This window comes from Streptococcus sp. FDAARGOS_520, assembly GCF_003812685.1.
In the GTDB taxonomy this organism is placed as follows: Bacteria; Bacillota; Bacilli; order Lactobacillales; family Streptococcaceae; genus Streptococcus; species Streptococcus agalactiae.
Genome location: NZ_CP033810.1, coordinates 1,240,001 through 1,355,343, shown reverse-complemented (window position 1 = coordinate 1,355,343; position 115,343 = coordinate 1,240,001). Strand labels below are relative to the sequence as shown.

The 115,343-nt window shown below is 36.0% G+C and carries 111 protein-coding genes, 2 tRNA genes, 3 rRNA genes and 1 other RNA gene (2 of these 117 running past the window's edge); 21 read left to right on the top strand and 96 right to left on the bottom strand.

The window, feature by feature from the left end; translation table 11 throughout:
• From EGX96_RS07250 to EGX96_RS07225, 5 genes are all read left to right on the top strand, one after another.
• On the top strand, nucleotides 1-29 hold the 3' portion of the coding sequence (locus EGX96_RS07250; protein ID WP_000162326.1) for a Cof-type HAD-IIB family hydrolase. 784 nt of this gene lie to the left of the window's left edge; the window shows 29 of its 813 coding nt (coding positions 785-813); its start codon lies off the left edge, out of view; its stop codon occupies nucleotides 27-29.
• A 303-nt stretch (nucleotides 30-332) separates the two neighbouring features.
• On the top strand, nucleotides 333-1,343 hold the full coding sequence (locus tag EGX96_RS07240) for a PTS sugar transporter subunit IIB (protein ID WP_000511101.1): 1,011 nt from the start codon (nucleotides 333-335) through the stop codon (nucleotides 1,341-1,343).
• A gap of 32 nt (nucleotides 1,344-1,375) precedes the next feature.
• Nucleotides 1,376-2,188 (top strand): PTS mannose/fructose/sorbose transporter subunit IIC, encoded by an 813-nt coding sequence (locus tag EGX96_RS07235; RefSeq protein ID WP_000763690.1) that lies wholly within the window; start codon nucleotides 1,376-1,378, stop codon nucleotides 2,186-2,188.
• Nucleotides 2,189-2,202: 14 nt separating this feature from the next.
• Complete coding sequence (locus EGX96_RS07230; RefSeq protein WP_000139227.1) at nucleotides 2,203-3,114, top strand: PTS system mannose/fructose/sorbose family transporter subunit IID; 912 nt, start codon at nucleotides 2,203-2,205, stop codon at nucleotides 3,112-3,114.
• Nucleotides 3,115-3,232: 118 nt separating this feature from the next.
• On the top strand, nucleotides 3,233-3,595 hold the full coding sequence (locus EGX96_RS07225; RefSeq protein WP_000079341.1) for a DUF956 family protein: 363 nt from the start codon (nucleotides 3,233-3,235) through the stop codon (nucleotides 3,593-3,595).
• A 37-nt stretch (nucleotides 3,596-3,632) separates the two neighbouring features.
• Here EGX96_RS07225 and EGX96_RS07220 read toward each other — a convergent pair whose 3' ends face one another.
• Nucleotides 3,633-4,625 (bottom strand): acyltransferase family protein, encoded by a 993-nt coding sequence (locus tag EGX96_RS07220; RefSeq protein WP_000480862.1) that lies wholly within the window; start codon nucleotides 4,623-4,625, stop codon nucleotides 3,633-3,635.
• 365 nt (nucleotides 4,626-4,990) lie between these two features.
• Between EGX96_RS07220 and serS the strand changes: the two genes are divergently transcribed.
• Nucleotides 4,991-6,268, top strand: coding sequence for a serine--tRNA ligase (gene serS / locus EGX96_RS07215; protein WP_000886193.1), 1,278 nt, complete (start codon nucleotides 4,991-4,993; stop codon nucleotides 6,266-6,268).
• Between the two features lie 45 nt (nucleotides 6,269-6,313).
• Here the strand turns inward: serS and EGX96_RS07210 are convergent, their stop codons facing one another.
• From EGX96_RS07210 to EGX96_RS07135, 15 genes are all read right to left on the bottom strand, one after another.
• Nucleotides 6,314-6,946: an HI_0552 family protein gene (locus tag EGX96_RS07210; RefSeq protein WP_000284171.1), complete on the bottom strand. Its 633-nt coding sequence runs from the start codon at nucleotides 6,944-6,946 to the stop codon at nucleotides 6,314-6,316.
• A gap of 469 nt (nucleotides 6,947-7,415) precedes the next feature.
• Nucleotides 7,416-8,189, bottom strand: coding sequence for an acetyl-CoA carboxylase carboxyl transferase subunit alpha (locus EGX96_RS07205; protein WP_001058274.1), 774 nt, complete (start codon nucleotides 8,187-8,189; stop codon nucleotides 7,416-7,418).
• A complete protein-coding gene (gene accD / locus EGX96_RS07200; RefSeq protein WP_001173385.1) occupies nucleotides 8,182-9,057 on the bottom strand; it encodes an acetyl-CoA carboxylase, carboxyltransferase subunit beta in 876 nt (291 codons plus the stop codon). Before accD ends, EGX96_RS07205 begins: the two co-directional genes overlap by 8 nt.
• An 8-nt stretch (nucleotides 9,058-9,065) precedes the next feature.
• Entirely contained in the window at nucleotides 9,066-10,436 is a 1,371-nt protein-coding gene (accC, locus tag EGX96_RS07195) for an acetyl-CoA carboxylase biotin carboxylase subunit (RefSeq protein ID WP_000473511.1), read from the bottom strand.
• A 37-nt stretch (nucleotides 10,437-10,473) separates the two neighbouring features.
• A complete protein-coding gene (gene fabZ, locus EGX96_RS07190) occupies nucleotides 10,474-10,896 on the bottom strand; it encodes a 3-hydroxyacyl-ACP dehydratase FabZ (protein ID WP_000565430.1) in 423 nt (140 codons plus the stop codon).
• The gene (gene accB, locus EGX96_RS07185; RefSeq protein ID WP_000354298.1) at nucleotides 10,893-11,393 is read right to left on the bottom strand and encodes an acetyl-CoA carboxylase biotin carboxyl carrier protein; all 501 of its coding nucleotides are present in this window, start codon (nucleotides 11,391-11,393) and stop codon (nucleotides 10,893-10,895) included. Before accB ends, fabZ begins: the two co-directional genes overlap by 4 nt.
• 1 nt (nucleotide 11,394) lies before the next feature.
• Nucleotides 11,395-12,627, bottom strand: coding sequence for a beta-ketoacyl-ACP synthase II (gene fabF, locus EGX96_RS07180; RefSeq protein WP_000175070.1), 1,233 nt, complete (start codon nucleotides 12,625-12,627; stop codon nucleotides 11,395-11,397).
• A 15-nt stretch (nucleotides 12,628-12,642) separates the two neighbouring features.
• The gene (fabG, locus tag EGX96_RS07175; protein ID WP_001176108.1) at nucleotides 12,643-13,377 is read right to left on the bottom strand and encodes a 3-oxoacyl-[acyl-carrier-protein] reductase; all 735 of its coding nucleotides are present in this window, start codon (nucleotides 13,375-13,377) and stop codon (nucleotides 12,643-12,645) included.
• 8 nt (nucleotides 13,378-13,385) lie between these two features.
• A complete protein-coding gene (fabD, locus tag EGX96_RS07170) occupies nucleotides 13,386-14,312 on the bottom strand; it encodes an ACP S-malonyltransferase (protein ID WP_001045399.1) in 927 nt (308 codons plus the stop codon).
• 19 nt (nucleotides 14,313-14,331) lie between these two features.
• On the bottom strand, nucleotides 14,332-15,291 hold the full coding sequence (gene fabK / locus EGX96_RS07165; protein ID WP_000857467.1) for an enoyl-[acyl-carrier-protein] reductase FabK: 960 nt from the start codon (nucleotides 15,289-15,291) through the stop codon (nucleotides 14,332-14,334).
• A gap of 154 nt (nucleotides 15,292-15,445) precedes the next feature.
• Entirely contained in the window at nucleotides 15,446-15,670 is a 225-nt protein-coding gene (locus EGX96_RS07160) for an acyl carrier protein (protein WP_000257836.1), read from the bottom strand.
• 57 nt (nucleotides 15,671-15,727) lie between these two features.
• A complete protein-coding gene (locus tag EGX96_RS07155) occupies nucleotides 15,728-16,699 on the bottom strand; it encodes a beta-ketoacyl-ACP synthase III (RefSeq protein ID WP_000230695.1) in 972 nt (323 codons plus the stop codon).
• Nucleotides 16,699-17,133 (bottom strand): fatty acid biosynthesis transcriptional regulator FabT, encoded by a 435-nt coding sequence (gene fabT / locus EGX96_RS07150; protein WP_000455488.1) that lies wholly within the window; start codon nucleotides 17,131-17,133, stop codon nucleotides 16,699-16,701. The genes EGX96_RS07155 and fabT overlap by 1 nt, the downstream gene beginning before the upstream one ends.
• Nucleotides 17,134-17,228: 95 nt before the next feature.
• Nucleotides 17,229-18,020, bottom strand: coding sequence for an enoyl-CoA hydratase (locus EGX96_RS07145; RefSeq protein WP_000667365.1), 792 nt, complete (start codon nucleotides 18,018-18,020; stop codon nucleotides 17,229-17,231).
• Nucleotides 18,021-18,156: 136 nt separating this feature from the next.
• On the bottom strand, nucleotides 18,157-18,807 hold the full coding sequence (locus EGX96_RS07135) for an HAD family hydrolase (RefSeq protein ID WP_000335411.1): 651 nt from the start codon (nucleotides 18,805-18,807) through the stop codon (nucleotides 18,157-18,159).
• Between the two features lie 93 nt (nucleotides 18,808-18,900).
• On the opposite strand from EGX96_RS07135, the gene EGX96_RS07130 reads away from it, so the two are divergent.
• A complete protein-coding gene (locus EGX96_RS07130) occupies nucleotides 18,901-20,253 on the top strand; it encodes an aspartate kinase (RefSeq protein WP_000869695.1) in 1,353 nt (450 codons plus the stop codon).
• Between the two features lie 215 nt (nucleotides 20,254-20,468).
• On the opposite strand, the gene EGX96_RS07125 is transcribed toward EGX96_RS07130, so the two are convergent.
• The 8 genes from EGX96_RS07125 to EGX96_RS07090 form a co-directional block, all read right to left on the bottom strand.
• A tRNA-Asn gene (locus EGX96_RS07125) sits at nucleotides 20,469-20,542 on the bottom strand.
• A gap of 5 nt (nucleotides 20,543-20,547) precedes the next feature.
• Nucleotides 20,548-20,663, bottom strand: a 5S ribosomal RNA gene (gene rrf / locus EGX96_RS07120).
• Between the two features lie 74 nt (nucleotides 20,664-20,737).
• Nucleotides 20,738-23,639 (bottom strand): 23S ribosomal RNA (locus tag EGX96_RS07115).
• 153 nt (nucleotides 23,640-23,792) lie between these two features.
• Nucleotides 23,793-23,865, bottom strand: a tRNA-Ala gene (locus EGX96_RS07110).
• A 53-nt stretch (nucleotides 23,866-23,918) separates the two neighbouring features.
• Nucleotides 23,919-25,466, bottom strand: a 16S ribosomal RNA gene (locus EGX96_RS07105).
• Together the 16S, 23S and 5S rRNA genes with 2 tRNA genes alongside form the textbook arrangement of a ribosomal RNA operon.
• A 323-nt stretch (nucleotides 25,467-25,789) precedes the next feature.
• Nucleotides 25,790-26,344, bottom strand: a complete 555-nt coding sequence (hpf, locus tag EGX96_RS07100) for a ribosome hibernation-promoting factor, HPF/YfiA family (RefSeq protein WP_000599094.1) — start codon at nucleotides 26,342-26,344, stop codon at nucleotides 25,790-25,792.
• A 76-nt stretch (nucleotides 26,345-26,420) separates the two neighbouring features.
• The gene (locus EGX96_RS07095; protein ID WP_000128297.1) at nucleotides 26,421-27,086 is read right to left on the bottom strand and encodes a ComF family protein; all 666 of its coding nucleotides are present in this window, start codon (nucleotides 27,084-27,086) and stop codon (nucleotides 26,421-26,423) included.
• The gene (locus EGX96_RS07090; RefSeq protein WP_000432961.1) at nucleotides 27,086-28,375 is read right to left on the bottom strand and encodes a DEAD/DEAH box helicase; all 1,290 of its coding nucleotides are present in this window, start codon (nucleotides 28,373-28,375) and stop codon (nucleotides 27,086-27,088) included. Before EGX96_RS07090 ends, EGX96_RS07095 begins: the two co-directional genes overlap by 1 nt.
• A 55-nt stretch (nucleotides 28,376-28,430) precedes the next feature.
• Here EGX96_RS07090 and EGX96_RS07085 point away from each other — a divergent pair, with 55 nt between their 5' ends.
• Complete coding sequence (locus EGX96_RS07085; protein WP_001108147.1) at nucleotides 28,431-29,075, top strand: YigZ family protein; 645 nt, start codon at nucleotides 28,431-28,433, stop codon at nucleotides 29,073-29,075.
• Between the two features lie 90 nt (nucleotides 29,076-29,165).
• Nucleotides 29,166-30,092, top strand: a complete 927-nt coding sequence (cysK, locus tag EGX96_RS07080) for a cysteine synthase A (protein WP_000036948.1) — start codon at nucleotides 29,166-29,168, stop codon at nucleotides 30,090-30,092.
• A 151-nt stretch (nucleotides 30,093-30,243) separates the two neighbouring features.
• Here cysK and EGX96_RS07075 read toward each other — a convergent pair whose 3' ends face one another.
• The 8 genes from EGX96_RS07075 to EGX96_RS07040 form a co-directional block, all read right to left on the bottom strand.
• Nucleotides 30,244-31,332 carry a glycerol dehydrogenase gene (locus EGX96_RS07075; protein WP_000862118.1) on the bottom strand — a complete coding sequence of 363 codons (1,089 nt, stop codon included), beginning with the start codon at nucleotides 31,330-31,332 and terminating at the stop codon, nucleotides 30,244-30,246.
• Between the two features lie 67 nt (nucleotides 31,333-31,399).
• A complete protein-coding gene (locus tag EGX96_RS07070) occupies nucleotides 31,400-32,068 on the bottom strand; it encodes a fructose-6-phosphate aldolase (protein ID WP_000394891.1) in 669 nt (222 codons plus the stop codon).
• Between the two features lie 9 nt (nucleotides 32,069-32,077).
• A complete protein-coding gene (locus EGX96_RS07065; protein WP_000166134.1) occupies nucleotides 32,078-34,534 on the bottom strand; it encodes a glycyl radical protein in 2,457 nt (818 codons plus the stop codon).
• A 180-nt stretch (nucleotides 34,535-34,714) separates the two neighbouring features.
• A complete protein-coding gene (locus EGX96_RS07060) occupies nucleotides 34,715-36,019 on the bottom strand; it encodes a PTS sugar transporter subunit IIC (protein ID WP_123957830.1) in 1,305 nt (434 codons plus the stop codon).
• 1 nt (nucleotide 36,020) lies between these two features.
• Nucleotides 36,021-36,341 (bottom strand): PTS sugar transporter subunit IIB, encoded by a 321-nt coding sequence (locus tag EGX96_RS07055; protein ID WP_000590363.1) that lies wholly within the window; start codon nucleotides 36,339-36,341, stop codon nucleotides 36,021-36,023.
• 16 nt (nucleotides 36,342-36,357) lie between these two features.
• Nucleotides 36,358-36,681: a PTS lactose/cellobiose transporter subunit IIA gene (locus tag EGX96_RS07050; RefSeq protein ID WP_000402898.1), complete on the bottom strand. Its 324-nt coding sequence runs from the start codon at nucleotides 36,679-36,681 to the stop codon at nucleotides 36,358-36,360.
• 203 nt (nucleotides 36,682-36,884) lie between these two features.
• Nucleotides 36,885-37,868 (bottom strand): sugar-binding transcriptional regulator, encoded by a 984-nt coding sequence (locus tag EGX96_RS07045; protein ID WP_000764455.1) that lies wholly within the window; start codon nucleotides 37,866-37,868, stop codon nucleotides 36,885-36,887.
• Nucleotides 37,869-37,986: 118 nt separating this feature from the next.
• On the bottom strand, nucleotides 37,987-38,742 hold the full coding sequence (locus EGX96_RS07040; RefSeq protein ID WP_001080746.1) for a DeoR/GlpR family DNA-binding transcription regulator: 756 nt from the start codon (nucleotides 38,740-38,742) through the stop codon (nucleotides 37,987-37,989).
• A 120-nt stretch (nucleotides 38,743-38,862) separates the two neighbouring features.
• Here EGX96_RS07040 and EGX96_RS07035 point away from each other — a divergent pair, with 120 nt between their 5' ends.
• Entirely contained in the window at nucleotides 38,863-39,639 is a 777-nt protein-coding gene (locus tag EGX96_RS07035) for a glycyl-radical enzyme activating protein (protein ID WP_000180537.1), read from the top strand.
• 46 nt (nucleotides 39,640-39,685) lie between these two features.
• Here the strand turns inward: EGX96_RS07035 and EGX96_RS07030 are convergent, their stop codons facing one another.
• From EGX96_RS07030 to EGX96_RS06940, 18 genes are all read right to left on the bottom strand, one after another.
• A complete protein-coding gene (locus tag EGX96_RS07030) occupies nucleotides 39,686-40,042 on the bottom strand; it encodes a S1 RNA-binding domain-containing protein (RefSeq protein WP_000689608.1) in 357 nt (118 codons plus the stop codon).
• A 1-nt stretch (nucleotide 40,043) separates the two neighbouring features.
• On the bottom strand, nucleotides 40,044-41,444 hold the full coding sequence (locus tag EGX96_RS07025) for a bifunctional Cof-type HAD-IIB family hydrolase/peptidylprolyl isomerase (RefSeq protein WP_000339133.1): 1,401 nt from the start codon (nucleotides 41,442-41,444) through the stop codon (nucleotides 40,044-40,046).
• Between the two features lie 41 nt (nucleotides 41,445-41,485).
• On the bottom strand, nucleotides 41,486-42,127 hold the full coding sequence (locus EGX96_RS07020; protein ID WP_000357892.1) for a response regulator transcription factor: 642 nt from the start codon (nucleotides 42,125-42,127) through the stop codon (nucleotides 41,486-41,488).
• A complete protein-coding gene (locus EGX96_RS07015; protein WP_000716170.1) occupies nucleotides 42,120-43,139 on the bottom strand; it encodes a sensor histidine kinase in 1,020 nt (339 codons plus the stop codon). Before EGX96_RS07015 ends, EGX96_RS07020 begins: the two co-directional genes overlap by 8 nt.
• A complete protein-coding gene (gene liaF / locus EGX96_RS07010) occupies nucleotides 43,136-43,831 on the bottom strand; it encodes a cell wall-active antibiotics response protein LiaF (protein ID WP_000714456.1) in 696 nt (231 codons plus the stop codon). Before liaF ends, EGX96_RS07015 begins: the two co-directional genes overlap by 4 nt.
• A 160-nt stretch (nucleotides 43,832-43,991) precedes the next feature.
• The gene (gene pknB, locus EGX96_RS07005) at nucleotides 43,992-45,947 is read right to left on the bottom strand and encodes a Stk1 family PASTA domain-containing Ser/Thr kinase (RefSeq protein ID WP_000614568.1); all 1,956 of its coding nucleotides are present in this window, start codon (nucleotides 45,945-45,947) and stop codon (nucleotides 43,992-43,994) included.
• The gene (locus EGX96_RS07000; protein ID WP_000406233.1) at nucleotides 45,947-46,684 is read right to left on the bottom strand and encodes a Stp1/IreP family PP2C-type Ser/Thr phosphatase; all 738 of its coding nucleotides are present in this window, start codon (nucleotides 46,682-46,684) and stop codon (nucleotides 45,947-45,949) included. The genes pknB and EGX96_RS07000 overlap by 1 nt, the downstream gene beginning before the upstream one ends.
• A gap of 37 nt (nucleotides 46,685-46,721) precedes the next feature.
• Complete coding sequence (gene rsmB, locus EGX96_RS06995) at nucleotides 46,722-48,044, bottom strand: 16S rRNA (cytosine(967)-C(5))-methyltransferase RsmB (RefSeq protein WP_001262599.1); 1,323 nt, start codon at nucleotides 48,042-48,044, stop codon at nucleotides 46,722-46,724.
• Nucleotides 48,034-48,969, bottom strand: coding sequence for a methionyl-tRNA formyltransferase (gene fmt, locus EGX96_RS06990; RefSeq protein ID WP_000163893.1), 936 nt, complete (start codon nucleotides 48,967-48,969; stop codon nucleotides 48,034-48,036). The genes rsmB and fmt overlap by 11 nt, the downstream gene beginning before the upstream one ends.
• Nucleotides 48,970-49,015: 46 nt before the next feature.
• The gene (locus EGX96_RS06985; RefSeq protein WP_000101528.1) at nucleotides 49,016-51,406 is read right to left on the bottom strand and encodes a primosomal protein N'; all 2,391 of its coding nucleotides are present in this window, start codon (nucleotides 51,404-51,406) and stop codon (nucleotides 49,016-49,018) included.
• Nucleotides 51,407-51,479: 73 nt separating this feature from the next.
• Nucleotides 51,480-51,794: a DNA-directed RNA polymerase subunit omega gene (gene rpoZ, locus EGX96_RS06980; protein ID WP_000979239.1), complete on the bottom strand. Its 315-nt coding sequence runs from the start codon at nucleotides 51,792-51,794 to the stop codon at nucleotides 51,480-51,482.
• Between the two features lie 22 nt (nucleotides 51,795-51,816).
• On the bottom strand, nucleotides 51,817-52,446 hold the full coding sequence (gene gmk, locus EGX96_RS06975; RefSeq protein WP_000003861.1) for a guanylate kinase: 630 nt from the start codon (nucleotides 52,444-52,446) through the stop codon (nucleotides 51,817-51,819).
• 166 nt (nucleotides 52,447-52,612) lie between these two features.
• Entirely contained in the window at nucleotides 52,613-53,317 is a 705-nt protein-coding gene (locus tag EGX96_RS06970) for a TMEM175 family protein (protein WP_001168922.1), read from the bottom strand.
• Between the two features lie 49 nt (nucleotides 53,318-53,366).
• A complete protein-coding gene (locus tag EGX96_RS06965; protein ID WP_000772052.1) occupies nucleotides 53,367-53,957 on the bottom strand; it encodes a response regulator transcription factor in 591 nt (196 codons plus the stop codon).
• 1 nt (nucleotide 53,958) lies between these two features.
• Nucleotides 53,959-55,044 carry a sensor histidine kinase gene (locus tag EGX96_RS06960; RefSeq protein WP_000791349.1) on the bottom strand — a complete coding sequence of 362 codons (1,086 nt, stop codon included), beginning with the start codon at nucleotides 55,042-55,044 and terminating at the stop codon, nucleotides 53,959-53,961.
• Nucleotides 55,041-55,781, bottom strand: coding sequence for an ABC transporter permease (locus EGX96_RS06955; protein ID WP_001217938.1), 741 nt, complete (start codon nucleotides 55,779-55,781; stop codon nucleotides 55,041-55,043). The genes EGX96_RS06960 and EGX96_RS06955 overlap by 4 nt, the downstream gene beginning before the upstream one ends.
• A complete protein-coding gene (locus EGX96_RS06950; RefSeq protein ID WP_001029973.1) occupies nucleotides 55,768-56,664 on the bottom strand; it encodes an ABC transporter ATP-binding protein in 897 nt (298 codons plus the stop codon). Before EGX96_RS06950 ends, EGX96_RS06955 begins: the two co-directional genes overlap by 14 nt.
• Before the next feature lie 128 nt (nucleotides 56,665-56,792).
• Nucleotides 56,793-58,400 (bottom strand): ribonuclease Y, encoded by a 1,608-nt coding sequence (locus tag EGX96_RS06940; RefSeq protein ID WP_000481839.1) that lies wholly within the window; start codon nucleotides 58,398-58,400, stop codon nucleotides 56,793-56,795.
• Between the two features lie 188 nt (nucleotides 58,401-58,588).
• On the opposite strand from EGX96_RS06940, the gene EGX96_RS06935 reads away from it, so the two are divergent.
• Nucleotides 58,589-59,071 carry an S-ribosylhomocysteine lyase gene (locus EGX96_RS06935; RefSeq protein WP_000159885.1) on the top strand — a complete coding sequence of 161 codons (483 nt, stop codon included), beginning with the start codon at nucleotides 58,589-58,591 and terminating at the stop codon, nucleotides 59,069-59,071.
• A gap of 224 nt (nucleotides 59,072-59,295) precedes the next feature.
• Here EGX96_RS06935 and EGX96_RS06930 read toward each other — a convergent pair whose 3' ends face one another.
• The 5 genes from EGX96_RS06930 to EGX96_RS06905 all read right to left on the bottom strand — a co-directional run bounded on the left by EGX96_RS06930 (nucleotide 59,296) and on the right by EGX96_RS06905 (nucleotide 63,367).
• Nucleotides 59,296-60,759 (bottom strand): cell division site-positioning protein MapZ family protein, encoded by a 1,464-nt coding sequence (locus tag EGX96_RS06930; RefSeq protein ID WP_001287870.1) that lies wholly within the window; start codon nucleotides 60,757-60,759, stop codon nucleotides 59,296-59,298.
• Between the two features lie 12 nt (nucleotides 60,760-60,771).
• On the bottom strand, nucleotides 60,772-61,926 hold the full coding sequence (locus EGX96_RS06925) for a THUMP domain-containing class I SAM-dependent RNA methyltransferase (RefSeq protein ID WP_000664849.1): 1,155 nt from the start codon (nucleotides 61,924-61,926) through the stop codon (nucleotides 60,772-60,774).
• 82 nt (nucleotides 61,927-62,008) lie between these two features.
• Nucleotides 62,009-62,377: RNase P RNA component class B (gene rnpB, locus EGX96_RS06920), an RNA gene on the bottom strand.
• Nucleotides 62,378-62,395: 18 nt separating this feature from the next.
• Entirely contained in the window at nucleotides 62,396-62,728 is a 333-nt protein-coding gene (gpsB, locus tag EGX96_RS06915) for a cell division regulator GpsB (protein WP_000146544.1), read from the bottom strand.
• Nucleotides 62,729-62,848: 120 nt separating this feature from the next.
• The gene (locus EGX96_RS06905) at nucleotides 62,849-63,367 is read right to left on the bottom strand and encodes a DUF1273 domain-containing protein (RefSeq protein ID WP_000843096.1); all 519 of its coding nucleotides are present in this window, start codon (nucleotides 63,365-63,367) and stop codon (nucleotides 62,849-62,851) included.
• A gap of 74 nt (nucleotides 63,368-63,441) precedes the next feature.
• On the opposite strand from EGX96_RS06905, the gene recU reads away from it, so the two are divergent.
• Together recU and pbp1a are read left to right on the top strand one after the other, a co-directional pair.
• Nucleotides 63,442-64,041, top strand: coding sequence for a Holliday junction resolvase RecU (gene recU / locus EGX96_RS06900; RefSeq protein ID WP_000248792.1), 600 nt, complete (start codon nucleotides 63,442-63,444; stop codon nucleotides 64,039-64,041).
• Nucleotides 64,028-66,274, top strand: coding sequence for a penicillin-binding protein PBP1A (gene pbp1a / locus EGX96_RS06895; protein WP_000628369.1), 2,247 nt, complete (start codon nucleotides 64,028-64,030; stop codon nucleotides 66,272-66,274). The genes recU and pbp1a overlap by 14 nt, the downstream gene beginning before the upstream one ends.
• Nucleotides 66,275-66,319: 45 nt before the next feature.
• Here the strand turns inward: pbp1a and pepC are convergent, their stop codons facing one another.
• From pepC to proB, 15 genes are all read right to left on the bottom strand, one after another.
• Nucleotides 66,320-67,654: an aminopeptidase C gene (gene pepC, locus EGX96_RS06890; RefSeq protein ID WP_000041114.1), complete on the bottom strand. Its 1,335-nt coding sequence runs from the start codon at nucleotides 67,652-67,654 to the stop codon at nucleotides 66,320-66,322.
• Nucleotides 67,655-67,766: 112 nt separating this feature from the next.
• Complete coding sequence (gene nadE / locus EGX96_RS06885) at nucleotides 67,767-68,588, bottom strand: ammonia-dependent NAD(+) synthetase (RefSeq protein WP_000174854.1); 822 nt, start codon at nucleotides 68,586-68,588, stop codon at nucleotides 67,767-67,769.
• Nucleotides 68,585-70,045, bottom strand: coding sequence for a nicotinate phosphoribosyltransferase (locus EGX96_RS06880; protein WP_000276177.1), 1,461 nt, complete (start codon nucleotides 70,043-70,045; stop codon nucleotides 68,585-68,587). The genes nadE and EGX96_RS06880 overlap by 4 nt, the downstream gene beginning before the upstream one ends.
• 157 nt (nucleotides 70,046-70,202) lie before the next feature.
• The gene (gene trxB, locus EGX96_RS06875) at nucleotides 70,203-71,117 is read right to left on the bottom strand and encodes a thioredoxin-disulfide reductase (RefSeq protein ID WP_000272353.1); all 915 of its coding nucleotides are present in this window, start codon (nucleotides 71,115-71,117) and stop codon (nucleotides 70,203-70,205) included.
• A 68-nt stretch (nucleotides 71,118-71,185) separates the two neighbouring features.
• Nucleotides 71,186-71,410: a DUF4059 family protein gene (locus EGX96_RS06870; protein WP_000478229.1), complete on the bottom strand. Its 225-nt coding sequence runs from the start codon at nucleotides 71,408-71,410 to the stop codon at nucleotides 71,186-71,188.
• A 121-nt stretch (nucleotides 71,411-71,531) separates the two neighbouring features.
• Nucleotides 71,532-72,275, bottom strand: coding sequence for an amino acid ABC transporter ATP-binding protein (locus tag EGX96_RS06865; protein ID WP_000593862.1), 744 nt, complete (start codon nucleotides 72,273-72,275; stop codon nucleotides 71,532-71,534).
• On the bottom strand, nucleotides 72,275-73,078 hold the full coding sequence (locus EGX96_RS06860) for an amino acid ABC transporter permease (protein ID WP_001071299.1): 804 nt from the start codon (nucleotides 73,076-73,078) through the stop codon (nucleotides 72,275-72,277). The genes EGX96_RS06865 and EGX96_RS06860 overlap by 1 nt, the downstream gene beginning before the upstream one ends.
• A 94-nt stretch (nucleotides 73,079-73,172) precedes the next feature.
• Nucleotides 73,173-73,985: an amino acid ABC transporter substrate-binding protein gene (locus EGX96_RS06855; RefSeq protein WP_000473468.1), complete on the bottom strand. Its 813-nt coding sequence runs from the start codon at nucleotides 73,983-73,985 to the stop codon at nucleotides 73,173-73,175.
• Between the two features lie 137 nt (nucleotides 73,986-74,122).
• Nucleotides 74,123-75,466, bottom strand: a complete 1,344-nt coding sequence (locus EGX96_RS06850; RefSeq protein WP_123957829.1) for a DEAD/DEAH box helicase — start codon at nucleotides 75,464-75,466, stop codon at nucleotides 74,123-74,125.
• 97 nt (nucleotides 75,467-75,563) lie between these two features.
• Entirely contained in the window at nucleotides 75,564-76,574 is a 1,011-nt protein-coding gene (gene mraY, locus EGX96_RS06845; protein WP_000480020.1) for a phospho-N-acetylmuramoyl-pentapeptide-transferase, read from the bottom strand.
• Nucleotide 76,575: 1 nt separating this feature from the next.
• Nucleotides 76,576-78,834, bottom strand: coding sequence for a penicillin-binding protein PBP2X (gene pbp2x, locus EGX96_RS06840; protein WP_000142542.1), 2,259 nt, complete (start codon nucleotides 78,832-78,834; stop codon nucleotides 76,576-76,578).
• Nucleotides 78,835-78,837: 3 nt separating this feature from the next.
• On the bottom strand, nucleotides 78,838-79,164 hold the full coding sequence (gene ftsL, locus EGX96_RS06835) for a cell division protein FtsL (RefSeq protein WP_000180568.1): 327 nt from the start codon (nucleotides 79,162-79,164) through the stop codon (nucleotides 78,838-78,840).
• A gap of 14 nt (nucleotides 79,165-79,178) precedes the next feature.
• A complete protein-coding gene (gene rsmH, locus EGX96_RS06830; protein ID WP_000180266.1) occupies nucleotides 79,179-80,126 on the bottom strand; it encodes a 16S rRNA (cytosine(1402)-N(4))-methyltransferase RsmH in 948 nt (315 codons plus the stop codon).
• Between the two features lie 82 nt (nucleotides 80,127-80,208).
• A complete protein-coding gene (locus EGX96_RS06825; RefSeq protein WP_000221014.1) occupies nucleotides 80,209-81,462 on the bottom strand; it encodes a glutamate-5-semialdehyde dehydrogenase in 1,254 nt (417 codons plus the stop codon).
• Nucleotides 81,463-81,471: 9 nt separating this feature from the next.
• A complete protein-coding gene (gene proB / locus EGX96_RS06820) occupies nucleotides 81,472-82,275 on the bottom strand; it encodes a glutamate 5-kinase (RefSeq protein WP_000820352.1) in 804 nt (267 codons plus the stop codon).
• Between the two features lie 140 nt (nucleotides 82,276-82,415).
• Here proB and EGX96_RS06815 point away from each other — a divergent pair, with 140 nt between their 5' ends.
• Nucleotides 82,416-83,801 carry a PTS transporter subunit EIIC gene (locus EGX96_RS06815; RefSeq protein ID WP_001865878.1) on the top strand — a complete coding sequence of 462 codons (1,386 nt, stop codon included), beginning with the start codon at nucleotides 82,416-82,418 and terminating at the stop codon, nucleotides 83,799-83,801.
• A 207-nt stretch (nucleotides 83,802-84,008) separates the two neighbouring features.
• Here the strand turns inward: EGX96_RS06815 and EGX96_RS06810 are convergent, their stop codons facing one another.
• The 17 genes from EGX96_RS06810 to EGX96_RS06730 form a co-directional block, all read right to left on the bottom strand.
• Nucleotides 84,009-85,613 carry an ABC transporter permease gene (locus EGX96_RS06810; protein ID WP_001104587.1) on the bottom strand — a complete coding sequence of 535 codons (1,605 nt, stop codon included), beginning with the start codon at nucleotides 85,611-85,613 and terminating at the stop codon, nucleotides 84,009-84,011.
• 3 nt (nucleotides 85,614-85,616) lie between these two features.
• Entirely contained in the window at nucleotides 85,617-86,351 is a 735-nt protein-coding gene (locus tag EGX96_RS06805) for an ABC transporter ATP-binding protein (RefSeq protein WP_000589162.1), read from the bottom strand.
• Nucleotides 86,352-86,370: 19 nt separating this feature from the next.
• Nucleotides 86,371-86,676: a bacteriocin immunity protein gene (locus EGX96_RS06800; RefSeq protein ID WP_000711207.1), complete on the bottom strand. Its 306-nt coding sequence runs from the start codon at nucleotides 86,674-86,676 to the stop codon at nucleotides 86,371-86,373.
• Nucleotides 86,677-86,888: 212 nt separating this feature from the next.
• Nucleotides 86,889-88,874, bottom strand: a complete 1,986-nt coding sequence (gene tkt, locus EGX96_RS06795; RefSeq protein ID WP_000141866.1) for a transketolase — start codon at nucleotides 88,872-88,874, stop codon at nucleotides 86,889-86,891.
• A gap of 124 nt (nucleotides 88,875-88,998) precedes the next feature.
• Complete coding sequence (locus EGX96_RS06790) at nucleotides 88,999-90,429, bottom strand: helix-turn-helix domain-containing protein (protein ID WP_001217276.1); 1,431 nt, start codon at nucleotides 90,427-90,429, stop codon at nucleotides 88,999-89,001.
• Nucleotides 90,420-91,757 carry an NAD(P)/FAD-dependent oxidoreductase gene (locus EGX96_RS06785; RefSeq protein ID WP_000137253.1) on the bottom strand — a complete coding sequence of 446 codons (1,338 nt, stop codon included), beginning with the start codon at nucleotides 91,755-91,757 and terminating at the stop codon, nucleotides 90,420-90,422. Before EGX96_RS06785 ends, EGX96_RS06790 begins: the two co-directional genes overlap by 10 nt.
• Nucleotides 91,758-91,844: 87 nt before the next feature.
• The gene (locus tag EGX96_RS06780; RefSeq protein WP_000350763.1) at nucleotides 91,845-92,543 is read right to left on the bottom strand and encodes an MIP/aquaporin family protein; all 699 of its coding nucleotides are present in this window, start codon (nucleotides 92,541-92,543) and stop codon (nucleotides 91,845-91,847) included.
• A gap of 11 nt (nucleotides 92,544-92,554) precedes the next feature.
• On the bottom strand, nucleotides 92,555-94,384 hold the full coding sequence (gene glpO, locus EGX96_RS06775) for a type 1 glycerol-3-phosphate oxidase (protein ID WP_000396084.1): 1,830 nt from the start codon (nucleotides 94,382-94,384) through the stop codon (nucleotides 92,555-92,557).
• A 12-nt stretch (nucleotides 94,385-94,396) separates the two neighbouring features.
• A complete protein-coding gene (glpK, locus tag EGX96_RS06770; RefSeq protein WP_000093523.1) occupies nucleotides 94,397-95,905 on the bottom strand; it encodes a glycerol kinase GlpK in 1,509 nt (502 codons plus the stop codon).
• A 114-nt stretch (nucleotides 95,906-96,019) separates the two neighbouring features.
• Nucleotides 96,020-96,283, bottom strand: a complete 264-nt coding sequence (locus EGX96_RS06765) for a DUF1294 domain-containing protein (RefSeq protein ID WP_000571501.1) — start codon at nucleotides 96,281-96,283, stop codon at nucleotides 96,020-96,022.
• 88 nt (nucleotides 96,284-96,371) lie between these two features.
• Nucleotides 96,372-96,629, bottom strand: coding sequence for a DUF896 family protein (locus EGX96_RS06760; RefSeq protein WP_123957828.1), 258 nt, complete (start codon nucleotides 96,627-96,629; stop codon nucleotides 96,372-96,374).
• Between the two features lie 11 nt (nucleotides 96,630-96,640).
• A complete protein-coding gene (gene glyS, locus EGX96_RS06755) occupies nucleotides 96,641-98,680 on the bottom strand; it encodes a glycine--tRNA ligase subunit beta (RefSeq protein WP_000159082.1) in 2,040 nt (679 codons plus the stop codon).
• A gap of 3 nt (nucleotides 98,681-98,683) precedes the next feature.
• A complete protein-coding gene (locus tag EGX96_RS06750; protein ID WP_001094117.1) occupies nucleotides 98,684-99,325 on the bottom strand; it encodes an FMN-dependent NADH-azoreductase in 642 nt (213 codons plus the stop codon).
• Nucleotides 99,325-100,239 carry a glycine--tRNA ligase subunit alpha gene (glyQ, locus tag EGX96_RS06745; protein WP_000038755.1) on the bottom strand — a complete coding sequence of 305 codons (915 nt, stop codon included), beginning with the start codon at nucleotides 100,237-100,239 and terminating at the stop codon, nucleotides 99,325-99,327. Before glyQ ends, EGX96_RS06750 begins: the two co-directional genes overlap by 1 nt.
• A gap of 312 nt (nucleotides 100,240-100,551) precedes the next feature.
• The gene (locus EGX96_RS06740; RefSeq protein ID WP_000022339.1) at nucleotides 100,552-101,094 is read right to left on the bottom strand and encodes an isoprenylcysteine carboxyl methyltransferase family protein; all 543 of its coding nucleotides are present in this window, start codon (nucleotides 101,092-101,094) and stop codon (nucleotides 100,552-100,554) included.
• A gap of 118 nt (nucleotides 101,095-101,212) precedes the next feature.
• The gene (gene nagA / locus EGX96_RS06735) at nucleotides 101,213-102,361 is read right to left on the bottom strand and encodes an N-acetylglucosamine-6-phosphate deacetylase (RefSeq protein ID WP_000170470.1); all 1,149 of its coding nucleotides are present in this window, start codon (nucleotides 102,359-102,361) and stop codon (nucleotides 101,213-101,215) included.
• A 277-nt stretch (nucleotides 102,362-102,638) separates the two neighbouring features.
• Nucleotides 102,639-103,346 carry a hypothetical protein gene (locus EGX96_RS06730; RefSeq protein WP_000687001.1) on the bottom strand — a complete coding sequence of 236 codons (708 nt, stop codon included), beginning with the start codon at nucleotides 103,344-103,346 and terminating at the stop codon, nucleotides 102,639-102,641.
• A gap of 191 nt (nucleotides 103,347-103,537) precedes the next feature.
• On the opposite strand from EGX96_RS06730, the gene EGX96_RS06725 reads away from it, so the two are divergent.
• From EGX96_RS06725 to EGX96_RS06705, 5 genes are all read left to right on the top strand, one after another.
• Complete coding sequence (locus EGX96_RS06725; RefSeq protein ID WP_000613124.1) at nucleotides 103,538-103,849, top strand: PadR family transcriptional regulator; 312 nt, start codon at nucleotides 103,538-103,540, stop codon at nucleotides 103,847-103,849.
• Nucleotides 103,850-103,869: 20 nt separating this feature from the next.
• Nucleotides 103,870-104,553, top strand: a complete 684-nt coding sequence (locus EGX96_RS06720) for a hypothetical protein (RefSeq protein WP_000359380.1) — start codon at nucleotides 103,870-103,872, stop codon at nucleotides 104,551-104,553.
• A gap of 263 nt (nucleotides 104,554-104,816) precedes the next feature.
• On the top strand, nucleotides 104,817-105,533 hold the full coding sequence (locus EGX96_RS06715) for an ABC transporter ATP-binding protein (RefSeq protein ID WP_000755578.1): 717 nt from the start codon (nucleotides 104,817-104,819) through the stop codon (nucleotides 105,531-105,533).
• Nucleotides 105,534-105,535: 2 nt separating this feature from the next.
• A complete protein-coding gene (locus EGX96_RS06710) occupies nucleotides 105,536-106,633 on the top strand; it encodes an ABC transporter permease (protein WP_001219926.1) in 1,098 nt (365 codons plus the stop codon).
• A gap of 23 nt (nucleotides 106,634-106,656) precedes the next feature.
• Nucleotides 106,657-107,265, top strand: coding sequence for a TetR/AcrR family transcriptional regulator (locus EGX96_RS06705; RefSeq protein WP_000794361.1), 609 nt, complete (start codon nucleotides 106,657-106,659; stop codon nucleotides 107,263-107,265).
• Between the two features lie 134 nt (nucleotides 107,266-107,399).
• On the opposite strand, the gene EGX96_RS06700 is transcribed toward EGX96_RS06705, so the two are convergent.
• On the bottom strand, nucleotides 107,400-107,561 hold the full coding sequence (locus EGX96_RS06700; protein ID WP_001872907.1) for a lipoprotein: 162 nt from the start codon (nucleotides 107,559-107,561) through the stop codon (nucleotides 107,400-107,402).
• 283 nt (nucleotides 107,562-107,844) lie between these two features.
• Between EGX96_RS06700 and EGX96_RS06695 the strand changes: the two genes are divergently transcribed.
• Entirely contained in the window at nucleotides 107,845-108,336 is a 492-nt protein-coding gene (locus EGX96_RS06695; protein ID WP_000025251.1) for an RNA polymerase sigma factor, read from the top strand.
• A complete protein-coding gene (locus tag EGX96_RS06690) occupies nucleotides 108,333-109,280 on the top strand; it encodes a sigma factor regulator N-terminal domain-containing protein (RefSeq protein WP_000598067.1) in 948 nt (315 codons plus the stop codon). Before EGX96_RS06695 ends, EGX96_RS06690 begins: the two co-directional genes overlap by 4 nt.
• 259 nt (nucleotides 109,281-109,539) lie before the next feature.
• On the opposite strand, the gene EGX96_RS06685 is transcribed toward EGX96_RS06690, so the two are convergent.
• The 8 genes from EGX96_RS06685 to EGX96_RS06640 all read right to left on the bottom strand — a co-directional run.
• Nucleotides 109,540-110,220 (bottom strand): GNAT family N-acetyltransferase, encoded by a 681-nt coding sequence (locus EGX96_RS06685; RefSeq protein ID WP_000503137.1) that lies wholly within the window; start codon nucleotides 110,218-110,220, stop codon nucleotides 109,540-109,542.
• A gap of 42 nt (nucleotides 110,221-110,262) precedes the next feature.
• Nucleotides 110,263-110,841, bottom strand: coding sequence for a GNAT family N-acetyltransferase (locus EGX96_RS06680; protein ID WP_001061004.1), 579 nt, complete (start codon nucleotides 110,839-110,841; stop codon nucleotides 110,263-110,265).
• A 99-nt stretch (nucleotides 110,842-110,940) separates the two neighbouring features.
• The gene (locus EGX96_RS06675; RefSeq protein WP_001031781.1) at nucleotides 110,941-111,501 is read right to left on the bottom strand and encodes a GNAT family N-acetyltransferase; all 561 of its coding nucleotides are present in this window, start codon (nucleotides 111,499-111,501) and stop codon (nucleotides 110,941-110,943) included.
• 572 nt (nucleotides 111,502-112,073) lie between these two features.
• A complete protein-coding gene (locus EGX96_RS06665) occupies nucleotides 112,074-112,292 on the bottom strand; it encodes a helix-turn-helix transcriptional regulator (protein WP_000514223.1) in 219 nt (72 codons plus the stop codon).
• A gap of 2 nt (nucleotides 112,293-112,294) precedes the next feature.
• A complete protein-coding gene (locus EGX96_RS06660) occupies nucleotides 112,295-112,876 on the bottom strand; it encodes a DUF3796 domain-containing protein (protein WP_001060648.1) in 582 nt (193 codons plus the stop codon).
• 860 nt (nucleotides 112,877-113,736) lie between these two features.
• Nucleotides 113,737-114,087, bottom strand: coding sequence for a hypothetical protein (locus tag EGX96_RS06650; RefSeq protein WP_000567431.1), 351 nt, complete (start codon nucleotides 114,085-114,087; stop codon nucleotides 113,737-113,739).
• Nucleotides 114,088-114,096: 9 nt separating this feature from the next.
• Nucleotides 114,097-114,369 (bottom strand): hypothetical protein, encoded by a 273-nt coding sequence (locus EGX96_RS06645; protein WP_000032101.1) that lies wholly within the window; start codon nucleotides 114,367-114,369, stop codon nucleotides 114,097-114,099.
• An 18-nt stretch (nucleotides 114,370-114,387) separates the two neighbouring features.
• Nucleotides 114,388-115,343, bottom strand: partial view of a lipase family protein gene (locus EGX96_RS06640; protein WP_000073526.1) — the 3' portion only. Its footprint extends 679 nt past the window's final position; 956 of the gene's 1,635 nt are visible here — the last part of the coding sequence; its start codon lies off the right edge, out of view — the gene reads right to left on this strand; it ends in the stop codon at nucleotides 114,388-114,390.

Here is a 115,343-nt window from a genome sequence, read left to right as displayed (position 1 = left end):
CTAAAACTCTAGAAAAATTATTATTGTAGTATTTTCAAAAATGATCTCTATTGAAACAGAATTCTAATAGAAATCGTTTTTTAGGTTTTCTACTATATTATTAACAAAAAAAGTTACCACTCTCTTCCCCTATTATAAAAGGTATTTGTGAAAAAAATATCTTTTTTTTTTAATTTTTATTAGAAATAGTATTGATTTTTTTCTGAAAACGTTTTAAAATATATCTGTTCTATAATTTCGTTGAAATGAAAAAGAATGGCCAATTTTACGATTGGAAGGAGATTATTCTTCTTTATGTCAACGAAAAAATTTTTTAAGGAGGAAGAACAAGAATGGGTATCGGTATTATTATTGCCAGCCATGGTAAATTTGCTGAAGGTATTCATCAATCAGGTTCAATGATCTTTGGTGAACAAGAAAAAGTTCAAGTTGTAACTTTCATGCCAAATGAAGGACCAGATGATTTGTATGGACACTTCAACAATGCTATCGCACAATTTGATGCTGATGATGAGGTGCTTGTGTTAGCTGACCTTTGGAGTGGGTCACCATTTAACCAAGCAAGCCGTGTTATGGGAGAAAATCCTGAACGTAAAATGGCTATCATCACTGGTCTCAATTTGCCAATGCTTATCCAAGCCTATACTGAGCGTATGATGGACGCTAATGCAGGTGTTGAACAAGTTGCCGCAAATATTATTAAAGAGTCTAAGGAAGGTATCAAAGCCCTTCCAGAAGAACTTAATCCTGTTGTAGAAGCTACTCCTGTAGCAGGTGTTCCTGCAGATGTTCCTGCGGAAGTTAAACAAAGTGGATCTATCCCTGAAGGAACTGTTATTGGAGATGGCAAGCTTAAAATTAATCTTGCTCGTATTGACACACGTCTTTTACATGGTCAAGTTGCAACTGCATGGACTCCAGCATCAAAAGCAAACCGTATTATCGTTGCTTCTGATGAAGTTTCTAAAGATGAACTTCGTAAACAATTGATTAAGCAAGCTGCTCCTGGAGGAGTCAAAGCAAACGTTGTCCCAATTAGTAAATTAATTGAAGTAGCTAAAGACCCACGTTTCGGAAACACACGTGCCTTGATCTTATTTGAAACTGTACAAGATGCACTCCGTGCAATTGAAGGTGGTGTGGAAATCCCTGAATTGAACGTTGGTTCAATGGCTCACTCAACTGGTAAAACAATGGTAAACAACGTTCTTTCAATGGATAAAGACGATGTTGCTGCCTTTGAAAAATTACGTGACTTAGGTGTATCATTTGATGTACGTAAAGTACCAAATGACGCTAAAAAGAATTTGTTTGATTTAATCAACAAAGCAAACGTAAAATAACTTATTATCTCTGAAAACGAAAGGATATCAAAATGGCGGATATTTCAATTATCTCAATGATTTTGGTCGTTATCGTTGCCTTCTTTGCTGGTCTTGAAGGTATCCTCGACCAATTCCAAATCCATCAACCTCTTGTTGCTTGTACTTTAATCGGTCTTGTAACTGGTCACCTCGAAGCGGGTATTATTCTTGGTGGTAGTCTCCAAATGATTGCTCTTGCTTGGGCAAATATCGGAGCTGCCGTAGCACCAGACGCTGCACTTGCCTCTGTTGCTGCTGCTATTATTTTGGTTAAAAGTGGTGACTTCACTCAAAAAGGTATCAACTTTGCCTTCTCTACTGCTGTACCTCTAGCTATTGCTGGACTTTTCCTTACAATGATTGTTCGTACAATCTCAACTGCACTTGTTCACGCTGGTGACAAAGCTGCTTCTGAAGGAAACTTCGCAGCAATTGAACGTTTTCACTTTATCGCCCTCCTTCTCCAAGGATTACGTATTGCATTCCCAGCTGCGCTTCTTTTAGCTATTCCATCTTCTTCAGTACAAAGTATTCTTGAAGCAATGCCTGATTGGTTAAATGGTGGTATGCAAGTTGGTGGTGCCATGGTTGTTGCCGTTGGTTACGCTATGGTTATCAATATGATGGCTACTCGCGAAGTTTGGCCTTTCTTTGCTCTTGGATTTGCTCTAGCAGCTTTGAACCAGTTAACTCTTATTGCAATGGGTACTATTGGTGTTGCTATCGCCCTCATCTACATCAGTTTATCAAAAATGGGTGGAAGCAAAGGTACTTCTAACGCAGGTTCTAACGATCCTATCGGCGATATCTTAGAGGACTACTAGAAAGGAGCTAAACAATGACTGAACAAATTAAATTATCAAAATCAGATCGTCAAAAAGTTTGGTGGCGTTCACAATTCCTTCAAGGTTCTTGGAACTATGAGCGTATGCAAAATATGGGGTGGGCCTATGCTCTTATCCCAGCATTGAAAAAACTTTACACTACTAAAGAAGATCGTGCTGCTGCGCTTGAGCGCCATATGGAATTCTTTAACACACATCCATACGTTGCTGCTCCAATTATCGGTGTAACCCTTGCTCTTGAGGAAGAAAAAGCAAGCGGTACACCTGTCGAAGACAAAGCAATTCAAGGGGTTAAAATCGGTATGATGGGACCTCTTGCTGGTATTGGTGATCCAGTATTCTGGTTTACTGTACGTCCTATCTTAGGTGCTCTTGGTGCTTCACTTGCCTCTGCTGGTAATATCCTCGGACCAATCATCTTCTTTGTTGGTTGGAACCTCATTCGTATGTCATTCTTATGGTACACACAAGAGTTAGGTTACAAATCAGGTAAAGAAATTACTAAAGATATGTCTGGTGGTATCCTCCAAGATATTACTAAAGGTGCTTCAATCCTTGGTATGTTCATCCTTGCTGTCCTTGTTAAGCGTTGGGTAGCAATTAACTTTACTGTAGACCTTCCTAAAAAGACATTGTCAGAAGGGGCATACATCAATTTCCCTAAAGACCATGTTAGTGGACAACAATTGCATGATATCCTAGGACAAGTTCAGAGTGGCTTAAGCCTTGATAAAATGCAACCACAAACACTTCAAGGACAACTTGACTCACTTATTCCTGGTTTAGCTGGATTACTTCTTACATTCTTCTGTATGTGGTTACTTAAGAAGAAAGTATCACCAATTACAATTATCATCGGTTTGTTTATCGTTGGTATTCTAGCTCGCCTTGCAGGTGTGATGTAATAAAACTAAGAGATGGTTACAATAGTATTCCATCTCTTATATTTTATTACATAAAATCCACTTAGAGTCCCACTATTATGATATAATCAAACTACTATAAATTAAAAAGGGATTAGTCATGGCACAATCATTAAACAAAACTGTTGAATTTCAAACAACAGGAGTTTCGTATTTAGGTATGGGGAATAAAGTTGGAAAATTTTTAGTTGGTGACCAGGCATTAGAATTCTATAACGATAAAAATGTCAACGACTATATTCAAATTCCATGGACATCAATCAATCAAATTGGAGCTAATGTTAGTCGAAAAAAAATTAGTCGTCACTTTGAGGTCTTTACAGACCAAGGAAAATTTTTATTCGCCTCTAAAGACTCTGGAACGATATTAAAGCATGCGAGACGACATATTGGAGACGATAAAGTTGTTAAGCTTCCTACCCTCATCCAGACCATTTTAAAAATATTCAAGTTTAAAAAATAAGATAGACTATAGTCTATCTTATTTTTTAACTCTAATATTAATATGGGAACTTGTCATCAAACCATCTCAAAAAGTTAGAAAAATGGATTGCTTTAAATATTCGTAATCTAATACGTTCTACAATAAAAGCCAACAAATAAATTAAAATCCCTGCTCCTAAAATTAAAAATGGGTAAAGATAAATGGACTCATAAACAAACGTCTCTGCAAAATCTCTTACAAAATATTTTACTATTAGTGGGTGGAGATGACAGAGATAAACTCCCAAGGTTGAAGGGGCTAATACAACAATTATTTTCTTTAAGAATCCCGAGGGCTTAATGCTTGCTCTAGCAAATAATATAAACAAACTTACCGCCCCTAAAGTTAAAGTAGGCGAAACATACCAATACCAAATATCACCAACGCTAAACTTCATGGCATAAGTAGCAACCAATGATAATAGATAAATTATAAGTAAATATGACGTTTTAAATATATTTAAATCAATACGTTTCAAATAGGCACCAATAATATATAAAATCAGTAGCCAAGTCATTTCAAAACCCTTGCTCAATGAAAATTCTGGAACACGATTATTTAAAACAGCTGGTAAAATTGAAAAAATAATAAACATTAACAAAACCAATTGTTTTAATTGTTTATCAGTCAAGGCATTTAATCCATTATTAATAACAGGCATAAAAACCAATAGACCAAAGTAAGCAGTAATGTACCAATACTGCCCACTGACAATAGGGAAAAAAGCATCTCTCCAATTAAGCAAGGTCACTTCATGACCTGTGATTGCAAAAAGTGCTGTTATTGTAAAGGTGTAGAAAAAAACCTGTGCCCAGATAGACAGTAATTTTGAGTAACGATAACGCGAATTAATTCCCACATAACCACTTATTAGTGCGTAACAGTTAACGGCCCCATAAACTAAGACTTGGATAATCCACGTTACTATAAAATAGGAGTCTGCGTGTCCCTCAACCGAAGATCTCAGACCACCTTTTCCAAGAACATGCGTAATAACAATCATGAACATGGAAATAATCCTTAAAAGGTCTAAGCCGTAATGACGACCTGATTGTTTAATACTTGTATACTTTTCCATAATCATATTTTAGCATAGCTATTTCACTAAAACAAAGAGCAGGCTTATAAAGTTAAGGTTTACATTTTACTTATTTTTGGATATAATAACCTTAACGGATAAGTAGTATAATAGTTCTTTTCAGAGAGTCTGCGGTCGTTGCGAGCAGATAAGATTGTTTTATGAAATTCTACCGTGTTCCATTTATGGGAAATAATTTAATCAATCAATCAAGTGCACTTCTGTGAAGCTGGATGGAACCGCGCCTTTGCGCTCCAGCATGACAGGGTGTTTTTTAGTATAAAGGAGATTCCTATATGTTAGACTTAAAACGTATTCGTACAGATTTTGATGTTGTCGCTAAAAAATTGGCCACGCGTGGTGTTGACCAAGAAACATTAACAACCCTTAAAGAACTTGATATAAAACGCCGTGAACTACTTATCAAAGCTGAAGAGGCGAAAGCGCAACGTAATGTTGCTTCTGCTGCCATTGCTCAAGCAAAACGAAATAAAGAGAATGCAGACGAGCAAATCGCAGCTATGCAAACACTTTCCGCTGATATCAAAGCAATTGATGCGGAATTGGCAGATGTGGATGCTAATTTACAATCAATGGTGACCGTACTTCCTAATACACCAGCTGATGATGTGCCGCTTGGAGCAGACGAGGATGAAAATGTTGAAGTTCGTCGCTGGGGAACTCCTCGTGAATTTGATTTTGAGACCAAAGCTCACTGGGATTTAGGTGAAAGCCTTGGAATTCTCGATTGGGAACGTGGTGCAAAAGTTACTGGCTCTCGCTTCCTCTTCTACAAAGGTCTAGGTGCTCGTTTAGAGCGTGCTATCTACAGCTTCATGCTGGATGAACACGCTAAGGAGGGGTACACTGAAGTGATCCCTCCTTATATGGTTAACCACGATTCAATGTTCGGTACGGGACAATATCCAAAGTTCAAGGAAGATACTTTCGAATTAGCAGATAGCCCATTCGTACTTATCCCAACAGCTGAAGTTCCTTTAACAAACTATTATCGTGATGAAATTATCGATGGGAAAGAATTACCTATATACTTTACTGCCATGAGTCCATCATTCCGTTCAGAAGCAGGCTCTGCAGGACGTGACACACGTGGATTAATTCGCCTTCATCAATTCCATAAAGTAGAAATGGTGAAATTTGCCAAGCCTGAGGAATCATACCAAGAATTAGAAAAAATGACAGCAAATGCTGAAAATATTCTTCAAAAACTTAATCTCCCATACCGTGTCATTACCTTGTGTACAGGAGATATGGGATTCTCAGCAGCTAAAACGTATGACTTAGAGGTATGGATTCCCGCTCAAAATACTTATCGAGAAATTTCTTCATGTTCTAATACTGAAGATTTCCAAGCACGTCGTGCTCAAATTCGTTACCGTGACGAAGTTGATGGCAAAGTTAGGTTGCTTCATACTTTAAATGGTTCAGGACTTGCAGTTGGACGTACTGTAGCAGCAATCCTCGAAAATTATCAAAATGAAGATGGTTCTGTGACTATCCCAGAAGTTCTTCGTCCATATATGGGTAATATCGATATTATTAAACCAAATTAGGCACTCTAAAATGAGTTGGTATACCAACTCATTTTTTCTATGAACTTAGCTAATAGTTTGACAAACTTGATAGTAAGGTAACACTTTCTCAAAGCCTTCTAACAATCGTTGCAGAATATTTTCTAAGCTCTGGTTTTCAGTCAAAAGAACGTCATATTTTACCAATACTTTCCTTACCTTCCCTGACTTAATTTCTTGCATTAAACGTTGACGATTTTCCTCATTGCCTTCTTCTCGATGAGTTTCACCTTGCCTTTGGACCATAAAATACAATGGAGAGGCAATCGGAATCGATAACACTCTAGCCTGCTTCTCGAGTGTCTTATCAGATTTTTGCCTCTCTACAAAGCTTACCTCAAGGCTAACCCCAAAACTATCTTTTACACCATAAACCCTTAGCGCAACAGCCACATCATCTAATTGGTCTGTATCCTTTCGATAATAAACCCAAAAATGTGGACGCCCTACTTGAGCTTGATTAGCCCAATTACTCACTCTTTGCATTTTAAAGCCATCCATACGTTGTTCTAAGGCTCTTGATAACTCTGTAAAGCTATTCCTAGCAAGTTGGCCCTTTGCCTTAAAAGTTTGCATATCGTCCTTTAAAGGGCCTGCCTTCTCAGGCATAATATACTTCATTGATTGGAATTCTAAATAATCATTTAATTCTTGATACATTCTTTTTCTCCATGTAAACAATAGTTAAGTTTTCACGATTATATATATCTATACATACTTTCAAGTTCTTTTAAAGTATTTCTAGCGAAGCCTCGTTGCTAGAAACAAGGTCTAATCGCAATTATAACTAACCAAGCTTTACTTTCTTCATCACTTAATGGAACTCTTTAAAAACCAATCTTTTCATAGCCTTCTAAAATCTAATAATAGCTATTTTTTCTAGAAAATTTCTCTTCAATAACAGATAGAGTCTCAAGTTAAGGAGAGCCTAAATAATGGTACTTAGAATAAAGTGTTCGAAATGACTCTTTCTGAAAATTTTGGATTAGACTACAATCTAAAAATTGGCTAATGCTAGTGTCATTGATATATCTCCTTTTTATCAATTATAACAAAATATGAAACTATAACTATGATAATACCTTGAAAAACTAAATATAGGCTGAGTAAATAACTCAGCCTTTTTCTATTAATATTTTCTAAAACGTTGGTAACGTTGTTCCAATAAATCCTCAAGAGATAATTGTGAGAGCACTTCTAACTCTGAAATTAAACTTGTCTTAATCATATCGACAATCTCACTTGAAAAATAACCATGTTCAGGGATTACTTTGTCTACAACTTCCATATGGTAAAGTTCTCCAGCAGTCATCTTCATTAATTGTGCTGCTTCTGTTGTTCTTGTACCATCTTTCCATAAAATAGAGGCAAAGCCCTCAGGACTTAAAATAGAATAAACAGTATGTTCCAACATCCAAACCTTATCGGCAACAGCTAAAGCTAATGCTCCTCCAGAACCCCCTTCACCAATAATAATAGCTATAATAGGGACTTTTAAATCACTCATTTCTAAGAGGTTTCTAGCAATTGCTTCACCCTGACCTCGCTCCTCAGCACCTACCCCAGGATATGCTCCAGCAGTATTGATGAAGGTTATAACAGGTCTTCCAAACTTCTCAGCTTGTTTCATTAAACGTAAAGCCTTACGATAACCTTCAGGATGTGGTTGACCAAAATGACGGTCTAAATTATCTTGAAGGTTCTTACCTTTTTGAATACCGACAATCGTCACAGGACGCCCTGCCAAGTACCCCAAACCTCCTATAATTGATTTGTCATCTGCGAACTGGCGATCACCATGAAGTTCCATAAAATTATCAAAAATCAATTCAGCGTAGTCAAGAGCAGTTAGCCTCCCTTGATCACGCGCATCTTTTAAAATTCTTGTCACATCATTATTCATGACCAACCTCATTTCCATGGAAAGCAATTAGTTGAGCAATGCAGTCGCGTAATTCTGTTCGATTTATAATAGCATCGACAAAACCATGTTCTAACAAAAACTCTGCCTTTTGAAAGCCTTCAGGTAAATCTTCTCTCACTGTTGTTTCGATAACACGACGACCAGCAAAACCAACCAACGCTTGTGGCTCAGCCAGAATAATATCACCTTCCATAGCAAAACTCGCAGTAACGCCGCCGGTTGTTGGGTCTGTTAAAATTGTTAAATAAAACAATCCCTGGTTAGAATGGCGTTTAACTGCTGCCGATACTTTTGCCATTTGCATCAAACTCATAATACCTTCTTGCATTCTGGCGCCCCCTGACGCTGTAAAAATAACAATAGGTAATTTCTTTTCAGTTGCTAGCTCAAATAATCTTGTCAACTTTTCGCCTACGACCGTTCCCATAGACGCCATTATAAAATGAGAATCCATAATAGCTAAGGCCGTAGTTTGTCCTTTTATTTTAGCTAAACCTGTCACCACCGCTTCATCTAAGTTAGTCTTTTGACGTGTAGCAGCCAGTTTTTCACGGTAGTTTGGAAAATTCAAAGGATCCTTAGTTTCAATTCCTGTAAATAATTCCTCAAAACTATCTTCGTCAACTGTTAGCAACAGACGTTCTTGCGCTGAAATTCTAAAGTTGTAAGAACAAGCTGGACAAATCTTTGCTAATCCTAAATCTTTCTGATAAATCATATGTTTACAAGAAGGACACTTAGCAAAGAGTTCATCAGGAACCTCAGGAAGACTACGTTTATCAGAAGACCCTAATGCTTTGTTTGGACTAATACGGATATATTTATCCTTTTTACTAAATAAAGCCATCTTCCCTCCTATTGATTGTTACCATAATACCTTGGTAAAAAGTCTTCCATCAGGAATGAAGTATCATAATCCCCAGCCAAGACTTTTTTATCAGAAATGAGATCCATTTGAAATTCTGTATTTGTTACAATACCATCAATTTCAAGCTCATATAAGGCACGTTGCATTTTCATAAGTGCATCAAAACGATTTTCTCCGTGAACAATTACTTTCGCAATCATACTATCGTAATAAGGAGGAATAGTGTAGCCTGTGTAAACCGCTGAATCGACACGTAAGCCCATACCGCCAGCAGGTAGATGTAACCCATTAATGGTACCTGGACATGGCGCAAAATTAAATTGTGGATTCTCTGCGTTAATACGACATTCAATCGCATGACCAGTTAACTTAATATCATTTTGAGAAACTGATAAAGGAATTCCAGCAGCGATACGAATCTGCTCTTTAACGATGTCAACACCCGTTACAAATTCTGTAACAGGGTGTTCTACTTGAACACGAGTATTCATTTCCATGAAATAGAACTGTCCACTATTCTCATCTAACAAAAACTCAATTGTTCCTGCATTTTCATAAGATACAGCCTCAGCTGCACGAACAGCTGCTTCACCAATTTGTTGACGCAGAGTGTTACCTATTGCCACAGACGGACTTTCTTCCAATACCTTCTGATTGTTACGCTGCAGAGAACAATCACGTTCTCCTAGGTGAACTATCTTACCAAAGCTATCTCCAAGTATTTGTACTTCAATATGTCTAGCTGGGTATATAACTTTTTCAATATACATAGCACCATTACCGAACGCAGCCAAAGCCTCCTGTGAAGCAGACTCAAAAGCAGGCTTCAATTCATCTGCTGATTTGACCTTCCTAATTCCTTTTCCACCGCCACCGGCTGAGGCTTTTAACATCAATGGATAGCCGATTTCCTCAGCAATTGATACAGCTTCTTCTACACTTGTAACTTGACCATCTGATCCTGGGATAACCGGAACATCAGCTTTTATCATCTCTGTACGAGCATTGATTTTATCACCCATTTTATCCATAACTTCTCCAGATGGACCAATGAATTTTAAGTTCATCTCTTCACACATAGTAGCAAATTTAGAATTTTCACTCAAAAACCCAAAACCTGGATGAACAGCTTCCGCTCCAGTCACAATAGCAGCAGATAATATAGCATTAACGTTTAAATAAGATTCTGCTGATTTGGCTGGTCCAACACAAATAGCTTCATCTGCTAAAATTGTGTGCAATGATTCCTTGTCAGCCTCCGAATAGATAGCAACTGTCGAAATTCCCATTTCACGGGCTGCACGAATGATACGTACTGCAATTTCTCCGCGATTAGCAATCAATATTTTCTTAAACATTTTTGATGCTTCTCTCCCTCTAAATTCAATACTATCTTCAATTGCCTATTGCAAATGTTAACGTTCCACTGGCAGCTAATTTCCCATCAACTTCTGCTATTGCTTCAACAACGGCTATAGTTCCTCTACGTTTGACAAACTTAGCAGTCATAACTAATTGATCTCCTGGAACAACTTGCTTTTTAAATTTCACTTTATCCATACCTGCATAAAAAACAAGCTTTCCTTTGTTTTCTTCTTTAGATAATTCTAAAACACCTGCAGTTTGAGCCAAAGCTTCCATAATTAAAACGCCTGGCATTACAGGATATTCTGGAAAATGACCATTGAAAAAAGGCTCATTGATACTAACATTTTTGATAGCGACTATCTCATCTTCTGATACCTCTAAAACACGATCCACTAATAACATTGGATAGCGGTGAGGTAAAGCCTCACGAATTTCTTTTATATCAATCATTTGATTCGTACCAATCCTTTACCAAATTCAATAACTTCTTCATTGGCTACAAGAATTTCAGTAACTACACCATCATGGGGAGCAGGCACTTCATTCATCACCTTCATTGCCTCAATAATCATCAAAGTTTGTCCCTTCTTCACGCTATCACCTACTGAAACAAAGTTAGGTTTATCTGGTCCAGAAGCTAAATAAGCAACCCCAACTAAAGGACTTTCGACAACGTCACCTTCTGCAACAGTCACAGTCGACTCTGGGATTTCTGAAACTACTTCAGTAGCTTGTTTCGTTTGCTCACCTGCTTCATTAGAGACAGGAGTTGCTATAGTTGGAGTCGCTTCAGGTTGATGACTCATAGGAGACATAGTTGGGACAAGTGGAGCTTTTCCCTCATTTTTACTAAAAGACAGCTCACCGTCACTTGTTTTGAATGAAAATTCTCTCAGACTTGACTCATCAAATTGAGTCATTAAATCCTTAATCTCTTGAATATCCAATTTAATCCTCCCAGCGTTTGAAGGCCAGAACTGCATTGTGTCCTCCAAAACCAAATGTATTTGAAATGGCATAACGAATATCAGCGTCTTGCCCTTGACCAAAAATAACATTCGCTGTAATATCTTCTGATAATTCTGTCGTTCCAGCAGTCATTGGAACATAACTATGACGTATCGCTTCAATAGTTGCAATTGCCTCAACAGCTCCCGCGGCACCCAAAAGATGACCAGTAAAAGATTTAGTCGAAGAAACTGGAACGTCTGTCCCAAGTGCAGCAACAATAGCTTGACTCTCTCCTTTTTCGTTAGCAGGTGTTGAAGTTCCATGAGCATTTACATAGTTAACTTCTTCAGGTTTAATATTAGCTTCAACCAGTGCAAGTTGAATAGCTTTAGTGGCTCCTAAACCTTCTGGATGTGGTGAAGTCATATGATATGCGTCACAAGTGTTACCATAACCAACAACTTCTGCAAGAATAGTAGCTCCTCGTTTTTCAGCGTGTTCTAAACTTTCTAAGACCAACATTCCAGAACCTTCTCCCATGATAAATCCATTGCGATCTTTATCAAATGGAATAGATGCTCTTGATGGATCTTCAGTTGTTGATAATGCTGTAAGACTTTGGAATCCAGCAATGGCAAATTTTGTAATAGCAGCTTCTGCACCACCGACTACCATAATATCTTGAATACCAAATTTTATATTACGGAAAGCATCTCCAATAGCATCATTAGAAGAAGCACAAGCTGTATTAATTGATTTACATACACCATGAGCGCCTAACCTCATCGCAACATTTCCAGCTGCCATATTTGGTAGAGCTTTTGGAAGCGTCATTGGTTTTACGCGTTTTGGCCCTTTTTCATGAAGACGAATCACTTGTTCTTCAATCTCTTGAATCCCTCCAATACCTGATGCAACGATGACACCAAATCGATCTGCATCAATTTCATCTAAATTTAAATTAGCATGTTGAATAGCTTCACTTGAAGCATATAAGGCATAAAGGGAATACATATCAAATCTGTTCAGATCTTTTTTGACAAAATATTTATCAAATGGAAAATCATGAATTTCAGCAGCATTTTTGACCATGAAATCACTTGAATCAAATTTAGTGATAGGTCCAATACCAACATTTCCTTCTTTAAGACTATTCCAAAATTCTTCTGGTGTGTTTCCAATAGGTGAGGTTACACCGTAACCTGTTACTACTACTCGCTGTAATGTCATATTATTTCCTCTTTATCATTGCATCGTCATACCGCCATCAATGGCAATAACTTGTCCTGTAAGGTATTCTTGTTCTGCTAAGAAAGACGCTACCTGCGCTACTTCTTTACCTTTTCCAATACGTTTCATTGGAATTTGAGCTAAAATAGCTTCTTGCATTTTTTCTGGGATAACATCTGTCATATCAGATTCGATAAAGCCTGGAGCAATGGCATTGACACGAATGCCTCGTGCTGCTACTTCTCTGGCAACTGATTTTGTAAAGCCAATTAAACCTGCTTTAGAGGCTGCGTAATTAGCTTGCCCTACATTTCCAGTTAATCCAACGACGCTAGAGATATTAATAATAGCACCTTGACGCGCTTTTGTCATCGGTTTCAAGACTGATTGTGTCATATTAAATGCACCTGTTAAATTAATTTTAAGAACGCTCTCAAAATCTTCAACAGTCATTTTAAGCATCAATTTATCATTAGTAATACCAGCGTTGTTAACGAGCACATCCACGCTACCTAGACTTGCAATAGCTTCTTTAATCATGCGATTAGCATCTTCAAAAGAAGAAACATCTCCTGAAATAGCAATAACTTTTACACCATAATCAGCAAATTCAGCTATTAAGTCTTCTGATATTTCAGAACGTCCATTTAAAACAATATTAGCACCTAATTGTGCAAATTGATGGGCAATTGCAAGGCCGATTCCTCTACTTGAACCCGTAATAAAAATGTTCTTATCTTTTAATTGCATATTTTCCCCTAGTTTAATTCCTTAAGATTATTAAATCCAATTTTATCTTCAACAGAATGTACTGATAATGAGCTATCTATTTTTTTCAAGAAACCTGAGAGTACCTTCCCTGGACCAATTTCAACAACCTGTGTCATTCCCATTTTTTTCATGGTTTCAATAGACTCATCAAAGCGTACAGGTTCCATAACTTGGCGTGCCAATAAAGATTTGATATCGTCTTTTTTCATTATCTGCGCCTCTGTATTTCCAATTACAGGGATTTCAGAAACTGAAAAATGAACTTTATCTAAAACATCGCTCAATTTCTGACTTGCAGGTTTCAATAAAGCAGTGTGAAAAGGACCTGAAACATTCAGAGGAATTAAACGTTTTACTCCTTGTTGTTTTAATTCTTCTACAGCTGCATTTACAGCGATTGACTCTCCCCCTATAACAATTTGCTTTGGAGTATTATAATTTGCAGGACTAACAATACCAAACTGAGAAGCCTTCTTACAAGCATCTTCAATTATTTGACGATCAGCATTTAAAACTGCTACCATTTTGCCACTACCAGCAGGTGCTGCTGCTTCCATTAGTTGGCCTCGTCTAGCAACAAGTACTACAGCATCTTCAAATCTTATAGCACCTGAAGCAACTAAAGCACTGTATTCTCCCAAAGAAAGTCCTGCAACCATATCTGGTCTAAGTTCAATTTCTTTAAGAATTAAACGATAAATAGCAGTCGAAGTCGTTAGAATAGCTGGTTGCGTATATTTCGTCTGATTTAATTTGTCTAAGTCTTTATCAATCAATTCTCTCAAATCATATCCTAAAACATGACTTGCCTTATCAAAAGTTTCTTTAACAATCGGGAAAGTTTCATATAAATCTCTAGCCATTCCTAACTTTTGAGCACCTTGACCAGCAAATAGAAATGAAACTTTATTCATAGTGTCTCCTTATTTGTATTTATAAATCTGACCAGCGGCTTGCCTCAGAAAGAATAACTTGACGCGCTCCTGAATAAATATCTTCAAGAATCTCTTGACAAGTCTCTTCTGATTTAATTAATCCTGCAATTTGTCCTGCCATAACTGAACCATTAATAACATCCCCATCAACAACTGCATTGCGAAGAGCTCCCGCTCCTAATTCTTCAATCTCATTGATTGAAATACGGCCAGCTAAATAATCTTTTTCTGCTTGGCTATAGGTTGTTACTAGTTTATTTTTTAAGGCACGAACTGGATGACCTACTACCTGAGCAGAAACAGCAGTGTCGATATCTTTTGCTTTTAAGATTTTTGCTTTGTAATTAGGGTGAGCATTAGATTCTTTAGCAACAACAAAACGAGTTCCTACCTGAACAGCATCAGCTCCTAACATGAAACCCGCAGCAGCCCCACGCCCATCTGCTATACCACCTGCGGCAATGACTGGAATTGTAACAGCATCAACAACCTGTCGTACTAATGTCATCGTGGTCAGTTTTCCGATGTGACCACCCGCTTCCATTCCTTCTGTAATGATAGCATCAGCCCCTAATTTCTCCATACGTTTTGCTAATGCAACACTAGGAACAACAGGGATTACTGTTATACCTGCTTCATGAAAGCGCTCCATGTACTTACCAGGATTACCTGCACCCGTCGTTACAACTTTTACACCTTCTTCAATAACCAAATCAACAATATCATCTACAAAAGGTGATAAAAGCATAATATTCACACCAAAGGGTTTATCAGTCATAGATTTTATTTTATCAATATTTGCTTTGACAACCTCTTTAGGGGCATTTCCTCCACCAATAATACCTAGACCACCTGCCTTAGAAACTGCTCCTGCAAGATCTCCATCAGCGACCCACGCCATACCCCCTTGAAAAATTGGATATTTTATATTTAGTAATTCTGTTATACGTGTTTTCATTTTTCTTTCCTAAAATTAATAATTTGACAATCAAACTATATTGATAAGAAGAAGAGTGAGTACCGATCAACGATTGATTGAATACTCACTCTAATAAGTGATTTGGTAAGAATATCTTTTATTATCACTTGCTTCTTTTTTTCTTACGACTTAATTATTTTACTTTTTCTTCAACATAAGCAACTAAATCACCAACAGTATTTAGTCCTTCTTCTGTCTCAATTTGGATATCAAATGCATCTTCAATTTCTGAAATCACTTGGAAAACATCAAGCGAATCAGCATCAAGATCGTCAAAAGTAGTGTTCAACGTTACTTCTTCTGCATCTTTACCAAGTTCTTCAACAATAATTTCTTGTACTTTTTCAAATACTGCCATTTTTAGCTCCTTAAATTTTAAATAATCTTTTATAAATGTGCTATGCACTATATATAACTAAATTTTAACAATTAGACTTCCCCATGTCAAACCTCCACCGAAACCCGATAAGAGGATTGTTTGGTTACCATCTAGTTTCAACAAACCGTTCTCATAAGATTCTGAAAGTAAAATAGGGATACTAGCTGCACTAGTATTACCATAATCCATCATATTCTCTGGAAATTTATCACGTGCTATATCAATTTTTCGAGACATCTTATCTAAAATCCTTCGATTCGCTTGGTGTAAGAAAAGATAATCAATATCTTCTTTTTCCAAATAAGATGTTTCTATAAGATGATTGATACTTTTTGAAACTTCTTTGATAGCAAAATCAAAGATTGCTCTACCATCCATTTTCAAAAATTTATCATCAAGTACTTCATCTGAGAAAGGTGAATTTAACCCGACTTGACTGGATTGAAGTCCCTGACGACTACCATCTGTATTGAGAGACTCTGCAAGAAAATGTTTTTCCTTAGAAGCTTCTAGCAAGACACCTCCAGCTCCATCTCCAAATAAAACTGCTGTCCCTCTATCAGTCCAGTCTAATACTTTAGAAACAGTTTCTGCTCCTATTACTAAACCTTTTTGATAGCTACCTGATGATATCAATTTTTCGGCGGTAGACAAGGCAAAAACAAAACCACTACATGCTGCACTCAAGTCAAAGGCAAAAGCATTACTCGCTCCAATATGAGCTTGCACTCTTGCAGCAGTAGAAGGCATCATAGAGTCTGGTGTCATCGTTGCAACAATAATAAAGTCAATTTGACTAGCGGAATAACCGGATTTTTCAATAAGTTGTTCTGCGACCTTATTTGCCAAATCAGCTGTTGTTTCATTTTTACTAATATGACGTTGTTTTATACCAGTACGTGACGAAATCCAGTCATCACTGGTATCCATGATTAATGATAAATCCTCATTTTTAATAATTTGAGAAGGTGCATAATGTGCAAGTTGACTAATTTTAGCAAAAACCACTAGACTAAGTCCTCCAAAAATTTATGAAGATTCCCTAAAGCGCTCGTCAACATTTTTATGTCTTCTTCACCTAGGTCTTCAATAATATGAGATACCATAGATTTATGAAATTTACTATGCAATCGATCTAATAACCTACCTCTCTTAGTAAGACTCAAGTGAACAACTCGACGATCAATACTTGACCGTTTACGCTCAATGTAGCCTTTTTTTTCTAACTTATTAAGGCTGGTTGTTACAGTTCCCAAAGTTAACATTAATTCTCGAGCGACATCGCTAGGAGTTACCTCAGAATGTTTCCCAATAATTTCAATAGTATGCATTTCTTTTAAAGATACATCGCTAAATTGGCTAGTCTTTAAACTCATTTCCTCAATAATCATGATTCTATTAAAAATGTCAACTAAATAACTATTAATCTGATCGTATTCCAAGATATCACCACCTCACATTAAACTTTGATAATCAAATTATATCAAAGTTCAAACTTATTTGCAAGACTTTAATCTTAAATAATTTGATTTTCAAACTATTTGCCTAAAAAATTAGGACGCCTTCTATCAGCGTGTGCCCGAACACCTTCTTTAAAATCTTGCTTAAAGGCTAATGATTCTTGCAGTTGTAATTCAAGCTTTTTATATTGTTCCCAATCTTTAAAAGCAGCTTCCCAAGCTAATGATTTTATGGCTTGATATGAGTTTATAGAATGTCTACTTAAACGCTTTAATAGTTGATCCTTAATTTTACCTATTTTATCTGATTCACAAAGTTTATAAACAATTCCCAAAGCTTCAGCTTTTTCAGCAGATAAGCTTTCTCCAGTTAAAGCTAGTTGCACTGCACGAGTTATACCGATTGATTTACTAAGTAACAATAAACCTCCTGCATCTGGAGCTAAACCGACACCCACAAAAGCCTGGATAAATTTACTCTTCTTGCTTGCGATAACAAAATCAGCTGCTAATGCAATATTAGCTGCGGCACCAGCTACAGCCCCATCTACACACATAACAACAGGTTTCTCTAGCTGTAGTAAATCATACGATATCTGATTAACTAACTCAGCAATTTTAGTTAATGAGCTAATATCATCGCTCTCAACAGCAGCTTTCATCACTTTTAAATCTCCTCCGATTGAAAAGATTGGTCCTTGTGCTTCAATCACTAAAAACATGACATCTTTATTTTCAGACACAAGCCTTATTGCATCAATAATTTCTTGACACATTGGGATGTTAAAACCATTTGAAATATCTGGTCGATTAAGCATAATAGTGGCCACGTTGCCATCAATACCATATATTATATTTTCGAACTTCAAAATGTCTCCTCTCTTTAAGAGTGAAAGAAAAATAAAAAATAATTTGATTATCAAATTATCATGCTTTGTATTTTATCATAAACCTAGCTTTCATGGCAAGATAAAAAATAAAAAAACGGAATTAAACTTCCCGTTTTTAATAGTTATCTAATTTCACAAAAAATTGACTCAGATCGCTCACTAATACATTAGCCTGCGACTGATTCATTCCAAAGTATTTATCTTCAATAGCCCACACATCAATACCGGCTGCAATACCAGCTGTAATCCCCTTCTCACTGTCTTCTACAATAAGAATTTGCTGTTTAGGAATATCTAAAAGTTCTGCTGCTCTATTATAAATAGCTGGATTAGGTTTACTTTCTGAAAATTCCTCACCAGACAGAATTACCTTAAAATATGTATCCAGATTAAAACTTTCTAATGCTAACATGATATCATGTCTAGTAGAACTTGAAGCTAGACCCAAAAGATAGCCTTTGTGATGAAGCTTTTCAATGACTCTTTTACAATCCTGAAAAATTAAATCTTTGTATGGCAAGGGATTATCCTCTTTATAGCGACTATAATCTTGTTGGAGCTTATCAATATCCCAGGTATCATATTGATCACCTAAAACAGATTTCCAAACCTGCTTCATATTTCCTCCAATAAAAAAATTCATTGGTAAATGGTCAATTGTAATTCCATGTTGTTTTAAAAAACGCTCTCGCCTTTTATAATAAAATAATTCAGTGTCAAATAGAACACCATCCATATCAAATATTATTGCTTTATATTTACACATGTAACTATTATATCATTCTTTTAAATTTAGAGGTAATGACAAATTTTCTGACTTTTGTTATAATTTATCTAAAATTCATTCTTGAGGTAACCTATGAAAGTAGTCAAATTTGGAGGAAGTTCTTTAGCATCTTCCCAACAATTATACAAAGTACTAAATATTATCAAATCAGACTACACTAGACGGTTTGTTGTCGTTTCAGCTCCAGGGAAACGCTACGAAGAAGACTTAAAAATGACAGATGCTTTGATACAATATTATCAAAATTATATTAACGGTAAAGATATTGTTAAAGACCAAACTTGGATTATCAATCGTTATCAAGAAATTATTAGTGATTTGTCTTTAGGAAGCACTATTGCAGAAGAAATTACTCGCTCTATAGAGCAGCTAGCTTCACTTCCCATAGAAAATAATCAGTTTTTATATGATTGTTTTTTAGCAGCCGGTGAAGATAACAACGCAAAGTTAGTTGCAACGTTTTTTAATCAAAATGACATTCCTGCAAGATATGTTCATCCAAACGAAGCAGGAATTATTGTAACTAAAGAACCATGTAATGCACGAATTATTCCAGGAAGTTATGATAAGATTGAGAACTTATGTCTATACAATGAGGTTCTTGTTATCCCTGGATTTTTTGGAGTCACAGAAGATAACCAAATTTGTACCTTTTCAAGAGGGGGATCTGACATTACTGGATCCCTAATTGCAGCAGGCATAAAAGCAGACCTTTATGAGAACTTCACAGATGTTGATGGTATATTTGCAGCACATCCAGGTGTAGTTAAGAACCCTCACGCTATCCCTGAGCTTACTTATAAAGAAATGCGTGAATTAGCCTATGCGGGTTTTTCGGTTTTACATGATGAAGCTTTACTTCCTGCCTATCGTGGCAGAATCCCTCTTGTTATTAAAAATACAAATAATCCCCAACAGCCTGGTACAAAAATAGTTTTAAAGCATACTCGTAGTAACATAGCAGTAACTGGGATCGCTTCTGATAGCCGTTTTGCTAGCATAAACGTATCTAAATACTTAATGAATAGAGAAGTAGGTTTCGGCCGAAAAGTACTACAAATTTTAGAGGATTTAAATATTAGTTTTGAACATATGCCAACTGGCATAGATGATCTATCCATTGTCTTACGTGAAAAAGAATTGACACCAATCAAAGAACAAGAAATCTTAAATTACCTAACTCGTAAACTAGAAGTAGATTACGTTGACATCCAACACAATCTATCTACAATCGTAATTGTAGGTGAAAATATGAAAAGTCAGATTGGAGTCACTGCAACAGCGACACAAGCCTTATCAAGAGAAAAAATCAATATCACCATGATATCACAAGGTTCAAGCGAAGTCTCCATTATGTTCGTTATAAACAGTAAGGATGAAAAAAGAGCTATTAAAGCACTATATGAAACATTCTTCCAAAAATAGTACCTATTACACTACTTACACTATTAGATAGATAACAAATCGTCCTAAGTAAGCTTACTTAGGACGATTTTATTTAGAACATAGGATAGTTTTTCCACTTTTAATCGTAACCACTTGGTATCAGTGACAAATTCGGACAATTAAGATGTTAGCCAATCTTAAGGATAATAATTCCAATAAAAAAAGGCTAACCAAAGTTAGTCTCCCTTTATCTACTCCGCCAGTAGGACTCGAACCTACGACATCATGATTAACAGTCATGCGCTACTACCAACTGAGCTATGGCGGATTATAGCTAAGCGACTACCTTATCTCACAGGGGGCAACCCCCAACTACTTCCGGCGTTCTAGGGCTTAACTTCTGTGTTCGGCATGAGAACAGGTGTATCTCCTAGGCAATTATCACTTAACTATTGAGCCTTATTCACTCAAAATTGAATATCTATAGTCTAACAAGAAACCGTAACGTTGTCAATATCTCTTTTTGGATAAGTCCTCGAGCTATTAGTATTAGTCCGCTAAATGTGTCACCACAATTACACTCCTAACCTATCTACCTGATCATCTCTCAGGGCTCTTACTGATATAAAATCATGGGAAATCTCATCTTGAGGTGGGCTTCGCACTTAGATGCTTTCAGCGCTTATCCCTTCCCTACATAGCTACCCAGCGATGCCTTTGGCAAGACAACTGGTACACCAGCGGTAAGTCCACTCTGGTCCTCTCGTACTAGGAGCAGATCCTCTCAAATTTCCTACGCCCGCGACGGATAGGGACCGAACTGTCTCACGACGTTCTGAACCCAGCTCGCGTGCCGCTTTAATGGGCGAACAGCCCAACCCTTGGGACCGACTACAGCCCCAGGATGCGACGAGCCGACATCGAGGTGCCAAACCTCCCCGTCGATGTGAACTCTTGGGGGAGATAAGCCTGTTATCCCCAGGGTAGCTTTTATCCGTTGAGCGATGGCCCTTCCATACGGAACCACCGGATCACTAAGCCCGACTTTCGTCCCTGCTCGAGTTGTAGCTCTCGCAGTCAAGCTCCCTTATACCTTTACACTCTACGACTGATTTCCAACCAGTCTGAGGGAACCTTTGGGCGCCTCCGTTACCTTTTAGGAGGCGACCGCCCCAGTCAAACTGCCCGTCAGACACTGTCTCCGATAGGGATTGCCTATCTGGGTTAGAGTAGCCATAACACAAGGGTAGTATCCCAACAACGCCTCAAACGAAACTGGCGTCCCGTTATCATAGGCTCCTACCTATCCTGTACATGTGGTACAGATACTCAATATCAAACTGCAGTAAAGCTCCATGGGGTCTTTCCGTCCTGTCGCGGGTAACCTGCATCTTCACAGGTACTAAAATTTCACCGAGTCTCTCGTTGAGACAGTGCCCAAATCATTACGCCTTTCGTGCGGGTCGGAACTTACCCGACAAGGAATTTCGCTACCTTAGGACCGTTATAGTTACGGCCGCCGTTTACTGGGGCTTCAATTCATACCTTCGCTTACGCTAAGCACTCCTCTTAACCTTCCAGCACCGGGCAGGCGTCACCCCCTATACATCATCTTACGATTTAGCAGAGAGCTGTGTTTTGATAAACAGTTGCTTGGGCCTATTCACTGCGGCTGATCTAAAATCAGCGCCCCTTCTCCCGAAGTTACGGGGCCATTTTGCCGAGTTCCTTAACGAGAGTTCTCTCGCTCACCTGAGGCTACTCGCCTCGACTACCTGTGTCGGTTTGCGGTACGGGTAGAGTATATGTATCGCTAGAAGCTTTTCTTGGCAGTGTGACATCACTAACTTCGCTACTAAACTTCGCTCCTCGTCACAGCTCAATGTTAAAGATATAAGCATTTGACTCATATCACACCTCACTGTTTGACCAGACACTTCCAATCGTCTGGTTTAGTTAGCCTACTGCGTCCCTCCATCACTATATACTCTAGTACAGGAATATCAACCTGTTGTCCATCGGATACACCTTTCGGTCTCTCCTTAGGTCCCGACTAACCCAGGGCGGACGAGCCTTCCCCTGGAAACCTTAGTCTTACGGTGGACAGGATTCTCACCTGTCTTGCGCTACTCATACCGGCATTCTCACTTCTATGCGTTCCAGCGCTCCTCACGGTACACCTTCTTCACACATAGAACGCTCTCCTACCATGACACTTTTGTGTCATCCACAGCTTCGGTAATATGTTTTAGCCCCGGTACATTTTCGGCGCAGGGTCACTCGACTAGTGAGCTATTACGCACTCTTTGAATGAATAGCTGCTTCTAAGCTAACATCCTAGTTGTCTGTGCAACCCCACATCCTTTTCCACTTAACATATATTTTGGGACCTTAGCTGGTGGTCTGGGCTGTTTCCCTTTCGACTACGGATCTTAGCACTCGCAGTCTGACTGCCGATTATATCTCGTTGGCATTCGGAGTTTATCTGAGATTGGTAATCCGGGATGGACCCCTCACCCAAACAGTGCTCTACCTCCAAGAGACTTAACATCGACGCTAGCCCTAAAGCTATTTCGGAGAGAACCAGCTATCTCCAAGTTCGTTTGGAATTTCTCCGCTACCCACAAGTCATCCAAGCACTTTTCAACGTGCCCTGGTTCGGTCCTCCAGTGAGTTTTACCTCACCTTCAACCTGCTCATGGGTAGGTCACATGGTTTCGGGTCTACAACATGATACTATGACGCCCTATTAAGACTCGGTTTCCCTACGGCTCCGTCTCTTCAACTTAACCTCGCATCATATCGTAACTCGCCGGTTCATTCTACAAAAGGCACGCTCTCACCCATTAACGGGCTCGAACTTGTTGTAGGCACACGGTTTCAGGTTCTATTTCACTCCCCTCCCGGGGTGCTTTTCACCTTTCCCTCACGGTACTGGTTCACTATCGGTCACTAGAGAGTATTTAGGGTTGGGAGATGGTCCTCCCAGATTCCGACGAGATTTCGCGTGTCTCGCCGTACTCAGGATACTGCTAAGGTTAATCTATCATTTTAAATACGAGGCTGTTACTCTCTTTGGCTTACCTTCCCAGGTAATTCTTCTATAATGATTAATCCTATATCGCAGTCCTACAACCCCGAAGTGTAAACACTTCGGTTTGCCCTCCTGCCGTTTCGCTCGCCGCTACTAAGGCAATCGCTTTTGCTTTCTCTTCCTGCAGCTACTTAGATGTTTCAGTTCACTGCGTCTTCCTTCTCATATCCTTAACAGATATGGATACTAGTCATTAACTAGTGGGTTCCCCCATTCGGACATCTCTGGATCAGCGCTTACTTACAGCTCCCCAAAGCATTTCGTCGTTAGTCACGTCCTTCTTCGGCTTCTAGTGCCAAGGCATCCACCGTGCGCCCTTATTAACTTAACCTTATTAACCTAGTTTCTTTAAAACTAGAAAACTCATTAAATATTCACAGCGTTTTCGGTTTATTTCTTGTTACTTTCTACAATCTATTTCTAGATCGTGGAATTTGATATAGATATTCAATTTTCAATGAACAATTTGAACCTTTCGATTCAATGGAGCCTAGCGGGATCGAACCGCTGACCTCCTGCGTGCAAAGCAGGCGCTCTCCCAGCTGAGCTAAGGCCCCACAAGACCTCTCAAAACTAAACAAGACGCAAATGGCAGGTTCCTTATCCTTAGAAAGGAGGTGATCCAGCCGCACCTTCCGATACGGCTACCTTGTTACGACTTCACCCCAATCATCTATCCCACCTTAGGCGGCTGGCTCCTAAAAGGTTACCTCACCGACTTCGGGTGTTACAAACTCTCGTGGTGTGACGGGCGGTGTGTACAAGGCCCGGGAACGTATTCACCGCGGCGTGCTGATCCGCGATTACTAGCGATTCCGACTTCATGTAGGCGAGTTGCAGCCTACAATCCGAACTGAGATTGGCTTTAAGAGATTAGCTTGCCGTCACCGGCTTGCGACTCGTTGTACCAACCATTGTAGCACGTGTGTAGCCCAGGTCATAAGGGGCATGATGATTTGACGTCATCCCCACCTTCCTCCGGTTTATTACCGGCAGTCTCGCTAGAGTGCCCAACTTAATGATGGCAACTAACAATAGGGGTTGCGCTCGTTGCGGGACTTAACCCAACATCTCACGACACGAGCTGACGACAACCATGCACCACCTGTCACTTCTGCTCCGAAGAGAAAGCCTATCTCTAGGCCGGTCAGAAGGATGTCAAGACCTGGTAAGGTTCTTCGCGTTGCTTCGAATTAAACCACATGCTCCACCGCTTGTGCGGGCCCCCGTCAATTCCTTTGAGTTTCAACCTTGCGGTCGTACTCCCCAGGCGGAGTGCTTAATGCGTTAGCTGCGGCACTAAGCCCCGGAAAGGGCCTAACACCTAGCACTCATCGTTTACGGCGTGGACTACCAGGGTATCTAATCCTGTTTGCTCCCCACGCTTTCGAGCCTCAGCGTCAGTTACAGACCAGAGAGCCGCTTTCGCCACCGGTGTTCCTCCATATATCTACGCATTTCACCGCTACACATGGAATTCCACTCTCCCCTTCTGCACTCAAGTCCTCCAGTTTCCAAAGCGTACAATGGTTAAGCCACTGCCTTTAACTTCAGACTTAAAGAACCGCCTGCGCTCGCTTTACGCCCAATAAATCCGGACAACGCTCGGGACCTACGTATTACCGCGGCTGCTGGCACGTAGTTAGCCGTCCCTTTCTGGTTAGTTACCGTCACTTGGTAGATTTTCCACTCCTACCAACGTTCTTCTCTAACAACAGAGCTTTACGATCCGAAAACCTTCTTCACTCACGCGGCGTTGCTCGGTCAGACTTCCGTCCATTGCCGAAGATTCCCTACTGCTGCCTCCCGTAGGAGTCTGGGCCGTGTCTCAGTCCCAGTGTGGCCGATCACCCTCTCAGGTCGGCTATGTATCGTCGCCTTGGTGAGCCTTTACCTCACCAACTAGCTAATACAACGCAGGTCCATCTCACAGTGAAGCAATTGCTCCTTTTAAATAACTAACATGTGTTAATTACTCTTATGCGGTATTAGCTATCGTTTCCAATAGTTATCCCCGCTATGAGGCAGGTTACCTACGCGTTACTCACCCGTTCGCAACTCATCAGTCTAGTGTAAACACCAAACCTCAGCGTTCTACTTGCATGTATTAGGCACGCCGCCAGCGTTCGTCCTGAGCCAGGATCAAACTCTCATTAAAAGTTTGAGCTTTGCTCTTTTCTGTCTCGCTGACAGATTTATTGTTTTTTTGTCATTGACGGATTTACAATGTAAATCCACCCTGCACATTCGTTCGTCTTGTTCAGTTTTCAAAGGTCTTTGCCTCTCTTGAGACAACTTCTATATTCTAGCAAACTTATTCTGCTTTGTCAACTACTTTTTTTAAGTTGTTTATAAAATGATAATACAATATTAGGTTCGCTTAAGAACTCATTTAGTATACTATAATTTTTTATTTGTTGTCAATAGGTTTTAAAAAAATCTCAGAGAAAACCCTGAGATTTTTTAAATTATGTTACAAAGTTAATTTCCTTTAGCTTCAATTAAACCTAGTTCGCCATCTTCACGCTTGTAAAGGACATTTGTCGTATTATCTTCTGCATCTGTATAGATAAAGAAATCATGACCTAAAAGTTCCATTTGCAACAATGCTTCCTCAACATCCATTGGTTTTAGATTAACATTCTTAGTACGTACAATTCTTTGGCTTACTGCTTCTTCATCTGGCTCAGCCTCAAATTCTGTTGTGAAAACTTGACTTGCTGGAATCTTTTCACGATATTTTTTCGCAATTTTAGTTTTATTTTTACGAATTTGACGCTCAATTTTATCAACAACTAAGTCAATTGACCCATACATATCTTGTGAAACATCTTCTGCTCGTAAAGTAATAGAATCTATTAAGATTGTTACTTCAACTTTTGCGGTCTTCTCTCTGTATACTTTGAGGTTGACTCTAGTATCTAATTCTTGTGCTTCATTAAAGTATTTTTCAACTTTAGAGAGTTTGGTCTCAACATACTCACGAATAGCTTCTGTTACTTCGATGTTTTCACCACGAATACTGTATTTAATCATATGAGTACCTCTTTCTTGCGTTGTTAACGCTTTCTATACTCTTATTATAACCGCTTTCATGAAAATTTGCAAGATTTTAGCGTGCTAATGAAAAACTTTTTATATTTTTTATACCTTTTTCTTCTAATAGTTTCCTGATTTGTGCTATTGTTGCGCCTGTTGTATAAATATCATCAACAATTAAAAGGTTGTCCCCTAACTCAGCCTCATTTTTTAATGTAAATTGCTGAACTTGTTTGAGTCTTTCTTCTTTATTATTAGCCGATTGCTTACCTCCATCTTTTTTAGAAAGAATATTTTTGTAAGGTATATTTGCCGATTGTAGAAAAGCAATCACTTGATTAAATTGCCTATTTTGGTATCCTTCATGACTCAAGGGAACTGGCACTATAGTGTAGCCCTTATACTTTTTTAGAGCAGCTTTTATTTCTTTTGTAAAAACATCTTTCAACAAATAATCCCCTTGAAATTTAAAAAGAGAAAAATATTTTTTCATTGCTTCATTGTATCTATAAAGGGAAAAATGATTTACCTCTATACCTTTTTTACCCCAATAAATACAATCTTGACATTGTTTTTGGGGAATTTGCTTGCAACATGTTTGGCAACCCATCTCCCTACTAAGTGCTTCAAAACTACCCTTGCACGTTTGACAAATTACGTTTTGCTTTGGTTTTAGAAGCATAAGTTCCACAAAAGTTAATTGCGATAAATCTATTTCATGACATAACAAACAAGTCATTAAAATCCTCCTATATGATTCATGTTTTTAATCTCCTTTATAGCTTGGTGCATCGATTTACTTTTCCCATCATGAAGGAAGTAAAGGAGCCCTTCGGGCCTTTCTAATGCTCTTCCAACTCTTCCTGAAATTTGTACCAAGGAACTTTTCGTAAACAAATGATGATTTGCTTGTATAACAAAAACGTCGACGCTAGGGAAAGTTACTCCTCTCTCTAGAATGGTAGTTGACACTAGGATAGACAATTTGTTATCTCGAAAATCTTGCACTAACTTTAACCTAGATGTGCTCTTACTTGAAACAAAACCAATTTTTTCCATAGGAAAGGCTTGTCTTAAAATTTCGGTGAATACCTGACCTTCTGAAATATGGGGGAAAAATAATAACAAAGGATATCTCGTTTGTCGCTGTTTATTTATCAACTGATATAATTTGGGAGGTAGTTTTTGTGTCTGCAAGCTTTTCTGGATACCACTTACCCAAACCATCTCGGGTATCACTAACGGATTGGCATGAAATCTCCTAGCTAGATGCAATTTTTTTAGTTCTTTTCTTGCAACTTTTCTTTCTAACTCAGTCGTTGAAGTTGCAGTCAGAAAAATACTTGTTCCGTTTTCCTTTAAGGCCTGTTTTACACCCTGGTATAGTATCGGGTTGTCGACATACGGAAAAGCATCAACTTCATCAACAATTAGCAAATCAAAAGCATGATAAAATTTTAACAATTGATGTGTTGTGGCAATAGTTAAAGGGGATCTCTGATAAGAAGGAGATTCTCCATGCATTAATGTTATGGCACATCTAAAATCGTTTGAAAGTCGCTTATACAATTCTAAACAAACATCAATTCTAGGACTGGCAATACAAACGCTTCCTCCAGTATCAATTACTTTGGCGACAGAGTGGTATATCATTTCTGTTTTACCAGCCCCTGTCACAGCATGAACAAGAAGATTTTCCTTACTTGAAATACCTTTCAACAACTCTTCTGAAACCTCATTTTGATAAGGTGTCAGTTCCCCTTTCCATTTTAAAGAATTCGTTTTAGAAAATGTTTTTTGTGGGAAATAATATAAATTTTCATTACTAGTAACTCTTCCAAAAACTATACATTCTCTACAATAATAATTTCCAGTTGGTAATTGGCAATTTTTAGCAACAGAACTAGAGCATCGGGTACAAATATAGTCGCTTCCTTTCTTTATAAAAGATGGCAAGCTAATTGCAATTTTTCTAAGTTGCTCAGATAATTGTGCTTTTGTCCAAAGCCTACCTAAATAATTTTCCATATTATTTCATTCGGATTTTTTTGCTAAATTTGAAGAATTTTTGTAGAATTTCTCTATGAACTATAAAACGATAAAATCAGACGGAATTGTCGAAGAAGAAATTAAAAAATCGCGATTTATTTGTCATCTAAAGCGAGTAGAGTCCGAAGAGGAGGGGCGTAATTATATTACGCAAATCAAGAAAGCGCACTACAAAGCCAATCATTCGTGTTCAGCTATGGTTATTGGCGAAAAAGGGGATATAAAACGATCTAGTGATGATGGAGAACCTAGTGGTACAGCAGGTATCCCTATGCTAACCGTACTTGAAAAGCAAGGCCTGACAAATGTTGTTGCCGTCGTTACACGGTATTTTGGAGGTATCAAATTAGGCGCAGGGGGGCTTATTCGTGCCTACTCTGGTAGCGTAGCTAATACCATCAAAGAGATCGGGGTAGTAGAAGTTAAAGAACAAATTGGTATTCGTATTCAATTAACTTATCCTCAATATCAAACTTTTGACAACTTCCTAAAAGAGCACCACCTTCAGGAGTTTGAAACAGAATTTTTAGAAGCTGTAACCTGTAAAATATACGTTGACCCTAAGGAATTTGAACACACAATAACTAATTTGACAGAGTTCTACCAAGGAAAAGCTTTGTTAACTGAAGAAGGGAGTCAAATTGTTGAAATTCCCTTTAAGGCTGAAACCGATAAATAATAGCTATCACTTGATAAAGAATTGATATTTTACTTTAATCAATGTGAGTTTTATAATATTCTTAACCAATATCATGAAGAGGTATAGCTTATGTCAAAAATTTATAATTCTATTACAGACTTAATCGGAAATACACCCATTATTCAATTACATCATATTGTTCCAGAAGGAGCTGCAGAGGTGTACGTTAAGTTAGAATCCTTTAACCCAGGTTCATCTGTCAAAGATCGTATCGCTCTAGCTATGATTGAAGATGCAGAGCAAAAAGGGATTCTTAAAGCCGGAGATACAATCGTAGAACCTACATCTGGTAATACAGGTATCGGTTTGGCTTGGGTAGGAAAAGCTAAAGGGTATAATGTTATTATTGTTATGCCAGAAACCATGTCAATTGAACGTCGTAAAATCATTCAAGCCTATGGTGCTCAATTAGTACTAACACCTGGTAGTGAAGGGATGAAGGGAGCTATTGCTAAGGCAAAAGAAATTTCTGCAGAGCAAAATGCTTGGCTACCCCTGCAATTTAATAATCAAGCCAATCCAGAAATCCACGAAAAAACGACTGGTAGGGAAATTATCGAGACTTTTGGTGAAAAAGGTTTAGATGCTTTTATCGCAGGTGTGGGAACTGGTGGGACAATTACTGGTGTCTCTCGTGCATTAAAAAAAGTCAATCCTGATGTCGCTATTTATGCTGTAGAAGCTGATGAATCTGCAATCCTTTCTGGTGAGCAACCTGGGCCTCATAAAATACAAGGGATTTCTGCAGGTTTCATTCCAGAAACATTGGCTACAGATTCTTATGATCATATCATTCGCGTTACATCTGACGATGCTATTGAAACAGGACGTATCATCGGCGGACTAGAAGGTTTCCTCGCAGGAATTTCTGCTTCAGCTGCTATTTATGCTGCTATTGAAGTGGCCAAACAACTAGGAAAAGGGAAAAAGGTTTTAGCTCTTCTCCCTGATAATGGCGAACGTTACTTATCAACAAGCCTGTATGATTTTGAATAACTTTAATCTTCAGTAAACGATAACTAAAAAAGATTAGATATGTTGTCTGATCTTTTTTAGTTTATATCTCTTTAAATACTAGTAAGCCCTATTTAGTTAAAATATTAAAACGACAAATAGAACCAAGCAATTTCACTTGGTTCTATTGTTTTTATTGATGATTTGAAACATAACGGTCAACCGTTAACAGGGCTGCAGCGACATCCTCTGCACTAATTTTGAATGGCATTTCATGTATTGTTTCACCTTCAATTGTTGCTTGCTGACCAACTTTTAAAAGTTCTTCATATGTTGCATCACCCAAATGGAGTTCTGCAAGTGTAGTTGGCATTCCAATCGCTTGGTAAAGATTAATGTAGCGATCAATTTCTTCCTTTGGTCTATTTTCGAGGAAAAGTTGCGTCAACGTTCCATAGGCAACTTTTTCACCATGGGTTAAGTGATGAATATCTCCACTCAAGGCAGTAAAACCATTATGAATAGCATGAGCTGCAGCTAATCCTGCACTTTCAAAACCTAAACCACTAAGTAAGGTATTAGCTTCAATAACATTTTCTAAAGCTTTTGTAACCACTTTGGCATCACAAGCCGCTAAAGCTTGTAAACTATCATTAAATAAAGTACGCTCACATGCTTGGGCAATTGCCACGCCCGCTAAAGTCTGTCTACCGCCAGCCATCGCTATCCCATTTTTTTGTAAGACTGCTCTCGCTTCAACCCAAGTAGCTAAGCCATCTGCTATCCCAGAAGCTAGTAAACGTTTTGGCGCTTGGGCAATTACTTGAGTATCAACTAAAACTAAGTCTGGATTCTTTGAATAAAAAATATATTTTTCAAAAGCTCCTTCATCTGTATAGATTACTGATAACGCTGATGTTGGGGCATCTGTTGAAGCTACTGTTGGTGCAATGACCACTGGTAAATTAACTTTATCTGCAATTGCCTTTGCAGAGTCAATAGTTTTTCCACCACCAAGTCCAATAATAAGGTCACTATTCTTTTCTTTCGCAACAGCAACGACACGATTGATTTCATTATCAGATGCTTCTCCGTTAAAGGAAACACGATGTGGTAACAAATCGTCTTGTAGATAAGATAAAAACCTTTCTCCAACGATATTATAAACAACATCATCACAAAGGATAAGTGGAGTCTGACCTAAAGATTTGATATGTTCAATACTTTGGAATAAAGCATCCTTTCCTTGTATATAGCGCGATGGACTTGCGAAAACTTTCATTCTCAACCTCTTTCTTCTTTAAAAAATTTTATGTTAAAGATACAGCCTCAAAAGTTGGCGTTCTCTGTTAAATATGTTCTGAGTGTTGACTGGCTTTCCAATCATCTGCAAAGTCGTTAACAGCTTTTGCAATAGATGGCATCGCAAAGACTGATTCAAAAATATCTGGTCCCGCGGTGATTGATTGAGCACCCTGTGATAAGGCCTTCGTTACTTGTGAAGCGTTTTTAAAACTAGCTGCTAAAATTTTGCTAGAAGAACCTGTCCGCTCTATTGCTTGCGCTAATTCCTTAATAACTTGTGTCGCATCAATATCAAGGTTCTCCATTCGGTTAAAGTAAGGTGCTAGGTAGTCTGCTCCAGCTGATATAGCCAAAAGACCTTGCATACTGGTGTATATTGCTGTGGCTGTAATATTATAACCTTCTGCTTTTAACGTTTTAATTGCTGCTAATCCATCTGGCGTAACTGGGACTTTGATATAAATGTCATCGTCCGTTTCTTGGCGTATTTTAGCAGCATCATCCAATATTCCTTGATAATCTTTGGCCACTACTTGAACATGCAAACTTGCTTCACGTCCAATAATTTCTCGAACATCACGAATGCGTTGGAAAAAATGTATATCTCCTTCTTTCTTAGCAATGGTGGGATTTGAAGTTACACCTGCTAGTGGCAGTATATGATGCCATTTTTTTATAGCTTCTAAATTTAAAGTGTCAAGTAAAAATTCCATAATAATCTCCTAAAGAGCATGTTCTGTACGTGCAATAATATCATCTTGAGTTGCCTTAGATAGGACATTAAAGAATGCAGAATAACCTGCTACACGCACAATCAAATCGCGGTGTTTTTCAGGGTGCTTCTGAGCATCAATCAAAGTCTCACGTGAGACAACATTATACTGGATATGGTAACCATGAAGGCGATTGAAGAATGTTCTAAGTAAGGCAATTAATTTTTGTTTATCTTCTTCTTTTGCCAAGGTTTGAGGGTTGACTTTTTGGTTAAGGAGTACACCGCCGACAATCTCATCAGTTGGTAACTTCGAAACTGATTTCAAAACAGAGGTAGGTCCCTTTTTGTCCATATTATGAGATGGTGAACAACCTTCAGCTAATGGAGTTCCTGCATGCCTACCATCTGGAGTTGCTAAAGTACCTCGTCCTTGGCCTACATTTGCTGAAATAGAGGACGTTCCTGAATAGCGAATACCACCGATTGGTCCACGTCCATAGCGTGTGTTGGGATATTTAGCAATTTCTTCAACATAAACATCATAACACTCACGTACTAAACTATCCGCGTAGTCATCATCATTTCCATATTTTGGTGCTTCATTGATCAACATTTGACGAATTTCTTCACCACGCGGACCTGCGTAATCACTCTGCAATGCTTGCCATACTTCTAATGTGGTTAGGCGTTTTTCTTCAAATACTAATTTTTTAAGCGCAGCAAGTGAGTCTGAAAGATTAGCGATTCCAACTTGTAGACCAGATATGTAGTCATATACTGCACCACCTTCTTTTAAGTGCTTACCTCGTCCAATACAATCATCAGTTAAAGCTGAACAAAGAATATCAGGTACTTCTCTTTCGAGACTAATATCAATAGCATTTTCAACAATAACGCTCATTCGAGTTAAGTAACGAAGTGTTTTGTCCCAAGCTTCTTTAAGTTCTTTATATGAGGTCATCTGGGTGAAATGCCCATAAGAAGGCGCAAATCTCTTCCCAGAAGCCGGGTCAATACCGTCATTCATTGTAATTAATAACACTTTAGGGAAGTTGATATAGCTCATGCCGGTACAACGATAACCCCATTTCCCAGGAACTGCTGTTTCGACACAACCAATCGCTGAATAATCATAGGCATCTTCTTCGGAAACTCCTTTTTTAATAAATGATGGAATAATAATTTCATCATTATTAAAAGCTGGCATACCAAAGCCTAATTTCATAACTTCAATAGCTTCATTCATGAATGACTTGTCTAGGTTAGCATGATAACGAACCGTTAGATTAGGCTGTGGTAAGTGTGTCTGAGCGACTGATTTTAGTACTAGAAATGATAAAGGATTAACAGCATCTTCCTTATGTCGTGTTTGTCCTCCAATCGTTACATTTTGGTAAAGAGGACTACCAGCAGACGAAAACGTATGAGCTTGGCTACGAACCTTATTAATAGTTATTGTTTTAATCCATAGGTTAGTTAGGCGCTCAACGATCGAATCCTCAGTCTCACGTCCAGCTTCTAAGTCAGATTTAACATATGGATACATGTATTGATCAAAGCGTCCATAAGATAGAGAATGACCGTTTGATTCTATTTGAAGAATACACTGAATAAACCAAACCGATTGAACGGCTTCTGCAAACGTTTCAGCTGGGTAATAGGGCACTCGTTCACAAATACTAGCGATATCTAACAATTCCTGACGTCTCTTAGCATTTGCTGTTTTAGCTTGTTTTTTTGCTAGGATAGCAAAACGCTCTGCATAGGTTTTAACAGCTTCTATTGTAATTAAAATAGAATCATAGAAATGATATTTGTCAATACTCTCAGGCTTTGTTAAATCTAAGTCAGCTTTAGCTTTTCTTGCTTTTTTTTCAAAGCCAATAAGCCCTTCTTCTAGTAACTTCTGATAGTTGACAGCTAAGTGAGCATCCCCAGAATTCATCTTACCTTCCATCCCAAAGAAGCCTGTCTCCATATAAACTTGAACTTCTTCTGGAAGCATAACGCCCGCACGAGCCCGTAAATTATTATTTTCCCAGAAAGGTGCAATATTTCTAATTTGTTCTTTGGTTTCTTCTGTAATGTAAAAGACATCACCATCTCGTTTTTCAAAAAGGTCTAGTTCATTTACAACAAATTCTAGAGTGTATTCTGGAAAAATAGGAGCATCTTTATCAGATGAAGCTTGGTTACCGACAATCATTGTCTCATCGTCAATATAGATTGTCATTTTTTCCAAAATATTTTGCAACATGTAAGCTCTCTTTAAAACATTAGGTTTTTCCTGATGCTTTTGATAGGCTTCAGTTACCAAGATAGCACGTTCTGCATCTATGAATGGTTTCTTATCAAGAACCTTATCGCGATAAGAATACATGCGCTCTGTCAAATAGCCAAAATGCTTTTGAGAATTTTGTTGAACATCATTTGTATATTTTTGAGTGAGTAATTGTTTGGTCATAACAGCCTCCGCTTGTTTCTTTCGAAACTAAAAAGTTTTTCTTCGTAAATATAATAGCACCTAAATCCTAAAATAACAAGAAGAAAATAAAGAATAGAATGCTACATCTAAAGTTGCACAAATGTGCATTTTTAGAAAAAGGTTAAGGTGCATTACACACCTCAACCTCTTATCTGCTAGCTATCCCCTTTCCATTTCACATTCATTTTTGTAAGTAATATTATCTTGGATTTTAAAGAATGGGAAGTAAACAGCAGTTGAGATAGCTAAAATGACTATTTGGACGAGTGCACCTTGCCAACCACCTACCATGAATCCAGAAATAATTGCTGGAGTACTCCATGGTAAAGTAACACCTGAGAATGGTTGCATAAAACCAACCGCAATAGCTCCATAAACAATTAAAGCTGCCAAAACTGGTACTAAAATAAAAGGCAGAAACATCACAGGATTCATTACGATTGGAAAGCCAAAGACGATTGGCTCGTTAACATTGAAAATTGCGGGAAAAGCGGCCACTTTCCCAAGTGCCTTGTATTGTTTTGATTTTGCTGCAAAAAGCATCGCAATAACTAGTCCAAAAGTTATTCCTGAGCCCGATAAAATCAAGAAACTATCCAAAAACTGCTGTGTTACAATGTGAGCGCCATTATCTAATGTTAAGCGATTTGCTGCTAATAAAGACTTATTGGCATCTAAATTGGATAGTAACAAAGCAGTCACAATACCATTCACCACAGATTGGCCATGGACACCAAACCACCATAAGAATGAAATAAAGAAAGCAATCCCAATTGCTCCTCCATAAAGTGAGCCTGTTAAGCCTTGCAACGGTACTTGAATGATATCATAAATCATCTCAATAAAGGTACCTCCAGTTGTTACCTTAGCAATCAAATAAACAATCATCGATAAAAGAAAGATAACAAAAGCTGGAATCATAGCTTCAAATTGTTTTGCTATTGCCTGTGGTACTTGCTCTGGCATTTTTATAACAATATGATGTTGGATAAACCATGTATAGATAGCACCAACTACTAAGCCAATAATAATTGCTCCAATAATCCCCTGACCGCCAAACCAAACCTTAGAAATAGCATCCGCTATTGCTTCTCCTTTTACAGGAATATAAGATGATTTCATTAAAATAAAGAAAGACGAAAGTGATAAAACGCCAGCAGGTAACGGTTCTACACTACTATTTTTAGCATAAGCATAAGCAATTGCAAAACAGGAAATCAAGCCCATAATCGCAAAAGTTCCTGAATAAACTTGCATAAATGGTTCTGTCCATTCTGGTCCAAAAACATTAGCTATGGCTTGATTAAGACCTTTAAATGGAAGCTGCCCTAATATTAAAAAGAGACTCCCAACAACTGTTAGTGGTAGAATTGCTAGCATGCCATCTTTGAGTGCAATAATCCCTCGCATATTGACAAACTTCATAATCGGAGTAATTATTTTCTGACTATCAAACTTTGACATATCAAGCCTCTTTTCTTGTTTCCAATAAACTCAAAGCAAGTTTCAAAACTTTTACACCATCCAACATACCATAATCTGCCATTGGAATAACTGCTATCGGTACACCGTATTCATCACAGATTGATTTTGATTTATCTAGAGTATAGCTAACTTGTGGACCAAGTAATGCAACATCTAAATCTTTAGCATAATCTGCAATTTTTCCTTGTGAATAAGCTTCAATATGTGCCTCTATCCCTTCTTTATCCGCTGCGATTTTCATATTGTTTACTAACATACCTGTTGAAAAACCTGCTGCACAGAATAAACCAATTTTTATCATATTTGATCCCCTTTACTTATTTTTGAATATGTAATTCCTGGCGTAAATCAATAATTTCTTTAATCAAGTTAATCTCAGTAATACTTGTCATCAAATGATCCTGAGAATGAATAAAGAGTGCTGAGATATCTGTCCTTGTCCCTCCTGCTTCTTGTGCAAGGAATTGTGTTTGAAGATTATGAGCTTCTAGGAGTGCACTATCTGCTAGTTCTATTTCAATCTTACTTTCTGCAAAATTTCCTTCTTTTGCAAGTTTTAAGGCTTGATAGATATGTTGTTTAGCATCCCCAGCATTCAAAATGAGCCCCATAATAATTTGGTCTGCGACTATGATTTCCATAAGCACCTCCGCTTTAATGATTTTTTATAAGTTTAAACTTTCTTACAAAAGGTTCTAGTTTTCTTTCGCAAAACAAATGTAACATGTCCCTTAATCATCGTCAATAGACTTTGTGCCCTTTATGACAATAGCGCACCTTTGTGCTTATTCTATAACAATTCACTTGGTAATAGAAACATTATCAAAAGAGCTAGGATTTATTCCTAGCTCTTTTGATATATAGTATCCACAAAGGTGTCTTTATCTAATCTTAAAATATTTAAGGCTGTGGAAAAATCAGTAACTAAATGATTAATATACCCCTTTTTTAAAACGGCTAAGAGTGCCGCAGCCTTATAATTGCCATGAGCAACCGCTATTCTATTAGGAACTTTCTGTAGTTGTTCTAAGGTAATTCCTATTGTCCTTTTAGCTAAATGTTGATTCACAGGATCACCTGAATGATTAAAAAAACGACAAGTAATTTCACCTACAGCTGCTTCTTCATCCAAGCATTGAAAATCATCTTGATTTAAAAGGTCAAGCCACTGTTGTTCATTGCTTTTAGGTTTACCACCAACGCCCACAATTGCCACATCAAGTTTTTCCCAATTATCCATTAGCCCCTCAAAATATTTTGAAGTTAATATTCCTTTCGCTAAATTAGCGTTTTCTTGAACTAGAGTTGCATTAATGAAAGTACAACTTCCTTGGAAACGCCTTGACATTTCGTAAACCAGAGTATTAACGTGATAGCGTGCATTAATATGACTTGGACCTCCGGCCAAAGGAACAAAAGAAACTTGAGAAACCGGATGAGGACGCATTGCTTCAACTACTTTACTAAGTGTCCTCCCCCAAGCAATCCCCACCTTGTCATTCTCTTTAATTTTTTTTCGAATCATAGCTGCAGCTACATGTGCTAAATCCTTCTCTATCTCTGAAGTATCGCTATCTTTTCGCGAAGAAACAATCTCAATATCTTTAAGGTGATATTTACTTTTAAAATAGGATTCTAACTGAAAAATTTCTGGATTAAAATCTGAAATTTCGATTCTAACAAGACCTTCTTCTCTCGCTTTGGCTAACATACGACTTATTGTTGTACGATAAATTCCTAATTCATTGGCAATCTCAGATTGGCTTTTCCCTTCCATATAGTAAAGGTAAGCTACTTTAGCTAACAATTTTTGACGCTCTAATTTCATACTCATAACCTTTCAGCATTTGCTTCAGTTTAACAAAAAGGTTACATCTGTGCAATTTGACATGACACTTTATCTATTATCGCCACAAATGTGCAAAATGTAAGAAAAATAGCCTCTTTTATGGTACTTGTAATAAAGATTGAATGGTAATCTCTGCTTCTTGGAACAAATTAGCAATTTCCGAATTTGGATGTTTATCTGTAATAACTTGTGATACAGTTGACAACGGAAGCTGTTCCACCAATGCAGTCTGATTAAACTTACTAGAATCTGTTAAAATAATGACTTCATCGGCAGCATTCGCCATCTCTTGTGCAACTTCAGAACGCATTAAATCTCTACCCATAAATCCTAGTTTTGGATCAAAACCATCAGTCCCAACAAAAGCTAACGAGACATGAAAAAGTGAAATCATCTTTTTCAAGAGAGGACCTACCGTAACCTGTGAACTTGATTGATACTCACCACCAAGTAAGACAATTTGGCATGAATCATACTCTCGTAAATAGTTAGCAATAAAGCAAGAGTTGGTCAAAATAGTGACATTTCGCTTTGTCTGACAGATATTTTCTGCTAAAAGAGCACAAGTAGAGCCTGATTCTATTAAGATAGTGTCATTGTCAGACACCATATTTGCAGCTAAGGCAGCAATTTCTTTTTTAGTTTTATGGTTAAAAGATAACCTAACATTAAGGTCATCCCCACTGTTTAAAACTGCATAACCGTGCTCTCTATGCAAAAGCCCTTTGCCTTCTAGTTTATCTAAATCTTTACGTATCGTTACTTTAGAAACTTGCAACAACTCCGAGAGTGTATTAACATCTATTTTTTGGTACTGGGATACTAAACTAATAATATTTTCTAATCTATTCATGAAACACCTCCTTTCTATTTTATCATTTTTTATTTATTAAACAAGTTCAATAAACTTTCATTCGTAATTGACTTTGTTACGTATAAAAGGTATACTTAAAATGAAATTGAGGAAAATAATATGACAAATGAAAAAGGTATTGTATTCAACATTCAACATTTTAGTATTCACGATGGTCCAGGTATTCGAACAACCGTTTTCTTAAAGGGTTGTCCTCTTAGATGTCCTTGGTGTGCTAATCCCGAGTCGCAAAAAATGGTTCCAGAAACAATGAGAGATGCCATTACTAATGAAAGCGTCATCGTGGGCGAAGAAAAATCGGTTGATGATATTATTGAAGAAGTTTTAAAAGATATTGATTTTTACGAAGAATCTGGTGGGGGCATAACGCTATCTGGCGGTGAAATATTTGCACAATTTGAATTTGCCAAGGCAATTTTAAAACGTGCTAAATCACTGGGAATCCACACGGCTATTGAAACAACTGCTTATACTAGACATGAACAATTCATAGATCTTATCCAATACGTTGATTTTATTTACACCGATTTAAAACATTACAATAGCCTCAAACACCAAGAAAAGACGATGGTTAAGAATGCTTCAATCATCAAAAACATTCATTATGCTTTTGCCAACGGTAAAACGATTGTGCTACGTATTCCTGTCATACCTAATTTTAACGATTCATTAGAAGATGCTGAAGAATTTGCTTGTTTATTTGATCGCCTAGATATCCGTCAAGTGCAACTCTTACCTTTCCACCAATTTGGGCAAAACAAATATCAATTACTTAATCGTCAATATGAAATGGAAGAGATCGCTGCACTACACCCAGAGGATCTACTCGATTATCAAGCTATTTTTAGCAAGTATAATATTCACTGCTACTTTTAAATATTTAAAACCTAGACTTGTCATTAATCAAATCTAGGTTTTTTGTTTATTTATTATTCAAGTAGGCTAGACCTTCCTCAACCCAACTAGGTAAATTTTCCTCAAGTGGTTTGAAACCTATCTTAAGACGATTGTTAGAAAATCGATGACGATGCTGAATATGATGTCTCTCTTCTTCAAGGGTCCGAAGCGATAAACTTGCTTTTTGTGTAAATTCATCTACATCTATAACCTGAACATAGACTTCATCACCTACACTAAGAACATCATAAATATTATCAATGTAACCTGTTTTAATTTCAGAAATATGGATAAGTCCAGTCCTACCATCCTCAAGAGAAACAAAGGCTCCATAAGGCCTAATGCCAGTGACTGTTCCCTTTAACTTATCGCCAATCTTCATTTTATTCTTTAACCTCAATCGTTAAAATAACAACATCTTCCAATGGTTTGTCTTGAGAACCAGTCTCTACTGCCGCAATCTCATCAAGTACCTCAAAAGAACTTTGGTCTACTAATTGTCCAAATACACTGTGGCGACGATCTAGATGCGGTGTACCACCTTGTCCAGCATACAACTCAGCAATTGGTGTTGGCCAACCACCTCGCTCTAATTCCTTTTTCGCATAAGGAATTTTTGTATTTTGGACGATGAAAAATTGGCTGCCATTCGTATTTGGTCCAGCATTAGCCATTGAAAGAGCTCCGCGAACATTATATAATTCCTCGGAAAATTCGTCTTCAAAACTTTCCCCATAGATAGATTCACCACCCATACCTGTACCAGTTGGATCACCACCCTGAATCATAAAATCTGGAATAATACGATGGAAGATAATACCATCATAATAACCTTGTTTAGCTAAACCAATAAAGTTTGCTACCGTTTTAGGAGCATGATCCGGGAAGAGTTTTACAGTCATATCCCCGTGATTTGTTTTAATGACAGCCACAGGACCTTCTGTATTTTCAATATCTACTTGTGGAAATGTTAATTCTTTTTCTATCAAACCTAGTTCCTCCAGAGCATACAAAATGCCATCTTCTTCTACTTTTTTTGTGATAAAATCTGCTTTTTTTTGAGCTTCTGGGTGTGACACTCCCATCGCCACAGCTAGTCCAGCATAATCAAAGAGTTCTAAATCATTGAGCTCATCTCCGAAAACCAAGATATTCTCTGGCTTTAAGCCCAAATGTTCAACAACTTTAGAAACACCTAAAGCCTTCGATGTTCCTTTTAACACAACATCTGAAGAATGATCATGCCAACGTATCAAGCGAAGATGTTCAGCTAACGGTTCAGGTAGATGAAGGCTATCTCCTTTATCTTCAAATGTCCACATCTGATAAATATCATGTTCTTTATTGAAATCTGGATTAACTTCGAGATCAGAATACACAATATCAATCGCATCATTTACCAAATCATCACGATCTGATAAAACTGCCTCATGACGACCAGCTAAACCGTACTTAATACCAACAGTGTCCGCCCATTTCTTATATTGCTCTACATATTCAGCTGGAATAGGACGATGGAAGATAATATTCTTATCCTTGTCCTTAACGTAAGCTCCATTTAATTTTACACAATAATCGGCATTTAAATCTTGAACTTCTTTTGGAACGCCATATCGTGCTCTTCCTGAAGCAATACCTACAACGATTCCTTTATCTTTCAAAGCTTTAAAAACTTTTAAGATTGATGGTGGCATATAACCTGTATCTTTAACACGAAGCGTGTCATCAATATCAAAAAACACTGCCTTTATTTTTTTTGCTTTATATTTAGTTTTTGCGTCCATGACTAACCACTTTCATTAACATAGTGCCTCTATTATATCACTTATTCATCATCTTGTGGTACCAAATGGTGTTGGAAAGCATAGACAACTGCTTGAGTTCGATCTGCTACATTTAGTTTTCCCAAAATATTAGAAACATGAGTTTTAACAGTCTTTAACGAGATAAATAATTCATCAGCAATCCTTTGATTGTCATAACCTTTGGCTAATAAATTAAGGATATCACGTTCCCTTGCTGTTAAGCCCTCATGTAAAGCTGGACATTTATCATGAGCCTTAATTTTCTTATCTACTTCATTTTCAATAGCTTGTTCTCCCCTTGAAACTTTACGAATGGCATTAAGAATCTCTGCTGCGCTTGAGGTCTTTAACATATAGCCTTTGGCACCTGCTTCAATAACAGGGTAAATTTTTTCATTATCCAAGTAAGATGTTAAGACTAAAATGGCAGCTTCTGGCCAATCCTTCAATAATGCTAAGGTTGCTTCTACACCGTCCATTTCAGGCATTACTAAGTCCATAACAACAACGTCTGGACGTAACTCCAGTGCTTTTTTTATGCCTTCTAAACCATTTGAGGCCTCACCTATTACTTCAACATCAGCTTGTAAGTTTAAAAAACTTTTTAAACCGAGACGAACCATCTCATGGTCATCAACAAGTACAATTTTTATTTTATCCATTTTTATCCTCACTCTGATTTACTAAAGGTAATCTTATATCCATAGCAACTCCTTTACCAGGCTGACTGAGAAGCTGTAAATTTCCTGCTAAATCTTCTACTCGATCTTCAATATTTTTTAACCCATAACTTAAATCATAGACAGAATCCATATCAAATCCAATACCATTATCAATCATTTTTAACTGCAATTCATTCTCTGTTTGATTAAGGTAAACTTCGAGACGACTGGCTTGTGAATGCTTTAAAGTATTACTGATAAATTCTTGACCAATTCTAAAAATATTGTCTTCAATCTTTTTGGGTAAGGTTAGAATTGATTCATGATAAACAACTTCAATGTCGCTCTTATCGGTCAATTCTTTCAATATCATTCTGAATCCTTCAGATAGGGTCTTATTTTCTAATTCAACTGGCCTCAAATGAAGTAGCAGAATTCTCAAATCATTTTGTGCATGCTGAAGCATTTCTTCTACTGCTAATAATTGCGAGCCAACCTGATCAACGTCTAGCTGAGAAACATTCTGTGCTATCCCTGACAAAACCATGGAAGCAGCGAACAAATCCTGACTAACTGTGTCGTGTAAATCACGTGCAATACGCTTACGTTCTTGTTTCACAATTTCTTGGCTTTTTAAAATACGACTATTTTCCTTAGATTGTAGACTTGCTGTCATTAAATTCATTTTTTTAGAGAGCCGTTGAATATTGGTCGATATTTCAGTACCATCATCGGTAACATTTATTGATTGGTTATTTAAAATGCGACGTAAATTATGGTTAATTTGACGTTTACTATTATCATCTAATAAAAACCAAGTTAGCAATAAAAGGATAGTTACCGCTAAAGATAGAAAGAAAATAGAGAAAATCAATTGTTCAATCAGCCACAAACGAGACGTTTGATAGAGGTGCACCAAATTAACACCCAAACTATCAATAATGACAAAACAAATGGCAAATATAATGACACTTCCATAGAAGAAAGCTAAAAAGTAGTGGTGCTTTTTCATTTACGACTAACCTCAACTTTCCCAGCGATAGTGTTTACAACTAATTTGACACGTTTCAAAAGGTAATATTCTTCCTCTTGTGACAATTTTATAGATTCATTTCTTAGATCATACTCCTCAAAATCAAAGTACTGTACACTACCGTAAACAGAACTAATATCAGCCTTTACGGCAACGTCTAAAGGAACCAATACTTTAGTATCACCAAAAACTTTTTGAATTATAATAACATTATCCTGCCCAGATACAATAACATTTGTTAAATCAATTGTATCAGTCCCAGAGATTCTTATAATATTAATATCTTCAAAAGCATAAAAGTCACTTTCGTGTTGATCAGTACCTAACCATTGGTTTCGTGTTGTCTTAACATCTAATTGATGATTCTTAAATTGAATCAAAGCATAACGATTTTTTTTCTTAACTTGCGAGAAATGATTGATTAGAACATACAAAACTGCAAAAACAACGGCTGCAATAATGTAAGGGTTAAGCATAAAGATTAAAAATAGTAATAACAAACTTGTCGTTAACAGAAAATTATGACGACTATCGTTGTTATAAAATCTTAAGGCTAAAAGAATCAAAGCGAGAATAAAAATAAAACTTGTCCAGTCATCAGATAAAATTTTCATTAATCCCATAACTAAGACAACGGCTTCAACAAGTAGAAAAAACTGAAATTTTTTCATAATAATCCTTCCATTACTCTATATGACGTATTTTATCAAAAAGCCCTATACTTTGCACCATTATTGAGAGAAAAATTTGGCATATTGGCAGAGAACCTTTCTAGGCATGGTCTCTGCCATAGCAAATTAAAAAGAAGACTTTAACATCTTCTTTTTAATTTTATTGAGTTAATGGATTGTTAGCTGTTCCTGTATTAGTTGTACTATCACTTGGTAGTGTTGAACTACTTGTAGAAGTGCTACTACTATCAGAAGTGCTAGCATCCGTTGATGAGCTTACAGAATCCGAGGTAGTTGTTCCTGTTGAGCTTGAAGCCGAAGAATCTATTGGCGTAGATGATGAGTTATTCGTTGTTTTAGAACCAAGAAGATACAGCTTAACTTTATCTCCTCTCCTTAATCCAACTTCTCCTCCGTAATAAGGATCCTGACTTGCTATCTTACTTGAAGATGGAGGTGTTACTACTGTTTGATAAACGCCATTTTGCATTTGATAGAAGACAAGATTATCTGCATCTAATCCGAGGTCTGTCAAGGTTTCTATTACTTCTCCAACAGTCATACCTGTTACATCAGGCATAATCATTGGATCATTAACAGCAACCGTAAGTGTTAATTTCTTATTACCATCAGGATTAAAAGATGTTCCTTCTGGAAGCGACTGTGCTAAGATTGTACCAGTAGTATAATCATTATTAATTTTACGCTTAACCTTGATTAAAGATTTTTTAACACCTTTGCCTTGAAGATCTTTGAGGATATCTTTGTAATTATGTTCCTTATAATTACCTAGAGTGAAACTCTTGTTTGGAGTGGCAATATAAAGATTAACTTTAGCCCCTTCTCTGCGAGAACGTCCTGCAGCAGGGTCTGTTTTTACGACAAGTCCTTCTGAAACACTATCACTCTCAATATTACGAATAGCTCCTACTTTCAATCCAGAATTTTCCAATGTCATTTTTGCTTGAGCTACTGTTTTGTTGCTAACATCTGGAACACGAATAGTCGTAGGACTTACTAAAATTTTATAAGCAAATACAATTATTCCTACAACACAGAGTGCAAAGAATAATTTCATGATTGTACCAAGAAGTCGATGAGAAGCCTTCTTTTTAGACTTCGTTTTATCGTTACTCGCAGAATCAGGAGTTATTTTTTCTGTTGTTTTGGCCTGTTTTTGATTACGCAACAGTTGTTCTGTCGTTAGAGATGATACTGTAGATGTTACTTTGGGTAGTGTCTTAGTACTCTCAGTATCATTAAAAACAAGTTTTGGTTCACGGTGACGTGTCGAGCTTAGAGCAGTTGATAAATCACGTCCCATCTCATAAGTTGTCTTATAGCGATCTGTTAGCTTTTTAGCTGTTGCTTTAATGACAATGTTTTCCAAAGCTTGTGGAACGCTTTTATTTTCTGCAAGGATTGATGGTAGTGGTTTTTGGAAGTGCTGTAGGGCAATAGTAACTGCACTATCCCCATCATAAGGAATATGGCCAGTTAACATTTCAAAAAGCATGATTCCCATGGCATAAATATCACTCTGAACAGTCGCTTTTGAACCACGCGCCTGCTCTGGCGATAAATAATGAACACTACCTAACATAGAATTCGTTTGCGTTAAACTAGTTTCAGCAAACGCTACCGCAATACCGAAATCTGTAACTTTTACAGTCCCTTTTTTAGTTAATAAAATATTTTGAGGTTTTAAATCACGGTGTACGATACCTTTCTGATGTGCCAGTGACATGGCTGAAAGGACTTCATTCATGATTCGAACAACTTCATTATTTGATAGGGGTGCATTGTCTTGAATATACTTTTTTAAATCGAATCCATCAACATATTCCATTACTAAGAACTGCTGTCCGTCTTCTTCACCTATATCACGAATAGCGACAATATTAGGATGTGTCAGCTCAGCCATTGCTCGTGCTTCTCTCTGGAAGCGAGCAACCGCAATCTGATCTGTTTGATAATTGGTTCGCAATACTTTTATTGCGACCTCTTCATTATCTAAAATTAGATCTCGAGCTAGATAAACATCCGCCATTCCACCTCGTCCGATTGATTTAAGGATCCGATAACGACCAGCAAATAATTTGCCAATCTGAATCATTAAACCGCCTCACTTTCAACGTAAACTAGTGCCACAGTGATATTATCAAGACCTCCTCTATGGTTTGCTAGAGTGATTAAATCTTGATTCTTATCATCTAAGGTTTTTTCTTGTGTTAGTACTGTAGCAATATCGGCATTACTCAACATATTAGTTAGTCCATCACTATTAACTACAAGGTAGTCACCTTCTTCAAGTAGATGAACTCCTAAATCAGGTTCGACTGGATTGGCTTGACCAATTGATTGCGTAATAATATTTTTTTGAGGATGACTAGCAGCTTCTTCTTCTGTTAATTGGCCAGCTTTTACCAATTCATTAACAAGAGAATGATCACTCGTCAATAAATGATACTCTCCTTGACGAACGATACCGATACGTGAATCTCCTACATGTGCGAAAATAATATTATCTCCTACAATGGCAACTGCTTCAATGGTAGTTCCCATACCTTTGTAATCATCTGACTGACCTAATTCATATATTTTGCGATTCTCTGTTTCAATAGAGACAAGCATCCAATCACGAATTTCTGATAACTCAGAAAAATCTGTCTCCGCCCAATCACTTCCTAGATCAGTTACAGTCATCTCGCTAGCAATATTTCCTGCACGATGTCCTCCCATACCATCTGCTAAGATGATTAGTGGGACGCCGGCTTTATTTTCAAATTGATTAATAAAATCTTGATTATTGGAACGACGTTGCCCAATATCTGTTAAAAGAGATATTTCCATATATTTTTTTCTGACGATGTCAGTTTCCTCCTAGACACTACAAGATACGTTTGACTTGTCCAATAAAAAAGCCATCTGTATGATATTGTTCAGGGCTTATACTAATACAGCCTCTCTTTACAATATCCTCTTGTGTATGACTCAGTTCTACTTGCTCAAAATTGGGGTGGTTTTCTAAGAATTTTTCAATAACTTGAAAATTTTCTTCCTCAAAAATGGTACAAGTGCTATAGGTTATTATACCACCTTTACGTAGCGTTTGACAAACGCTAGATAGGATAGACAATTGAATCTCTTGGAGTGCTTCAAAGTCTTGATTAGCTTTATTGTACTTAATATCTGGTTTACGGCGAATTAGCCCGATACCTGAACAAGGTGCGTCTACTAAAATTTTGTCAAAAGTATCCTCAAGAAAATACTCATGAGCTTTACTTGCATCTAACTTTTTAGTTTTTATCTTATCTGACAGACCTAGGCGTTTTGCATTTTCCATAACCAATTCCAATTTATGATCATACAAATCTAAAGCAGTTACTGCCCCTGTAGTCAAATATGAGGCGATATGACTTGTTTTTCCTCCTGGTGCACTACATGCATCCAATACTTGGTCATTACCTGAGACTTTGAGTGTTGGAGCAACTAATTGACTAGATTCATCTTGGATAGTAATGAGGCCATCTTGGAAAAATGATGTCGATGCAAAATTTCCTGAGTCTGCAACTAAAGCTGTCTCTGCAATATGTGAATCTCTAACATTTAAAGTTTCTTTGATAGTTTGTTTTTGCGATAAGTCAGTCACACGAAGACTGGCTTTATTTCGCTCAAATAAACTCTCCATAATAGCTAAAGCTCTTGTCTCACCATATTGGTCAATTAATTTTTTTACGAGCCACACTGGCATGGAATAAGCAACAGAGTAACGTTTGTTTTGGCGTTTTATTGATGCAATTTCAGGGAGCGTCTCCGAACTTACTCTTCGTAAAACGGCATTAATTAACTTTTCAGCACCCTTTTTATTGCCTCGATTCTTAGCAATAGTGACAGCATCATTAACAATAGCGTGATCTGGGATGTTGTCCAGATAGAGTAGTTGATAAAGGCTCAGTAGCAAGAGATGATATACCCATAATTCAAGCTTATCACGATCAACTATAAAGTGTGATAGATACCATTCTAGCGTTATTTTTCTAGCCACAGTTCCATAGACAATTTCTGTTACTAAGGCACGATCTTTATCTGATAGTCTAGATTTTTTTAAACTCTTATTAAGTGCGATATTAGAATAAGCTCCTTTATCAAAAACTTCCTCTAAAGTCATTAAAGCTAAACCACGCGCACTCTTTTTCCAATCATTCGCCAAATTTATCTCCTATTTCTAAATTACGACCAACACCATTTAAAAAGTCTTTTATATCCATACGAGGTTTCCCTGCTGGTTGAACTGATTTGAGTTCAATAGCTCCGTCACCAGTTGCTACTGTCAATGAGTTCTTTGTCTTAGCGATCACTTGACCCGGTGAGCCCTTTCCTTCTGACATTGTTACTTCATAAAGTTTAAAACGATTTCCCTCCAAAAGGGTATGTGCAACTGGCCATGGATACATCCCTCGAACATGGTTAAAAATGTCGCGCGATGATTTATTCCAATCAATTCTCTCTTCATCTGGACTAATATTAGGAGAAAAACTTACCTCTTCTTCATTTTGTGGTATCGGCTTAATATCACCTGATAGATAACCTGGAAGCGTATCTAATAAAAGGTCACGACCAACAACGGCGAGTCTATCAAACATTGTCCCTACATTGTCTTCATCAGTTATCTCAACGGAAGCTTTTGATACCATATCCCCTGCATCCATCTTTGCAACCATTTCCATGATGGTAACCCCAGCTTCTTTTTCGCCATTAATAATGGCATAATGAATTGGTGCCCCACCACGATATTTTGGCAATAGAGAAGCATGTACATTAATTGCAAAACCTACCGATTCCAAAAGCTTTGTTGGTAAGAATTGACCAAAAGCAGCTGTTACAATACCATCTGCACCTAGGGTCATTAGTTGTTCTAATTCTGGACTTCCAGATAGTTTTTCCGGCTGATACACAGGAATGTTGTTTTCCAAGGCCACTTCTTTTACAGGGGTCATTTTAATTTCTTTTTTACGACCTACAGCACGATCTGGTTGCGTCACAACAGCTAAAACATCATACTTACCATCTGCTAAAATACCTTTTAAAACCGTCGCTGAAAAATCAGGGGTCCCCATGAATAATAATTTTGTCATTGCTTTTTCCTCGTCTTTCTTTTCTCAATTATATCATAGCACTATTCTACATCATATTTTGCGGTTCGTGGTCTATTGCTAAGCGAAGATCTCTATTCTCCTTGTCTTGAGTCATGTCTAATAAGCGATTCAAAACAAGTTCAAGGTTGTCCTCAAATCGATACTTGATAATAATTTGGTAGTGATAAAGGTTATGTGTTCTTGCAATTGGTTTTGGCGTTGGACCTAACAACTTTACTTTATCACTAAAGCCTTGCTTCAATAAACTTAATACTTCATAAGATTTTCGTATTAACCACTCTTCATCTTTATGCGATAATGTTAAACCAACTGTAAAATAATAAGGAGGATAACCAAGTTGTCGACGGATATTCATTTCATATTGATAAAAAGCTTCAAAATCTTGCTTTTGGGCTAATTGAATAGCATAATGATTAGGATTATAAGTTTGAATGACAACCTCTCCTTCTTTTTCAGCACGCCCAGCACGTCCAGCCACTTGAGTTAATAGCTGAAAAGTTCGCTCTGATGATCGAAAATCAGGTAAATTCAGAGAAGTATCTGCATTTAGTACTCCAACTAAAGTAACATTTGGAAAATCCAATCCCTTAGCAATCATCTGTGTTCCCAATAAAATATCAGCTTCATGATTTCCGAAACGCTTCAAAATAGACTCATGACCGCCTTTTTGCCTTGTCGTATCAACATCCATCCGTAAAATCTTTGCGTCTGGGATAACTTTCAAAAGTTCTTCATAAGCTTTTTGGGTTCCAGTACCATAGTAAGAGATACTTTTACTATTGCAATTTGGACATGTTCTTGGAATAGGCTTTTCAAACCCACAATAATGACAATTCATGGTCTTTGTAGCCATATGTAAAGTCAGAGAAATGTCACAATTAGGACATTGATCAACGTAGCCGCAGTCTCGACACATAATAAAACTAGAATAACCTCTACGATTGAGCATAAGAACCACTTGCTCTTTCTTATCTAATCTATCTCGGATTTTATCTAGTAAATATGATGTGAAATTACTAACTTCTTGTTGACCAATAAAATTTCTAAAATCAATAATTTCAACCTGAGGAATACGTGCTTTAGGATTAGCACGATGTTTTAATTCTAAAAATTTATAAACATCCCGACTAGCTCTAGCTCGGCTTTCGATACTTGGAGTTGCTGATCCCATTAGTAACACAGCTTTATAATATTCTGCACGTAGCAAGGCCACATCGCGCGCATGATACCTTGGGTTAGATTCTTGCTTATAAGTTGATTCATGTTCCTCATCTATAATGATGGCTCCGATATTTTCCAAAGGAGCAAAAATTGCTGAACGAGCTCCAACGACAACTTTAGCTTGACCTGATTTTATCTTTCGCCACTCATCAAATTTTTCACCTTCTGACAAGCCCGAGTGCATAATAGCAACTTGCTTTCCAAAACGAGAAATAAAACGATTCGTCATCTGGGGAGTTAAAGAAATTTCTGGAACGAGAACAATCGCTGTTTTTCCCAACTTTAAAACGTTATCAATGATATGAAGATATACCTCTGTCTTACCAGACCCTGTAATCCCCTCCAACAAGAAGGGTTTATTCTGTTCCTTACCAATTTGGTCAACAACTATTTTAACTACTTTAGCTTGTTCCTGATTTAAATCCAAAAAATCCGTTTTTAGGATTCCTTTAAAATAATTATCAGATCTACTAGCTTCTTTTTCAATGACTTCAATGATTCCTTCTTCTCTGAAAAAATTAACCACAGGAGATGAAAATTGTTTGTTTAAAGCTGTGAGGCGCCCTGGTTGAGGATTTTCTAACAGGAATTCTTTCAACTCCAGTCTCTTTTTCGCTCTTGCTGCTATTTGGCTCTTTTCTAACAGAGTTCTGTTGATTTTGTAAATCTTTTCTGTTTTTATTGTTTTCTTATCTTTGGCTAAATATTGAACTTCTATGAAACCTTTTTGAATTAATCTGCCTGCTTTTTTGGCATCTTGAGAAGACAAACTTGAAAAGACAATTTCCGTTTTATGACCAAATAGATCTTCTCTATCTTCTGATGGTAATGTGTCTGTTGCTAACAAGAGTTTATCATATTGCGAATTCAAAAGACTTGGTAACATTGATTTCAAAATAGATATTTTATAAGAAAAGACAGTATGGCGCATCTGATCAGCTAAGTCTAGTTGTTCCTGATTTAAAACAGGTTCAAAATCTAGGACCTCCGCAATATCCTTAGTCTCTAATTCATCATCATCTCTGAAACCGACAACAAAGCCTTGCAAAAGACGATTTCCTCTTCCAAAAGGAACATGAACGCGTACTCCTACTTGTACCAAATCTTCCAAATCTTTAGGAATGGCATACGAAAATGGTTTATCTGTCTGCATCAGAGGAATATCAACAATAACCTGTGCTAATTTTCTTGCCATAAACCCTCCCTAATTCTCTAAAATATGAAAAGAGGCTGATACAGAATGTTTCAACCTCTCACTTTTGACTTGCTTAAATTTTTTCGCCGTCTTCTTTTTCTTTAGCAATTTGCTCTTTGATTTTACGTTCTTCTTCTTCTTTAGCAAGGCGTTCAGCTTCGATACGAGCGCGAACTGAGGCACGTTTTGCTGATGGATCTGGGTGAATTACAACATTACCTGACTCGATTTCTTCTAAAGCGCGAAGTGTTGATTTCACAGATTTAAAATCTTGAGTGGCTTTCTCACCAGCTTCCAATTCATGAGCACGCTTAGCTTGTAAAATAACTAAAGAATATTTTGAAGGAACTTTATCCAACAAAGTGTCGATAGAAGGTTTTAACATCATAAGGCAATTCTCTTTTCTATTTTTAACTTAATTTTTTATCAGTTTCTTTGACCATGTTGGTATAACGCCCAATAACACGATCCACACGATAATGTTCTGCTTCAATGACACGTTTAACACGTTCTGCTGCTAATGACACTTGATCATTGACAACAGCATAGTCATACTCCCTCATCAAAGCAATTTCTTCTTTGGCACGTTCAATACGTTGGGCAATCACTTCTGGACTATCTGTCCCACGTCCTACTAAACGCTCTTCTAATTCCTCTAAATCTGGTGGTGTTAAGAAAATGAAAACACCGTCCGGAACCTTCGATTTAACTTGAAGCGCTCCCTGAACTTCTATTTCAAGAAAAACATCAATCCCTTTGTCTAAAGTCTCGTTGACATAACTTAAAGGAGTTCCATAGTAGTTACCAACATACTCCGCATACTCAAGCATTTGACCTTCTTTAATCAACGCTTCAAACTCTTCACGTGTACGGAAGAAATAATCAACTCCATCAACTTCGCCTGGGCGTTGTGGACGAGTAGTCATTGAAACGGAATAATCAAATTTATGGTCAGGGGTTGAAAAAATTTCTTGCCTAACTGTCCCCTTACCAACACCAGATGGTCCTGAGAAAACAATTAGCAAACCACGTTCAGACATTACACACTCCTCAAATTAATAGATCGGGTGTTAAGTGTTAAAAAGACCAGAACAATCTGGTTCTTACCTTAACTATTAACTTTTATAGCAATTCATAAATTGCTCCCTAAATAAAGTTTCTTCTCATTAGTTTAACAAAAAGAAACCTTTTTTTCAAGGTCTCCTATTATTTTTTATAGAGTCTTTTTACCCCACCTATTCCACTACTTGAATTAGTAAAATCCTCAGGAGCTCTCTCTCCAATTTGGATAAAAAGCTTGATATAAGATGGTGCCTCAATGCCCTTTTTAGCATAGTATTTTCCTGCTCTAGAGCGACGCCAAAACATAAAGAGCGGTATGACTAAATATGCAAATATCCCTACCTCAGGTAGAAAATAAGCGAGGATAATGATGATAAAGCGAACCACAACTGAACGAATGGCAAAAGTTGTCATGACTTTTATAACCCGCTCTTTCAATTCACTAGGAATGGTCACTAAATCATAACTTGCCAAACGAATCCGAATAATGTCTGATGTGAGACCAACTAATAACGTTAAGAGTCCATAAGCCATAACAGCAAAATTATGATTCTCAAAAGAAATCATAAATTTAGTAAAGAGAGGAATCAAACAAATACCTAGGTGTTCAATGATATCAAGAGCTATAATTTCATCATTAGTCTTTTGAGCATCTAGGCTATTTTGTGCCCTTTCGTACCAAAAATTAAAAACAACAACAAAGCTAACAATAAATAAACCTATGTTCCGTGTAAAGTCACCAATATCACCCATCGTAGCCGGAGTTTTTATCTCCAAAACTAAAATCGTCATAGCAATGGCCAAAATTGCATCACTAAGCGTATCAAAACGTTCTTTAAATTTTTGCATACATACATCCCTCTTAATACATTATGGCATCTCGACTGGAAAAAAACTATCACAGCCAATCCTTTTCTCGTGCTATTTTAAGTGCCTCCAAACGATTATTAACTCCTAATTTATCAAAAATATTTGACGTGTAATTACGAACTGTACCATTCGATAAAAATAAAGTGCATGTAATTTCTTTGCTGGTCTTCCCTTGAGCAATTAGGGAAAGAATTTTTATTTCTTGCTCACTCAAAGGATTAGATATAACGTTTTCCATTAATTCAGGCGAATATTCTTTACCCCCAGATAAAACTTTTTGAATCGTTTTCATCAAATCAGCTACTGAGCGGTCTTTCAAAACATAAGCATCTACATTTGAACGAATAGCCCTTTGGAAATAACCTGACCGCTTAAAGGTTGTTACAATTATGACCTTAACATTCTGGTATTTTCTAACCCACTCTAAGACATCTAAACCTGATAATATCGGCATCTCAACATCCAATATTGCAACATCTATGGCTTTATTGGATAAAATGGCAATAGCTTCTCCACCATTTCCAGCTTGATCAATAGTAGAAACACTTTCTTCCATCAAAAGTAATTGGCACATAGCATCTCGTAGCATGGACTGATCCTCAGCAACAAGTAATTTCATCTTATACCTCTTTCAATACCACCTGAATATGAGTTGGTTTACTTCGGGACAAAATCGTTAGTGTCCCTTCAACGATAGTTAATCTCTCTTGAATACTATGCAACTCATCTCCGTCAAGGTTTGTAAAACCACAACCATTATCAATCATCTCAATATTTATAGTAGCACCTTGCCTTACTAAACTCAACTCCACGCTATCAGCTTCAGCATGCTTAACAATATTATTGGATAATTCCTTTAATATCATTGTGATTGTAGATTGTGTTACTGGACTTAGTTGTGACGTCTCTAACTTATTAACAACTGTTAACTTAATGTTAGATAATTGAAACAAGCGGTACAACTCATCAATTTCTTCCACTACTGTACGATACTTGAGGTTAGAAACAATTTGACGGACCTCACTCATCGATTGATGACTAATATGATTTAATTCTGATAGTTCTTTTTGTACCTTATCATAGTTCCTTTTTTCTAACAACTTTAACGCTAGTTCTGTCTTTAGTGTCATCATAGCAAATGTATGTCCTAAACTATCATGCAAATCACGCCCTATACGGTTACGTTCATTTTCAGCTGACAAAATATTGATATACTGATTTTGCTCTGCAATTTTTTCTCTTTGTTCTTCGCTATTTCTATTTTCAATAGCAATCCACATGTAACCGATACAAAAAATAGGAACAATTAGAAACATGATTCTATCACCAAAGTCTGATGCCTTAAAGAAGCATAAAAATACCACTGTGGCTAGAGTACAAGCAAAACTAATGAATCTAAAAGACTTCAATTTATCTCTAAAGCGATAGACGAGTAAATTACTCAGAAAGTAAATATACCAGATGAAACCACTATTTATAAAAATTGTCATGTAGAAAATATATGTCAACATTGTAGACCAGGCAATCATGTGATACTTTGATTCGCCCCTGATAATAACAGAGTATAAATATGCTCCTACAAAAGCTAGCGTAAAAAATAAAGTCCAAAAAGGGTAGTGATAATAGAGAATCCCTCCTATGGGGTAAATCAAAAATACTAACGGAATAAAATACATTAAATCATAGTTATTTTTTTTATTTTTCAAATTGAATGCCTCTTCTGAGATAGTAGATAAGCGATAACTAACATTATAATACCATAGCCTATCAGAATAATAAGAGAAAAACCAGCAAAACTATTAGCAAACGGACTAAGGATAACTTGAGTCAAATGGTAAGTAGGGGTTAACTTTGATAAAGCTTGCAACCATTTTGGGAACATTGTAATTGGCATCCACATGCCACCAAGAACAGCTAATGACATATAACAAATATTGGCTACCATTGACATTAGTTCAGTATTTTTAAAGTAGGAGACGAGCAATCCAAAAGGAATAAAACATGTTGCTCCTCCTAATAGCAATAAAAAGCTCTGCATCCATTGTTCTATTGGCATACTAACTTGCCTTAAAATATGCCCAGTTAGGAAAACAACAGTTATTGCTAGGCAATAGTAAAATAAAATACGAATAATTTTTGCTAGATAATATTGCCACATTGGTACTGGTGAGTGTCTTAATAATTGCATTCGGTTTGAGAGTTGATCATCTTTCATAGAAAATGGAAAAGTAAAAAAAGCAAAGCTAAGACTTGAGAATCCTGCCATCGTTATCATATAATTACGAACGTAGATAGCTTCGATGGCTTTAGTGAGTCCTTCGCCCATAAATCCTGAAAAAAATAGAAAAAAAGCCACTGGCATACCTATAGCCATAATGAGATTGGCAAGTTGACGTTTTGTCAAAAGAAATTCCATTTTCAATAATGCTTTAAAGATTCTCATGTTTTACCTCCTTAGTAGTCTCAAAAATACGATTTAACAAAGTTCTATTGGTCATCTCAATAGCTTCAATAGGACAACCATTATCTGCCAGTATTTTCCATACAGCTTCAGCCTCCCCAGTAACAAACGTTATACTATCACTCTTGGCTTCACACTCTGTAATCAAATAGGTAGGTAATAATTTTTGATAACTAAGCGGAACGGTGAATAACTTTTCGGTTTTTTCTTGCTTCATGGCAAAGGGGGTTGTATCGCGTAATAACTTTCCTTTATGAAGTACTAAAATCCTATCAGCTGTATGTTCTACCTCTTCGATATAATGACTAGAATAGACAATTGTGACACCTTCTTTTTTTAGTGTCGCAATCAGCTCCCAAAATCGTTGACGTGTGGAAGTATCCATTCCGGAAGTAGGTTCATCTAAAAATAGTAATTGGGGCTTACCAACCAAAGTTAAAACAAAAGCTAAAAGTCGTTTTTGCCCTCCAGATAAAGTCTCTGTAAATTGTTGCAAGTGCGTATCACTCCACTGTAGATAGTCTAAAATCAGAGACATTGGCAGCACTTCTGGAAATAAACACCTTTGGAAATCAATGAGTTCTCTCACTGTAAACTTTGAGGGCAATACATTTTCTTGTGGTAAGATGGCCACCTTATATTTTAACCTATTGTGGTGTGCAGGCAGATTAAAAATCGTCAATGATCCTGAAGAAATACTAATATCACCTAACAAAGTTGACATCAGAGTTGTTTTCCCTGCACCATTAGGTCCAATCAATGCTACACATTGGTTAGAAGCTATACTAAATGATATATCTTCTAAAATCGTTTTTTGCCCGATGCTTTTAAATATATGATCAACCTTAATTATATCTTTTGCCATTTGGTTCTCCTTTACTATAATCATAGTATAAAAAATCAGAAGTAAACTTTTTAGATATTTTTGTCATTTCAAAATATGACAAATGTCAACTCTATAACAAAAGGAGAGCTAACAAGCTCTCCTTTTGACTATTTTGCAAAATCAACAGCTCGCATTTCACGAATAACTGTTACCTTAATATTACCTGGATAATCCAAGTTTTGTTCGATTTTTTCACGTACCTTATGCGACATAATAACTACTTGATCATCAGAAACTTTACCAGGTTGTACCATGATACGAATTTCACGTCCGGCTTGAAGTGCAAAGGCATTTTGCACTCCCTCAAAGCCATTAGCAATTTCTTCTAAATCACGCAGACGTTTGATATAATTTTCCATTGACTCATTACGCGCACCTGGTCGTGCTGAACTAAGGGCGTCTGCAGCAGCAACAATTACTGCAATAACGCTGTCAGGTTCTACATCACCATGGTGGCTTGCAATAGTATTAACAACAATCGGATGCTCTTTGTACTTACGAGCAAATTCCATACCAATTTCAACGTGACTGCCTTCAACTTCGCGATCAATAGCTTTCCCCATATCATGGAGGAATCCAGCCCGACGAGCTAAATCAACATTTTCTCCTAGTTCTCCAGCCAAAATACCTGCAAGTTTACCAACTTCAACTGAATGACGAAGTACATTTTGACCATATGATGTACGGAACTGCAAACGTCCCATAATTTTTATCAAATCAGGATGCAGATTTGGTGCACCAATCTCATAAGCTGCTGCCTCACCATACTCACGGATACGTTGATCCATTTCCAAACGATTTTTTTCAACCAACTCTTCAATACGAGCTGGATGGATACGTCCATCTTGAATCAAAGATTCTAAAGTCATACGAGCAATTTCACGACGAATGGGGTCGAAACCTGATAAGACAACGACTTCTGGCGTATCATCTATGATAACATCAATACCTGTCAAACTTTCCAGAGTACGAATATTACGTCCTTCACGACCAATGATACGTCCCTTCATATTATCATCAGGGAGATGAACAGTTGTAATTGTTTGTTCAGTAACATATTCACCAGCTAAACGTTGCATAGCTTGGGCTAGCAAGTCTTTTGCTATCTTGTTTGATCGATCTTTTACTTCACGTTCTGCTTCTTTAATACGTGTCGCAATATCATGAGCTAAATCTTTTTCGGTATCAGCTAAAATGATATCTTTAGCTTCTTCTTGACTAAGCTCTGCGATGCGTGACAATTCTTCTACTTTTTTTGTTTCTAAAGTAGCAATTTCCTGTTCGCGCTCATTAATATGTCTAGATTTATCGGTTAGACTTTGTTCTTTGCTATCTAACATTTTTTCTTTGTTAGATAGATTTTCATCTTTACGATCAAGAGATGATGCACGATCTGTTAAACGTGCCTCCATCTGTTTCAACTCTTGTCTATCAGATTTAAATTCCTTTTCGATCTCTTCACGATATTTTCTAGCCTCTTCTTTTGCTTCTAAAAGTAATTCTTTTTGGTGAGCTTTACTTTCACGTTCCGCTGCTTTACGGATGTGTTCTGCTTCAATTTCTGCTTTACCACGTAAATCAACGGCATCTTGTTCTGCATTTAAAAGAGTTAGTTCTGCAGCTTCTTTTGATGATTTCATTTTCATTGAAATAGCCACATAACCAATAATCAAACCAATGAGTGCACAAACCATTGCTAATATAATATTAAACATGTTTATACCTCAATTTTTTTCTAGATTTCATATAGAAAGTCCACTTTTAAGTTTATCATAAAAAAGGCGTTTTCACAATTTAAAATTATAGACATTTATGATATGATTAGAATGTTATTTAAAGGGATTAGGAGAAATTTTCAACATCTCCTTTAGTCTCTAGAATGTAATACAAAAGGAGAAAACTTATGACAAAAGAAGTTGTCGTAGAGAGTTTTGAATTAGATCACACCATCGTTAAAGCACCCTACGTTCGTTTAATTTCAGAAGAAGTTGGACCGGTCGGAGACATCATTACTAACTTTGATATCCGCCTTATTCAGCCTAATGAAAATGCTATTGATACTGCTGGTTTACATACTATCGAGCACCTTCTGGCGAAGTTAATCCGCCAACGAATTAATGGTTTGATTGATTGTTCTCCTTTTGGTTGTAGAACTGGTTTTCACATGATTATGTGGGGAAAACAGGATGCTACTGAAATTGCTAAAGTCATCAAATCTAGTCTAGAGGCTATTGCTGGTGGGGTCACTTGGGAAGACGTTCCTGGAACAACCATTGAATCTTGTGGAAATTATAAAGACCACAGTCTCCACTCTGCTCAAGAATGGGCGAAATTAATTCTTTCCCAAGGGATTTCTGACAATGCTTTTGAGCGCCACATTGTCTGATCTAATAAAAAATAAAAGTCAACTTTTGGAATTCCAAAAGTTGACTTATTAATTTAAACAAAGGATTTTGTTCTGTATCATAGAGAGCAAAATCCTTTTAATTTTTCCCTAATATCCTCATAGCAGTCGTAGACATCTAAATGCGAATACAAAAAACACCCTAATCGTTAGACTGATTTTCTAACTTTTAGGGTGTAGACAAAAAACTGGTTTTGTTCTTTATATTAATAATCTAAACTATCAGCTCTTCCAGGAGCGTTACCTACAAAGTAACCTGTCTTGGCATTGATAGAGAACAAATAAGTGCCATCTAATTTAAACATATTGTAATAACCATTACCATTGATAATATTTACAGGTTCAAGAATATAGTTATTTCCAGAGAAATAGCCTCGCGCCTGTGAAGTGGCCACGATTTTCTCTAATACTCCTGGGTTAAATATCCAGGCAGGATTTCCTGTATCCGCAATAGCAGCATTATTATACGGTACTCGACTACGGTTACGTTCCAAATTACCTGATGCAGTGCCAGCTGCCTGATTATTTATTGTAGCAGCTGATGAGGAAGATTGACCGTTAGTTACGTTTGGTTGTTCAGTTATTTGAGTGTCTGAAACCTTATTAGACGAAGCCTGTTCTTCGGATTGTTTTACCTGATTACGACCAGTTGAAACGATGGAGTGAAGTAAACTATCTAGACTAGCATTACCAGTATTAAGAGTTTTACTATCTAAAGAGTCAAAATTCGCTCCATCTTTTACCTCTAATTTTTCACTCTTCTTACCATCAACTACAGCAGGCGACTTAAACTTGTCGTTAACAGCTTTAACAGCATCAATTTGACGTTTTAGACTATCAAATTTAACTTTTACTTTACCGTAGTATTTAGTTCCTTTTAAAGCATCAACTTTCTTTTCTAATTCTGACAATTTATCAAATTCGCTATTTTTGAGTTGGGTTTTCTTATCATCAACAAAAAAGTTAGCATAAGATTTGTTGAAATTATCTAAGTTCTGACTAGCTTTTTTATCTTCTTCTGATGAAGTCGTCGTAGCCTTAGAACTAGAACTTTGACTTGTTGCAGTTTGAGAATTTGTCGAATTATTATTCTTGAAATAGTTGTAACCAAAGATTGCTACTATTAGAAGTAAAATAAGAGCAATCAATGTTCCTACGATACCTCCACGCTTCTTAGAAGAGGATTTATACTCCTCTGAATCAGCAATAGTCGAATCTGGTTCTGTTGCAGTTGGTTCTGCTTCCGTATTCAGAGGAGGAACTGGGGTTACACTATTTTCTTGTTCTTGTGAAGATTCTTCTTTAGGTGAGACAGCATTAGCTTCTGTATCTTGTTCTTGAGAGACTGAATTATCCAACTTTTTAGAAAGCTCTTCTGCAGCTAACATCGCTGATAATTCTTCGCGCTGTTTCTTGATAAAATCATCTAAAGATGCCGTATCAAGGTTTGCAAAATCGCTTGATTTTGTCTCAAACTTTTGTGAAGCTACTTCATCACGATGTTGTTTGATGTATTTATCAAGAATACTATCTTCTTCGGTAATACCAGCCTTAATTTCAGAATCTTTTCTAACAGCCTCTTCTACTGTCATTTCTTTAGCATCTTTAAATTCAAGACCATCAGTTTCTTTTTTTGGTTCAAAAAATGGGTGTTTTTGATCTTCTGACATGAGTTCTCCCCGTTATTTTACTTGACGTCTCACACGTTCACCGTAATATTGGTACAAATCAACTTTTAAAGTACCATTGTAAAGCTTACGTTTTTTATCAGCTTGTGAGCCGTATTTTTTTTCAAATCCTTCGTCACTAGTTAGGATAAACTTGCTCCAAGTTTTTAAAGGCGCAAATGTTTGTCCCATCTCATTATACAAAATGTCCACTGCTTTGTCATCCAGGAGTCGTTCACCATATGGTGGGTTGGAGATAATAACACCGTTAATTTTATCTGTTTTTAAATCTTGAAGACGCATTTGTTTCAATTTGATAACATCTCCAAGTCCTGCTTCTTCTGCATTTTTTCTAGCAATTTCTACCATACGACCGTCTAAATCAAAACCTGAAATATCTAAATCAATATCATAGTTTGCTTTACTCTCAGCTTCATCACGAACCTTTTGTACTTGACTTTGATCTACCCATGGCCACGCCTCAAAGGCAAAATCACGATTAAAACCAGGAGCTATATTCATTCCAATCATAGCAGCTTCAATACAAAAAGTACCTGAACCACAAGTTGGATCAATCAATGGCTTATCAGGGAACCAATTAGATAATTGAATAATAGCTGCTGCCATGTTTTCTTTAATTGGTGCACCACCTTTTTCTGCACGGTAGCCACGTTTGAAGAGACTTGATCCAGTCGTATCAATCATGACAGTCGCTTTATCTTTTAAAATAGAAACTTCTATTTTAAATTCAGCTCCATTTTCTTGTAAGGGAACTCCTTCAGGACGGTGAAAGACTTTTTGAAGTTTCTTAGCAACAGCTTTTTTAGAAATGGCTTGTACACTAGGTTCATTGTGCAATTTTGACTTGACACACTTTGCTTTAGCAATAGGAAATTTTGCCCCTAACGGTAAATAATTTTCCCAGTCAAGGCCATATACACCCTGAAAAAGTTCCTCAAAAGTAGGTGCTGGAAACTCTCCTACAATAATCTTTATACGATCGGCAGCTCGTAGCCATAGGTTCGTTTCAATGATTGTTTTGATATCTCCGTGGAAACGGACTCTACCGTTCTCAACTTGGCAGTCAATTCCTAGGTTTCTGATTTCTCTACCAACAATGGCTTCTAAACCAGCAGCAGCAGTTGCTATTAATTTGAATGATTCTTTCATTTTTCCTCTTTTACACTATCGTATTCATCACAGTTAAAAATTGGCTGAGATGTTATCTCAGCCACTAACCTATTATGCAATTTTCTATAAGCCATGTTTTGTTCCAGAAACAACTAGGAATTGTTTCTTTCGATAATCATCTGTCTACTGCAAAGCAGTCAGGATAGATTGTTCTCATTCCAACTATCCCATGCCCCTACCAAAGTTTGGGTTGCTAGCTTGAGGGGTTTACCGCGTTCCACTTTCTAGATTTCCCTAGAAACTACGTCACTGTGGCACTTTCAAAGCTATTCAGGCATATCCAAAGACTTAGCCCTTTTGCTTGCCGTAAGATAGCTAGCTATCTCCCTAGGCTTATTTTTTCGCCTAGCACAAACACTACTGGCATCACAGCCAGTGCTAGCATGGACTTTCCTCATAGTATCTCAATACTACGCGATTATCCAAAAATTGCATATTTGAGAAATCCTTATTCTCTAATTTGTCTTCCAAAAACTTCTTTCTCAAGGCGGCTAATGCGTTTTAAAATATCAAAATTGGTTGCAGATTGGGCAATCGGTTTTTGATTATACATAGCTGTCCCTGAATTTCTTACATTTGAAGCTTCGCTTTCTTTTTTGTCTAAAGCTTGTTGTAGACGTCTATTTTCCATTTGGAGCTTCTCAATTTGCTCAAGATAATTTTCGTAATCTTTGATGACATCATCCAGAAATACATCGACTTCTTTCTTGTCATATCCCCGCATACTAACTTTAAAATCTTGCTCAAAAATATCTTTTGGGCTATAAATAATACTTGCCATTCTATTCTCCAAACCAGTCAAATCGTTTTAATATAAGTCCTATCCTTTATATCAAAGTAAATAATACCTAAATTAAATGGAAAAATCAAGCGTAAAACGTTCTCATATCCGAAAAAACGATCATTCCTCATATATTTCATTTAAGCGATCAAAAGTTAGGAAAGAAATATCATAAGCTTCCTTTTTCTCCATCATTTCTAGCAAAAATTTTAAATTAGTTTCATTTTCAGAATCATAAAAAAGATATGCACCTTGTGTGTTGTTAATGAGAAAATGATTGTATTGTTTAAATTGACCCGGGTTTTCATAGCTTGGGAAAGTATATTTAACAAAGTCAACTTGCTTAAAGAGTGCCAACTTAGCTTTATTAGCCTCATTCCAATTTTGGCCATGGTTCTCAAAGGTAAAAATTGTCGCAATTTGAAAATCATATTCTTTTTGTAAATCAAGAGCAACTTCCAAAGCCCAGTACTCAAACCCTAAATTTCCCATAAAAATAAACCAGTCTGCTCCATTTTCCAAGAAGCGTCTAAAATCCTTATCAATAGCCTTTTTTATAATAGTAATCCGAGGATCCTTATCCTGGAAAATCCCTAATTCAAAATTTTTGTAACCTGTTACAAGAATAGTTGACTTCATTTGTTGTCCATCCTAATTTTATGGTATAATAGTTTTGCTTATCTTAGCATTTTATTTGTAATGCAAGGAGAAAAATGGTTAACTATCCACATCAGCTTATTCGGAAAACAACAGTTACAAAATCAAAGAAAAAGAAAATCGATTTTGCCAACCGTGGTATGTCATTTGAAGCTGCTATCAATGCAACCAATGACTACTATTTGTCTCACGAATTAGCTGTCATTCATAAGAAACCAACGCCAGTACAAATCGTCAAGGTAGATTATCCTAAACGTAGTCGTGCTAAGATTGTAGAAGCTTATTTTAGACAAGCTTCTACTACTGATTATTCTGGTGTTTACAAAGGTTACTATATTGACTTTGAAGCCAAAGAAACCCGGCAGAAAACTGCTATGCCTATGAAAAATTTTCATGCTCACCAAATAGAGCACATGGCAAATGTATTACAGCAAAAAGGGATTTGCTTTGTCTTGCTTCATTTTTCCACACTTAAGGAAACCTATCTACTCCCTGCTAATGAGTTAATTTCATTTTATCAGATTGATAAAGGCAATAAATCAATGCCTATTGATTATATCAGAAAAAATGGATTTTTCGTAAAGGAGAGTGCCTTTCCTCAAGTCCCTTACTTAGATATTATTGAAGAAAAATTATTAGGCGGTGATTACAATTAAAAAGGAATCTGTTATCAAACTATTGAAGTATGCTTTTGGCATTATAATGGGATTTATTATCTTAGCTATTGTAATAGGTGGGCTCCTATTTGCATACTACGTTAGTCGTTCTCCGAAATTAACCGATCAAGCTTTAAAATCCGTTAACTCTAGTTTGGTTTATGATGGTAATAATAAACTTATTGCCGATTTAGGCTCAGAAAAGCGTGAAAGTGTTAGTGCGGATAGCATTCCACTAAATTTGGTTAACGCTATCACTTCTATCGAAGATAAACGTTTCTTTAAACATAGAGGTGTCGATATTTATCGTATTTTAGGTGCAGCTTGGCATAATCTTGTTAGTAGTAATACGCAAGGTGGTTCAACCCTTGATCAACAGTTGATTAAACTGGCTTACTTTTCTACCAATAAATCTGACCAAACGTTAAAACGTAAATCACAGGAAGTTTGGCTTGCGCTTCAAATGGAGCGTAAATACACCAAAGAAGAAATTCTTACTTTCTATATTAATAAAGTTTATATGGGAAATGGGAATTATGGTATGAGAACAACAGCTAAATCATACTTTGGTAAAGACCTAAAGGAATTATCTATTGCACAACTTGCTTTGCTCGCTGGTATTCCTCAAGCACCTACACAATATGACCCTTATAAAAACCCAGAATCTGCTCAAACAAGACGTAATACCGTTCTTCAGCAGATGTATCAAGATAAAAACATTTCTAAAAAGGAATACGACCAAGCTGTTGCAACTCCAGTAACTGATGGCTTAAAAGAATTAAAGCAAAAATCTACTTATCCAAAATATATGGATAACTACTTAAAACAAGTTATTAGTGAAGTTAAACAAAAAACTGGTAAAGATATCTTTACTGCTGGGCTAAAAGTGTATACTAATATCAACACTGATGCACAAAAACAACTATATGACATCTACAACAGTGACACTTACATCGCTTATCCAAACAATGAATTACAAATAGCATCTACCATCATGGATGCGACTAATGGTAAAGTCATTGCACAATTAGGCGGGCGTCATCAGAATGAAAATATTTCATTTGGGACAAATCAATCTGTCTTAACAGACCGCGATTGGGGTTCTACAATGAAACCTATCTCAGCTTATGCACCTGCTATTGATAGTGGTGTCTATAATTCAACAGGTCAATCATTAAACGACTCAGTTTACTACTGGCCTGGTACTTCTACTCAACTATATGACTGGGATCGTCAATATATGGGTTGGATGAGTATGCAGACCGCTATTCAACAATCACGTAACGTCCCTGCTGTCAGAGCACTTGAAGCCGCTGGATTAGACGAAGCAAAATCTTTCCTTGAAAAATTAGGCATATACTATCCAGAAATGAACTATTCAAATGCTATTTCAAGTAACAACAGTAGCAGTGATGCAAAATATGGTGCAAGTAGTGAGAAAATGGCAGCGGCTTACTCGGCTTTTGCAAACGGCGGAACTTACTATAAACCGCAATATGTTAATAAAATTGAATTTAGCGATGGAACCAATGATACTTATGCAGCGTCTGGTAGCCGTGCGATGAAAGAGACTACTGCCTACATGATGACGGATATGCTGAAAACAGTACTAACATTTGGTACTGGTACTAAAGCAGCTATCCCTGGTGTTGCACAAGCTGGTAAGACTGGTACTTCCAACTATACGGAAGATGAGTTAGCTAAAATTGAAGCAACTACTGGTATCTACAATAGCGCCGTTGGTACAATGGCTCCTGATGAAAACTTTGTCGGCTATACTTCTAAGTACACAATGGCAATTTGGACTGGTTATAAAAATCGCCTTACACCACTTTATGGTAGCCAACTGGATATTGCTACTGAGGTTTATCGTGCAATGATGTCCTACCTAACTGGCGGATACAGTGCAGATTGGACAATGCCAGAAGGGCTCTATCGAAGCGGAAGCTACTTGTATATCAATGGGACAACTACAACCGGCACTTACTCTTCTTCTGTCTATAAGAATATCTATCAAAATTCTGGACAGTCAAGTCAAAGCAGTAGTTCAACATCCTCTGAGAAACAAAAAGAGGATAAGAATACAGCAAATGATGCCAATTCATCATCCCCACAAGTCGAAACACCTAATAATGGTAATGCTACTACCCCTAATAATTCCAATCAAACTGTGCCAGGAACTGGACATGGTAATGGTAATGGTAACAACAATACAGTACCTAACGGTAATTAAAAAACTGGATATATTATCCAGTTTTTTAATTTATAATTACTATTACTAATTAGCTAATGCTCCCATCGGATCCCACGGCGCTAAAGTAATTGGCTCTGCGTTGTAAGCCTCTAATTCTTCTTTAGTAAGCAATTCTTTACGAACGACTATTTGGTAAGTATATTCATCCATCCAAGCATCTGAAGCTACAAAATAACCATCCTTACCAACTTTCTCTCCCCAAGAGTTCTCAACTTTCCATTTTAAAGGTTGTCCAGATTCATCAAGGTCTACTCCCGTTAAGACCATAGCATGTGTCATTAAACTTTCACTATAATCTAGGCGGCCCGCTTTGTCTTGGCTAAGTTTAATATCCATAGATGAATTAAAATCATAAGTCGTAGTTGCTAGGATACCCTTTTGACGATTTGATACTTGACCTACGTCTGAACCAAACCACACAGTTTCTCCTGATTTCATTTGCGCAATCGCTAACTCTTTAAACCGTTTCATATCAAGGTTTAAATATTTAACAGCTGGCCCTCCGACAACATTTCCAAGCATCTCAACTGTATAGGATTGTCCATAAGGCTTATCTACAGTTGGAGCATTGATAATAGAAACATAATCTGATAGGTCAAGATTAACATATTTTTGATAAAATGCTTTCGGTGTAATATTTTTATCAGACTGATAATGATTGTCTTTATCACGATAAGCAAAATCAAAAGATTGCGGTGGCAAGCCAAGGTTCATTGCTAAAAAGTTAAAAATTTCTTGAAGCAATTCTTCCTTTTTATTTTGAACAGTTGCCCCATCTGCTCCCTGTGCTATTAATTCTCGTAGAATCTGTGCATCTTGGCGTAAGAGTTTATTCAAATATTGATTTAGTTCACGACTAGCACTTGATGAAACAGATTCAGGATAAACTGTTTTAGGAACGACACCATATTTCTCAAACAGAGCAACCACCATGTCCCATTGTCCTCCATCTTGTTGAGGTACATCTAATAGGAATTTCACCTTACGACTACTCAATTCCTGATTTGCAGTCGCAATAATTTGTTCCATAAACCAATTTGATTTTTCATACTTATCCCAGAAAAATGTATGTGCCTGAGATAATTCAAAATTCTCAAGTTTAAAATCTGAAATCAGTTTATGACGAAATGTATTCAGTGCAGCAAACATCCAGCAACGTCCTGATTGTTTCTGATTAGAAACTTCATCTTTGGTCAAATCAATTGAAAAGACATAGTCGTTCTCAATCTCACTTTGACGAGTCTCTAGAGACTTCAATAAACCATTGTGAGTTACTGCATTTTCAATAGCGCTAAATTTTGTATTTGCTTGGTAATCAGCAAATAACTTATCTGTAAATGTTTGAGTTAATTTTGACATAAATTCCTCCTTTTATACTTAGCTACTATTATAAACATTCTGAATATTTCTGCAAGTCTGAAAGTAATTTATTAGAGAAACAAAAATAGCTAGAATATTCTAGCTATTTTTCTTATTTCCAGAAATCATCAAAAATTGTGATTGGAAGATGACGTTTATGTTGACCCTTATACCACCAATTTTCAATGATACCTCGAGACTTGTCCGAAACCACCTTCCCTTCAAGATAAGCATCAATTTCTTGGTAGGTTACTCCAAGGGCTATTTCATCAGCGATTCCTGGTTTATTTTCTTCTAAATCTGCGGTTGGAATCTTTTCGTACAAGGCTTTATCAGCACCAAGTTCAGCTAATAACTGTTTCCCCTGACTTTTATTAAGTCTAAAGAGAGGTAATAAGTCAGCACCTCCATCACCAAATTTGGTGAAAAAACCTGTAATATTTTCTGCAGCATGATCAGTACCAATAACCGCTCCAGCATATTGACCTGCAACTGCATATTGACTAATCATTCTTTGACGAGCTTTAATATTTCCTTTATTAAAGTCTGTAATCTCTACTCCTGCTGCATTAAGAGCTCTAACTTGGCCATCAACAGCTTCTTTAATATTAATGGTCAAAGCAATATCTGGCTTGATAAAATCTAATGCTTTTTGTGCATCTTCTTCATCGGCCTGAATACCATATGGTAAACGAATAGCTATAAATTGATAGTTTTCCCCTGTATCAGCACGCAACTCTTCAACTGCTAGTTGAGCTAGACGTCCTGCTAAAGTTGAATCTTGCCCCCCTGAAATACCCAGTACATAGGTCTTTAGAAAACTATGTTTTAATAGATAGTCTTTTAAAAATTCTACGGAACGACGGATTTCTTGACTTGGATTAATAACAGGTTTTACACCGAGTTCTTTGATAATTTGATCTTGCAAAGTCATCTTACTTCTCCTTTTGCCAAAGCTTCTTTACGGATACGATCAATCAGGTCCATTTTATTTTGCCAAACATCGCGTGCCAAATCAACTGGGTAATCCTGTGGATTCAGAACACGTTTATACTCATCCCAAAGCTGATCAAATTCTTTGCGTCCGTACTCTTGAATTTCTTGAAGACTTGGTAATTGATAAACTAATTTCCCTTTGTCAAAGATATCTACCAGTAAGGGTACTGCGTCAAAATCACGGACTGTTTTATTGATATAAGTATAAGTTGGATGAAACATTTCAATTTCATCTAATTGTGTCACATCAGTGTCTGCAAATGTGATGTAATCACCCTCAGATTTCCCTTTAGCTCGACTGGTGATACGCCAAACTTGCTTTTTCCCAGGTGTTGATACTTTTTCAGCATTGTTTGATAGTTTAATTGTATCTCGCATACTACCGGCGTCAGTCTCAATAGAAACAATTTTATAAACAGCACCTAGCGCAGGCTGATCATAGGCTGTAATTAATTTTGTTCCGACACCCCAAACATCAATTTTAGCTTTTTGCATTTTTAGGTTGAGGATTGTATTTTCATCTAGATCATTCGAAGCATAAATCTTTGCATTAGGAAAACCGGCGTCATCTAACTGCTGACGAACTTTCTTAGACAAATAAGCTAAATCACCTGAATCAAGGCGAACTCCCAAGAAATTAATCTTTTCGCCCATCTCTTTTGCAACTCGAATAGCATTAGGCACACCTACACGAAGGGTATCATAAGTATCCACTAAAAAGACGCAATCTTTATGAGTTTCTGCGTAAGCTTTAAATGCCTGGTAATCATCGCCATAAGTTTGAACTAAAGCATGTGCATGCGTTCCTGATACTGGAATATTAAAGATTTTACCAGCACGAACATTGCTCGTTGCGTTAGCACCACCAATAATCGCTGCCCTAGTACCCCAAATGGCTGCATCCATTTCTTGAGCACGTCGTGTCCCAAACTCTAATAGCGGTTCATCTTCAATAACAGAACGAATACGAGCTGCTTTTGTAGCAACAAGTGTCTGGTAGTTGATGATATTTAAAATCGCTGTCTCTACTAACTGACATTGTGCTAAAGGACCTTCAATTTGAACTAATGGTTCATTAGCAAATACAAGGTCACCTTCCTTGGCTGATTTGACAGTCAGTTCCATTTTTAAATTTTTTAAGTAATCTAAAAATTCTTCAGGATAACCTAACTCTTCTAAATAGGATAAATCACTATCAGAAAAGCTCAGATTTTCTAAATAACGAACAATACGCTCTAAACCTGCAAAAACAGCATAACCATTTTCAAATGGAACCTTGCGAAAGTAAGCTTCAAACACCGCTCTTTTATTGTGAATACCTTTATTAAAAAAAACTTGCATCATATTGATTTGATATAAATCAGTATGTAGTGTTAAACTATCGTCTTTATACATCAGACAATCTCCTTTTAATCATGAGCCTAGGATAAGGCTATATGTCTAACATTATAGCATATTTCTATCTCGGTAGTTCAGTTTATCACCTTACTTTCATGAAAATAAAAAGAAAGACTAATCGTTTTTCGATAGTCTTTTCTACTTTTAGTATTTCTTAGAAATGCTCAGTTATATAGTTATAGACACCCTGTCCAGCGATAGCACCTTCACCAACAGCAGTCGCAATCTGACGTAGATCTTTTTGACGAACATCCCCAATAGCATATAGTCCTGGAATTGATGTTTTCATATTTGTATCAGTTAAGACCCAGCCAGTCTCGTCCGTAATACCTAATTCTGAGACCATGCTAGAATGTGGTTTCAAACCAACGTAAATGAAAACACCTCCGAAAGTCATCTCTGAGATTTCTCCAGTCTTTAGATTTTCAACAGTTACACCAGATACTTTAATCTCATTTCCTTTAATCTCTTTGACCACTGAATCCCATACAAATTTTATTTTTTCGTTAGCAAAAGCTCGGTCTTGAAGTACTTTTTGAGCTCTCAATTGATCACGTCGGTGAATAATAGTAACACTTTTAGCAAATTGAGTTAAGAAGACAGCTTCTTCAACAGCAGAATCACCGCCACCCACAACTAAAAGATCCTGATCACGGAAAAATGCACCATCACAAACCGCACAGTAAGAAACGCCACGACTAGTATATTCCTCTTCACCCGGAACTCCTAAAAGGCTGTTTTTAGCTCCGGTAGCAAGGATTACTGTTTTGGCTTCATACGATTCATCTTCGGTGATAACACGCTTTACATCACCATCGTTCTCAACTCTTTGAACTATACCATAAATATGCTCTACTTCAAATTTTTCCAACGGCTCATACATCTTCATTGATAATTCTGGACCTGAGATATGATCGTAGCCTGGATAGTTCTCAATTTCAGCAGTATTATTCATCTGTCCACCTGGAGCACCTTGTTCAATTAACCCAACTTTAAGGTTTGAACGTGCAGCGTAAAGCGCTGCTGTCATACCACCAGGACCTGAACCTATTATTAAAGTATCATACATTACTATTTCTCCTTTGAATCTTATGGTTTTATTCTATAGCAAAGCGTCTATATTTCCAACTAATCTGACTAAGCTTTTATCATTAAAATGATAGCTACAAATGCAAAGGCAAGTATTGGAGCTGTCATAAGAGCTATCAGAAGGACATCATAAAGAACAGATTGGCGTTCTCTAGCTGTTTTATCTATGTTTTTCTTGGCACGCCAAAAGACCCAAATTATACCAACTAAAATAACAGTTATGCTGGCAAGCCCTAAACCTTGTAAATAAACTTTTGCTATTTCTAAAAACATCTCTATCCAACAAGCGATTGTCAAAACATATCGCAGCTTTCTTATATACTTAGCCTAACTCAAGAATAATTAAAAATGAAGATTAGACATTCTAACCTTCATTATATCAAAATATTTTAGCTTATAGGTACGATTTGTTATAACTAGCGAAGAATTCTTTTGTACGTTCTTCTAAAGGATGGTTAAATAATTGTTCAGGCGTCCCAGACTCTAAAATACGACCTTTTTCCAAAAATAAAACTTTATCTGCTACTTGGTAAACAAAATTCATATCATGACTAACAAGTACCATGGTTTGCCCCTGCTTAGCAGCATCTGCAATAGATTTTTCAACTTCTCCAACTAATTCTGGATCAAGTGCTGATGTCGGTTCGTCTAAAAGAAGAACATCAGGTTTCATGGCTAATGCGCGTGCCAAAGCAACACGTTGTTTCTGTCCACCTGATAAATGTCTTGGATAATATTTTTCACGATCTGCAAGTCCGACCTTTGCCAGTTCGTCTCTTGCAATCCGTGTTGCCTCTTGATCTGACATCTTTTTGACAATTTTCAAACCTTCTTTTACATTATCCAAAGCTGTACGACGCTCAAATAGATTGAATTGTTGAAAAACCATGGCTAACTTACGGCGTAATGTTAGTATGTCATCTTTACTGATTGATTTAAAATCAACTTTAAAATCATCAATTTCAATTGTTCCATAATCAGGCTCTTCTAAATAATTCATACTACGAAGAAAGGTTGATTTTCCTGCACCTGAAGCACCTACTAGAGCAACAACTTGACCTTTTTCAATATCTAAATCAAGTTTGTCTAACACTTTTTGACCAGAAAATGATTTAGTCAATTGTCTCAATTTTATCATTAGCGTACTCCTCCTGGAATCTCATCAGTTAAATGGCGTGGAGCCTTAATTGCCATTTTTCGTTCAATAGCATTTCCCAATTGTTCAATTAAGAAACTAACCGCCCAGTAAACAAGTGCCACAGAGATATAACGTTCAAAATAGCGATAATCGCTACCACCCATAATTTGTGCTTGGGCAAACATTTCAACAATACCAGCATTAAAAGCTAAAGAGGTTCCCTTAGTTAGACCAATTAACGTGTTTATCAAAGTAGGTGTTGCGACTACTGCTGCGTTTGGAATAATAACACGACGATAAACTTGCGCTGAGGTCATCCCTAAACTACGTGCTGCCTCAATTTCACCTTGATCAACCGACAAAATCGCCGCTCGTATAGTTTCACTTGTATAAGCCGCTTCATTAAAAGCAAATGCAGTAATAGCAAATACAGAAGCCGGTATAGCATTAATGTTCCAATCAAAACCATATTTTTGGTTTAAAAATTTCAAGAAAAGTGGAATTCCATAATAACTCAGCATTAATTGAACAAGTATTGGAGTCCCACGTAAAAAACTAACAAATAAAGCTTGAATCGGATATAAAATTTTGACACGGTTAATTTTCACTACTGCAAAAATCAAAGCTAAAATGAGTCCAAATAAGGCTCCTGCTACTGTCAATAATAGTGTTATGGGTAATCGCTCTAAAATTGAGGGTATTGCATCTAAAACAGCCTTCCAACTAAATAATTTCCCCGCTGGAACCTGACTAACCAAATTATTATACCAAGACCATCCACCCGTCAAGATAAATTGATTCATTCCTTCTACTTTCCTTTTCTAAACTTTCTTATCTCCGTTATTCTATCACGCAAACTCTCACATGTAAAAAGATAAAACTTATAGTCTCACTGATTTATTTATCAATGTTTGAAACGTAATCTCCACCGAAATATTGTTTACTTAAACGTGCCAAAGTACCATTTTCTTTCAAAACTTTAATACGCTTATTTATAAATTTCTGTAGAGTTTTACCTTTTTTATCTTTTGGTAAAAGGAGGTATTCTAGTCCATCCTTATTATTACCAATTTTACCTTTCAAAGGAGAAACGCTTAAGTTTAATGATTGGTCTTTTACAATATAGTCGGATGAAATGGCATCATATAGGATAAAGTCAATTTTCCCACTCTCAATATTTTTTAATCTGCTAGTAACACCAGTTGTCCCAGAAACATATTTGATTTTTATTGGTTTTTTATTAGGATGATTTTTATTCCAATTTTCTAGAACCTGTGCATAGTTAACGCCAGATAAAACTTCGGTTGATTTTCCAGAGAGGTCACTTAATGATTTGTAATGGCTCCCCTTCTTCCCTACTACGGCATAATTTGAACGGGATATAGGATCTGAGAAGAGATATTTTTCTGCTCTTTCTTTATTGTATGAAAAATCATTAGCTGATAAATCAAATTTCCCTGCATCAATACCTGTTGAAATAGTATCAAAAGGAACTGTCTTGAAGGTTACTTTGTACTTACTACCTTTAAAAACAGCTTTGACAACATCAACATCATAACCTTTGAATTTCCCGTCTTTTTGATAAGTAAATGGTGCCGTGTCAGAATCTGTAGCTACTTTAAGTTCTACTTTCTCTGACGCCTGAACTGATACTGCTAGGCTGGCGGTTGCGGCTATAGTTGCAATAGATAATATTATTTTTTTAAACATAAGAATTCTCCTAAAATATCATATTACTAGTCTAACACTCTAAAATCTATCTGTATAATAGTATTTCCTTATCAGGTGATAAAGATTTTATATCAATAAAAAAGCCTGAAACGAGCTGATTTCAGACTTTAATAATTTTAAAAACTTTGTTTTTTAGCTTTGCGCTCCGCACGCCCCTTAGCACGATTACTTGCTCTACGCTCTTTGCGACGCTTTTCATCAACTTTCCATTGAATTTTTTTCTTGTAACCTGGTTTTATTTTTTCCTTTTTCTTTTTCACAAGTCCAATCATTTCTGTATCTAATTTTCGATAGGACTTTTCACGGTTATTACGACGATCACGGTCGTATGTATCTTGAAATTCACCGTTTTTAATGACTTTAGGAATAAAATTAATACCTAGTTTTTCAAGTTCACGAATATCAGAATCGTCACTTGGCTGATATAAAGTTATAGCAGTACCAGATAAGCCATTACGGCCTGTGCGACCGACACGGTGGACAAAGAAAGATAGGTCTTGAGGTATGGCATCATTGATAACATGGCTAACACCTTCAATATCAATACCACGCGCTGCTAAATCTGTTGCAACGATATATTCAAATTCGAGGTTTTTAACCTGATTCATAATACGTTTACGTTCACGAGGTGCAATCCCACCATGAATTTTAGCTACTTTTAAGCCATTACTAGAAAGGTACGAATGTAATTCGTCTGCACGCTCTTTCGTATTAACAAATATCATTGCAAGATAGGGCTGCATTAGTTTAGAGAGTTCCAAAATTTGTGCATTTTTATCACGTCCTTTAGTGGACAAAAGCCAGTTATCGATGGTATCAGCGATAACTGTTGCTGTTTTGATTTTTTCCATTACAGGATTGGTCAAATATTTCTTTAAAAATGGCTGTAATTTTTGTGGAATCGTTGCTGAAAAGACTAAAATTTGGACATCCTTGGGTAAAGACCCTGCAATCTTATCAACGGTATCAAGAAATCCCATATCTAGAGTCATATCTGCTTCATCAACAACAAAAGTATGCGCCTTATGAATAGCTAAATCACCTGACTTCACCAAATCATAAATTCGTCCTGGGGTTCCAATGACAATATGAGGTTGGCTTACTTTCAACTTTTCAATTTGACGTAATTTGTCAGTACCACCAACATAGTTAACCACCCGTATTTCTTGCTCTGAATGCTCAGCAATTTGTTTAGTTGCCTGATAAATTTGTGTTCCCAACTCTCTACTTGGTGCAGTAATAACAACTTGAACATCATCACTACTTTCATCTAGCTTCTCAAAAATAGGAAGTAAAAAGGTGTGGGTTTTACCAGAACCAGTTTTCGATTCCCCCACAAGATCGCGGCCTGAACGAACAACTGGAATCAATTTAGCTTGAACATCAGTTGGATCGACGAATTTTAACTCATCGAGAGCCCTCTGAATGTATGGTTTAAAATTAAAATCTTTAAATGACATGTCTATTTCCTTACTATTATTATGTTCATTATACCATTAAAGGCTACAAGAAAGCAAAAGGGAATCTGGCAGTCCATACCACATCCCCTAATAAAGTTTAAAGATATAAAATAGCAAGTGTAATAGCGCTCATGAAAATACCAATAGCCCATAAAAAAGCATCTACTTTCCATTCGCTCCATTTATTACCTTTGCCAGACACACCACCTAATTCTAAATGGTGATGAAATGGTGTCATGCGGAAGATACGTTTCCCAACACCAGTTTTCTTCTTAGTATACTTAAAGTATGCTACTTGCAACATCACTGAAGACGTCTCAAAAACATAGACAAAGCCGATAAAAAGCAAGGTCCATTCCTGACGTAAGGCAATTGAAATGGCTGCTAACATAGCACCCAATGCAAGTGAACCAACATCTCCCATAAAGACTTTAGCTGGTTTATGATTAAAGACAAAAAAGCCAAGTAAAGCACCAATCATGATAACGATAATCAATAAAATATCAAATTGCGTTTGATTATAAGCAATGATTCCATAAGTAATCAAACTGATAACAACCGAAATAGAAGCTAGACCATCAATTCCATCTGTTAGGTTCACAGCATTTGAAAAACCAACAACCCAGAAAAGAACAAAAAAAGCGTATAAGTATCCTACTTCAAGGTAAAAACCAAAAATATTTATCGCAGATGTGCCACTTGGTAACACATGGACAAAATAAAAAATTAGACCCGCAATTAGTTGGAGCGACATTTTTTGCTTTGGAGTCAAGCCCTCATTGATTTGTTTAAAAATTTTCAAAAAATCATCTAAAAAACCAATAATTCCATAGATGAGAACAACAGATAAAATACCAAAAGTTGCACCTAAATTACCACTATTTTCTTTAGATAAAATAATACTAAAAATAAGTGAGACAAGAAGAGCAACAATCAAAAATACCGTTCCTCCCATTGTCGGCGTACCTGCTTTGGCTAGATGTTGTTTGACATCTTCATGCATTTGTTGCCCGCCAATTTTCTTCAATTGGTAAAACTTAATGAAGCGCGGAATGGCAATAACTGTCAGGACAAATGCTATGACACCTGCCATTATACTTAAAAACATGTTAATCTCCTATTGTAATTTTGATTTTTTTAATTTTATTGATGGATTTTCCAACATCAATACTTTGTTTTCTTACTTTACCTGAGGTTGAACCTTTATAGGTCACTTTTATACCTGTCCATTTAGCAAACTGTTCAACGTTTGCTTTAGACCAACCATACATATCAGGTAATTCAGTCAGTTTATTTGTTAATACTAGTAGCTGTTCATTCTCAGCAAGATTAGCTCCTGGTCTTTTAGATACTTTAGAAACTTTACTACCATTTCCTAAAATAATTGGCTGAACCAGATTACGACGTAATTCTTCCGCTACATGACCTGGATTTTCACCAACTATTTTTGATAGTTTATATTTTGTCTGATGTTCTGAGTCATTCAATCCCGGTTTTAATATCGTTTCTTTCATTGCTGTTGCTTGTTCTAAAACAGGATTAACAACATCTTTCCAGAATGTGATACTAAATTTTTCGGGTTGTTGGATGGTAACATACATGATGAAGTCAGGATTTTCCGATGGCACCATAGCCACAACTGAGTTAATAGTATCATTTTTTCCTTGCAGATAACCACCACCACCTTCCTGGGCGATTTGGGCAGTACCAGATTTTACTGCAACTGATTGATTCCCCACCTGAATAACTGGGGCACCTGCTGCGTATAATGTACCATAATAAGGATCTGTCCCAACAGTAACCATATAATCACGTGTTTTACTAGCTGCTTCTTTGGAAACTGGTTTTCCAACGACTTCTTTTCGTGCTGTACGAGAAGTCCCTGTATTTGGATCATAAATACTGCTAATAAACTGTGGTTGTAACATAACACCATCATTCGAGATAGACGTAAATGCGCGCAACATTTGAACTTGCGTTACACCAATACCTTGACCAAATGAGCTCATAGCGATAGTTACTTCATTGTCAGATGGGAACAAACCTCCACTTTCATGAAGCATCCCAAAACGTGTTGGGTAACCAAATTTAAACTTAGAAAGATAGTTTAACCATTTATCTCGTCCCATTTTTTGTTCCAAGGTTACCATACCAACGTTACTGGAATGTGCAAACCCTTGTGGAAAAGTCATATAACTACCAGATGATAACCCTTCATTGACATCCCAATCTCGAATAATCGCATCTGCAATTTTATATTGTGCACTGTTATACACTTCAGTAGAGTTAAAATGCTTAGAATCAATTGCAGAGGCTAGAGTCATTACCTTCATTGTTGAACCAGGTTCAAAAAAGTTATCATATAGTAGTGTGTTATAGGTACCCAAATTTTTCTTATCGTAACCTTTAAGGGTAGAAGGATTATAAGTAGGACGCTGACTCGTTGCTAGAATTTCACCCGTTTTAGCGTTGACAACTGTAGCACTCGCAAATTTTCCTTTGGTTTTTTCTGCGAAAACATCCATCTGAGTCTCTAAAACAGTCTGAATAGGCTCTGATAAAGTTGTGTAGATATCCTTACCATTAACCGCCCTACGTTCTGTTGTTGCAGTACCTAAAAGAACATTCCCACTACGGTCTTTTTCGTATGTTACTTTACCATCAGTACCTGATAATACCTTGTTAAGTGCCGCTTCAAGGCCTGTATTACCAACTAATTTTTTTCCATCTCCATCATCCTGAGGAAGAGTAAATCCTATAAATTGTGAAGCAAATATCCCATTTGGATAAATACGCCCCGGACTGGTAGAAAAACCAATTCCTTTGATATCTGACTTTTCCATCGTTTTCTTGATGTCAGCCATCTTGGTATAAGACAATCCTGAACCTGAACTTCCAAAGGAAACTTGAAACAATTTCTTTTGATTGAGTTGTTTTAGGACAAGATTTTTCTTCATGCCCAATTTATTCTCTAAGATACTAGCTACTTTTTCATACTGAGAAGGTTGTACATATAGTTTTTGACCTGTAGCTGTCGTATAGTTCTTTGAGATAATAGCGTAGAGACTATAGGTCGTAGCATCCTCAGCGATAGGATTTCCATTACGGTCGTAAATTGTCCCACGCTTCGCCTGTACTGTCATACTTTGTTGATAGACTTTCTTGGCTTCCTTGGATAAATTAACCCCAAATTTACTATCTGTACCAACGATGATGACAAAGTTGATGATAAAAATGAAAAATAGGAAAATGGTTAAAATCATCAGATTTTGACCTACTCTTTCCCTATTTTTCTGCGGCGAACGCCTATCTCTTATATGGATCACATAATCAAGGAAGATTTTTTTTAGCTTTTTAAAAAAAGTCACAGACTAGTCCACCTTCCGATAAATATTGTCGTTTTGAATTGTTAAACCAGCATCTTTAGCAATTTTAGTAATTCGATCACGATTAGAAAGCTCATTTACTTCTTGTTTAGCATTGTCAAATTCTGTCTGTTTATCGTTGATTTTACTATTTAATTGATTTACTTCTTGTTTAACTTGTAAACTATTACTTTGCAAGTAAATAATACCGACTGCCATGATAATAGCAGTAATTACAATAGCACCATAAAAAGCTTTCTCAATACGAGAGAAAGTCTTGATGTGACGTTGTAAAGTTTGTGTTACTGCTTCAGTTCGTTTTTCATTTGTCATAAGTTTCTTTCTTATTATCGAATACGACGCGCTACTCTCAATTTCGCTGAATGGGCACGATTGTTCGCTTCTAGTTCTTCTTGACTTGGTAAGATGGGTTTACGATTAACGAGCTCCATCTTAGGTTGTAAATCATCTGGTATAAAAGGAAGACCTTTAGGTACTTCTACTGTTGATGCTTCTTTAAAAAGTTGCTTAGTAAGACGATCTTCTAAAGAATGAAAAGTGATGACAGATATACGACCATCAACAGCTAATAAGTCCATTGCTTGTTGTATAGATTCATCTGCAGCTCCTAGTTCGTCATTGACTTCAATACGAATAGCTTGAAAAATTTGTTTAGCTGGGTGACCTTTTTTCTTCAGTTCTTTGGCAGATTTAGACGATTTGATAATCTCAGCCAATTCTGTTGTTGTAGATATTGTTTTTTCAGCTCGTACTTGCTCAATTTTTCGAGCAATTTGTTTTGAAAATTTATCTTCGCCATACTTAAAGAAAATCCTTACTAAATCATGATAACTATAAGTGTTCACAACGTCATAAGCTGTAAGACTCTGCTCTCTATTCATTCGCATATCAAGGGGGGCGTCTTGTTTATATGAGAAACCGCGTTCACGCTCGTCCAGCTGTGGGCTTGATACACCTAAATCATAACAAATACCATTAATTTCCGACACTCCTAATGCTTTTAAGTTAGAAGATAGATTTCTGAAATTATCTTTGATAAAGGTTACTTGACCGGTATCCACATATTTCTTTAAACGTATATGAGCATTGTCAATAGCCTTCTGGTCTTGGTCAAATGCGTAAAGGTGCCCATCTGGGCCTAATTGTGAAAGAAGATATTCGCTGTGTCCTGCCCCACCTAAAGTAGCATCTACATAGATACCATCCGGCTTAATATCAAGCATATCCACAGTCTCGTGCAAAAGCACAGTAATATGATGAAAATCGTTTGTCATAACTTTAATTGTACCATAAATCCTAAACTTTAGAAAAGTAAAAGAGAGACCGATAAATGCAATCTCTCCTATTATAGGTCAACTATTCCCTTACTTGACCAGTTCCATTAATATAGTATTTTGTACTTGTTAAAGCTTCTAATCCCATCGGTCCACGCGCGTGTAATTTTTGAGTCGAAATACCAATCTCTGCTCCGAGTCCAAAAACGAAACCATCTGTAAAACGTGTTGAAGCATTAACATAAACTGCCGCTGCATCTACCATATCCTGAAAAATTTCTGCCCTACTGATATTATTAGTAATGATAGCTTCTGAGTGATGACTACTGTATTTATTAATCCAGCTAATTGCTTGTTCAAAAGAATCTACTACTTTTACTGACATAATATAGTCTAAAAATTCAGTAGCATAATCAGACTCACTTGCAGCAACAGCATTTTCTAAAAGTTGCAAAGCTTCCTCATCGGCACGAAATTCAACTGACTGGTTCGATTCTTTGAGCATTTTCTCCAATTGAGATAAAAATCCCTTAGCAATAGCTTGATGAACAACTAACCCTTCGGCAGCATTACAGACACTAGGGCGTTGGGTTTTAGCATTAATAACAATCTTAGCTGCCATATCTAAATCTGCAAATTCATCAATATAGATATGAACATTTCCAACACCTGTTTCGATAACAGGAATCTTTGACTTTTCCTTCACCGTTTGAATTAATTTTGCACCACCTCTTGGAATTAAGACGTCCACGTAGTCTGTTGCCTGCATTAACTCCTCTGCTACAACGTGACTAGTATCTTCAACTAATTGTACTATATCTGGGTTGTGGCCTGTATCTTGCAATGTTTGGCGCATACAATTAACCAAGGCAGTATTTGAAAAAATAGCATCTTTACCACCACGCAAAATAATAGCGTTCCCTGTTTTAAAAGCTAAACTAAAGGCATCCACCGATACATTGGGACGACTTTCAAATATCATTGCAATAACCCCTAAAGGCACTCTTTTTTTAAGGATTTTTAAACCATCTAAATTTGTATAACCACTAACAACTTGACCAATCGGATCTGCCAAATCTGCTACCTGATAAATACCGTTTGCTATCGCCTGTATGCGGTCTTTGTTTAGTCGTAGACGGTCCACCATAATTTCTGAGATACCATTATCTTTTGCCTTAACAACATCGCGAGCATTCTCAGTCAAAATGGTTTCAGTATCAGCCACTATGTTTCTCGCTAAGTCCCTGAGTATCTCATTTTTACTAGCTGTACTTAATCGTGCTACTGATTGACTAGCTTTTTTAGCATTTTGCCCTAATATTTCAATATACGTCATAACTCAATCTCACTTTCCTTGAGCAAAATAAGTTCCAATATTATGCCCATCTAACACCTTTAAAATATCACGAGGATTGGCGCCATTCATCAATATCATTTGTCCATTGTTATCAAACACCATTTGTGCACTTTTAATTTTACTAAGCATGCCCCCAGTACCAAATTTACTTCCTGCTCCTCCAGCTGACTTGATGATGTCATCGGTGATTTCAGAAACATGACTACGTAAAACAGCATCATCATAAATATTAGGATTTTTATCAAAAAGACCATCAATATCTGACAGCATAATTAATAAATCTGCTTTAGTAATTTTAGCAACGACAGCAGAGAGACGGTCATTATCCCCAAACTTCGTTTTATGATCCATCTCATCCACGCTGACAGCATCATTCTCATTGACGATTGGCAAAATTCCCATAGAGAGCAGACTCTCAAAAGAGTTTGTTACATTTTGCAAACTCTCTGGAAAAACCACAACGTCACGTGTTAATAAAATTTGGGAAACATGAGTTTGATAGTGCGAAAATATCTGAGAATAAAGACTCATCATGGCTACTTGTCCTACGCTAGAAACTGCTTGTTGTTGTGATATTTCTTGAGGACGCTTATCCATTTTCAAAATGTCTAAACCAAACCCCATAGCACCAGATGATACTAAAATCACCTCCATGCCTCTATTCATAAGACTAGAAATAACAAATGCTAAATGGTCTATTTTACTTAAATTAATTTTCCCGCTTGTCTGTACGAGGGAACTGGTTCCTACTTTAATAACAATTCTTCTAGTTGTCTCAAAATGTCTTTTCATAAAAAAATTATATCATAGGCCCTTTAGAAATGCTATCTGAAAACATCATTGAAAATTCACAAGCATTTCCAAGTGTTTTCTTTTATTACTATGCTATAATCTAGAATCGGAAAACGTTTTATAAGTATTAAGGAGATATTATGTCTAGAGAATACATCACCTTGTCAAAAAATATCATCAAACACCTTGGTGGACAAAATAATATTAACAATGTTTACCATTGTCAAACACGCCTTCGCTTTAGTCTCAATGATCCGACGAAAGTAAACCTTGAGCAATTAAAAACTTTAAAAGAGGTAAAAACTGTCGTTATCAGCGGAGGGCAACATCAGATAGTGATAGGGACTCATGTCGCAAAAGTGTTTGAAGAAATTAACTCCCTCATTGAAACTAACTCAACGACTAAAATAGAACAAACCAAAAAAGCCAAAGCAGTTAGTCGAATTATTGATTTTGTTTCTGGGACTTTCCAACCGATTTTACCTGCTTTATCAGGCGCTGGTATGATTAAGGCATTGCTAGCTTTATTACTAGTATTCAAAATCTTGACACCGTCATCTCAAACATATATATTACTAAATCTTTTTGCAGATGGTGTTTTCTATTTTTTACCTATCTTAATCGCCATCACAGCTGCTCAAAAATTGAAAGCTAATCCTATTTTAGCTTTGGGAACTGTTGTCATGCTCCTTCACCCTAATTGGGCTAATTTAGTAGCTTCTGGTAAACCAGTATCCTTATTCCATACGATCCCATTCACACTTACTAACTATGCATCAAGTGTCATTCCCATTATTCTAATTATTTGTGTTCAGGCTTATATAGAAAAATATTTAAAGCAAATTATTCCTAAATCACTGCGTTTAGTGCTTGTTCCTATGTTAATATTTCTCAGCATGGGAATTTTGTCGTTCTCTATATTGGGACCAATGGGTACTATCGCTGGCCAATATTTAGCTGTTATTTTTACTTTTTTATCCAAATACGCCAGTTGGGCACCTGCTTTTCTAGTAGGAGCATTTGCTCCTATCCTAATCATGTTTGGTGTTCATAGTGGAATTGCTGCATTAGGAATCACACAACTAGCGAAATTAGGGGTTGATTCTATTTTTGGACCAGGCATGCTCTGCTCAAATATCGCACAAGCAACTGCAGGTACAGTGGTGACTCTTATAACAAAAGAAAAAAAACTTAAAGAAATTGCTGGACCTGCTGCCATAACAGCTTATATGGGAATCACCGAACCTATCTTATATGGTGTCAACCTTCCGAAACGTTATCCTCTAATAGCCTCACTTATTGGTGGTGGTCTTGGAGGACTCTATGCCGGTATAATGAACGCTCACCGCTTCGCTGTAGGCTCTTCTGGTCTACCAGGTCTGTTTCTTTATATCAGTCATACTTCAACACATCTTTTTATTACCATGCTTATTGCAGTTATCATTACTGTAAGCACAACTGCTATATTGACATTCATTCTAGCACAATATTACGAAAAACAAGTTAGCATCAGACAAAGAGACTAGGTTATCCCTAGTCTCTTTGTCTGATAAGATATAATAGATAGCAATAAAAATCAAATATTTTAGAGCTAAAACTAGCGTTATTAAACAAAGGATTACAGTGGCTGCCTTCCAACCGTAAAGTCCACAACAAGCCTTTATTTTATCCGCTATAACTATCTCAGTTATTAAGCATTATTCTTACTGTATGATTTTTCTAAAACCTTTTTACTAAACAAGCTTCTTCCAAAAATTTTTTAGCAGTAAGTATTGGCAAATTGATAATATGAGCAACCCAATGATAAGGATTATGATATTGACAGCTACAGTATTCCATACCATTGACCAAAAAATACTTATTCCAATAAGAAAACTACCTATTATCATCATTCCAAACAATGAACCAACTAACAGCCATTGGCCTAACCCTCTATTAAATAGTTGCGTAACCTCTTGCCAATTCAAGAACAAATGTTTATAGTCACGTCTATAAATAAACTGGCCTTCGATAAGTCCCATGAAGACTAGACCTAAAATGAAGCTCAATAAAACGAGGATTGATAGTTTAAGTAGAAAGAATCCTACCAAGAAATAAATAAAAGTAGGAACTGCAAGTTGTAAGGTTATCAAAGTTACAAATTTATGCTTCAAGAAATACGAAAATGATATAGGCAAACTTTTTATAAAGTAGAAATTACTTTTTTCTAAAGAAATACCTACCCCTACAATGCTAGCTGGCATCACACATAAACTACCTATTAATATTCCTGCTAGAAAAGCTATCCCAAAATAATTTTCATTAAAAAATCGACCAATCTCTTTACCATTATTCAAAATTGGAACAATGAACATTGCTAGATATAATAGTGGCATTAAAAATGTATTTGTCAATAATGTCGCATTTTGTAAACTTGATAAATGGTGTTTAACAAGAGTTTTATTAATTGACTCACGTTTACTAAAATCGATTTGACGATGGACTTTTCTCTGCTTGACCTGTCCATACAACAACTCCTGATAGTAGCGTGGCATAACCCATTTATAAATAGCACCTATCAAGAATAAAATGATTAAGAGCGGGAGATAATAGTTGAGGAGACTCTCCATACTAAATGGCGCTGTAACAATATCATAATAACCTCTGACATAAGGGATTGGAGCGATATCTTGTAATTTCCCTTGTACCATCTTTTGACTCGTCATATTCACAAATAATAAGGGAACTATTGCTCCAAATGTAGCTAGTGAAATTAATATAGTAGAAATAAGTTTCCGATTAGCACTTCGAATAATGGCACGGCCTATTAAACTATTAATATACAATGAAATCACCGTTACCGATAAAAATAAAATAGCAAAATTTATGATTGCTAGGAGGACCGCAAGTGGGCCACCTATTATACGCCAATAAGCCACAATCATTAAGGTTAGGATTGGCATTAGAAAAGTTACAGACATCCCAAATGTTGCAAAAATTTTAGCAACATAGAGCTCTTCAGATTTAATAGGCAAATAAGCATATTGTTTAACATCGTCACTCTCATAGAAAACACTGTACATCGCAATAAAAGAGTAGATAATGGATACTAGTGTAAAGATACCAATGTAGAACGTGAAGTAGCCCGGATATTCTTTAAAATCAAGTGATACAAAGAGAAATACATAAATTATTGAAAAGAGCAAAATCTGAAATAACTGATTTCTAAACATGGATTTATAAGCTGAAAATTCTTTTTTAGGATGTTTTTCTTGCTTTTTTCTTAGTGCCGATAGAGTCTGAGGGTTTGAATAAAGGATATTAATTTTTACGAGTTCCCAGATACGTGACCAATTCATACTTTATCCCTCCCTACTAGCTTGACGTCCTGCTAATTCCAAATAGATAGTTTCCAAATCTTTATCTGGATATTTCATTTTTAACTCACCTAAGCTACCGACAAAGATTAATTTCCCTTGTTTCAAAATACCTATTCTGTCGCATAACTGTTCTGCAACTGCTAAGACATGTGTTGAAAAAATAACTGTTTTTCCATTTTTAGCATGTTCTTTCATCATTTCTTTCAAATCAAAAGAAGCTTGAGGGTCTAAACCAGTTAACGGCTCATCTAGAATCCAAATGTCAGGATTTGGAAGAAGGGCACCTATAACAATGACTTTTTGACGCATACCATGTGAAAAACTTTCAATAGGATTATAGCGTTGCTCCTCTAGTTCAAATATGTCTACCAATTTTGTGATACGTGCTTCAATATCTTCTGGGGCAACGTCATAAATTTTAGCTAAAAAGTACCAGTATTCCTCTGCGGTTAAATTTAAGAAAATATCTGGCGAGTCCGGTACATAACCTATTTTTTTCTTAATTTGGTCACGATGTTCTGTCAAAAGTAGGTCATCAATATAGACTTGGCCATAAGTTGCATCAATAATAGATGTTAGAATACTAATTGTCGTTGTTTTTCCTGCTCCATTGTGACCTATTAATCCAAAAATCTCACCATCTTTAACAGAGAGGGTTAAATCACTGAGAGCTTCTTTTTCTCCGTATACTTTCGAAACATGTTCAAACTTAATCATAAAAATCTCCTTTTATCTCCTAATGATTTCCAAATACTTTAGAAAGCAATCCCGTTGTTACCTTATTTTGCTCATATCTCTCAGACAATTTTTTAGCAGATTTTTTCAATTCCTTAACTGTAGCTAATGACTCGAAAGATTTTTCTATCTCATTATTTTCCAATTGCTGAGTTAACTCATAAGCAACACGAGGTACATCGCTAGTTTTTATCAAACCATTCGATGCTGATAATAGTATTGATGATAGCACTGCATCTTCACGGACAGATATATCATTGTAAGTATGCTGTATCTGCCGATAAAAATCACGACACTCCTTCTTCATAAACAAACCTTTCTAAAAAGATAATTAATAATAGTTGTATTATTTTATATATACAATAGTTTTATCAATTATACTGCGCTATGGAATGTTTGTCAAACGTTTTCAAAAAAGAGTGCTTTCCATCACTTATCAGTCTATCAAAACTATTCTCAAATCCATCCTATATCTTACAAAAAAGAAGTTGAGGTATCTTTCCCAACTTCTTCATGCTCTTAAAGTTCTTTATATAGCGATACAGCATTCTCAACTGTAAAGCCATACTCTTCGAAAATTCTGTTACCTGGTGCTGATGCTCCCCAAGTATCAATAGTAAGTGTTAGCCCATTTAAACCAACATATTTACCCCAACCGAAGCTTGATCCTGCCTCAATAGCAAGACGTTTTGTAACAGCTGATGGAAGCACTTGCTCTTGATATGAAGCCTCTTGTTCATCAAAAATGTTTTGTGCTGGCATAGATACGACGCGAACATGGATGCCCTCTGACTCAAGTTTGTCTTGAGTATCTAAAGCTAATTTAACTTCTGAACCTGTTGCAATGATGATACCATCAAGTTCACCTTTAGCTTCTGATAAAATATAAGCACCTTTATTAACCCCTTCTTGGGCTAATTCTGATGTTCCTTCAAGAACTGGTAAGTTTTGACGTGTTAAAACAAGCATCGTTGGTCGATCTGTCTCTGATACAGCTCGTTGCCATGCAGCGTTTGTTTCATTACCGTCTGCGGGACGGATAACGTTCAAATTAGGCATTGAGCGCACTGATGCTAATTGTTCTATTGGCTCATGAGTTGGCCCATCTTCTCCAACAGCAATAGAATCATGTGTCATAACATAGACAGTTGGCAAGTTTTGAAGTGCAGCCATACGTACTGCTGGTAACAAGTAGTTTGAGAAGACAAAGAACGTACCCCCATAAACACGAGTCCCACCGTGAAGCGCAATTCCATTCATTGCAGCAGCCATTGCAAATTCACGTACACCAAACCAAATATTACGCCCAGCGTAGTTACTTGCTTGGAAATCTGTTTCTGCTGCTACCATTGTGTTATTAGAAGCTGAGAGGTCTGCTGACCCTCCCCAGAGGTTCGGTAATTGAGTCGATAATTGTTGAATAGCTTGTTGGCTTGAAACACGACTAGCCACTGATGAACCTAGGTCATGAGCTTTCAGTTCAACTGTCTCAGCTTGGCCAGCAAAAGCTTCTTTGTATTCAGTTGCTAATTCTGGATACTCAACTTCATATTTAGCAAAAAGATCATTCCATGCCTCTTCTGCCTTCGCACCACGCGCTTGAAGATCTGAGGCAAATCGATCTGCAACTTCAGCAGGAACAGTAAAGTCTGGATATTCCCATCCATAAGCCTTCTTGGCAAAAGTAATACCTTCTGCACCAAGTGGCGCTCCATGAACTGAAGATGTTCCCTGTTTCTCTGCGCCAAATCCAATAATAGTTTTAACTTCAATAATGGTTGGTTTATCAGTTTCAGCTTTAGCAGCTTCAATTGCTGCAGCAATCGCTTCTAAATCATTACCATCTTTAACTAAGATATGTTGCCAACCATATGATTCAAAACGTCCTTTAACATCTTCTGTAAATGATTGAGATGTTGGACCATCAAGTGAGATATCATTTGAATCATAAAGAAGGACCAATTTACCAAGTTTTAAGTGTCCAGCAAGACTGGCAGCTTCTTGGCTAACACCCTCCATCAAACAACCATCACCATGAAGTGTATAAGTGTAATGATCAACTAAATCAAAGCCTGGTTTATTAAATTTAGCAGCCAAATGAGCTTCAGCCATTGCCATACCAACAGCATTAGCAATACCTTGCCCTAAAGGTCCAGTTGTTGCTTCTACACCATCAGTATGGTTAACTTCTGGATGTCCAGGTGTTTTTGATCCCCATTGGCGAAATTGTTTTAAATCATCAATTGATAAATCATAGCCAGCTAAATGAAGTAGGCTATAAAGAAGAGCTGAACCATGCCCAGCTGATAGCACAAAACGGTCACGGTTTGTCCAATTGCGACTTGTTTTTGGGTTTACATTTAAGAATTTATTCCAAAGCACATAAGCCATAGGCGCAGCTCCCATAGGAAGACCTGGGTGCCCAGAATTTGCTGCTTGGATAGCATCAATAGAAAGCGTGCGGACTGTATTAACCGCTAATTGATCAATGGTGTCAAATGTCATGATAAAACCTTTCTGTTTTTAACAACTAAATTTAAAATTGTTCGTCTTTGATATTATAACATAAAATACGTAAACGTTTTAACAATTTCTGGAGGGATTAAAACCATTCAATTAAGTAATGGGATTAATTGTCATAAATAAGTGAATCTATTTCCTGTAGTTCTCGCTCTGAAGCACCTTTATTAAGGCAATAGGTTAGTTTGGCTTTATAAGGTCTTGAGTGACTCTGATAAATAACCATATCAAATCCCTTTCCTTCGTCATAAGGTTCGACTTGAATAGAATTATTACCAGAGAAATGTTGTCGAATGCGATATTCCAACAATGACTGTTCCACAGCATTACCTGTCATATCTAGACCAATCCTAAAGGGCATTTTTTGACTATTTTTCGAGAAAATAAGCAATTCCAACAAATGTAAAGTCAGCAAAGAACAACCATCTTCTGTTAAAGGTCTAATTCGATTAACATTTGCAATAATCTTCTTTGAAATATGATGCAACTTATCCCTCATATTATGATCAATAAGTCGATACGTTTGTTCTAAATCAGGTTGTTCAACTAAAATATGACCTTTAAAGAAATAATAATGGCTATATAACTGACCAAGTTGGTAAATAACCTGATCTGATGTCTCGTCAGCTAAAATACTCTCCTTTTTAAAGTAGATGATTGTTTCGGTTACACAATCAATAATCGGGCCTCCAAATCCCATGATGTATTCCATTGTATTGATTGGTAAAATATTTTGTGAATGTAGAAAAGCAAAAGTTGCCAGAACTTCTCCTTCCCTATACTCAAGAGCAAAACGACTCATATACAAAACTAAGGCTGCGTCTAACCGTTTATAAAAAGCATTACATTGATAATGTTTCACAATAGGCTTGAGATTATCAGATATTTTTTCCATAGCAAGGAGACGATGATGACAAATACTAAACCAAAGTCCCAGATTTTGATGAGCTTCTCGAGTTAAAGTATGTTGAGCCAAGCGCTCTATTAATAGAATTAATGAGTCTAAGTCTAATTTCTTTATCATATTTTGGCACTTGTCATAAGACCATAGTTGCTTGAATAATTCATAATAAAAATAACGCCATTGCAATTCATCACCAATCTGTTTTCCTTGTGAAATAGCAATATCAAATTCCGCTAACAATTCATTGAGATGAGCAAGATGACGATTTAAAGTAGCCTCACTAACCATCAATTCTTGAGAAAGACCAACGATTGTGAACTGACGCTGATTAAATAAAGATATTAAGATAGTGTATTTAATACTATCTTTCATCAGAGCTTTCAACACTTCTTGATTGGATAAGTTATAATCCTCTTCTAAAAATAACTTATCCTTATAATAAACGATTCGACAATTAACTTTTTCTTGTTCAAAGTAGCTATTAAGATTATTGATATATTTAAGAAAAGTTGCTCGACTTAAACCAGTTTCTAATAAAGCTAACTTCAGTGCTATTGCCTGAGGAGAGCCTCTTAAAAAAGAAAGTAGCCGATATTGAACACGCCTTTCTTTTTCCATTAGAGCTTCTATTCGCATAGCCCAATCCTCTTTTCATAAAGGTTGATAGCTGCTTGATGCAACATATAAGCCATCTCAGATTCTCTAGCTGTATAAATGAAATCTTGAAAAGCCAGATCAAAATCTGTCATATCACACGATATAGCTTGAACAAGCTGATTGGCAGTAGCCAAACAATTTTCCTTTGAGATTAATTGAGCCCCCAATAAATGGCCCGTTTTTTGGTTAGCAATCAATTTTATCCTTAAATCATACTGTTCTTTAGGGAAATAAGTAACACTAACGGTATCCTCGTAAAAACCAGCTTCCAATTCAGTTAATCCAATGTTAGCTCTATAATAGCCAAAGTGTTTAGATCCTGTAGCGCGTGTTATTTTTAATTTTGGAACAGCATGTCCCGATAAATGGTATGCCAACATTTGTGCCGAACGGATTGCTTGGTTAATTAAGGGCATATAATAAGCACTATTAAGACCTTTAAAATACGACCAAATCAAATCGCCAATAGCATAGATATTAGGGTCACTCGTTTGGAAATAATCATTTACAACAACACTATTATCAACACTTAAATCAACCAACCCAGTTAAAAGACGACTATCCGGACGAAAATTAACAGCTAATATGACAGCATCAACTGTAAAGGTGTCTCCTGTTAGCGTTCGCAAACAAAGTTTTTCTTCTCGGGTTACAGTAATTTTCTCAACCTTTTGATTTTGGAAAAAATGTAGTTTTGATTCAGCCATCGCATCAAGTAAAGGAAGGGACATATCAGGATCTGTATGCCTGAAGTCTGGTCTTTCTTGAGCTTCTAACAAAGTGACCGCCTTCCCTGATTCATGTAAACTATAAGCAATATCTAAACCGATGATACCTGCCCCAACAACTGCTACCTTATGACTTTTATCTAATACCTGCTTAGCATTTTGACTAGTTGCATAAGTTTTTGTTGTTAAAACACCTTGCGCATCAGCCCCATCAATATAAGTTGATTCTGCTTGGGAGCCCATGGCACAAATCAATTGATCATAATAGACAGAAGAACCATCTGATAACATTAATTCCCTATCTTCTTTATTAATTTTCTCAACTTTTAGACCAAATAGACAGCGTATATTCTGCAACCGTTGCTCTTCTTCTGTCTGCCACATGGCCTGATTTAAACCACTAATTTCGTGACGATAATACCAATTTAAGCCATTTGGAACATAATCTGGATGAATTTCTTTATCAATCAAAACGATATCCCAATTAGGATTTAATTGGCGTAATTTCTGCGCACAAGTCATACCAGCAAAAGAAGCTCCTAAAATGACAATTACTTTATTTACATATTTTTCTGTCATAATTACTTATTATAACAAAAGAAGTTATTTTTGAAAACGGTAACAAAAAACTGAGACCATAAAGTCGGTCTCAGCATCAAAAATCTCTTACATCATAGCAAATATTAAGGCTGCTAAAATAGCTCCTACCATAGGTCCTACTATCGGAATCCATGAATAAGTCCAATCAGAATCACCTTTGTTCTTCATCGGTAACAAGGCATGCAATAAACGAGGACCAAAATCACGTGCAGGATTAATAGCATAACCTGTTGTTCCACCGAGCGATAGACCAATCCCAACCACTAACATACCAACACTCATCGTACCAACTCCTGGAGGCATATTGTATTTTCCGATGGCAAAAATAGTAAGTACAAGAACAAGTGTTCCCAATACTTCACTTAAAAAATTGGAAAAATTATCCTTCAAAGCCGGACCAGTTGCAAAAGTTCCAAGGATGTCTGCTCTATTTTCTGCAGCCTCATAATGGGGTCTAAATTGCAAATAAACAAGAAGTGAACCTAGCATTGCACCAATAATCTGTGCAATCATATAAAGAATAGCTGTTCCCCAAGCTAAATCACCTTTGATCGCAAAAGCTAATGACACAGCTGGATTCAAGTGGGCAGGGCTAATATTGCCAGATACCAACGCTGCAATAGCTACAGCAAGTCCCCATCCAAATGTGATAACAATCCATCCAGAATTATGATTCTTCGTTTTAGGCAAAACAACACCTGCTACAACACCATTACCAAGTAAGACTAAGAGAGCTGTTCCTAAGAATTCTCCAAAAATATCCATTATTATCTCCTTCAATTATCCTTCAAAGCTGCCAAGTCATTGTCTTTTAGAGTCTCATGTAATTCTTCTTCATAGAAAGTTTTGTCTTGATCAGACCATTGATAATGTTTAGCCATCTCATCAATAACAGGCTGAATCAAAGAATCTAAATTATCTCTCATGAAAAGCATATGGTTCGTACGTCTTAAGAAGAAATCCGTTGGGCTAAGCGCCATTTCATAATCCATAGCATAGTGAAGTGACAACGTTTCTACCAAGCTCAGACCTTCTGCTTCTGTAATTTGGCGTGTCAATGCAAATAATTTTGGTGCATTTGACCCATAAAGGTTAGCAATATAACGTGCATCCTCAATACTTAAACCACTTAGTGTGCCCAATTGAGCATAAGCTTCAATTTCAGAATCAACATTAGATGGGTTAATCTCTCCTCCTGAAACAGGATAGGTTTTAGAATTGATTAGTTTAAACTTGCGATTATATTCTTTATCCAAAATGTTAATAATAGTTTCCATGGCACCTTCTGCCATTTTTCGATAATCAGTAATTTTACCACCAGCAAGTGTTAATAGGCCATTATCATCACGCTCAAAACTTGATCCTCGAGAAACAGCTGATGGGTCCAATTCTTTTTCAGAAGTACTAGATTCTACATGAGAAATAGCTTTTTCAACATCCTCACGATGATTTTTATGTGCAATATAATCTTTAACGGAATCAATTAATTCTTCAAAACTTTCATCGCTTAGTTTTCCACTATTGCCTCCATTATAGTCAGAGGCACTATTCCCTGATAGTAGTGGACGCAAACCTGCCCATGAACTCTCAATATCATCAATAGTAAGCTCTGCTTCTGGGAAGCGTTTGTTTACAATATTAAGGAGGTAGTCAACATCTTCTTTAGTTACCGTAGGATGTTCTAAGTCTCCATGGTAATCAGTATCTGTAGTTCCAAAATAAGTCTTATCTTCACGTGGCAAAACAAAAATCATACGACCATCATTCAGGCCTGTATCAACATAAACAGGTTGAGAAATATTTAATTTTTGGCGATCTACAACTAAGTGAACTCCCTTAGTTGGACGTAATTGATGAATTTGTTTACCTTCATTGGAGAAGTTGCGAACGGTGTCACTCCAAGGTCCAGTTGTATTAATAACAAGCCTAGCTTTTATATCGATAACTTGGTCAGTCAACAAATCACGCGCACGTACTCCTATAATTTGATTGTTGTCATCAAATAAGAAGTCCTCAGCTTTGACATGACTGGCAATATAGGCTCCATCCCTATTAGCGCGTTTAATATTTTCAATCACTAGGCGTGCATCGTTATTACGGAAATCTAAATAGACCCCTCCGCCTAGCAAACCTTCTTTTTGTAAATCAGGCTCACGCTTAAGAACATCTTCTGCGCTTAAAACTTTATTGGCTGCGGGTGTGTTTGTCACACCTGCTAATAAATCATATAAATCCATAGCCACTTTAAGGCGAAACATACTAAAAGTAGAACCCGGCTCATCGTAAACCGGTAAAAGCATTGGATCTGGCTTAGGAATGTGTGGTGCAATTTGCTGCACGACTGCACGCTCTGATACTGTATCAGAAACAACTTCTACATCAAATTGCTTCAAGTAACGAAGACCACCATGGACCAATTTTGTTGAGCGACTACTTGTCCCTTCTGCAAAATCTTGCATTTCAATAAGTCCAGTATCTAATCCACTAGCTGCTGCTTGTAAAGCGACACCAGCGCCTGTGATACCCCCACCTATGATAAGTAAATCCAGAGTACGATCTTGCATTCTTTGTAAGGCTAAACGTCGTGTTTCTCGTGAAAATTCCATCTCTACACCCCCTTAATCCTCTTGAGCAAATACTTGTGTCGCTTTGACAGCTTTTCTCCACCCTTTATACAGTTTTTCTTTTCGAGACTCATTCATTGTTGCTTGGAAAAGTTGTCCTGTTGCGTTCAGTTCTTTTAGTTCATCCATACTTTCCCAATAGCCAACTGAAAGTCCGGCTAAGAAAGCTGCACCCAAGGCAGTAGTTTCAAGGTTCTTCGCACGAGCAATATCAATCCCTAAAATATCCGCTTGGAATTGCATTAATAAATTATTCATTGCAGCTCCACCATCTACACGAAGTTGTTGGATATCAATTCCTGAATCAACTTGCATAGTGTCAATAACGTCTCGTACTTGATAAGCAATTGACTGAAGTGTAGCTTTAACAAAATCTTCTTTACTTGTCCCACGAGTTAATCCAAATACTGACCCTCTAGCATTTGAATCCCAATACGGTGCACCCAAACCTGTAAAAGCTGGAACCACATAAACCTCATCGTCACTTGTTGATGATTGAGCAAGGCCTTCTGACTCACTTGACGTTTCAATCATTCTAAGACCATCACGTAACCATTGAATAGCGCTTCCTGCAATGAAGATTGATCCTTCAAGTGCATAATGAACCTTACCATTAATGCCGTAACCAATCGTTGTTAATAGATTATTTTGAGACAGTTGCATCTCTTCGCCCGTATTCATGATAATGAAGGAACCTGTACCATAAGTGTTTTTTACCATACCAGGTTCAAAGGCCAACTGTCCAAATAATGCTGCCTGTTGGTCACCAGCCATACCAGAAATTGGCACCTCTCCACCGTAAAAATGGAATGGAGTAGTTTTCCCATAAACTTCAGAATTAGATTTTACTTCTGGTAACATTGCTTTAGGAATATTTAGTAACTCTAAAATTTCATCATCCCATTTAAGTTCTTTAATATTATAAAGCATCGTACGAGCAGCATTTGAATAGTCTGTAACATGGATGAGACCATCAGTTAACTTCCAAACTAACCAAGTATCAATTGTTCCAAAAAGCAACTCTCCTTTTTCAGCACGTTCCTGTGCTCCAGGAACGTGGTCTAAAATCCAACGAACTTTTGTTGCTGAGAAGTAAGCATCAATGACAAGACCAGTTTTTTCATGAATCATGTTAGTATGACCTTCTTGCTTCAATTGATCAGCAATCGGGGCTGTTTGTCGCGATTGCCATACAATAGCATTATAAATTGGAAGACCTGTTTTTTTATCCCAAACAACAGTTGTTTCACGTTGATTGGTAATCCCAATAGCCTCTATCTGTCCAGGTTTGATGCTTGATTCAATAAAAGCTCCAGCAATGACAGATTGAACAGAATTCCAAATCTGATTAGCATTATGCTCTACCCAGCCTGCTTGAGGAAAAATTTGGGGAAATTCTTTTTGGCTACTCGCAATTTTTTCACCTTTTTTATTAAAAATAATTGCTCGAGAGCTTGTTGTTCCCTGGTCAATCGCCATAATGTATTTTTCTTCTGAAGACATAAACTTCCTCCTTAAAAGTAAGCGTTTTCTTTTTGTAATTCTATTATACCTAAATCAGTCTATCCTGCACTATCAAAAATTTAATATGCTCCTAAAATTTTTGATAAGATATCATCAATAACACCAAATTAGCCAAATAATAGCTAAATCAATAATCATTCCGATATACCAAACTAGTCTGAAATACCATTTAGTCGTTTTATGACGAAAAACTTCTCCACCTAGGAATGCACCAAATCCCCCTAATAATAAACTCTCTATCATCAATGTTTTCTCACTAATACGCCATGCCCCTCTAATTGCACGCCTTTTATCAATAGCATAGGTTGCAAATACTAAAATATTCCATAACAGTAATGCTAATAGTAATTCAATCATTATTTTTTCCTTCCTAATAAAAAAGGCGAGACAAAGATTATCTTTTGCCCCACCCAAGTGTTGACTTTAATCTAAAATTGTCTCACCATTAAGAATTTGGATCATCCAAACTACGACCATGTAGTCCTTTTTCTCTCTGGACTTGACGAAGTTTTTCCGGGGTAACATCATTGCCCTCATCATCCACTAATTTAATTCCTTCAACGTGGTGACGGACTGATCGGCGGAAACCTTCAATATACTCTTCACGGAGCTTTGCTTGTTCAACCTTCTCTTCTCCGGTCAATCCAACTGTTTTTTCCTTTTTTGAAAGCTCGTTAATACGAGCAATTTTTTTAGGATCCATAAAATGCCTCCTTATTTTGTGTTTAATAAGTTAAAAGCAGCGACTGTTCTTGCCTTTGCAACAAGGCTATTGAGTAAAGCCAGACGATTTTGTTTCATTTTTTCATCATCTGTCATTACCATTGTATTATCAAAGAAATCATTAATAATTGGACTAAGTGCGAAAAGCTTATCTAAGTTGTCATGCATATCCTCAGTCAGTTCAAGTGACAAAATAGCTTGATATAGCGCCTTCTCTTGATTATTTTCAAACAATGAAGAGTCCACCAATACAGAATGAGTAACTTTTTCAGCTAAATTAAATGCACGTGACAAACTTTCAACGGAAACTTTATATTGAGCATCCTTGCTCTTTTGCACCAATGCTTGACTAGCTTCTAGAATAAGGCTAACAATATAAGTGTCTGATTCTAAAACGGCTTCTCGAATATCTTTAGGGACCTTAGAGCCAATCATCTTTTCAATACGAGCTGAAATAAAGGCCATGACCTCTTTTTGATTAGCATAATCTAAACTAGCAAACGATAGACCATAAAGGTTAGTTACTAATTCATCAAGTGGGATATCCCAACCAAAAGCTTCCAAAATACGGACAATCCCCTGAGTAGCTCGACGAAGAGCATATGGATCATTTGAACCACTTGGAATCAAACCAACTGAGAAGAATGAAAGTAAGGTGTCAAATTTATCAGCTAAAGCTAGAATTGCACCAACTCTGGTTTCTGGAAGCTCTCCATCTGCAGATGTCGGCATATAATGTTCACGTATCGCTGCTGCTACTGCGGGCTGTTCCCCTGCAAGTAAGGCATATTTCTCACCCATAATACCTTGTAATTCATCAAACTCATCAACCATTCCAGTTAAGAGGTCAAATTTATAAATACTTGCAGCTCGAAGCACAGCTAATTTTTCTTCATCAGAAAGATCTGCCTTCTCAGCCAAATATTGTGAAATAACTTTTACACGATCCATATGTTCATAAAGTGAACCAATTTTTTCATGGAAAGTTACTTGTTTTAATTTCTCAACTAAATCTGCAATATTAAGTTTCTGATCTTCTTGCCAGAAGAATTCACCATCTTCAAGACGAGCCACTAAAACTTTTTCATTACCTTTTATAACATTTTCGATATGCTCAGCATTTCCATTACGCACAGAAATAAAGTTTGGTAACAATTTTCCATCCCTGTCGCGAACAACAAAATAGCGTTGATGATTTTTCATTGAAGTGACTAAAACTTCTTCAGGTACATCAAGGTATTTCTCGTCAAAAGAACCCAAGAATGCTGTCGGATACTCAACTAAATTAAGCACTTCATTTAGTAAATCTTCGTCAATTTCAACTGAAATATTTTTCTTTTCTTCGATAGCATGAATTTGATTAACAATCATTTGCTGGCGTTCTTTTGCATCAGCAATAACAAATTGTTGTCGCAAGTCATCTTCATACGAACTGGCAGATGAAATTTCAGTGTCAGAACCCAAGAAACGGTGTCCTCGACTAATACGCCCTGAATGAATATCAAGGAAGTCTAGCTCTAAGGCTTGATCATCTAATAATACCACTAAAGTGTGAACTGGACGAATATATTCAAAACTATTATTTGCCCAATGCATGTTCACTGGGAAAGTCAATTCTGTTAATACCTCTGTCACACTCGCTAAAACATCAATCGCACTTTTTCCAGTTTCATGCTTAGTGACATAAACATATTCTTCTCCCTTAACTTCACGAAATTCGATATCATCAACACTTAAACCTTTTCCGCGAACAAAACCTTGGGCTGCTTTAGAAAAATTCCCTTCTGCATCCAAAGCAATTTTCTTAGAAGGACCCTTGAAATCTTCTGTTAAATCTGTCTGCTGGTCTGCCAATCCTTTCACACGAACAGCCAAACGACGTGGAGTTGAAAAAATTTGAACAGTTTCAAATGATAAACGATGATCCTCTAAAAACTTGACCATTTTTTGGCCCAATTGCTTCTCACTCGGTGTCACAACATAAGCTGGCAACTCTTCAAGGCCAAGCTCCAATAATAAATCTTTAGTCATTTCCTACTCCTTACTGTAAAACGCTTCAAATGCTTCTCTTAAATCCTGATTCATCTTATCAAGAACAACTTGCCTATCTAAAATATCGGTACCTTCTGCACGAACAACACAGAAATCATCAAAAGCCATAAAATCTTTAAAGATAGCTTTTAAATAATGAACAGGAAATTCATATGGACTATACTGTCCTTTAGAATAAATAGAACCCGCAGATTCTAACATAAGCAGACGATAGTCATCTGTCATTAATCCGACTGAACCATTTTCAGTGTACTTGAAAGTCTCACCTGCAATAAAAATATTATCAATATAAGTTTTTGCTCTAGCAGTCACATTGTAATTGTGCATTGGAGAAACAAAGACAATACGGTGATGTGACTTAAACTGTTCAAGTAAATCTTTAGAGATTTTAGCTTGAACAATCTCATCGGCTGTTAATTCCAAACCCTTTCTTTGTTTAGACCAAATCGAAAGTAGTACTTCTTTCGTAATTTCTGGCAAAACACAATCATATAAATTTAAAATAGATAACTGATGGTTAGGAAAATGCTCATTATAAAGTTCAATAAACTTTTCTTGTAGAATAGTTGTAAATGAGTACGGATTCGAAAAATCAGGATGACTATTAACAATGAGTGTGTTCATTAGTCTTCCTCAGCAAGTAATTTGATACGAGTTTCCTCATCCAAAAGTGGGAAACCAAGTTTTTTACGTTCGGCAACAAAGGTTTTAGCAACAACACGTGCTAAATTCCGGATACGTGCAATATAGCCTGCACGCTCAGTAACAGATACTGCTCCACGTGCATCTAATAAATTAAAGGTGTGTGAACATTTAAGGACGTAGTCATAAGCTGGATGAACAAGTCCTTCTTCTAAAGCACGTTTTGCTTCTCTTTCAAATTTCTCAAAGTTTTCAAGTAACATTACTTGGTCTGATATCTCAAATGAATATTTTGAATGCTCATACTCTGGCTGAGTAAAGATTTCACCATATTTAACACCTGGTGCCCACTCAATATCATAAACAGAATCTACCTCTTGAATATAAGAGGCTAAACGCTCTAGTCCATAAGTAACTTCAGAAGTTACAGGACCTGTTTGAAGTCCACCTACTTGTTGGAAATAAGTAAATTGTGTTATTTCCATTCCATCAAGCCAAACTTCCCAACCTAATCCAGCTGAACCTGTAGATGGATTTTCCCAGTTATCTTCAACAAAACGGATATCATGCTCAAGTGGATTGATACCTAGTAATTCCAAAGACTTCAAATAAAGTTCTTGAATATTTGACGGCGAAGGCTTCATTACCACTTGAAATTGATGATGTTGGTAAAGACGGTTTGGATTTTCGCCATAGCGGCCGTCAGCTGGACGACGTGATGGTTCAACGTATGCAGCATTCCAAGGCTCAGGGCCTATAGCACGTAAGAAAGTATAAGGGCTCATTGTCCCTGCTCCTTTCTCATTATCATAAGCTTGCATTAACATACAGCCTTGGTCATTCCAAAACTGTTGTAAAGTTAGAATAATTTCTTGAAAAGTTAATTTCTTAGACATCATTTTCCTTCTTTCACACTTTATTACAGCTGTTGGGAAGGTGACAACAATTGACTTAAAACGGACAAATGATAAAAACCACGTCCTACACCACCTATGCCCAACAGCACAGGGGCGTCAAAGACGCGGTTCCACCCTAATTTATTACTTCATTTTTGATTGTACTTTTACTCACTAAAAAGTGCCAATATTCATCCTATTCTACCCAACTTTCACTACCTTGAGCTCGCTAAAAAAACAGCTGATGAACACCTCTTCTTACTGAGACAGTATAACAAAAAATGACTTTTATGTCTACTATTTATCTTATTCTTAATATACCCTAGACTTTTTGATTCCATTTGGAATAATGATCGTTTTTAATAATAAGTTTTCTTCACGAATTCTTAAATAAATAACAAAAGCATAAATTGGCAAGACAAATAATGCTGTGTATTTAGCATGACACAATAAAGTTACACCTAAAAGTTCAGGAGCAATATTTAAGAAATAGTTAGGATGCTTAACAACCCTAAATAACCAGTGATCTACAAATTGATGATTTTTATCTACCATTAATTTCACTGTCCAAATACGACCAAGTAAACGTGTTACTGTATGTAACATAAACACAGAAAAAATCATCAAGCTAAGCCCGATTACGCTAACAAAATTAAAACTTGCTTTTGTTAGAATAGCCTCAGTTACAGATGAAAAATAAATGATAATATGAAGAACTGTGATTGCTTTTGAAACACCTACACCATATTCTTTAGCACCATTTTTTCTTAAGGCCTTTTCATTAGCTATAGATAGCTTTAAATAAGCTAAACGAATAATAAACATAGCGGCCATTAACCCAATAATAATTGACATTGTAAACTCCTATTGTTTTGTATTATATTACAACATTATAAGAAAAAATAGTTTTATTGTCAAACTATATTTCATTAAAAATTAATAAATTAAAAAGAACTAGTAAAAACTAGTTCTTTCAAGATTGCCAACGTTTTTCCCCATCAAGGTATGTTGCAACTAAATCTAGATGTTTATCTAATACAATAAAATCCGCTGCATAACCTTCTTTTATCTGTCCACAGACATTATCAATGCCTACAGACACTGCCGGAACATAACTCGCCATACGCACTGCCTCTTCCGGAGTAGCAATTCCCCATTCTACAACATTTTTTAATCCATCTTTGAGCTTAAGAATAGAACCAGCTAAATTACCTCCATCTTTCAAACGCGCAGTTCCATTAGACACAACCACGGGCAATTCCCCTAACATATAATCTCCATCAGGGGCACCTCCAGCTGCCATACAATCTGTTATTAATGCCACATGATTATGGCCTTTTTGTGTCATTAAAATGTCACAAGCAACAGGATCAACGTGATGACCATCGCAAATGAGTTCGGCATAGGTATTAGGTAAATTATAAACCGCACCAACCATACCTGGTTCTCGGTGTGTCAAACCACGCATACCATTATACGCATGTACCCAAACTGAGGCACCCGCCTTCACTGCCTTTTTAGCTTCTTTATATGTCCCATTAGAATGACCTAAAGCTACCGTAACACCTTGCTTTGTGATTGCTGAGACAAATTCCTCAACTCCCTCACGTTCTGGTGCCAAAGCAATTTTTGTAATCAAGCCTTTTGCAGCCTTCTGCCATTGAGCAAACTCTTCCAAGTTTGGATTTCTCATATAAATCGGATTTTGAGCTCCTTTATATTCCTCAGTAAAATATGGTCCCTCAAAATAGATGCCTTGAATTTTTGCTCCTTGTTCTTTGCCCGCTACTGCCGCAACTGATTTAGACGCCTCTTCTAGTCGCTTTGTATCTGAAGTTAGGGTTGTCGGCAAGAAAGATGTGACTCCAGTAGATAGTAAGCCAGCACTCATTCGCAAAATTCCTTCTGAATCACAATCCATAACATCAGCGCCAGCAAAACCATGAATATGTGTATCAACTAAACCAGGTGCTATTTGATAACCTGAATAATCTAAAATCTCCTCTTGTCCAGAAATATTTTCTATCCATTTACCAAAGTGATTATCTTTTATTTCTAAATAACCGTTTTCCTTTACATGATCAGCATAAAAGAATCGGTCAGCCTTGATGTACTTCGTCATCTTCTTCCCCCCATTCACTCTCATTATAACGCTTTAAGGTATTTTTGTAAATGGTATATACCTATTTTTTGACAAGTCATGGTTTATTCTAAGAAAGAACTGTACACTTGTTATAAACCACTTCACTTGGTTGTATTTTTAAGGTTTTAATTGCTGTTGCTCATAATTCTTTTCCTTCTTCAAAACTATCAATTGCTAATTCTCTTATAGTTTTTGATGAGAATGGCTAATTAAAAAGCATAGCAAAAAAGTCTAGTAAAACTAGACTTTCAGGATTTTACTGAGCAACACCTGTCCCATTAGTAGCAGGTACAGTACCAGTTCCTGGAGTCGGAACAGTATTGTTAACCCCTGGAGTAACTGGTGTATTATTCGCTTGCGGTTGCTCATAAGTTGGTGCTACATTCTGATTAACGTAACTAGAAGTATCCTGACTAGCAGGATTAGCTGTCCCTTGTTCTGTAGTTTCAGCTACTGAACTAGAGGGAGTTTGATTCCCAATCAAACCATATTGTGTCTTAACAGTATCAATACGTTTTTGTAAAGCTTCTTTAGATTCTTTGACAGTTAACTTATTGACTGCTGCTTCAGCTTTTAACACATTTTCTTCTGAAGGGGCTTGTTCTAGAATTTCTACTAAATCTGTAGCATCTTTGGTAGCTTTCTTATCTGCTTCGTCTTTAAGATACTTATCTTTTGCTTTCTTAAAACGTTTTTGCAAAGCTTCTTTTTTAGAAGAATTGGACAATTTATTTAAAGCAAGTTCGACATCCTTCAATAATTTTTCTGAAGGTTTCTTCTCAAATTTATCTAACATATCTTGTGCCTCAGTTAATTGAGAATCACTGACATGGTTAACACTGCTTTCTACAGTATCCATTTGAGTAGTGCCATGATCTTTAAATAAGAAAAACGTAACAGAAGCAAAAATTAATAAAATAATACTAGCAATAAGTGCTAAAAGTTCTTTTTTATCTATTTTCATACTCACTCCTAAAGTTTCTTCACATTATTATAACATAAACTAAAGGACATAAACAAACCTATTTTAGAAGAATCATCGTCTATCACTCTTATTTTCTACCGGTAACTTAGTTATATTTGACATCTCAACTACTTTGTATTACAATGTAGCTATACCAGTAACTTGTATTACAATATAGACAAGGATATAATATGATTCCATCGCAAATGCTAAAAGGATTACTTGAAGGAGCTATCCTAAAAATCATACAGCAAGAGGAGACTTATGCTTATGAAATCTCAAAAAAATTAAATTCTTATGGTTTTGGAGAAATTTCCGAAGGGACAATCTACCCCATTATCTTAAGACTACAAAGCAATAAATATATAAAAGGACAACAAAAGCCTTCCCCTCAAGGACCTAAGCGTAAATATTATACGTTAACCAATGAAGGCGTGGAGCAATTAGCCCAATTTAAACAGAATTGGGAGTCACTTAGTAAAGCATTAAACAAACTACTCTAAAAATTGGAGAGGAAACTAGCATGGATAAACTGAAAAAATTACAAAAAGAAAATACGCTATTAGAAGGAAGAATTGATAACTCTAATAACCAAACCTATACAGATATGATTGTCTATTTGCGAGGTGCTAGCATTAGCCCCTACCATCAGGAGCTCATTCGAAATGATATTGTCAATATGTTATTAGAAGCACAAGAGCGACAAGCAAGTTTAGTTAGTGTATTTGGAGAAGATAGGCATGACTTTATAAACCAAGTTATTAAATCTACACCTAAAATCTCTAAGAAAGAAGAAACATTACAACGTTGGGATTTAGCCATTTTACTACTAACTATCCAAATGATTATCTTTTTAGGAGGATATCTCATTACTGAAGCACTTCAACAGTCAGTACCAGATCTAATCCCTATTACTCTATTAGATGTTCTTTTTGCAATCTTTATCAGTATTATTGCTGTCAAGATAGCTGATACCATAATATATGCTACATATAACTTCGATAAATCGAAAGAAAAGAAATATTTCTTTCGATATATATTTCTAATTCTTTCGCTTATCATAGCTTATATCCTTATAGGAAAATATTATCATCTTCCTTTCATTAATATCCCCCTTTGGATTTATTTAATTATACTGGGACTTAGCTTCTCTCTTCATATCATTGTTAAAAAATACCTGAATAAACATTATTATATTGAATTTTAAAAGAGGTATAACTATATAAAAAATAAAACGACAAGGATATTCTTAGTCGTTTTATTCTGTGCCCATTTTCACGAATGCTCTCCATGCAACTGATTTTTAAGATAAAAAATTAGTTATCTCAAATAAGCCATTTTATTGACTATTATGGTATATTAACTTCCTGTCAATTCTTTTATTGACAAGCCTGTCTTTACACACTATAATATATGATATCAAATAAGTGAGTAAACACTCACTCACTGAGAGAGGAGCAAAAAGTTATCATGAAAAAAGTCATCGATTTAAAAAAACTACAAAAAGCATATGCCTCAGAAACCGTTTTAAATAATATTAATTTGGAGGTGTTTAAAGGCGAAATAATTGGATTAATAGGACCCTCTGGAGCAGGGAAATCTACCTTGATTAAAACTATGCTTGGCATGGAAAAAGCAGATAAGGGAACAGCTCTTGTTCTTGATACTCAAATGCCAGATCGTAATATTTTAAATCAAATTGGCTATATGGCTCAATCTGATGCCTTATACGAGTCTTTAACTGGCTTAGAAAATTTATTATTCTTTGGAAAAATGAAAGGTATTCAAAAAACTGAATTAAAACAGCAGATAACTCATATTTCTAAAGTAGTAGATCTAGAAAACCAACTTGATAAATTTGTCTCAGGTTACTCAGGAGGTATGAAAAGACGGCTTTCTCTAGCCATCGCCCTACTTGGAAACCCCACAGTTTTAATCCTAGATGAACCTACCGTTGGAATTGATCCATCCTTGAGGAGAAAAATCTGGCAAGAGCTAATTAATATTAAGGATGAAGGACATTCTATCTTTATTACAACCCACGTTATGGATGAAGCAGAATTAACAAGTAAGGTTGCACTACTATTACGTGGAAACATTATTGCCTTTGATACTCCATTACATTTAAAAAAACAATTTAATGTGAGTACTATTGAGGAAGTTTTCTTAAAAGCTGAAGGAGAATAATCATGAGAATTATTGCAATAACTGAAAAGGTTATAAAAGAACTGTTTCGTGATAAAAGAACACTTGCTATGATGTTTTTAGCACCTATTTTAATTATGTTTTTGATGAATGTTATGTTTTCTGCGAATAGTAATACAAAAGTTAAGATTGGAACTATTAACGTTAACACGAAGGTCGTTTCAAATTTAGATAATATTAAGCATATTCAAGTGAGATCATTTAAATTTAACTCATCTGCTAAAAAAGCACTCAAATCAAATAAAATTGATGCTCTTATTTCGGAGGACAATAAATCTTATACTGTCTTCTATGCGAATACAGATTCTTCAAAGACGACTTTAACAAGACAAGCTTTTAAAACCGCTGTTAATACAATGAACAGTAAGGAACTGATTTCGCAAGTTAAAATTTTAGCTAATAAGAATCCGAAACTAGCACAATCCTTACAAACTCGCTCCAAATATATCAAAGAAAAATATAATTACGGAAATAAAAATACAGGCTTTTTTGCAAAAATGATACCAATACTAATGGGATTTATGGTCTTCTTCTTTGTTTTTTTAATTTCTGGAATGGCTTTATTAAAAGAGCGTACTTCTGGTACACTTGATCGACTCCTTGCAACTCCTGTTAAACGTAGTGATATTGTATTTGGATATATGTTATCATACGGCATTCTAGCAATTATTCAAACGATAGTTATCGTTTTATCAACTATTTGGCTACTAGATATTCAAGTTGTAGGTAGTATTTTTAGTGTCATCATTGTCAATTTTATTTTGGCTCTGGTTGCCTTATCATTAGGAATCTTAATGTCTACTCTAGCAAAATCAGAATTTCAAATGATGCAATTTATTCCCTTAATTATAATGCCTCAATTATTCTTTTCAGGAATAATCCCTCTAGAAAATATGGCAAGTTGGGCTCAGACAGTCGGTAAAATTCTACCGCTCTCCTACTCTGGTGATGCACTTACAAAAATAATTATGTACGGTCAAGGATTACCTAACGTTTCTTCAAATCTTCTGGTACTTCTTCTATTTTTAATTATTTTAACCATCGCAAATATCTTTGGACTAAAACGATACCGTAAAGTATAATACCATTTGAAAAGGAACTAAGTATGAAAAATAATATTATTTTTTCTATTGAACAGTATATTAATGACCAAGAGATGCCAAAAGGAAAACAAAAAGTTATTTTATCCGCTATAGAGCTCTTTGCCTCACAAGGCTTCCATGGAACTTCCACTGCTCAACTAGCTAAAAATGCAGAAGTTAGCCAAGCAACTATATATAAATATTTTGAAACTAAAGACAAGCTTTTGGTCTTTATTCTCGAGTTAATCGTACAAACTATTGGACGCCCCTTCTTTACAGAATTATCTACATTTTCTACTAAAGAGGAACTAATTCATTTCTTTGTACAGGACCGTTTTAAATTTATTGAAAAAAATAATGATCTCATTAAAATATTGATGCAAGAATTATTAATCAATAGTGAAACATCAACTATTTTTACTAAGCTAATAAATTCAACTGATCCAAACATTACTAAAATTTTCAACTGTTTAAGTGAAGGAAATTCGTTGAATAAAATGGAAATACTTCGAGCAGTAATCGGACAGTTCATTACTTTCTTTATTCAATTATATATCCTTAATATAAAGCCTGAAAATCTAGAGGAAGAACTAAAACAAATAGAAAAACAAATATTAAAATTACTGAGCTAGATAATACTTCTAAATTTAAAGAAAGCATTCAATCTACTCTACATCTCATTAAAAATACCATCGTATACTCTACTCTATCAAAAGATACATTTAAATAATTCACCATTATTTCTTGTTCATGTTCTTTAGGTAGGCTAACTGTTCTTTTTTATCATATTTTTACCTTTCTTCACTTCTGATTGCTTGCTATTTTTTACTTCGTTTGACTGACTTTTAGGTCCCCTATTCATTTGACAGCCTACTAGTAACATCCCAATAATAGATATGGGAATTAACCATTTTATATATTTTTTCATCATGCTCTCTTTTCTTAAAAACTACTTCTTATGTCAAGTACCTAATAAAAATAATTATTTTTTACAAGATTTTAAAACCAATGTTAGTCTAACAAAATTTTTACGATTTTATATTATTATTTAGAACTAACATATGAACTAAAAACAAGTTTATTATTTTATCTTTAATTTTTACCATCACCTGATTTTTAATATATATAAATTATTTTTTTATGTAACCAAAGCTCTCTTTAATTCGTTATATTAATGAAGAGGGTTTAATATAATAGCGAAAGGAGGTAAAATGTCAATTTTAGATGACTATGAAAAAGAATTACTAGTTATTTCACATCAAATAATAGCTTACCTTATTAAGTCAGGTGTTAATCCTAGTCAAGCACAGGATGTTACTCAAGACGTCTTTTTACAAATACTAGAATCTGATTTCTCCCTTCCACTTGATAAAATAAAAGCTTGGATGTATCGTACTACAATTAGGAGGTATATTGATCTTTATCGAAGAAATAAACGCTATAACGAAATCCTGCAAAAAGAATTCTTTATAGAAAATAATTTGTATTACACCGAATCAGAGAAGTTTTTTGAATTACATGAAGCAATATTACACTTGAAGAAAGATTATCAAACTTTAATAGATTTATATTATTTTAATGATTTTTCAATTAAAGAAATATCTGAAATTACTGGACAATCACAAAGTACAATTAAAATAAGACTTATGCGAGCTAGAAGAGAAGTTAAAAAATATTTAGAAAAGGATAATTTTAAAATATGATAAAAACAAAGTTTAGTGATCCACTGGAACAATTAGCCAAAAAAAGGAAAAGGAAAACATTATTCAAGACCGTAGTATTGGCATTAATAACTGTACTATTAGTAGTTGGAATAGCTTTTAAAGGATTTACATATTTAACTTCAAAAAATGGTCAAAAAACATATCATAACTTTGAACTACTTTCTGAAATAGCATATCCAAATATTTCCTATGATAGTCTCTATTACCAGCCAAGCGGTCAGTTTACTGGTAAAGTACATGCTGATAGATTTAAAGATATCGATGGGGTTCAAATTCCATATTCTAGTTTTGAAGAAAATTATAGTATCTCAGGTACTTTTGGCACAAATGCTGATGAAAAATCAGAAAAGAATGGCTTGTATGATCGAGGTACTAGACAAAAAGTTCCACAATTTTTCAATAAAAATGTTAAGTATAAAAAAGGAGAAGCCAAAACAACTCCAACAAATGATTTAAAATATGTAAATAAATTGAATAATGATCTTATTGAAATTGCAATAACTTTTGATAAGTCCTATAGTTACAAAGAAATAAAAACAATGATACCAAATAATATAAAACAAAATTGGTTATGGATAGGTACAAGCACAGAATTAGATACATCATATTGGCCAACAAAGTATCAATTCGGTACAGATCCTGAAACTTTGAATACACCACAAATATTCATAGATAAAATAAAAGAAAACTTAAAAGGTAACTCAAAAGTATACTTTAATAATATAAATATCTACTCAGATTTAGAAAAGTATGCCAAAAAATACGACAAGGTAAATAATAGCGACAAATTAAAATTTTCGGGAATAATATTAACAGGTAAAGCCGAAAACTTTAAACAACTTAAAGAAAAAGAATGGGTACATGCTTCAAGTATAGGGGCAAACATAGAATATAAGCCCTATTATAAATTAGATAAAGAATGATAATTAATTGTTAAAAAATTTATTTGGTAATTTTATGTAACTTTTACAGTTAATAACTCATAGAAAAAAAGACAAGATAATAATCTTGACTTTTTTCTTTGATGCCCGCGACCAAAGTCGAGCTGGCACGTCCGTGAGGACACCCGATTTTGAGTCCTACCATGCACCTTTAAAAGTTAATAAACATTTATTTAACAAAGTTTAAGATGTTAGCTAAAAAAACATGTAATTTTGAAATTTTAGTGATTAATGAATGACTCTATTTTGTCTTCTGCTCAATGCTTGATAGTGATCTGATTTGATACCCATTTACAGCAAAGTTTGAATCATCTAGCCATTTTTCAAACCGTGTTTTTTTCTCTGGCCACTCTTTATCTAAAATAGAATACCAATTTGTATCTCTGTTACGACCCTTATATACGACAGCTTGTCTAAAAGTTCCTTCAAAAGTAAAACCAAGTCGTTTTGCAGAATTATTAGATGGTGCATTCAAACTATCACATTTCCACTCATAACGGCGGTAACAGAGTTCTTCAAAAACATATTTCATAACCAAATATTGAGCTTCTGTTGCTATCCTTGTTTGTTTTAGTTTTGATGAATAAACCACCCATCCCATTTCAACAACTCTATTTTTTGTATCAATACGCATTAATGAAAAAGTCCCTAATACTTTACCAGTATTATTATCAACAATAGCTAAATAATAAGGATCTTCTGATTTTAATAGAGTTTGGAAAAAGACATCAAATTCATTCTTACTATTAAATTTGCTAAAAGATATATAAGTTAAACTATCTTCAGTAGACAATTCTCCATAAACTTGAAATAAGTCTTCAAAATGATCTGGATTTATTTTTTCTATTCTAACTGTTTTCCCATTAAGTGTATCAATCTTCGGATTTTTACCTTCCGTAAAATTTTCAACGACATCACCCACTGGCTGATTAAAAAGATTATATCTAATTCTCTACATCTCAGACTATTTAGTATTAACTTTATTAAAATATTCTTCTTTTAAAATAGAATAATACGCTCTTGTTTTCCACTCACCTTTTGGATTTTTTGCAAGATGACGAAGCTCGCCTTCTTTTTTCATACCTATCCGTTCCATAACATTTCCAGATTTTTTATTATTAATGTCAAATCTAGCATAAATTCTTTCCAAGTCTAGATGTTCAAATCCAATTGACATCAATTTTGAACAAGCTTCTGTCATATAACCTTTTCCATTATAATTTTTATTTAAAATATAACCAAATTCTGCAGAAAATTCATCTCTGATTTCTAATTCAATAATACCTATCATCTTCTGTGATTCTTTTTCAATCATTGCATAAATTCCTAATGGTGATTTCATACAAACATTTGCTAAAACGACTTGTGCTTCTTCTACGGTATTAGCTTTATAACGTTGCATATAGAATACTGTTTCAGAATCAGATGAAAATTCTAAAAAATCATTTACATTAGTTAATTCAACAGGCTGGAGTCGTAATCTTTCCGTTAGTACTGTGTTGCACATTGCTAATTTACAATATAGTGTATCCAAATTATTCATTTCTAATCAATATTCCTTCCTTAATTATCTATAAACCACTTCAATAATCTCCAAAAATACAATATTATAAGCTTTAAATTTCTTTGTAAGTCTATAAAATTATTCTAAATTATTATTATGTAAATTTATACTATAAATCAGTTTATCTGTCCATTTTCCATTCTCAAATGAAAAATCTTTTCGAGTTGTCTCATAGGTTAATCCCAATCTTCTAACCAACTTTTCCGATCGTTCATTCCCAGGAGTAATCTGTGCTTCAATATGATGAAAACCCAATTTTTCATAAGTACTATTAAGTAATGCCAAGATTGACTCAAATGCATAGCCATTACTCCAAAATTGATTATGAAAAACATATCCCAATTCTCCCCATTGCATATCTGCTCTTGCAAGGGTAACAATATTTAACATTCCTACGTGCTCACCGCTTTTTAGAAAAACACCAAATATATATACTATGTCACTTTCCCATTCTTTCCTTTGTAAATTTACTAAATTTTTAAACCAATTAATGTCACACATAGACATATCAAGTATCCCATCATCAAATGGAGTTAAAGATGGTCCACGATTCATAAAACTAGTATACCAACTATCATAATCACTTTCTTCTAGTGGCCTTATAATAAGTCTCTCTGATTCTAAAAAAAATTTATTCAATTTTTATTTCCTTTCTTCCAGAGTAAATAAATAAGTGTGTTTCAATTAAAATTTCCATAATATTACCTCCTTGAAAAGTTATTAACTACATTATAAAAAATACAATAATAAAAAACAAATATAAGTAATTTTAGGTAACTTTTCACAATAAATTATCTAACAAAACAAAAAAGACGAGGTCTAGAAACCTTATCTTTTAAAGTATACAGGCGGCCGGGGTCGAACCGGAACGTCCGTGAGGACACTGGATTTTGAGTGCTACCAAGCACTTTTTAAAGTAAACAAACACTGATTTAACAAGATTTGTGTTTTGGAAATCAGGTTAAAAACTAAGAAATTTTGAGATTTTAGTGATTTTTGAGTAACCAATATATTTTATATACCTATTTCAATTTCTCCAAGTCATTTATATAACTTCTAGCAATAGTACCACAATTTCTACAAATATCATGATGTACTTCTAGGCCAGTAGCTAATATCCTATTAAGAGGAAGCAATCCTGCGTACCCCTTATTTTATTTATAAGTTATAAAATCTTTTCCCCACAAAACGAACAAATTACTTCCTTCACCTTAATCCTCTTTCCTTAATTGAAAAATATCTTCTATCTTCATGTCGAAAATCTTAACAATTTTAAGTGCCATCTCTAGAGAAGGATTATACCTGTTATTTTCTAAATGACCAATTGTTTCTCTCCTAACACCTATCCGAATAGCTAACTCTTGTTGAGTCATTCCGATATCTTCTCTAACCTGTTTTAAAGAACTGATAATTTTTGTTTCTTTCCCCATTATTATCTCCGTCCCTCAAGAAAGTAATATGTAACAGCAAACATTAGTAATAATAAACCTACCATAATATAAAGGTAGCCTGATTTTAACTCTAACGTTCCATATATATTAAGGTAAATAGCTATAAGAATTAATAACATTATTGATATCAAAAACATCAAAGAAGCTGACAATGCTAAATTACTATAAAAGCGTTCATCGGGACTTTCGTTAATTTTTTTTAATAGAAAATAAATGAAGAAAACTACTTGTATTAAAATGCCAACTCCAAGAATTGATTCTTTAACATTGTATGGGGAAGCTGGCGTCACATTCCATATCCCAATTGTATAAAGAATAGTCGAGAGAAAGAGTACAATAGAATAAAATTTTGCTTTTAATCCAAATGGTTCTTTCTTATATTTTTGAGGAGTCGGAACTTTTATCATTATAAAAATCGAACAAAATTCTGCTATACTGGTTACTAATAAAATTAATAATTTGATTGGTAAACTTAAACGATTCCCGCCAAATAGTAAGCTAACATCAATTACGATGATAGTAAAAATAAGTAAAATTATAGTCCATTTGTTTTTATTGTTCATAAAATCTCCCAAGTTTATGTTATAAATATATCACATGTATTATGTTATAAATATATCACTTAATGTTATAAATAGCAAGATAAAAAAGCTTGAAAATTTTCAAGCTTATGTCTTTATATCTACTAACTCATGGAATAGATCTTCTTCTTGGAATAATAAGTAATGCAACAAGTCAAACTTTTTAAAATAATTTTTCCTCCTTTATTTAAAGTAATTCCATTAATAACTTCACAAAGAATCCAATAATTTGAAACAATAATAATCTTTTATATAAACTCACCAAACAATCTCCAGTTGAATTAAATTTTTCAATAGTATACAATCTTTTTCTGTTCATCTATTGAGTAAAAATTTTATTTATCGTGAAATAAACTCCCAGTATTTAAATAAATATTTACTCATTATCTCTATAAAACTATTAAAGTACAAAACAAAATGAAAATTATGAAAGAATTAGACAATATAGGAATTAACCGTAAGAATCTTTTTCGGGATCATGATAATATAGCAAAATATCTAATTGAAAAAGTATAAAACTATAAATGGTACCCTTATGGTTATTGATTTTAAAAAATAATAGAAAAAGACAAGGTTTCTAAACCTTGTCTTTATAAGTATACCGGCGGCCGGGGTCGAACCGGCATGTCCGTGAGGACAATGGATTTTGAGTGCTACTGAGCACTTTTTAAAGATAACAAACATTGATTTAACAAGGTTTGAGTATTAGACATTAACTTAAAAACCAAGTAATTTTGAGATTTTAGTGATTTTGTAGTGACTGTTCGTCGTGAAAAATAAATACTCATTTTACTGCAAGATTCTTTATTTTTCATATTTATATATATTACTTGAAAAAATTTTTATCCTTTTTTTGCTTCGTTTTGCTTAGCCTTCTGATACAATTCATCTACTCTATCATTATAAACTCTTCGAAGATCTATTTCCTTTTCTTCAAGCTTTTCCATATATTCATTGAATTCTGATATGAATGTATCCTTATTATCATCCATATTATATAGGTGTGCATGAGCTTCTTGGGGTAATTCCCAACCTTGTCCTAAAGTTGCTTGATAGACAGACTCTTTTAGGCTGTCTGTTCTTGCCATAAACAAGTGAAAGTCATCTTCTAGTTGCTCTCTGTTACGATAAATGTTTCTGAGATTTTGATCATATTCTTGATCGAGTTCTTGCAGTTTTTTTGTATCTATCATACTAGCCTCCTAATTGACTGGATTATCTAACTCTGGTTTTGGAAGTTGTGTCAAGAAATCAGATGCTGCTTGAGCTGACTGGCCTTCAAGACCATCCGTGATATTGGCGTTATAGGTGGATGCATAGTTTTTTAGGTCTTGGGCATCTGACTCTAAAGTTGCTTTTAAATTTGTTCCAGTATCCGTAATAGTGCTTTTTGCTGTAGCAACTATTGCCTTAATAGCTATTCTTTCTTGTTCTTTCAACATTTCATTCAAGGGCAATTTCAATTCTTTGGACATTCATTTAATCTCTCTATTTTAGGATAAGTTCGTGACAATATCACCAGCTAGTTGCTCATCTTGAGCTGTTAAATTTTGTGCAACTGTTACCAAATTGGTCGTAAATGTGGTCATTTTTGTTTTATAGTGATCAAGTGCTTCATAATCAGAAGTCTCTACGCCATCATTCCAAACTGTTGACATTTTTATATCTGAAACCAGAGCATCAACTTCTGATTGGTCAAGGTGCATAGCCATTATTTCAGCTGATGAAATAGTGGATGTCGATATTTCTACAATCGTATCCTTAGCTTCACTAATATGTTTTTTTGTTGCAGAGACTTTTTCTGAAACATCTGATTCTGCTAATTGCGTTGCCATATAGAGCATTTGAGTTCTAAGTAAAATCCGTTGACTGCCTGATGCTGATTTGATCCTACTATGGAAGCTTGCGATGTTTTTGCGATCCCACTCGAGGCCATCTTTTTTAGCTTTGGAAATTATGGCTTTGTAGTCTTTTTGGAAGTTATCGTACAGTTTTTTAGCTTCGTTTACAGTGACACTGATACCACAAGCTTTTAATGTTGCAATTAGTCGAGTCAGGTCCCCAGTCAGAGCGCCTTTGAGTACTGGTCCTAGCTTATCCGAATCATAATGCTCTCCTAAAAGATTCTTTATGAATTTTTTTTCGAGTCTAGCTAAGTCTTGACCAGATGTTAATAATTCTGGATGATAGCTTTCAGAAGCAACTAAAGGATTTCCGCTACTATCAATTTGGAAGGCACCAAAATCGTGAGAAGATTGCTCATCAAAAGTACCCGTATATTTACTAGGAACAATGACATTTACTTTCCCGAATTGGTCTTTCCATGGCTTTTCACGATTAAGCATACTAACTATATCAAAGGGATTGACATAGTAGGTAACATGCTTCCCAGCTTCTTGGATTTTTTTAGCAGAAATGCCTTCCATTTTTTCCAAGCTTCTTGATACAT

What these genes read in the sequence shown, in the direction of transcription:
- EGX96_RS06935 (WP_000159885.1), top strand. Translation starts at nt 58,589, where the DNA reads ATGACAAAAGAAGTTGTCGTAGAGAGTTTTGAATTAGATCACACCATC.
- EGX96_RS07030 (WP_000689608.1), bottom strand. Translation starts at nt 40,042, where the DNA reads ATGAAGATTGGCGATAAGTTAAAGGGAACAGTCACTGGCATTAGGCCT.
- EGX96_RS06695 (WP_000025251.1), top strand. Translation starts at nt 107,845, where the DNA reads ATGTCAATTTTAGATGACTATGAAAAAGAATTACTAGTTATTTCACAT.
- fmt (WP_000163893.1), bottom strand. Translation starts at nt 48,969, where the DNA reads ATGACAAAATTATTATTCATGGGGACCCCTGATTTTTCAGCGACGGTT.
- nagA (WP_000170470.1), bottom strand. Translation starts at nt 102,361, where the DNA reads ATGACGAAGTACATCAAGGCTGACCGATTCTTTTATGCTGATCATGTA.
- recU (WP_000248792.1), top strand. Translation starts at nt 63,442, where the DNA reads ATGGTTAACTATCCACATCAGCTTATTCGGAAAACAACAGTTACAAAA.
- EGX96_RS07020 (WP_000357892.1), bottom strand. Translation starts at nt 42,127, where the DNA reads ATGGATAAAATAAAAATTGTACTTGTTGATGACCATGAGATGGTTCGT.
- EGX96_RS07090 (WP_000432961.1), bottom strand. Translation starts at nt 28,375, where the DNA reads ATGGAAAATTATTTAGGTAGGCTTTGGACAAAAGCACAATTATCTGAG.
- glpK (WP_000093523.1), bottom strand. Translation starts at nt 95,905, where the DNA reads ATGTCTTCAGAAGAAAAATACATTATGGCGATTGACCAGGGAACAACA.
- EGX96_RS07225 (WP_000079341.1), top strand. Translation starts at nt 3,233, where the DNA reads ATGGCACAATCATTAAACAAAACTGTTGAATTTCAAACAACAGGAGTT.
- EGX96_RS06760 (WP_123957828.1), bottom strand. Translation starts at nt 96,629, where the DNA reads ATGGATCCTAAAAAAATTGCTCGTATTAACGAGCTTTCAAAAAAGGAA.
- ftsL (WP_000180568.1), bottom strand. Translation starts at nt 79,164, where the DNA reads ATGACAAATGAAAAACGAACTGAAGCAGTAACACAAACTTTACAACGT.
- gmk (WP_000003861.1), bottom strand. Translation starts at nt 52,446, where the DNA reads ATGTCTGAACGTGGTTTGCTAATTGTTTTCTCAGGACCATCTGGTGTT.
- EGX96_RS07230 (WP_000139227.1), top strand. Translation starts at nt 2,203, where the DNA reads ATGACTGAACAAATTAAATTATCAAAATCAGATCGTCAAAAAGTTTGG.
- EGX96_RS06660 (WP_001060648.1), bottom strand. Translation starts at nt 112,876, where the DNA reads ATGAACAATAAAAACAAATGGACTATAATTTTACTTATTTTTACTATC.
- EGX96_RS07070 (WP_000394891.1), bottom strand. Translation starts at nt 32,068, where the DNA reads ATGGAATTTTTACTTGACACTTTAAATTTAGAAGCTATAAAAAAATGG.
- proB (WP_000820352.1), bottom strand. Translation starts at nt 82,275, where the DNA reads ATGAAAAGACATTTTGAGACAACTAGAAGAATTGTTATTAAAGTAGGA.
- EGX96_RS06825 (WP_000221014.1), bottom strand. Translation starts at nt 81,462, where the DNA reads ATGACGTATATTGAAATATTAGGGCAAAATGCTAAAAAAGCTAGTCAA.
- fabG (WP_001176108.1), bottom strand. Translation starts at nt 13,377, where the DNA reads ATGCAATTAAAAGATAAGAACATTTTTATTACGGGTTCAAGTAGAGGA.
- EGX96_RS06710 (WP_001219926.1), top strand. Translation starts at nt 105,536, where the DNA reads ATGAGAATTATTGCAATAACTGAAAAGGTTATAAAAGAACTGTTTCGT.
- EGX96_RS07055 (WP_000590363.1), bottom strand. Translation starts at nt 36,341, where the DNA reads ATGATAAAAATTGGTTTATTCTGTGCAGCAGGTTTTTCAACAGGTATG.
- EGX96_RS06750 (WP_001094117.1), bottom strand. Translation starts at nt 99,325, where the DNA reads ATGAACACACTCATTGTTAATAGTCATCCTGATTTTTCGAATCCGTAC.
- fabD (WP_001045399.1), bottom strand. Translation starts at nt 14,312, where the DNA reads ATGAATAAAGTTTCATTTCTATTTGCTGGTCAAGGTGCTCAAAAGTTA.
- fabZ (WP_000565430.1), bottom strand. Translation starts at nt 10,896, where the DNA reads ATGATTGATATAAAAGAAATTCGTGAGGCTTTACCTCACCGCTATCCA.
- fabK (WP_000857467.1), bottom strand. Translation starts at nt 15,291, where the DNA reads ATGAAAACACGTATAACAGAATTACTAAATATAAAATATCCAATTTTT.
- rpoZ (WP_000979239.1), bottom strand. Translation starts at nt 51,794, where the DNA reads ATGATGTTAAAACCTTCTATCGACACTTTGTTGGATAAAGTTCCTTCA.
- EGX96_RS06725 (WP_000613124.1), top strand. Translation starts at nt 103,538, where the DNA reads ATGATTCCATCGCAAATGCTAAAAGGATTACTTGAAGGAGCTATCCTA.
- EGX96_RS06790 (WP_001217276.1), bottom strand. Translation starts at nt 90,429, where the DNA reads ATGCGAATAGAAGCTCTAATGGAAAAAGAAAGGCGTGTTCAATATCGG.
- EGX96_RS06690 (WP_000598067.1), top strand. Translation starts at nt 108,333, where the DNA reads ATGATAAAAACAAAGTTTAGTGATCCACTGGAACAATTAGCCAAAAAA.
- glyS (WP_000159082.1), bottom strand. Translation starts at nt 98,680, where the DNA reads ATGACTAAAGATTTATTATTGGAGCTTGGCCTTGAAGAGTTGCCAGCT.
- EGX96_RS07205 (WP_001058274.1), bottom strand. Translation starts at nt 8,189, where the DNA reads ATGAATAATGATGTGACAAGAATTTTAAAAGATGCGCGTGATCAAGGG.
- EGX96_RS06880 (WP_000276177.1), bottom strand. Translation starts at nt 70,045, where the DNA reads ATGTATAAAGACGATAGTTTAACACTACATACTGATTTATATCAAATC.
- EGX96_RS06810 (WP_001104587.1), bottom strand. Translation starts at nt 85,613, where the DNA reads ATGAATTGGTCACGTATCTGGGAACTCGTAAAAATTAATATCCTTTAT.
- cysK (WP_000036948.1), top strand. Translation starts at nt 29,166, where the DNA reads ATGTCAAAAATTTATAATTCTATTACAGACTTAATCGGAAATACACCC.
- EGX96_RS07000 (WP_000406233.1), bottom strand. Translation starts at nt 46,684, where the DNA reads ATGGAAATATCTCTTTTAACAGATATTGGGCAACGTCGTTCCAATAAT.
- EGX96_RS07220 (WP_000480862.1), bottom strand. Translation starts at nt 4,625, where the DNA reads ATGTTCATGATTGTTATTACGCATGTTCTTGGAAAAGGTGGTCTGAGA.
- EGX96_RS06970 (WP_001168922.1), bottom strand. Translation starts at nt 53,317, where the DNA reads ATGCAAAAATTTAAAGAACGTTTTGATACGCTTAGTGATGCAATTTTG.
- EGX96_RS07045 (WP_000764455.1), bottom strand. Translation starts at nt 37,868, where the DNA reads ATGAAATTAGAGCGTCAAAAATTGTTAGCTAAAGTAGCTTACCTTTAC.
- EGX96_RS06700 (WP_001872907.1), bottom strand. Translation starts at nt 107,561, where the DNA reads ATGAAAAAATATATAAAATGGTTAATTCCCATATCTATTATTGGGATG.
- EGX96_RS06730 (WP_000687001.1), bottom strand. Translation starts at nt 103,346, where the DNA reads ATGAAAATAGATAAAAAAGAACTTTTAGCACTTATTGCTAGTATTATT.
- gpsB (WP_000146544.1), bottom strand. Translation starts at nt 62,728, where the DNA reads ATGGCAAGTATTATTTATAGCCCAAAAGATATTTTTGAGCAAGATTTT.
- EGX96_RS07075 (WP_000862118.1), bottom strand. Translation starts at nt 31,332, where the DNA reads ATGAAAGTTTTCGCAAGTCCATCGCGCTATATACAAGGAAAGGATGCT.
- EGX96_RS06800 (WP_000711207.1), bottom strand. Translation starts at nt 86,676, where the DNA reads ATGAAGAAGGAGTGTCGTGATTTTTATCGGCAGATACAGCATACTTAC.
- mraY (WP_000480020.1), bottom strand. Translation starts at nt 76,574, where the DNA reads ATGTTTTTAAGTATAATGGCAGGTGTCATAGCATTTGTCCTGACAGTT.
- EGX96_RS07040 (WP_001080746.1), bottom strand. Translation starts at nt 38,742, where the DNA reads ATGAATAGATTAGAAAATATTATTAGTTTAGTATCCCAGTACCAAAAA.
- EGX96_RS06955 (WP_001217938.1), bottom strand. Translation starts at nt 55,781, where the DNA reads ATGAGAATCTTTAAAGCATTATTGAAAATGGAATTTCTTTTGACAAAA.
- EGX96_RS06860 (WP_001071299.1), bottom strand. Translation starts at nt 73,078, where the DNA reads ATGAATCAATTTATCTTGACGGGTGGATGGTCTTGGTATAATAATTTG.
- EGX96_RS07025 (WP_000339133.1), bottom strand. Translation starts at nt 41,444, where the DNA reads ATGGACGCAAAAACTAAATATAAAGCAAAAAAAATAAAGGCAGTGTTT.
- EGX96_RS07130 (WP_000869695.1), top strand. Translation starts at nt 18,901, where the DNA reads ATGAAAGTAGTCAAATTTGGAGGAAGTTCTTTAGCATCTTCCCAACAA.
- EGX96_RS06950 (WP_001029973.1), bottom strand. Translation starts at nt 56,664, where the DNA reads ATGGCAAAAGATATAATTAAGGTTGATCATATATTTAAAAGCATCGGG.
- EGX96_RS06785 (WP_000137253.1), bottom strand. Translation starts at nt 91,757, where the DNA reads ATGACAGAAAAATATGTAAATAAAGTAATTGTCATTTTAGGAGCTTCT.
- accC (WP_000473511.1), bottom strand. Translation starts at nt 10,436, where the DNA reads ATGTTTAAGAAAATATTGATTGCTAATCGCGGAGAAATTGCAGTACGT.
- pepC (WP_000041114.1), bottom strand. Translation starts at nt 67,654, where the DNA reads ATGTCAAAATTAACTCAAACATTTACAGATAAGTTATTTGCTGATTAC.
- EGX96_RS06865 (WP_000593862.1), bottom strand. Translation starts at nt 72,275, where the DNA reads ATGATAAAATTGAGACAATTGACTAAATCATTTTCTGGTCAAAAAGTG.
- EGX96_RS06855 (WP_000473468.1), bottom strand. Translation starts at nt 73,985, where the DNA reads ATGTTTAAAAAAATAATATTATCTATTGCAACTATAGCCGCAACCGCC.
- glpO (WP_000396084.1), bottom strand. Translation starts at nt 94,384, where the DNA reads ATGGAATTTTCACGAGAAACACGACGTTTAGCCTTACAAAGAATGCAA.
- trxB (WP_000272353.1), bottom strand. Translation starts at nt 71,117, where the DNA reads ATGTATGATACTTTAATAATAGGTTCAGGTCCTGGTGGTATGACAGCA.
- liaF (WP_000714456.1), bottom strand. Translation starts at nt 43,831, where the DNA reads ATGAAAAAATTTCAGTTTTTTCTACTTGTTGAAGCCGTTGTCTTAGTT.
- EGX96_RS07160 (WP_000257836.1), bottom strand. Translation starts at nt 15,670, where the DNA reads ATGGCAGTATTTGAAAAAGTACAAGAAATTATTGTTGAAGAACTTGGT.
- tkt (WP_000141866.1), bottom strand. Translation starts at nt 88,874, where the DNA reads ATGACATTTGACACCATTGATCAATTAGCGGTTAATACAGTCCGCACG.
- EGX96_RS06645 (WP_000032101.1), bottom strand. Translation starts at nt 114,369, where the DNA reads ATGTCCAAAGAATTGAAATTGCCCTTGAATGAAATGTTGAAAGAACAA.
- EGX96_RS06985 (WP_000101528.1), bottom strand. Translation starts at nt 51,406, where the DNA reads ATGGCAAGAAAATTAGCACAGGTTATTGTTGATATTCCTCTGATGCAG.
- EGX96_RS06705 (WP_000794361.1), top strand. Translation starts at nt 106,657, where the DNA reads ATGAAAAATAATATTATTTTTTCTATTGAACAGTATATTAATGACCAA.
- EGX96_RS07135 (WP_000335411.1), bottom strand. Translation starts at nt 18,807, where the DNA reads ATGTGTAAATATAAAGCAATAATATTTGATATGGATGGTGTTCTATTT.
- EGX96_RS06965 (WP_000772052.1), bottom strand. Translation starts at nt 53,957, where the DNA reads ATGAAATTACTTGTTGCTGAGGATCAGTCCATGCTACGAGATGCTATG.
- EGX96_RS07235 (WP_000763690.1), top strand. Translation starts at nt 1,376, where the DNA reads ATGGCGGATATTTCAATTATCTCAATGATTTTGGTCGTTATCGTTGCC.
- EGX96_RS07035 (WP_000180537.1), top strand. Translation starts at nt 38,863, where the DNA reads ATGACAAATGAAAAAGGTATTGTATTCAACATTCAACATTTTAGTATT.
- pknB (WP_000614568.1), bottom strand. Translation starts at nt 45,947, where the DNA reads ATGATTCAGATTGGCAAATTATTTGCTGGTCGTTATCGGATCCTTAAA.
- accD (WP_001173385.1), bottom strand. Translation starts at nt 9,057, where the DNA reads ATGGCTTTATTTAGTAAAAAGGATAAATATATCCGTATTAGTCCAAAC.
- EGX96_RS06905 (WP_000843096.1), bottom strand. Translation starts at nt 63,367, where the DNA reads ATGAAGTCAACTATTCTTGTAACAGGTTACAAAAATTTTGAATTAGGG.
- serS (WP_000886193.1), top strand. Translation starts at nt 4,991, where the DNA reads ATGTTAGACTTAAAACGTATTCGTACAGATTTTGATGTTGTCGCTAAA.
- EGX96_RS06650 (WP_000567431.1), bottom strand. Translation starts at nt 114,087, where the DNA reads ATGATAGATACAAAAAAACTGCAAGAACTCGATCAAGAATATGATCAA.
- EGX96_RS07065 (WP_000166134.1), bottom strand. Translation starts at nt 34,534, where the DNA reads ATGACCAAACAATTACTCACTCAAAAATATACAAATGATGTTCAACAA.
- EGX96_RS06940 (WP_000481839.1), bottom strand. Translation starts at nt 58,400, where the DNA reads ATGTTTAATATTATATTAGCAATGGTTTGTGCACTCATTGGTTTGATT.
- fabF (WP_000175070.1), bottom strand. Translation starts at nt 12,627, where the DNA reads ATGACATTACAGCGAGTAGTAGTAACAGGTTACGGTGTAACCTCACCT.
- EGX96_RS06740 (WP_000022339.1), bottom strand. Translation starts at nt 101,094, where the DNA reads ATGTCAATTATTATTGGGTTAATGGCCGCTATGTTTATTATTCGTTTA.
- EGX96_RS07050 (WP_000402898.1), bottom strand. Translation starts at nt 36,681, where the DNA reads ATGGAAATCATAGTCGCAGACCAAATTATTATGGGGCTCATTTTGAAT.
- EGX96_RS07060 (WP_123957830.1), bottom strand. Translation starts at nt 36,019, where the DNA reads ATGTCAAAGTTTGATAGTCAGAAAATAATTACTCCGATTATGAAGTTT.
- EGX96_RS06665 (WP_000514223.1), bottom strand. Translation starts at nt 112,292, where the DNA reads ATGGGGAAAGAAACAAAAATTATCAGTTCTTTAAAACAGGTTAGAGAA.
- EGX96_RS06850 (WP_123957829.1), bottom strand. Translation starts at nt 75,466, where the DNA reads ATGTCATTTAAAGATTTTAATTTTAAACCATACATTCAGAGGGCTCTC.
- EGX96_RS06870 (WP_000478229.1), bottom strand. Translation starts at nt 71,410, where the DNA reads ATGTTTTTAGAAATAGCAAAAGTTTATTTACAAGGTTTAGGGCTTGCC.
- nadE (WP_000174854.1), bottom strand. Translation starts at nt 68,588, where the DNA reads ATGACTTTGCAAGATCAAATTATCAAAGAACTCGGTGTAAAACCTGTT.
- EGX96_RS06715 (WP_000755578.1), top strand. Translation starts at nt 104,817, where the DNA reads ATGAAAAAAGTCATCGATTTAAAAAAACTACAAAAAGCATATGCCTCA.
- EGX96_RS07085 (WP_001108147.1), top strand. Translation starts at nt 28,431, where the DNA reads ATGAACTATAAAACGATAAAATCAGACGGAATTGTCGAAGAAGAAATT.
- hpf (WP_000599094.1), bottom strand. Translation starts at nt 26,344, where the DNA reads ATGATTAAATACAGTATTCGTGGTGAAAACATCGAAGTAACAGAAGCT.
- EGX96_RS07015 (WP_000716170.1), bottom strand. Translation starts at nt 43,139, where the DNA reads ATGAAAAAGCACCACTACTTTTTAGCTTTCTTCTATGGAAGTGTCATT.
- EGX96_RS06815 (WP_001865878.1), top strand. Translation starts at nt 82,416, where the DNA reads ATGTCTAGAGAATACATCACCTTGTCAAAAAATATCATCAAACACCTT.
- EGX96_RS07210 (WP_000284171.1), bottom strand. Translation starts at nt 6,946, where the DNA reads ATGTATCAAGAATTAAATGATTATTTAGAATTCCAATCAATGAAGTAT.
- EGX96_RS06680 (WP_001061004.1), bottom strand. Translation starts at nt 110,841, where the DNA reads ATGAATAATTTGGATACACTATATTGTAAATTAGCAATGTGCAACACA.
- glyQ (WP_000038755.1), bottom strand. Translation starts at nt 100,239, where the DNA reads ATGTCTAAGAAATTAACTTTTCAAGAAATTATTCTAACTTTACAACAG.
- EGX96_RS07240 (WP_000511101.1), top strand. Translation starts at nt 333, where the DNA reads ATGGGTATCGGTATTATTATTGCCAGCCATGGTAAATTTGCTGAAGGT.
- EGX96_RS07095 (WP_000128297.1), bottom strand. Translation starts at nt 27,086, where the DNA reads ATGACTTGTTTGTTATGTCATGAAATAGATTTATCGCAATTAACTTTT.
- EGX96_RS06930 (WP_001287870.1), bottom strand. Translation starts at nt 60,759, where the DNA reads ATGTCAGAAGATCAAAAACACCCATTTTTTGAACCAAAAAAAGAAACT.
- EGX96_RS06925 (WP_000664849.1), bottom strand. Translation starts at nt 61,926, where the DNA reads ATGAAAGAATCATTCAAATTAATAGCAACTGCTGCTGCTGGTTTAGAA.
- rsmH (WP_000180266.1), bottom strand. Translation starts at nt 80,126, where the DNA reads ATGACAAACGATTTTCATCATATTACTGTGCTTTTGCACGAGACTGTG.
- EGX96_RS06765 (WP_000571501.1), bottom strand. Translation starts at nt 96,283, where the DNA reads ATGATTGAATTACTATTAGCATTACTGTTATGGAATATTTTAGTATTT.
- EGX96_RS06805 (WP_000589162.1), bottom strand. Translation starts at nt 86,351, where the DNA reads ATGATTAAGTTTGAACATGTTTCGAAAGTATACGGAGAAAAAGAAGCT.
- EGX96_RS06720 (WP_000359380.1), top strand. Translation starts at nt 103,870, where the DNA reads ATGGATAAACTGAAAAAATTACAAAAAGAAAATACGCTATTAGAAGGA.
- EGX96_RS06780 (WP_000350763.1), bottom strand. Translation starts at nt 92,543, where the DNA reads ATGGATATTTTTGGAGAATTCTTAGGAACAGCTCTCTTAGTCTTACTT.